General features: G+C 44.8%; 88 protein-coding genes and 3 tRNA genes (1 of these 91 cut by a window edge). 6 read left to right on the top strand and 85 right to left on the bottom strand.

Annotated elements, in window-relative coordinates; translation table 11 throughout:
- Positions 1-283: 283 nt before the first annotated feature.
- From OPS25_RS03960 to OPS25_RS03935, 6 genes are all read right to left on the bottom strand, one after another.
- Positions 284-360: transfer RNA gene (locus OPS25_RS03960), tRNA-Arg, on the bottom strand.
- 55 nt (positions 361-415) lie between these two features.
- Positions 416-492, bottom strand: a tRNA-Arg gene (locus tag OPS25_RS03955).
- 39 nt (positions 493-531) lie between these two features.
- Positions 532-622, bottom strand: a tRNA-Ser gene (locus OPS25_RS03950).
- A gap of 196 nt (positions 623-818) precedes the next feature.
- Positions 819-1,016, bottom strand: a complete 198-nt coding sequence (gene csrA, locus OPS25_RS03945) for a carbon storage regulator CsrA (RefSeq protein WP_265616360.1) — start codon at positions 1,014-1,016, stop codon at positions 819-821.
- Between the two features lie 134 nt (positions 1,017-1,150).
- The gene (gene alaS / locus OPS25_RS03940; protein ID WP_265616359.1) at positions 1,151-3,748 is read right to left on the bottom strand and encodes an alanine--tRNA ligase; all 2,598 of its coding nucleotides are present in this window, start codon (positions 3,746-3,748) and stop codon (positions 1,151-1,153) included.
- Between the two features lie 138 nt (positions 3,749-3,886).
- On the bottom strand, positions 3,887-4,336 hold the full coding sequence (locus tag OPS25_RS03935; RefSeq protein WP_265616358.1) for a regulatory protein RecX: 450 nt from the start codon (positions 4,334-4,336) through the stop codon (positions 3,887-3,889).
- A gap of 48 nt (positions 4,337-4,384) precedes the next feature.
- On the opposite strand from OPS25_RS03935, the gene OPS25_RS03930 reads away from it, so the two are divergent.
- Both OPS25_RS03930 and OPS25_RS03925 read left to right on the top strand, forming a co-directional pair.
- Positions 4,385-5,572 (top strand): GNAT family N-acetyltransferase, encoded by a 1,188-nt coding sequence (locus OPS25_RS03930; protein WP_265616357.1) that lies wholly within the window; start codon positions 4,385-4,387, stop codon positions 5,570-5,572.
- A 115-nt stretch (positions 5,573-5,687) separates the two neighbouring features.
- A complete protein-coding gene (locus tag OPS25_RS03925) occupies positions 5,688-5,825 on the top strand; it encodes an entericidin A/B family lipoprotein (RefSeq protein WP_265616356.1) in 138 nt (45 codons plus the stop codon).
- An 83-nt stretch (positions 5,826-5,908) separates the two neighbouring features.
- Here the strand turns inward: OPS25_RS03925 and OPS25_RS03920 are convergent, their stop codons facing one another.
- The 6 genes from OPS25_RS03920 to OPS25_RS03895 all read right to left on the bottom strand — a co-directional run bounded on the left by OPS25_RS03920 (position 5,909) and on the right by OPS25_RS03895 (position 13,787).
- Positions 5,909-7,930, bottom strand: a complete 2,022-nt coding sequence (locus OPS25_RS03920) for a methyl-accepting chemotaxis protein (RefSeq protein WP_265616355.1) — start codon at positions 7,928-7,930, stop codon at positions 5,909-5,911.
- Between the two features lie 127 nt (positions 7,931-8,057).
- Positions 8,058-8,645 carry a DUF938 domain-containing protein gene (locus tag OPS25_RS03915; RefSeq protein ID WP_265616659.1) on the bottom strand — a complete coding sequence of 196 codons (588 nt, stop codon included), beginning with the start codon at positions 8,643-8,645 and terminating at the stop codon, positions 8,058-8,060.
- Positions 8,632-11,256, bottom strand: coding sequence for a methionine synthase (gene metH, locus OPS25_RS03910; protein WP_265616354.1), 2,625 nt, complete (start codon positions 11,254-11,256; stop codon positions 8,632-8,634). Before metH ends, OPS25_RS03915 begins: the two co-directional genes overlap by 14 nt.
- An 8-nt stretch (positions 11,257-11,264) precedes the next feature.
- Positions 11,265-12,320 (bottom strand): homocysteine S-methyltransferase family protein, encoded by a 1,056-nt coding sequence (locus OPS25_RS03905; RefSeq protein ID WP_265616353.1) that lies wholly within the window; start codon positions 12,318-12,320, stop codon positions 11,265-11,267.
- Positions 12,317-13,264 carry a homoserine O-acetyltransferase MetA gene (gene metA / locus OPS25_RS03900; RefSeq protein ID WP_265616352.1) on the bottom strand — a complete coding sequence of 316 codons (948 nt, stop codon included), beginning with the start codon at positions 13,262-13,264 and terminating at the stop codon, positions 12,317-12,319. Before metA ends, OPS25_RS03905 begins: the two co-directional genes overlap by 4 nt.
- Positions 13,265-13,349: 85 nt before the next feature.
- Positions 13,350-13,787: a DUF2802 domain-containing protein gene (locus tag OPS25_RS03895; RefSeq protein ID WP_265616351.1), complete on the bottom strand. Its 438-nt coding sequence runs from the start codon at positions 13,785-13,787 to the stop codon at positions 13,350-13,352.
- Positions 13,788-13,911: 124 nt separating this feature from the next.
- Between OPS25_RS03895 and OPS25_RS03890 the strand changes: the two genes are divergently transcribed.
- Positions 13,912-14,112: a hypothetical protein gene (locus OPS25_RS03890; RefSeq protein ID WP_265616350.1), complete on the top strand. Its 201-nt coding sequence runs from the start codon at positions 13,912-13,914 to the stop codon at positions 14,110-14,112.
- A gap of 65 nt (positions 14,113-14,177) precedes the next feature.
- Here the strand turns inward: OPS25_RS03890 and OPS25_RS03885 are convergent, their stop codons facing one another.
- The 56 genes from OPS25_RS03885 to OPS25_RS03610 all read right to left on the bottom strand — a co-directional run bounded on the left by OPS25_RS03885 (position 14,178) and on the right by OPS25_RS03610 (position 74,486).
- Positions 14,178-14,669 carry a chemotaxis protein CheW gene (locus OPS25_RS03885; protein ID WP_265616349.1) on the bottom strand — a complete coding sequence of 164 codons (492 nt, stop codon included), beginning with the start codon at positions 14,667-14,669 and terminating at the stop codon, positions 14,178-14,180.
- The gene (locus OPS25_RS03880) at positions 14,662-15,408 is read right to left on the bottom strand and encodes a chemotaxis protein CheW (RefSeq protein WP_265616348.1); all 747 of its coding nucleotides are present in this window, start codon (positions 15,406-15,408) and stop codon (positions 14,662-14,664) included. Before OPS25_RS03880 ends, OPS25_RS03885 begins: the two co-directional genes overlap by 8 nt.
- A gap of 6 nt (positions 15,409-15,414) precedes the next feature.
- Entirely contained in the window at positions 15,415-16,179 is a 765-nt protein-coding gene (locus OPS25_RS03875) for a ParA family protein (RefSeq protein ID WP_265616347.1), read from the bottom strand.
- 48 nt (positions 16,180-16,227) lie between these two features.
- Entirely contained in the window at positions 16,228-17,367 is a 1,140-nt protein-coding gene (locus OPS25_RS03870) for a protein-glutamate methylesterase/protein-glutamine glutaminase (RefSeq protein WP_265616346.1), read from the bottom strand.
- 31 nt (positions 17,368-17,398) lie between these two features.
- Entirely contained in the window at positions 17,399-19,672 is a 2,274-nt protein-coding gene (locus tag OPS25_RS03865; RefSeq protein ID WP_265616345.1) for a chemotaxis protein CheA, read from the bottom strand.
- Positions 19,673-19,684: 12 nt separating this feature from the next.
- Positions 19,685-20,431 (bottom strand): protein phosphatase CheZ, encoded by a 747-nt coding sequence (locus OPS25_RS03860; protein WP_265616344.1) that lies wholly within the window; start codon positions 20,429-20,431, stop codon positions 19,685-19,687.
- A 31-nt stretch (positions 20,432-20,462) separates the two neighbouring features.
- The gene (gene cheY / locus OPS25_RS03855) at positions 20,463-20,846 is read right to left on the bottom strand and encodes a chemotaxis response regulator CheY (RefSeq protein WP_012517682.1); all 384 of its coding nucleotides are present in this window, start codon (positions 20,844-20,846) and stop codon (positions 20,463-20,465) included.
- 47 nt (positions 20,847-20,893) lie between these two features.
- Positions 20,894-21,622 carry an RNA polymerase sigma factor FliA gene (locus OPS25_RS03850; RefSeq protein WP_265616343.1) on the bottom strand — a complete coding sequence of 243 codons (729 nt, stop codon included), beginning with the start codon at positions 21,620-21,622 and terminating at the stop codon, positions 20,894-20,896.
- Entirely contained in the window at positions 21,619-22,485 is an 867-nt protein-coding gene (locus tag OPS25_RS03845) for a MinD/ParA family ATP-binding protein (protein ID WP_265616342.1), read from the bottom strand. The genes OPS25_RS03850 and OPS25_RS03845 overlap by 4 nt, the downstream gene beginning before the upstream one ends.
- Complete coding sequence (gene flhF, locus OPS25_RS03840) at positions 22,482-23,858, bottom strand: flagellar biosynthesis protein FlhF (RefSeq protein ID WP_265616341.1); 1,377 nt, start codon at positions 23,856-23,858, stop codon at positions 22,482-22,484. Before flhF ends, OPS25_RS03845 begins: the two co-directional genes overlap by 4 nt.
- A gap of 29 nt (positions 23,859-23,887) precedes the next feature.
- A complete protein-coding gene (gene flhA / locus OPS25_RS03835) occupies positions 23,888-26,002 on the bottom strand; it encodes a flagellar biosynthesis protein FlhA (protein WP_265616340.1) in 2,115 nt (704 codons plus the stop codon).
- Between the two features lie 102 nt (positions 26,003-26,104).
- The gene (gene flhB, locus OPS25_RS03830; RefSeq protein ID WP_265616339.1) at positions 26,105-27,229 is read right to left on the bottom strand and encodes a flagellar biosynthesis protein FlhB; all 1,125 of its coding nucleotides are present in this window, start codon (positions 27,227-27,229) and stop codon (positions 26,105-26,107) included.
- Between the two features lie 12 nt (positions 27,230-27,241).
- Complete coding sequence (fliR, locus tag OPS25_RS03825) at positions 27,242-28,024, bottom strand: flagellar biosynthetic protein FliR (RefSeq protein ID WP_265616338.1); 783 nt, start codon at positions 28,022-28,024, stop codon at positions 27,242-27,244.
- 16 nt (positions 28,025-28,040) lie between these two features.
- Positions 28,041-28,310, bottom strand: a complete 270-nt coding sequence (fliQ, locus tag OPS25_RS03820; protein WP_169210179.1) for a flagellar biosynthesis protein FliQ — start codon at positions 28,308-28,310, stop codon at positions 28,041-28,043.
- 9 nt (positions 28,311-28,319) lie between these two features.
- The gene (gene fliP / locus OPS25_RS03815; RefSeq protein ID WP_407080208.1) at positions 28,320-29,084 is read right to left on the bottom strand and encodes a flagellar type III secretion system pore protein FliP; all 765 of its coding nucleotides are present in this window, start codon (positions 29,082-29,084) and stop codon (positions 28,320-28,322) included.
- Positions 29,077-29,490, bottom strand: coding sequence for a flagellar biosynthetic protein FliO (gene fliO / locus OPS25_RS03810; RefSeq protein WP_265616657.1), 414 nt, complete (start codon positions 29,488-29,490; stop codon positions 29,077-29,079). Before fliO ends, fliP begins: the two co-directional genes overlap by 8 nt.
- Positions 29,491-29,518: 28 nt before the next feature.
- Entirely contained in the window at positions 29,519-29,938 is a 420-nt protein-coding gene (gene fliN, locus OPS25_RS03805; protein WP_265616337.1) for a flagellar motor switch protein FliN, read from the bottom strand.
- A 28-nt stretch (positions 29,939-29,966) separates the two neighbouring features.
- On the bottom strand, positions 29,967-31,025 hold the full coding sequence (fliM, locus tag OPS25_RS03800; protein ID WP_265616336.1) for a flagellar motor switch protein FliM: 1,059 nt from the start codon (positions 31,023-31,025) through the stop codon (positions 29,967-29,969).
- 12 nt (positions 31,026-31,037) lie between these two features.
- Complete coding sequence (gene fliL, locus OPS25_RS03795; RefSeq protein ID WP_265616335.1) at positions 31,038-31,559, bottom strand: flagellar basal body-associated protein FliL; 522 nt, start codon at positions 31,557-31,559, stop codon at positions 31,038-31,040.
- Between the two features lie 81 nt (positions 31,560-31,640).
- Positions 31,641-33,413 (bottom strand): flagellar hook-length control protein FliK, encoded by a 1,773-nt coding sequence (locus OPS25_RS03790; RefSeq protein WP_265616334.1) that lies wholly within the window; start codon positions 33,411-33,413, stop codon positions 31,641-31,643.
- Positions 33,414-33,536: 123 nt separating this feature from the next.
- On the bottom strand, positions 33,537-33,980 hold the full coding sequence (gene fliJ / locus OPS25_RS03785; RefSeq protein ID WP_265616333.1) for a flagellar export protein FliJ: 444 nt from the start codon (positions 33,978-33,980) through the stop codon (positions 33,537-33,539).
- Positions 33,981-33,994: 14 nt separating this feature from the next.
- Positions 33,995-35,332: a flagellar protein export ATPase FliI gene (gene fliI / locus OPS25_RS03780; protein ID WP_265616332.1), complete on the bottom strand. Its 1,338-nt coding sequence runs from the start codon at positions 35,330-35,332 to the stop codon at positions 33,995-33,997.
- Positions 35,325-36,113, bottom strand: a complete 789-nt coding sequence (gene fliH, locus OPS25_RS03775) for a flagellar assembly protein FliH (protein WP_265616331.1) — start codon at positions 36,111-36,113, stop codon at positions 35,325-35,327. The genes fliI and fliH overlap by 8 nt, the downstream gene beginning before the upstream one ends.
- 17 nt (positions 36,114-36,130) lie before the next feature.
- Entirely contained in the window at positions 36,131-37,171 is a 1,041-nt protein-coding gene (fliG, locus tag OPS25_RS03770; RefSeq protein ID WP_265616330.1) for a flagellar motor switch protein FliG, read from the bottom strand.
- Between the two features lie 9 nt (positions 37,172-37,180).
- Positions 37,181-38,881, bottom strand: coding sequence for a flagellar basal-body MS-ring/collar protein FliF (gene fliF, locus OPS25_RS03765; protein WP_265616329.1), 1,701 nt, complete (start codon positions 38,879-38,881; stop codon positions 37,181-37,183).
- A gap of 23 nt (positions 38,882-38,904) precedes the next feature.
- Positions 38,905-39,228 carry a flagellar hook-basal body complex protein FliE gene (gene fliE / locus OPS25_RS03760; protein ID WP_265616328.1) on the bottom strand — a complete coding sequence of 108 codons (324 nt, stop codon included), beginning with the start codon at positions 39,226-39,228 and terminating at the stop codon, positions 38,905-38,907.
- Positions 39,229-39,468: 240 nt separating this feature from the next.
- On the bottom strand, positions 39,469-40,818 hold the full coding sequence (locus OPS25_RS03755) for a sigma-54-dependent transcriptional regulator (RefSeq protein WP_265616327.1): 1,350 nt from the start codon (positions 40,816-40,818) through the stop codon (positions 39,469-39,471).
- Positions 40,815-41,969: a sensor histidine kinase gene (locus OPS25_RS03750; RefSeq protein ID WP_265616326.1), complete on the bottom strand. Its 1,155-nt coding sequence runs from the start codon at positions 41,967-41,969 to the stop codon at positions 40,815-40,817. The genes OPS25_RS03755 and OPS25_RS03750 overlap by 4 nt, the downstream gene beginning before the upstream one ends.
- A gap of 116 nt (positions 41,970-42,085) precedes the next feature.
- Positions 42,086-43,564 (bottom strand): sigma-54 dependent transcriptional regulator, encoded by a 1,479-nt coding sequence (locus OPS25_RS03745; RefSeq protein WP_265616325.1) that lies wholly within the window; start codon positions 43,562-43,564, stop codon positions 42,086-42,088.
- Positions 43,565-43,801: 237 nt separating this feature from the next.
- Entirely contained in the window at positions 43,802-44,602 is an 801-nt protein-coding gene (locus OPS25_RS03740; protein ID WP_265616324.1) for a flagellin N-terminal helical domain-containing protein, read from the bottom strand.
- 138 nt (positions 44,603-44,740) lie between these two features.
- Complete coding sequence (locus tag OPS25_RS03735) at positions 44,741-45,436, bottom strand: sulfotransferase domain-containing protein (RefSeq protein WP_265616323.1); 696 nt, start codon at positions 45,434-45,436, stop codon at positions 44,741-44,743.
- A 2-nt stretch (positions 45,437-45,438) separates the two neighbouring features.
- Positions 45,439-47,610: a class I SAM-dependent methyltransferase gene (locus tag OPS25_RS03730; RefSeq protein ID WP_265616322.1), complete on the bottom strand. Its 2,172-nt coding sequence runs from the start codon at positions 47,608-47,610 to the stop codon at positions 45,439-45,441.
- A gap of 173 nt (positions 47,611-47,783) precedes the next feature.
- On the bottom strand, positions 47,784-48,911 hold the full coding sequence (locus tag OPS25_RS03725; protein ID WP_265616321.1) for a sulfotransferase family protein: 1,128 nt from the start codon (positions 48,909-48,911) through the stop codon (positions 47,784-47,786).
- Positions 48,912-48,920: 9 nt separating this feature from the next.
- Complete coding sequence (locus OPS25_RS03720; protein WP_265616320.1) at positions 48,921-50,495, bottom strand: glycosyltransferase family 2 protein; 1,575 nt, start codon at positions 50,493-50,495, stop codon at positions 48,921-48,923.
- Positions 50,492-51,895 carry a hypothetical protein gene (locus OPS25_RS03715; protein ID WP_265616319.1) on the bottom strand — a complete coding sequence of 468 codons (1,404 nt, stop codon included), beginning with the start codon at positions 51,893-51,895 and terminating at the stop codon, positions 50,492-50,494. The genes OPS25_RS03720 and OPS25_RS03715 overlap by 4 nt, the downstream gene beginning before the upstream one ends.
- Before the next feature lie 7 nt (positions 51,896-51,902).
- On the bottom strand, positions 51,903-53,042 hold the full coding sequence (locus OPS25_RS03710; protein WP_265616318.1) for a glycosyltransferase: 1,140 nt from the start codon (positions 53,040-53,042) through the stop codon (positions 51,903-51,905).
- Positions 53,043-53,231: 189 nt separating this feature from the next.
- Complete coding sequence (locus tag OPS25_RS03705) at positions 53,232-54,386, bottom strand: glycosyltransferase family 8 protein (protein ID WP_265616317.1); 1,155 nt, start codon at positions 54,384-54,386, stop codon at positions 53,232-53,234.
- Positions 54,387-54,494: 108 nt separating this feature from the next.
- Positions 54,495-56,285 (bottom strand): LTA synthase family protein, encoded by a 1,791-nt coding sequence (locus tag OPS25_RS03700; protein WP_265616316.1) that lies wholly within the window; start codon positions 56,283-56,285, stop codon positions 54,495-54,497.
- Positions 56,286-56,287: 2 nt separating this feature from the next.
- Positions 56,288-57,463: an acyl-CoA reductase gene (locus OPS25_RS03695; protein ID WP_265616315.1), complete on the bottom strand. Its 1,176-nt coding sequence runs from the start codon at positions 57,461-57,463 to the stop codon at positions 56,288-56,290.
- Entirely contained in the window at positions 57,456-58,547 is a 1,092-nt protein-coding gene (locus OPS25_RS03690; RefSeq protein ID WP_265616314.1) for a LuxE/PaaK family acyltransferase, read from the bottom strand. Before OPS25_RS03690 ends, OPS25_RS03695 begins: the two co-directional genes overlap by 8 nt.
- An 81-nt stretch (positions 58,548-58,628) precedes the next feature.
- The gene (locus OPS25_RS03685; RefSeq protein WP_265616313.1) at positions 58,629-60,008 is read right to left on the bottom strand and encodes an AMP-binding protein; all 1,380 of its coding nucleotides are present in this window, start codon (positions 60,006-60,008) and stop codon (positions 58,629-58,631) included.
- The gene (locus OPS25_RS03680; protein WP_265616312.1) at positions 60,008-60,775 is read right to left on the bottom strand and encodes an SDR family NAD(P)-dependent oxidoreductase; all 768 of its coding nucleotides are present in this window, start codon (positions 60,773-60,775) and stop codon (positions 60,008-60,010) included. Before OPS25_RS03680 ends, OPS25_RS03685 begins: the two co-directional genes overlap by 1 nt.
- Positions 60,759-60,998: an acyl carrier protein gene (locus tag OPS25_RS03675; protein WP_265616311.1), complete on the bottom strand. Its 240-nt coding sequence runs from the start codon at positions 60,996-60,998 to the stop codon at positions 60,759-60,761. The genes OPS25_RS03680 and OPS25_RS03675 overlap by 17 nt, the downstream gene beginning before the upstream one ends.
- 11 nt (positions 60,999-61,009) lie before the next feature.
- On the bottom strand, positions 61,010-61,594 hold the full coding sequence (locus OPS25_RS03670) for a GNAT family N-acetyltransferase (RefSeq protein ID WP_265616310.1): 585 nt from the start codon (positions 61,592-61,594) through the stop codon (positions 61,010-61,012).
- A complete protein-coding gene (gene pseG / locus OPS25_RS03665; protein WP_265616309.1) occupies positions 61,591-62,598 on the bottom strand; it encodes a UDP-2,4-diacetamido-2,4,6-trideoxy-beta-L-altropyranose hydrolase in 1,008 nt (335 codons plus the stop codon). Before pseG ends, OPS25_RS03670 begins: the two co-directional genes overlap by 4 nt.
- Positions 62,595-63,650: a pseudaminic acid synthase gene (pseI, locus tag OPS25_RS03660; protein WP_265616308.1), complete on the bottom strand. Its 1,056-nt coding sequence runs from the start codon at positions 63,648-63,650 to the stop codon at positions 62,595-62,597. The genes pseG and pseI overlap by 4 nt, the downstream gene beginning before the upstream one ends.
- Entirely contained in the window at positions 63,643-64,611 is a 969-nt protein-coding gene (locus OPS25_RS03655) for a glycosyltransferase family 9 protein (protein WP_265616307.1), read from the bottom strand. Before OPS25_RS03655 ends, pseI begins: the two co-directional genes overlap by 8 nt.
- A gap of 2 nt (positions 64,612-64,613) precedes the next feature.
- Positions 64,614-65,303 carry a pseudaminic acid cytidylyltransferase gene (gene pseF, locus OPS25_RS03650; protein WP_265616306.1) on the bottom strand — a complete coding sequence of 230 codons (690 nt, stop codon included), beginning with the start codon at positions 65,301-65,303 and terminating at the stop codon, positions 64,614-64,616.
- Positions 65,300-66,445, bottom strand: coding sequence for a UDP-4-amino-4,6-dideoxy-N-acetyl-beta-L-altrosamine transaminase (pseC, locus tag OPS25_RS03645; RefSeq protein ID WP_265616305.1), 1,146 nt, complete (start codon positions 66,443-66,445; stop codon positions 65,300-65,302). Before pseC ends, pseF begins: the two co-directional genes overlap by 4 nt.
- The gene (gene pseB / locus OPS25_RS03640) at positions 66,442-67,446 is read right to left on the bottom strand and encodes a UDP-N-acetylglucosamine 4,6-dehydratase (inverting) (RefSeq protein WP_265616304.1); all 1,005 of its coding nucleotides are present in this window, start codon (positions 67,444-67,446) and stop codon (positions 66,442-66,444) included. Before pseB ends, pseC begins: the two co-directional genes overlap by 4 nt.
- Entirely contained in the window at positions 67,443-70,913 is a 3,471-nt protein-coding gene (locus tag OPS25_RS03635; protein WP_265616303.1) for a motility associated factor glycosyltransferase family protein, read from the bottom strand. The genes pseB and OPS25_RS03635 overlap by 4 nt, the downstream gene beginning before the upstream one ends.
- The gene (locus OPS25_RS03630; protein WP_265616302.1) at positions 70,913-71,230 is read right to left on the bottom strand and encodes a hypothetical protein; all 318 of its coding nucleotides are present in this window, start codon (positions 71,228-71,230) and stop codon (positions 70,913-70,915) included. Before OPS25_RS03630 ends, OPS25_RS03635 begins: the two co-directional genes overlap by 1 nt.
- Positions 71,227-71,655, bottom strand: coding sequence for a flagellar export chaperone FliS (gene fliS, locus OPS25_RS03625; protein WP_265616301.1), 429 nt, complete (start codon positions 71,653-71,655; stop codon positions 71,227-71,229). The genes OPS25_RS03630 and fliS overlap by 4 nt, the downstream gene beginning before the upstream one ends.
- Positions 71,656-71,678: 23 nt before the next feature.
- Positions 71,679-73,124 carry a flagellar filament capping protein FliD gene (gene fliD, locus OPS25_RS03620; protein WP_265616300.1) on the bottom strand — a complete coding sequence of 482 codons (1,446 nt, stop codon included), beginning with the start codon at positions 73,122-73,124 and terminating at the stop codon, positions 71,679-71,681.
- Between the two features lie 13 nt (positions 73,125-73,137).
- Positions 73,138-73,569: a flagellar protein FlaG gene (locus OPS25_RS03615; protein WP_265616299.1), complete on the bottom strand. Its 432-nt coding sequence runs from the start codon at positions 73,567-73,569 to the stop codon at positions 73,138-73,140.
- Between the two features lie 92 nt (positions 73,570-73,661).
- The gene (locus OPS25_RS03610; protein ID WP_265616298.1) at positions 73,662-74,486 is read right to left on the bottom strand and encodes a flagellin N-terminal helical domain-containing protein; all 825 of its coding nucleotides are present in this window, start codon (positions 74,484-74,486) and stop codon (positions 73,662-73,664) included.
- Between the two features lie 939 nt (positions 74,487-75,425).
- Between OPS25_RS03610 and OPS25_RS03605 the strand changes: the two genes are divergently transcribed.
- Positions 75,426-75,623: a hypothetical protein gene (locus OPS25_RS03605; RefSeq protein WP_265616296.1), complete on the top strand. Its 198-nt coding sequence runs from the start codon at positions 75,426-75,428 to the stop codon at positions 75,621-75,623.
- A 166-nt stretch (positions 75,624-75,789) separates the two neighbouring features.
- On the opposite strand, the gene OPS25_RS03600 is transcribed toward OPS25_RS03605, so the two are convergent.
- The 4 genes from OPS25_RS03600 to OPS25_RS03585 form a co-directional block, all read right to left on the bottom strand.
- Entirely contained in the window at positions 75,790-76,614 is an 825-nt protein-coding gene (locus tag OPS25_RS03600; protein WP_265616294.1) for a flagellin N-terminal helical domain-containing protein, read from the bottom strand.
- 311 nt (positions 76,615-76,925) lie between these two features.
- Positions 76,926-77,744, bottom strand: a complete 819-nt coding sequence (locus tag OPS25_RS03595) for a flagellin N-terminal helical domain-containing protein (protein ID WP_265616293.1) — start codon at positions 77,742-77,744, stop codon at positions 76,926-76,928.
- Between the two features lie 217 nt (positions 77,745-77,961).
- Complete coding sequence (locus OPS25_RS03590; protein WP_265616292.1) at positions 77,962-78,792, bottom strand: flagellin domain-containing protein; 831 nt, start codon at positions 78,790-78,792, stop codon at positions 77,962-77,964.
- 385 nt (positions 78,793-79,177) lie between these two features.
- On the bottom strand, positions 79,178-80,008 hold the full coding sequence (locus OPS25_RS03585) for a flagellin domain-containing protein (RefSeq protein WP_265616292.1): 831 nt from the start codon (positions 80,006-80,008) through the stop codon (positions 79,178-79,180).
- Positions 80,009-80,237: 229 nt separating this feature from the next.
- Between OPS25_RS03585 and OPS25_RS03580 the strand changes: the two genes are divergently transcribed.
- The gene (locus OPS25_RS03580; protein WP_265616291.1) at positions 80,238-81,209 is read left to right on the top strand and encodes a hypothetical protein; all 972 of its coding nucleotides are present in this window, start codon (positions 80,238-80,240) and stop codon (positions 81,207-81,209) included.
- Here the strand turns inward: OPS25_RS03580 and flgL are convergent.
- The 13 genes from flgL to OPS25_RS03515 form a co-directional block, all read right to left on the bottom strand.
- Positions 81,192-82,415 carry a flagellar hook-associated protein FlgL gene (flgL, locus tag OPS25_RS03575; protein ID WP_265616290.1) on the bottom strand — a complete coding sequence of 408 codons (1,224 nt, stop codon included), beginning with the start codon at positions 82,413-82,415 and terminating at the stop codon, positions 81,192-81,194. The genes OPS25_RS03580 and flgL overlap by 18 nt on opposite strands.
- Positions 82,416-82,421: 6 nt before the next feature.
- Positions 82,422-84,554: a flagellar hook-associated protein FlgK gene (flgK, locus tag OPS25_RS03570; RefSeq protein WP_265616289.1), complete on the bottom strand. Its 2,133-nt coding sequence runs from the start codon at positions 84,552-84,554 to the stop codon at positions 82,422-82,424.
- Between the two features lie 32 nt (positions 84,555-84,586).
- Positions 84,587-85,537, bottom strand: a complete 951-nt coding sequence (gene flgJ / locus OPS25_RS03565) for a flagellar assembly peptidoglycan hydrolase FlgJ (protein ID WP_265616288.1) — start codon at positions 85,535-85,537, stop codon at positions 84,587-84,589.
- Positions 85,537-86,649: a flagellar basal body P-ring protein FlgI gene (locus OPS25_RS03560; protein ID WP_265616287.1), complete on the bottom strand. Its 1,113-nt coding sequence runs from the start codon at positions 86,647-86,649 to the stop codon at positions 85,537-85,539. Before OPS25_RS03560 ends, flgJ begins: the two co-directional genes overlap by 1 nt.
- An 8-nt stretch (positions 86,650-86,657) precedes the next feature.
- Positions 86,658-87,338, bottom strand: a complete 681-nt coding sequence (flgH, locus tag OPS25_RS03555; RefSeq protein WP_265616286.1) for a flagellar basal body L-ring protein FlgH — start codon at positions 87,336-87,338, stop codon at positions 86,658-86,660.
- A gap of 17 nt (positions 87,339-87,355) precedes the next feature.
- On the bottom strand, positions 87,356-88,144 hold the full coding sequence (flgG, locus tag OPS25_RS03550; RefSeq protein ID WP_265616285.1) for a flagellar basal-body rod protein FlgG: 789 nt from the start codon (positions 88,142-88,144) through the stop codon (positions 87,356-87,358).
- 71 nt (positions 88,145-88,215) lie between these two features.
- Entirely contained in the window at positions 88,216-88,959 is a 744-nt protein-coding gene (locus OPS25_RS03545) for a flagellar basal body rod protein FlgF (RefSeq protein ID WP_265616284.1), read from the bottom strand.
- Positions 88,960-89,077: 118 nt separating this feature from the next.
- A complete protein-coding gene (gene flgE / locus OPS25_RS03540) occupies positions 89,078-90,463 on the bottom strand; it encodes a flagellar hook protein FlgE (protein WP_265616283.1) in 1,386 nt (461 codons plus the stop codon).
- Positions 90,464-90,479: 16 nt separating this feature from the next.
- Complete coding sequence (locus OPS25_RS03535) at positions 90,480-91,166, bottom strand: flagellar hook assembly protein FlgD (protein WP_265616282.1); 687 nt, start codon at positions 91,164-91,166, stop codon at positions 90,480-90,482.
- 28 nt (positions 91,167-91,194) lie between these two features.
- Entirely contained in the window at positions 91,195-91,617 is a 423-nt protein-coding gene (gene flgC / locus OPS25_RS03530; protein ID WP_265616281.1) for a flagellar basal body rod protein FlgC, read from the bottom strand.
- Entirely contained in the window at positions 91,614-92,018 is a 405-nt protein-coding gene (flgB, locus tag OPS25_RS03525) for a flagellar basal body rod protein FlgB (RefSeq protein ID WP_265616280.1), read from the bottom strand. Before flgB ends, flgC begins: the two co-directional genes overlap by 4 nt.
- An 81-nt stretch (positions 92,019-92,099) precedes the next feature.
- A complete protein-coding gene (locus OPS25_RS03520; RefSeq protein WP_265616279.1) occupies positions 92,100-92,933 on the bottom strand; it encodes a CheR family methyltransferase in 834 nt (277 codons plus the stop codon).
- A gap of 21 nt (positions 92,934-92,954) precedes the next feature.
- Positions 92,955-93,878, bottom strand: coding sequence for a chemotaxis protein CheV (locus OPS25_RS03515; protein WP_265616278.1), 924 nt, complete (start codon positions 93,876-93,878; stop codon positions 92,955-92,957).
- Between the two features lie 172 nt (positions 93,879-94,050).
- Between OPS25_RS03515 and flgA the strand changes: the two genes are divergently transcribed.
- Positions 94,051-94,689, top strand: partial view of a flagellar basal body P-ring formation chaperone FlgA gene (flgA, locus tag OPS25_RS03510; protein WP_265616277.1) — the 5' portion only. 84 nt of this gene lie beyond the right edge of the window; only the first 639 of its 723 coding nucleotides appear in the window; it begins with the start codon at positions 94,051-94,053; the stop codon falls past the right edge of the window.

Raw genomic sequence — 94,689 nt, 5'->3', positions numbered from 1 at the left:
GAAAATGGCGCGTGTGGAAGGGTGAAGGCGGATAAAAGCAAGCCAACATTTTGGCTTGCGCCGACTGAACGCCTCTCGCTCTGCCAGAGGCTGGCAATCCGACACACTACAAACAAAAAACCCACCGTGAGGTGGGTTTAAAAATGGCGCGTGTGGAAGGGTGAAGGCGGATAAAAGCAAGCCAACATTTTGGCTTGCGCCGACTGAACGCCTCTCGCTCTGCGAGAGGCTGGCAATCCGACACATTACAAACAAAAAACCCACCGTGAGGTGGGTTTAAAAATGGCGCGTGTGGAAGGATTCGAACCTCCGACCGCCTGGTTCGTAGCCAGGTACTCTATCCAGCTGAGCTACACACGCTTAAATTATCGTTTCTTTTATTGTTCATAAAATTGAAACGTTGGCACTTTATAAGTGGCGCGTGCGGAAGGATTCGAACCTCCGACCGCCTGGTTCGTAGCCAGGTACTCTATCCAGCTGAGCTACGCACGCGCAAAACTTGTGTTGTTGCCAATCCAACCAAAACTTAAATGGCGGAGAGGGAGGGATTCGAACCCTCGATACCAGTAATAGGTATGGTTCCTTAGCAGGGAACTGGTTTCAGCCACTCACCCACCTCTCCGTAATGTGGGGCTGAAGTTTAATGATTCACTGGTGGAAGTCAAACCTTTTTTGCACTCAATTGAATAGCTTGCTGGCATTTTAATCAACCTATACAAAATTTAGTCTGCCCACTTAGTTTTCACAATATTAAATCAAAATTTATTGCCGGATCAAAAAAGGCTGGGTTGACCCAGCCTTATCTTTGTCGCGCGAGATTATTCAGAATCGGAACTTCCCGGCTGTCCACTTTTTTCGGCCTGTATGCGCATATAAATTTCTTCACGATGCACTGAGACTTCTTTGGGTGCGTTCACACCAATACGTACCTGATTTCCTTTAACGCCTAGGACAGTAACTGTTACATCATCACCGACCATCAACGTTTCCCCTACACGACGAGTTAAAATAAGCATTCGCTTGCTCCTATTCCTTAACTTTCTATTTTCCCTGATGGCTTACTATCTTCGGCACGACCCGATGATAGTATCAGTGATTCCGTGTTTTTGTGTCACTTCAAAAACTCACTGATCTTACTTAGTAAACTGGATTATAGCTTATCTGCTAACCATGAGTGAACAGAGTCTAAGGCAGATTCTAAATTTTCTGGCTTATCGCCGCCTGCTTGAGCCATATCAGGTCGGCCTCCACCCTTGCCGCCTACCTGAGCAGCAACCACATTAACTAATTCACCTGCTTTAACTTTAGCAGTTAAATTTTTAGTTACACCGGCAATTAGATTAACTTTTTCACCTGAGGTAACTCCAAGTACTACGATACCTTCTCCCATGCGGTTTTTAAGGTCGTCTACCATCGTGCGTAAAGCTTTAGCTTCAACCCCGTCAAGCGCAGTAACTAACACACTCACACCATTAATTTTTTTGACGCTATTAAGAATATCAGCGCCCTGCTGAGAAGCCAGTTTTCCTTTAGCAGCTTCAAGCGCTTTTTCTAACTCTTTATTTTGCGTCTGTAAATTCGCTAGTTTGTCACTCACGCTGCTGACATCTGTCTTTAACAGTGAGGCGATATATTGCATCTTCGATTCTAGTTGTTGCACATACTCTAGCGCGGCATGGCCGGTAATGGCTTCAATCCGCCGAACACCTGAGGCGATACCACTTTCACTAACAATTTTGAACAAGCCAATTTCACCCGTACGTGAAACGTGTGTTCCGCCACAAAGCTCAACCGAGAATGGTCCCATCTTGACTACGCGAACCTTTTCATCATACTTCTCACCGAATAATGCCATTGCACCCGAGGCCTTGGCCTCTTCCAAATCCATTAGCTCAGTGGTCAGAGAATGATTGGCACGTATCTCTTCGTTCACGCGTGCCTCAATTTTTATCAATTGGGCAGGGGTAACCGATTCAAAGTGAGAAAAGTCGAATCGGAAGCGTTCTGCTTCTACTAATGAACCTTTCTGGGTAACGTGTTCACCCAGCACTTCACGCAACGCCGCATGCAACAAGTGCGTGGCGCTGTGATTTTTTTTGATCGATTCACGCCCTTCCACATCTATTTTTGCGGAAACGGTTTCACCCTTTTTAATCTGCCCGACCGCCTTCCCGCGGTGAGCAAATGCGTTACCAAGCTTCTGGGTAGATGAAACAATGAATTCGCCATTGGCGACTTTTAATACGCCTTGATCACCAATTTGTCCACCAGCCTCTGCGTAGAATGGTGTTTGGTCGAGGACCACGACCCCTTCCTGGCCATCGCTCATTTGATCACACATTTGGTTGTTGACGATTAATTCAAGCACCGTTGCCTGCCCTTCCACTTGCTCATAGCCGGTAAAACGGGTTTCGTGCTCAACTTTGATTGTGTTGTTATAGTCAGCACCGAACTGGCTCGCCTGCTGAGCACGTTGTCGCTGTTGCTGCATGGCTTTCTTAAAGCCCTCTTCGTCAATTTCTACATCATGTTCGCGAGCGATATCATTGGTCAAATCAGTGGGGAAACCATAAGTATCATATAATTTGAAGACCACATCGCCCGGAATGGTTTTTCCATCCAGATTAGCAATCGTATCCTGCAACATAGCCATCCCCCGGGCTAACGTCTTGCTAAATTGTTCTTCTTCAACTCTCAACACTTTTTCGATAACTGGCTGCTGGTCTGCAAGCTCGGGATAAGCTTGACCCATCTCTACAACCAATGCCCCAACTAACTTGAAGAAAAAGATATCTTTCGCGCCCAACTGGTAACCGTGACGCACAGCGCGGCGAATTATTCGACGAAGAACGTATCCCCGTCCTTCATTGCCTGGCATCACCCCGTCGCATATTAAGAAACTGCAACTGCGAATATGATCAGCAATAACTCTTAACGATTTATTTGAAAGATCCTCGGCGCCAACTACTTGGGCAGCTGCTTTAATCAAATTGGCGAATAAATCAATCTCGTAATTAGAGTGAACATGCTGCAAAATCGCAGAAATACGTTCTAACCCCATTCCCGTATCAATAGACGGCTTTGGTAATGGTTCCATAGTGCCATCCGCCTGGCGATTGTACTGCATGAAAACCAGGTTCCAAATTTCGATAAAACGATCACCATCTTCCTCAGGTGTACCAGGAGGGCCTCCCCAAATATGTTCGCCGTGATCGTAAAATATTTCCGAGCAAGGACCGCATGGTCCGGTATCGCCCATTGACCAAAAGTTATCCGAGGTACTGATACGAATTATTTTGTCCTTCGGCACACCTATATGGTTTTCCCAAATATCAAAAGCTTCGTCATCTTCTGAATATACGGTGACCAGAAGCTTGTCCTTTGGCAATTTCAATTCATCCGTCAGAAAATTCCAGGCAAACTCAATGGCTTCTTTTTTGAAATAATCACCAAAGCTGAAATTACCCAACATTTCAAAAAAAGTATGGTGGCGAGCTGTATACCCTACGTTTTCAAGGTCGTTATGTTTTCCACCAGCACGAACACAGCGTTGTGAGGAAACCGCGCGGGTGTAACTGCGTTTCTCTGCACCTAAAAACACATCCTTAAACTGATTCATACCCGCATTTGTGAAGAGTAACGTTGGGTCGTCAGCAGGTACCAATGAAGAGCTGGCTACGTGTTGGTGGCCGCGTTGTGAAAAATAATCAAAGAATTTTTGACGAATATCTGCAGTTGAAAATGTCATTAACGTTTGCGATTCCTAGTTAACTTATGGATTACCTTATACCCATGCTGTTGAGCCCCAAAATACATATGTAACGCTTCGGGTGGACGCGCAAAGATACCACGGAAAGTGCGGTATTGTTAAGCATCCATACCAAATTTACGGGTTTTCCATCGCATATTGAATCTGTTCGAAGGTGAACCCGCGATATTGTAAAAACTGCCGCTGCTTTTGCTTGTCTTTGAATGTGTCTGGTTTTTGTGAAGCGTACTTTTTTGTATGTACCGCTTTCGCTAATTCAAACCAGTCAATGTCAGTTTCCGAAAATGCGACATGGATAAATTCATCATCAATCTGATGTTGTGACAGTTCTGCTCTGACTCGGTTTGGACCTATTCCCTTGTTTGCGGCATGGCGCACACGGGATTCAGCAAAACGCTTATCAGACTGAATGTCAGCTTGTTGAAATTCAATAAGTACAGGCTGCACGGATGCGGGATCAAACCCTTTCTGAATTAACTTTTGCACAAGTTCAACTTCACTATGCTCTCTGCGCGCCAGTAGCCTGGTAGTAGCATCAATTATGTTTTTTCTAATCTCGTCAGTCATGATACGGTGATAGTTTCAGAACCTGGTCTATTTAAGCAGTCACATTTTATGGCATTCGATGTAAAATTTCATAGTCAATTTTCTGCCTTTGATGCTGCCCAGTGGAATGCCCTTAGCAGCATCGACTCCCCTTTTTTACGCGCCGAGTTTTTGTCAGCCCTGGAAGAATCAGAGTGTGTAGGTAAAAAAACTGGTTGGCTACCGCATCATGTGGGTGTTTATGAAGATTCCCGGCTGATAGCCGCTATGCCGGGCTATATTAAACTGGACAGTTATGGCGAATACGTATTTGATCATGCCTGGGCTAATGCTTATTTTCAGCATGGTCTAAATTATTACCCAAAATGGATTAGTGCTATCCCATTTACCCCCGTCCCAGGTAACCGACTTTTAATACAAACCGGCGTGGATAGTGCTGAGGTGTTCGAGTCAATTAATCTTGCCTTACAATCCCTGGCAACCAAGAATATATCATCCACTCACGTTTTGTTTCCCCACTCGCCTGATTTGCTAGCAACCTGTTCAAATTTTTTGCTTCGAAAAAGTGTACAGTTTCACTGGCATAATTATCACTATCAATCATTTGCTGACTTTCTTGGCGCACTTACCTCCAGAAAGCGTAAATCCATACGCAAGACCAGGCGGCAATTACATGCTCAAGGCATATCCATTTCCCGTTATCGGGGAGAAGAAATCACCCAATCTCACATGGCGTTTTTTTACCAATGTTATCGACAGACATATCTAAAAAGAAGCGGACATGATGGCTATTTGACCCGCTCTTTTTTTAACCAGATATATCATTCGATGAGAGAACACATACTGATTGTCGAAGCGACCCTCGCCGGTAACCCCATTGCAAGCAGTCTGTTTTTTTTCGATTCATCTGGCTTATATGGTCGCTATTGGGGGTGTGTAAAGCATATCGAAGAGCTTCACTTCGAATGTTGCTATTTTCAAGGTATTGAGTTTGCGATTGAACAAAAATTAGCTACTTTCAACCCTGGCACTCAAGGTGAACATAAAATTCTCAGGGGCTTTGAACCGACGTTTTGTTACTCTCTCCATTGGCTTTTTCATCCGGAGTTTAGCCGTGCAGTGTCACAATTCTTAATTCGCGAAAAGGGCACCGTCGAAACTTACTTTGAGCAAGCAAAAATGGTCTTGCCGTATAACGAATCAATGAAAGATCATCTTATTTGTAATACAGGCAACAGTAGAAACGGACCTAAGTGATTTCAGATTACGAAAACAGTGAACTAAAACCGGCGTTCTAAACTACTACTAAATAGGCGTAGTTTTTGCTGTGCTGATGGTGAACATTGTAACTCACTGATTTGGAGCGTAATAGATGAAAAACAAAATCTTTGGTTTTTTAACCGTATTTACTTTCGTATTTGGTTTAGCTGCCTGCAACACCATGCATGGCGCTGGTGAAGATGTTGAAGAAGCCGGTGAAGCTGTACAAGATGCAGCAGATGGTGAATAAGTAGTCGTCTTACCAATGCTCATAACCATTTGAGCATTGGTAAATTCTTCCCAAGTACCTGGTAAATTTTCCCATTCACAAAATTAGATCTTAAACTGATTAACTAAATCTTTTAATTCCTCGGCTACACCGCTGAGCTGAGTGGCTTCGACAGCCAACTCTTCGGCATGCTGACTGGTTTTGTCACTTAATCGGGTGATAGCCAACAAAGAGTTATTAATGTTTTCGGCTACTCCGGTTTGCTGCTCAGTACTATTGGCGATTTGCGCGCTTTGCGATTGGACGGTACTTATTGCCTGACTTATATTGGTCAAGGCTGTCACCACGCTTTCTGTTTTCTCTACCCCTGAGTGTGATTTTTCTTTCCCTTGTTGCATTACGGTCGCGGTTTGCTCGGCCATTGTCTGAAGTTTCTCAACCATTCGGCGGATATCGTCGGTTGAATCCTGCGTGCGACTTGCCAACGAACGTACTTCATCGGCCACCACCGCAAAGCCTCGTCCCTGTTCCCCAGCTCTGGCCGCTTCAATAGCGGCATTCAATGCCAACAGATTCGTTTGTTCAGCAATACTATTGATGACATCGATAACGGCGCCAATATTTTCCGATTCTTTACTCAACGTAGTTACCACATCGACACCATTGTTGATGGAATCGGCTAATGCGTGTATTTCGTTCATTGCATCACGGGCTTGTTGGGAACCGTCGCGCACTTGACTATCTGCTTCTGTCGCAGCACGGCTGGACTCTGCTGCATTCTTTGATATTTCATCGACCGTAGCTGCCATTTGAGAAACGGCTGAAGATACATTATCTACTTGATGGCGCTCCTGCTGGATTTCGGTATTGGTATTTTGCGAAACCGAGGACAAATGGGCGGCCGCTTCGGCCACCGCCCGCGTATGTGTTGCCGTATCTTTTAGTAAGCCGCGAAGCTTATCTGTAAACCGATTAAATTCATGCGCCAATGCACCAATTTCGTCGTCTCGATGAATGTCTAACCGCTTGGTCAAATCACCATCTCCATTAGCGATTTCAGCCATTGCATCGCGCATTTTCAGAATTGGGCGGGTGACTTTCGAGCTTGCCCAATAAGTTATAAGTGCAATTAGTGCGATAATTATCACTGCGGTAACGACCGCTGAGGTGATGGCATCAGAAATAGGATCTGAAATAATACTGGCAGGCACCAACACACCTAACGTCCAATCCATTTTTGGCACGTCCAGCGAGGCATGCTTGAACACCGCCATATAGGGTTTTCCCTGCCACTGTAGCTCTACCATCCCATTCTCGGCAGAGGCCATTGCAGCTGCGAGCTGAGCAAACCCTTTTGACTCATCATACAGCTTGTCAAAGTCGGCGATAGGGCTACTTAAGGGAAGATTGGCTGGTTGCTCAGGGAAATAAACAATATTATTATCCTGGTCGACTAAAAAGGCGGTTCCCTGGTCCTTAAACCGGATATCATCAATGACCTGCCCTATAGTGCTAATCAATATATCCACTCCACCCACACCGACAAGTTTGCCGCCGACGGTAACGGGAGCCTGTACCACGGCGGAGATCGTTCCATCCTGAGAGTCGATGGCAGGAGGCGTAACATACAGCTCACCTTTTTCTACAGCAGTGTTAAACCAGGGCCGCTGAGTGGCGAAATATCCCTTGGCAGGGTCGCCTGCCGTGGGTCCTTCCTGATCGACACCTACTCGGCCGGCCTCGTAAAAATACTCGCCCGTATTGGCGGATCCAAAGAACGCTGATTTAATGTTGGCATCGTTCTTACTGATATTGCTAAATAACTGATAAATATCTTCAGACCGCGGGATCGACGATTCAGGTGCCCCTCTACGGGTATGATCAGCAAAAAAATTCTGTAAAAACGGATTAGCTAAAAAGGTTTTAGCCACCCCCCCGTAAGTAGCGAAAAATTTTTCCACCCCCCGCGCTTCAAGTTTAACGAGATCCATCACTTCCATTTCGATAGCATCTTTCGTTTTGTCCCCGATGTAACTTACCGCTACAACTGAGGTAATAAACAACATGATGGCGATACTGCCACCAACGATGAGCATAAACTTGTTTTGCAAGGAAAGTGATTTCATAGCACGACTCATTATTGTTATTAGATTGACGAGTAAAAAACCAGCGTTCAGCGTTTACTTCATATTTGCGGGCAAAATATAACCAGCTATTTCTTTTATATCAAAGTCGGGAGGAAATGAAAAAGGCTTATTTTTTCCAAACCAGCATCAGATTATTGGCCGGCATGTTGTAGATGGTCGTCAAGGTAAGCGTTTTTGCCCATTGTCTTAATTCGCTAATATCTCGATAGCCTCCGTAGCCCTCGTCTATCAACTGCGAATGAAAATTTTGATTACTCTGACTGCTAAATTCTCCGTCCCGAGTGAAGGGTCCATATTGACAAAATACTCCACCCTCAGGAAGATGAGCTGAAATTTCTTCCATCATCAGCTTTGCTTCGTGCTTCTGCATAATATGGGCGGTATTGGCGGTAAAAACGCCATCACAGGGTAAAGATGGCCACGCAGTCTCACCCACTGTCAAACTGATAGGCGGTCGCAAATTAACTGAAGGAAATTCATTGATCCATGCGTGAATCCCCTCGTGGTAGCCAGGCTGATCACTGGTTTGCCAGATGAGATGGGGAAGTTGTGAAGCAAAAAACACCGCATGTTGTCCGGTACCACTACCAATTTCCAGTACATGGGTACACTTTGCAAATGCACTTTTTAAAATCTGCAGGATAGGCGTTTTATTATTTTCACAGGCCTGACTAAAGGGTTTACTCATTGGTATTCGGTGCCAACCATTTATTTGCTACTGTTATATCCCATTGCTTTCGCTGTGCATAGTCTTCCACCTGATCCTGTTGAATCTTTGCAACCGCGAAATAGCGACTCTGAGGATGAGCAAAATACCAGCCCGACACTGACGCCCCCGGCCACATAGCGTAGTTATCGGTAAGTTTCATTCCAGTATGCGTTTCGACATCTAGTAAATCCCAGATCAATTGTTTTTCCGTATGTTCGGGACACGCTGCGTAGCCAGGCGCGGGGCGTATGCCCTGATATTTTTCTCGAATTAATGCCTCATTATCCCAATCTTCCTGCGCAGCGTAACCCCAGATTTCTTTTCTTACCCGTTCGTGTAAATACTCGGCGAATGCCTCTGCTAAACGGTCTGCTACGGCTTTTATCATAATTGCATTATAGTCATCCCCATCCTCTCGATATTGATTTGCAATTTCATCTTCGCCTATACCGGCAGTTACCGCAAAGGCCCCCATGTGATCCTCTACCCCTGAAGATTTTGGCGCAATAAAATCTGCTAAGCAGTAGTTGGGATAATCGGTTTTTAATGTCTGTTGACGCAGGTGGCGTGCTACACCTAGCACAGTGTTGCGAGCTCCATCAGCATAAATTTCAATATCATCGCCAATATTGGCTGCTGCAAATACACCACACACCCCTTTTGCCGTTAACCTGCCAGATTCCGCCAGCCTGTCGAGCATTGCATTCGCATCTTCAAATAATGAGCGCGCCTGCTCGCCAACCACCTCATCTTTTAATATTCGCGGATATTTACCCGCTAACGACCAGGTCAGAAAAAAGGGTGTCCAATCGATGTATCGTCTAAGGGTGTTAATCGTTGCCGAAACCGGCACCACTCCCAGTCGCTCCGGCGCTGACGGCAATTGAGTTAAGTCCAGCTTGCATCTGTTATCACGGGCGTGTTGCAAGGTTACAGGTTTTGAACGGGGTTGTTTACGAGCATGCTGCTGGCGTACTTTTTCATACTCGCGATCCAGCTCTACGGCAAAGTTTTCGCGGCTTTGCCTATTCAACAGTTTTTGACATACACCTACTGCCCTGCTCGCATTAGGAACGTAAACCACCGGGGCATCATAATTTTGCTCTATCTTCACCGCGGTATGGGCTTTGGAAGTAGTGGCACCGCCAATTAGCAGGGGCAAATCACACTGTTGTCGTTGCATCTCCTTTGCCACATGCACCATTTCATCAAGCGATGGCGTAATAAGGCCTGACAGCCCAATCATGTCAACGTTTTCCTCTCTGGCGGTGTGTAAAATCGTTTCACACGGTACCATTACTCCTAAATCTACTACTTCAAAGTTATTACACTGTAACACCACCCCAACAATATTTTTGCCGATATCGTGCACGTCGCCCTTAACCGTTGCCAGGAGTATTTTGCCGTTACTTCTAGCATCAGCGGATTTTTCGGCTTCGATAAATGGCTGTAAATGCGCCACCGCTTTTTTCATCACCCGGGCAGATTTCACCACCTGAGGCAAAAACATTTTACCTTCACCGAATAAATCACCCACTACATTCATACCATCCATTAGCGGACCTTCAATAACATGTAATGGTTTTTCGGCTTGTTGCCGAGCTTCTTCCGTGTCCTCAATGATGTAGTCGGTAATACCTTTGACCAGTGCATGTTCCAGTCGCTTGCTAACGGGGGCTTCGCGCCAACGTAAATCTTCCTGTGGAGCAGCTTTGCCATCCCCCTGATATTGCGGTGCTATCTCCAGTAAACGTTCCGTAGCATCTTGCCGTCGGTTTAGAATGACATCTTCCACCGCTTCCCTAAGGGCGGCGGGAATTTCATCATAAACTTCTAATTGTCCCGCATTGACAATAGCCATATCCATGCCTGCACGAATTGCATGGTATAAAAAAACAGAGTGCATGGCTTCGCGCACGGGGTTATTGCCGCGGAATGAAAAGGAAATGTTGGAGAGCCCGCCTGACACATGTACATGCGGACAGGTTTGCCGAATTTCGCGGGTTGCTTCAATAAAATCTACAGCGTAGTTGTTATGCTCCTCAATTCCTGTAGCCACCGCAAAAATATTCGGATCGAAGATAATATCTTCTGGGGGGAAGCCGGCCACTTCGGTGAGTAACTTATAACTTCGTTGACAAATTTCAACCTTTCTCCGTTGTGTATCAGCCTGACCGGTTTCATCAAACGCCATCACCACTGTTGCGGCTCCATAACGTCTTATCAAGCGCGCTTGCTTGATAAAAATATCTTCCCCTTCTTTTAAGCTAATTGAATTGACAATAGCTTTACCTTGCACACATTTCAGCCCTGCTTCAATCACTTCCCACTTGGAGGAGTCGATCATAATAGGAACACGCGAGATATCGGGTTCAGAGGCAATCAACTTGAGAAAGGTTTGCATGGCCTGAACTGAGTCCAGCATGGCTTCATCCATGTTGATGTCAATGATTTGTGCACCATTTTCGACTTGTTGGCGGGCAACCTCTAATGCCGTTTCGTAATCACCGTCCAGTATGAGGCGTTTAAATTTTGCGGAGCCCGTGACATTGGTACGTTCACCAATGTTGATAAAACTCGAAAATAGTTGTGTCACTTAACCTCCTAATGAACGAATGGCTCCAGGCCAGATAAGCGCATTTTTACCGGTAGTGCTGGCACTTTTCTCGGTGCAATGCCATCGGTTACTTTCGCCATTTCTGCGATGTGTTCCGGCGTAGTACCACAACAGCCACCCACAATATTGACCAGACCCGATTCAGCCCATTCCTTAATCTGTATTGCCATATCGCGCGGTGACAAGTCATACTCGCCAAATTCATTGGGTAACCCAGCATTGGGATGGACCGAGACCAGACTTGTTGCTATTTGTGCAATTTCATCCACATACTGGCGCAACAAGTCGGGTCCTAACGCACAGTTTAACCCCACAGAAAAAGGCTCCACGTGTCGTAGCGAGTAGTAAAACGCTTCAGCGGTTTGACCGGATAAAGTGCGGCCTGATGCATCGGTGATGGTGCCTGAAATCATTACCGGCAGACGAAGTTGTAAGCGTTCAAACACAGACTCCACTGCAAACACTGCAGCTTTAGCATTGAGGGTATCGAAAATGGTCTCGATAAGTATTAAATCAGATCCGCCCTCGATTAAACCTTCACATGACTCTTCATAGGCCGTCACTAGTTCATCAAAAGAAATATTACGTTTACCTGGGTCATTAACATCGGGAGAAATAGACGCAGTACGGTTCGTCGGACCTAACACCCCGGCCACAAATCTGGGTTTGCTTGGGTCTGTTAGGGTAAACTTTTGTGCAACTTGTTTCGCTAATCGGGCTGCTTGAAGATTGATCTTTTTAGACAGAGACTGCATGTCATAGTCTGCCATAGCAATGCTTGTGGCATTGAATGTGTTGGTTTCGATGATGTCAGCGCCGGCCTGCAAATATTGGCAGTGGATAGCATATATAACATCGGGTTGCGTCAATACCAGAAGATCATTATTCCCCTTGATATCTTTGTGCCATGCATGGAACTCGCTGCCACGATAGTCGCTTTCTGCGAATTGTTGACGTTGGATCATGGTGCCCATGGCTCCATCCAAAATGAGTATACGTTTTTCGGCGGCCGCATATATCGGGTGTTGTTTTAATCTGTTCACGACGTTTCCTGATGTACTTTTTTATTCGCAGCCAGCTGGTTTAAATCAAATGGCGTAGTTTGATAAACAAAGTAATTTAACCAATTACTAACCAATAGACTTCCATGCGCTCGCCAACGCACGATGGGTTCATTTTGGGGATCATCGTGTGGATAGTAGTTTTTAGGCACCGCAGGAAATAACCCGACATCAGTATCTCGACAATACTCTTCGTGAAGGGTTTGTCCTTCATACTCTGGATGCCCAGTGACAAAAACCATTCGTTTATCTTCCGAGGCAGCCACATATACACCTGCCTGTTCGCTTTGCGCGATAATTTCTAACCCCGGAATGTTTTGCCAGTGCTCTACATCGACGTGACCAAAACGTGAATGGGGCGCAAAAAAACAAGGATCAAACCCTCTTAGCAATTCATTGTGAGGCGCAAGAACCTTATGCTGGAATACGCCACACACTTTATTGTTGAGTAAGGTGCGGCGAATGCCGTAAAAATGATAGATTGCAGCATGGGCGGCCCAGCACAAATAAAGCGTTGACTGGACATGCCGGTTCGCCCAGTCAAGAATGGCTGTCATACGATCCCAGTACTTCACTTCTTCATATTGAAGATGCGCAAGCGGGGCCCCAGTAATGATAAGCCCATCGTATTTCTTTTTGGCGATATCGGAAAACTGGTGATAAAACGCTTCCATGTGACTTTGGGGTGTATTTTTTGGCGCAATATCATCTATGCGAATAAAGTCTACATTGATTTGCAGTGGGGTATTGGAGAGGAGGCGGAGTAGTTGAACCTCTGTTTCGATTTTATTAGGCATCAGGTTCAAAATCCCGACTTCTAATGGGCGAATGTCTTGCTGCGCCGCACGGCTGCTGGTCATAGCGAAAATATTCTCGCCTGATAGCACATCCTGGGCAGGCAGATCTTCAGGGATTCGAATGGGCATACACACGCTCTTGTAATACTCGATACGTGTCATTGTGTCGCATCACGAAAGACGCGTCAACTTCTTTACGTCTGGACGTCTAAAATTATTTTCTGTGCATGCTTATCAATAATTCAGCTTCAGCACGGGGAATATCGCAGGATTGGATAATTTCTTCCAGACTGGCGCCCTGCTTTACTAATTCAGTCGCCCGATGATACAAACGCAGCGAAGGATCCTGTTGTTTCAGCTCGCGTAATTGGTTTTCTAAGTGGGTTAGCGATACTTGTAGATCGGTTTGATGCTTGCCCAATACCACTTCTCGCTCTCTGCTTTCGTTAATCTGATGATCGAGAGATTGGATACTTGCGTGAAAATCGGCACCGCTTGATTGGTATGTATTTTCAAGTACGGAAAGTTTTTTCTTTAGTGCGGAAATTTGACGCAAGCTATATAGACCGATACTTAAAATCATGATCAATAACAACGCTATCGCTGCAGCAACTAAATACTTTTCGTCCATTATGTTTTTATAATTGTTCACCTTTTCGCTCAGTGTACGTGAAAATACCCGGTACGGGTAGTCACCATATGCGAATGACGTCAACAAGCGATCTGTCTAAGCTTCAAATTCATATAACGATATAAAGTAGACGGGAGAGCACCACATGAATGATTCGCAGAACAATCCCATTGCGAATATGGAAGGGATGCAAGCAGCTATTGCTAATGGCGAACTGAAACGACTTCGTGAGCTTTTAGGCAACCAAAAGCTGGACACGTTACAAAAAGATTATTTGATAGAATTAGCCGAGCTAAACGGGAATGAGGATGTAGTTACCCTATTAAAAGGGGTCCCAACCAAATAATCTCTATTTAATAAGAAAGGCAGGTATTAGACTTTCCCTGCCTTTTGAAAATTTTTACCTTAAGCTTAGAGTGAACTTAATTCATCCCACTCTTCATCACTTAATAACTTATTCAAATCAACAAGGATCAACAGTTCGCCATCACGATTACTGACACCTTGGATAAATTTGGCACTTTCTTCGGTACCAACGTTAGGAGCACTGTCAATCTCCGACGAACGCAGATAAACAACCTCGGCAACACTATCAACCAAGATACCCACCACCTGTTCGTCTGACTCGATAATCACGATTCGGGTGTTATCAGTTATATCGGTAGGCGGCAGGCCAAAACGTGCGCGGGTATCAATAACGGTAACGACATTGCCGCGAAGATTGATAATACCTAAGACATAATCTGGCGCGCCGGGAACAGGAGCAATTTCGGTATGACGCAGCACTTCCTGAACCTGCATTACATTGATGCCGTAAGTTTCATCACCTAATCGGTAAGTTACCCACTGCAATACTTCATCATTGCTGTCAGCTGTATTGCTGTTGCTTCTTTCGTCATTCATTTACCTGACTCCGATTGCCGGACACGTTATCATTACTGCCCAGGCCTTTGTTTAGCATTGAAATTAAATGGTGCACATCAACTAACGCGCACATCTTGTTCTTTACCATTCCCGCTAACCAAGGACGTTTTCCCGTAGATTCACGCCATTTTACCTCATTCTTACGTAAGGTAATGGTATTGACTAATTTGTCACTGGCTAAACCCCAAAGGCTGTCCCCTAGCATTATAAGATACTGATAGTTTAACGCTTCTGCCAGCTTTTGATCATATTTTTCTGGCATTACCCACATGGCGGTATCCACCACATTCAGCTTCTGCTGCCTATGCAACATGACGCCCTTAAACCACTTAGGCTTGCCTATCAATGGCCCAACCTTTTCAATTCTGTGGATCCCCCCTAACGTAATCAATGGTACCGCTAGGGTTAAACCTGCCACTTGAAAGAATAAGGCCTGAAATTGATCTTCAAGCAATTCGTGAACCGGTACAATTTTTTCAGGTGGTGGTGTCGCCACCACTTCAGTTTCAGTGAACATCTCTTCGTGAATAACGGGTTGTTCCACGACTGTCGTTGACGACAGGTCAGAAACGTCATCTTTCGCGATATCCAAACTGGCGTTTTCGAGTAACTTAGCCGTGCGCGCCGTTACTTCCGATGGATCTTCGGGTCCATGAAGCAGGCTGTCCAAGTATGCTTCCATCACATCTTCTTTGGCAAAAGGCGTGCTTTTACTCATTTCGAGTTATTGCTCCAATTCATTTAACAGTTTTTTGTAGGCATAAACGCCTCTTGCCTTGGGATAAACCACAGAAGCTGGCGACTGCGCCTGACTTGCATCCCTAAACCGTGTATCAACCGGTACCATGCCACTCCATACGCTTTCACCATAATCCTTGCGTAATCGCATATCTGCTTCGGCCGCCGCATTGATACGTCTGTCAAACATGGTAGGTACAATTATCGTATCAAACGATTTTTGTAATGACCGCCCCATGATTTTAAGCGTCTGAATCATTCGGTCTAAGCCTTTTAGCGCAAGAAATTCGGTTTGAACCGGAACGATGACTTTTTCGCAAGCAGCAAGCGCATTAACCATTAACACCCCCAATACAGGCGGACAATCTAATAGTACGTAATCAAAATCCTGTTCAACTTTAGCCAACGCTTTCTTTAAAATAAGCCCCATGCCGTGTTGGTTACCTAATTGCCGATCTAGCGTTGCCAGCGCCATTGTGGCTGGCAGAATGAATAAACTATCCAGCTTCGTCGGACAAAGACAATCAAGTACTGTATCGGCAGTTAATGGTTTTTTATTAACAAAGATATCGTAAACCGAAGAAGAAAGTTCTTCAGAGTCAATTCCAAAATAGTAGCTGAGTGAAGCGTGGGGATCGGTGTCAATTAAAAGGACACGTTCACCGCGCTGCGCAAGAATTCCACCGAGCGTTACTGTGGTGGTCGTTTTACCTACACCACCTTTTTGATTAGCAATCGTCCAGATCTTCAAGTTTACGTCCCCAAGGTAACGTTCGGGTAACTAAATCAATTAAGAATGTTAGCGTGATACCATCTCGGTCAAAATGCAGTCAGCAATATCCTCTAGAGGGATATTTTTTTCGGCAATATTGGCCGATGCTACGGCATGCGGCATGCCGTATACTACACAGCTCGCTTTATCCTGCGCCCAAATGGTTGCACCTTCAGCTTTTAACTTCCTACAGCCTTCTTTACCGTCCGCGCCCATTCCAGTGAGAATGACACTTAACACCGCTCCACCATACACTGGCAACAGGCTTTCGAATGTCAAATCTACACTGGGTTTGTAATTAATTTTTTCAGCCGGATCAGCATCTTTTATAGCAATTCTATGCTGATTACCTATCACTTCAATCAGCATCTGTTTTCCACCAGGTGCGAGATAGGCATGACCGGGTTTTACAATGTCACCATTCTCGGCCTCTTTCACTGGAAATTTGCAGTGACTATTTAGACGTTGAGCAAAAGCTTGGGTAAAGGTACCGGGCATATGCTGAACTAAAAAGATTGGGACAGGAAAATTCTCCGGCAATTTGGTGAGCACCTGCTGTAATGCTACTGGGCCGCCGGTTGACGCACCAATAGCCAGGCATCGATATTTTTTTCCCGATGCCACAACTTTTGAAACCGTGGGTTGTGCTGTAGCCTCTGCACGCCCTGCCAGTAACGATGATGAGCGAAAAAACTTAGATTTTGGTGCTCCAGCGGGAAGGGAGGGCTTGGCGCGTAATGAAGCTAACGAAGGGCGTTGGATACCTGTTCCTCGTCTAGCGATCAATCGCACTTTCGTGCGTAACTGCATAGCCGCTTCACGTCTGTCGTCAGCGATATCTTCAAATTTTTTAGGTAAAAAGTCTATTGCACCTGCTTCCAGTGCATCGAGTGTGGCTTGCGCACCATGATGGGTCAATGAAGAAAACATCAGAATTGGAAGCGGTTTTTTATCCATGATGGCTTTAACAGCTGAGATACCATCAAGAACCGGCATCTCTACATCCATCGTGACCACATCAGGGGACAATTCCAAGATTTTATCTATTGCTTCCTGGCCATTTCTGGCCTCTCCCACTACTTCTAGTTCTCTATCTTCGTTAAGGATCTCACGGACACGTCGCCGGTAAAACGTCGAATCATCCACTACCAGGACTTTAAACACCATTGATGCGGGCTTTCCTATTTATGAATACTTTTTACTTCAAACTTTTTCTGGCATACCGCTTGAGTAAGCTTGGAACATCCAGAATTAATGCAATACCGCCATCGGAAGTGATTGTCGCTCCAGCCATTCCCGGCGTACCTTGCAACAAAGCGTCAAGGGGTTTTATCACCACTTCCTCTTGCCCGATCAGCGCGTCAACCACAAACCCCACTTGCTGGGTGCCGATTTGTGCAACCACAACGTGACCTTTTGTCTTTTCCACATTTTTCGGTCCACGAATGAGCCATTCGCCCAAGAAAAATAATGGAATCGCCTTTGATCTGACAATCATGGTCAGCTGACCATCTACCGTATTGGTTTTCTTAATATCCATATTAATGATTTCATTTACCGCACCTAACGGCAGGGCAAACGTTTGTTTACCTACCACGATCATCAGGGTGGGTAAGATAGCAAGGGTTAGGGGCACCTTAATTTCTAATCGGGTACCTTTGCCAAGCTGTGAATCGATATTAACTGTACCATTGAGCTGGTTAATTTTTGTTTTAACCACGTCCATACCGACACCGCGGCCGGAAATGTCGCTGATTTCAGTCTTTGTTGAAAATCCAGGTGCGAAAATCAGATTGAAGGCTTCTACATCAGACATCCTCGCAGCAGCATCTGCATCAAGAACCCCACGGTTAATCGCAATCTCTTTTAGCTTTTCAGGATCCATCCCCTTACCGTCGTCTTCAATGGTAAGCAAGATATGGTCACCTTCCTGGGAGGCAGATAGTTTCACCGTTCCCATTCTGGCTTTACCCGCTGCCTGGCGCTCATCAGGCATTTCAACACCATGGTCAACAGAGTTTCTGACCAAGTGAACCAATGGGTCAGCCAACGCTTCCACCAGGTTTTTGTCCAGATCTGTGTCTTCCCCTTCGAGCTCCAGGGTAATTTCTTTTTTCAGGCTTCTCGCAAGGTCTCTTACAACACGGGGAAAACGTCCAAACACCTTCTTGATCGGTTGCATGCGCGTTTTCATTACCGCGCCCTGTAAATCACCCGTCACCACGTCCAGATTAGCGATCGCTTTGGACATGGATTCATCATTTACATTAATACCTAAGCTCAGTAAGCGGTTGCGTACCAGTACCAACTCCCCAACCATATTCATAATCTGGTCAAGTCGTTTAGTGTCAACTCGTACTGTCGTTTCGGCTTGTGGCGGGGCACCTGCGGCTTTTTTATCGTCTTTCTTCGCTGCCGGTGTGGGAGCTTTTGCCTCCGGTTTCGCCGCAGGTTGCTTCGCAGCTTGTTCAGTTTTGGCTTTGTTGATAGCCGCTGTAGCGGTTTTATCTACTTGTGCCGCTGGCTTCTCCACCTTAACTTCTGGCTTGGTTACCGGTGCGGAAGCTTCAGACTTGCTTGCTGAGGGGCTTTGACCGGAACCATGTAACTGATCGAGTAGTTTTTCAAACTCGTCATCGGTAATCTCATCATCACCACTGTCACTTGAAGCCACGGTAGTTTGCTGCGCAGGGGCTGCTGCTTCTTCAGTACTTTTAAACTGACCTTTGCCATGCAGCTCATCTAGTAATGCTTCAAATTCATCATCGGTAATATCTTCACTATCGCCAGAAGCTGCTTCCTCTGGTTTGATATTTTTTGATTCTGCTTTTGCTGCGGCGACTTCAGGTTGCGCTGATCGTCCAGGCGCTCCACCGCCATGTAATTCATCCAGCAATGCTTCGAATTCATCTTCGGTGATATCTTCAATACCGCCACTTTCATCACCTGACGTTCGTGTATGTATGGCAGCTACTTCTGGCGACTGCGGAACCTCCTCCACAATCAGCTCTTCTTCATCAGCAGGTGCTGTCTGCTGCTTACCTACAGTGGTTTCCTGACCGAAAATATTTTCATCCGGGGTTTCCGGTTTGCTCAACTTATGAAGAATTTCTACCAGCGCTGCATCGGCAGGCTCAAGAGGCTCGCGTGTTTTTACCTTTTCGAACATTTCTACCACCACATCCGTGGCTTGTAGAATGACATCCATTAATTCAGGAGTCAGGGTACGCTGTCCATTCCGCATGACGTCAAAAACGTTTTCGGCACCATGACAAATTTCCACGAGTTCAGTCAGCGAGAGAAATCCCGCTCCACCTTTTACAGTATGATAACCTCTGAAAATCGCATTCAATAAATCGCCATCGTCTGGATTGTTTTCCAGATCAACGAGTTGTTCTTGTAATTGTTCCAGTATCTCGCCGGCTTCAACCAGAAAGTCCTGTAATATATCCTCGTCAACGTCAAACGACATGCGCCTGCTCCCCTAAAAACCTAAGCTCGACAAAAGGTCGTCCACATCATCCTGCCCCTGTACAACATCATCTCGTTGCTCAGCGTCGATAATTGGCCCCTCTGCTTCTATTTTATCGGTTTGATCTTTCGAAGGTTTAGTAGTCTTTTCAGTTTTTTCTACATCGCCGAACATGGTCAACATATTAACCAGGCTGTCTTCCACTTCTTTAACCAGGTCGATAACACGACGAATCACCTGGCCGGTTAGATCCTGATACCCCTGGGCCATCAACACTTCGGTTAATAAACTGGTTAATTTTGCTGACTCTGCAGAAGCATCGACAAGTAATTTATCCAAATCAGTACATAATGTTTTGAACTCGCCAACTTCGATTTGGCGGTTCATGAGCTTTTTCCACTCTGGCATTATTGTGTCAATGCGCGCAGAAAGTGTTTCTGCGATGGGCATGCTTGCCTCGACAGCGTCCATGGTGGTGTTGGCGGCTTTTTCTGTTTCTTCGATTACATAAGTGAGTCGCGTTTGGGCATCGGGGATTTCATCAGTGGCAAGCCCCGCAATACGGTCGTCCAACTGGAAACTGTTTAATGCATCATGAAGCTGGCGTGTTAACTTGCCCACTTCTGCGAAGAGTTCAATCGACTCTTTCATCGAAGCAGCTTCAAGTAATGCCCTGGCAGACTCTTGGTCATCTTGTTCTAGAAAGATGACCAACTGTTTAGCTTCTTCTAGTGTAATAGGGACGTTCTGTATCGACATCCAGTTTTCCTCTACCGTTGGAGCGTCTGGATTAACCTAAACGTTCGAAGATTTTGTCGAGTTTTTCCTTCAAAGTTGCCGCGGTAAAGGGTTTAACCACGTAACCATTTACCCCAGCCTGAGCAGCAGCAACAATTTGCTCCTTTTTCGCTTCGGCAGTAACCATTAGGACAGGTAAATGTTTAAGTTTGTCATCGGCTCTAATTGCGCGTAACAAATCAATACCTTGCATTCCAGGCATATTCCAGTCGGTGACAACAAAATCGAAGTCACCCTGTTGTAACATTGGCAACGCAGTACTTCCATCGTCCGCTTCCTGGATATTGGAAAACCCCAAGTCTTTAAGCAGGTTTTTTATGATTCGTCTCATAGTTGAAAAATCGTCAACCACGAGAATTTTCATACTCTTGTCCAAAATGGCCTCCAGTGAGGGTTATAAGTTATTAATATTCAGTATGTTTTTTATTCACCCACCCGCCATGACTTCATTCGCGATTTGAGTTTTAGCATGGCTTGGCTGTGAATCTGGCTCACTCTGGATTCGCTTACATCCAGAACTTCACCGATTTCCCGAAGGTTAAGTTCCTCATCATAGTATAAAGACAAAACGATTGCTTCTCTTTCGGGTAATGTAGTAATAGCATGAGCAAGTGCTTTTTGGAAAGCACCTTGCATTAAATCATCCAGAGGCGTATCGCTTCCTGAGTTTTCTTCAGTGGTAATAACGTCTTCTGACACCCCTAAATCTTCGATGCCTACGAGTTTTCCGGCACTCACTTCATTTAGCATCTGATGGTAATCATTTAGGCTGACATTTAATACCGCGGCAATCTCCGCATCCTTGGCATCACGCCCCGTATCCTTTTCAACTTGAGAAATAGCGTCAGAAATAGCCCGACTATTTTTATGAACTGAGCGTGGGGTCCAATCGCCTTTACGTATTTCATCTAACATCGCGCCGCGAATACGTATGCCTGCAAAGGTTTCAAAGCTGGCCCCTTTTGAGCCATCGAAATTTTTAGCGGCTTCCAACAAACCGATCATACCCGCCTGGATGAGGTCATCTACCAACACACTGGGTGGTAAACGCGCCATCAAATGATGAGCAATACGCTTTACCAACGTCGCATGCTGTTCTACCAGCTGTGCTTTGTCATTTTGCTGTCGGTAAGCTGCGGCTTTACTGTTCAACGTTGACTACCCGCTAGTTTATTTGAAATTAATTGTTCAATGAAAAATTCAAGATGTCCACCAGGTTGCTCAGGGACGGGCCATTTTGCTGCTTTTGTCGCCAGCTGTGAAATAGCAATAGCTGCTGGTGAGCTGGGAAAGGCATCCACGATGGCGGTTTGTTTGCGCACGGCGCGGCGAATATTTTCATCGAACGGGACGGTGGCCACCAGCTCCAATGCGACGTCTAAAAATCGGCCGGTCACCTTGGAGAGTTTACTGAACAACTCTTGCCCTTCACGAATGTCCCTAACCATATTCGCAACGATTTTAAATTTGAATACGCCATGCTCACGATTCAGGATCTTGATCAGCGCATAGGCATCAGTAAGGGATGTAGGTTCATCACATACCACCACCATAATATCTTGCGAAGCCCGGGAAAAACTCAGCACCATATCGGAAATGCCGGCAGCGGTATCAACAATAAGCACATCAATGGGGGTACGTAATTCACTGAACGCGCGAATAAGCCCAGCATGCTCGGTGGGCGATAACTCGGTCATGGACTGGGTCCCGGATGTGGCGGGCGCGATCTTTATGCCATACGGACCTGTCACCAACACCTCGTCCAGGGTACATTCCCCCGACAACACATGGGACAGATTTTTTTCTACGCGTAAACCTAGCATCACATCCACATTGGCCAACCCCAGGTCAGCATCAAGAACCATGACGCGTTTACCCTGTTTGGCCATCGAAATGGCTGTGTTCAGGGTAATGTTAGTTTTACCTACCCCACCCTTGCCGCCGGTTACGGCGATAACTTTAATAAGTCGAGATTGATTCATCTTTCGTAAGCTACTCGCTTGATCGTCGATCATACTGCTCGTGCTGCGTTAACCACTTGATTGCTTGTAGTATGATTCAAACCGTACTTTTTATAAAGCTTTGCGGCAGCAGATACGAGAGATTTTGCATCGGCAATTTTAATATCTTCAGGAACTTGTTGTCCATCAGTAACATAGCTCACGCTCAATTGATTTTCCACAGCAATACTTAATATTTCTCCTAAACTGTAGCATTCATCTAACTTAGTAAAAATGCAACCATCCAGCTTAATCCTACTATAGGCGTCAACTATGCGTTGCATTGCCGCATATTGTGTATTGGCTTGAGCGACCAGATATTTCCTCACCGGTTGCATCTGACCGTTATCAAATTGAGCGAGTTGTTTAATTAATCGACTATCACGCTGACTAAAGCCCGCCGTATCGATTAAAATCAGTTTTTTATGTCGCAGTTGGAACAACTGCTCCGCCAGTTCTTCACTCGATTGAGCTTTACGTACCGTGCAACCAATAATTTTGCCATACGTGGCTAACTGTTCGTACGCGGCAATTCGGTAGGTGTCTACCGTAATCATTGCAACCTGCTCAGCACCGTGTCGCTGCGCATAACGAGCTGCCAGTTTTGCCACCGTGGTAGTTTTACCCGTTCCAGTAGGCCCAACCAAGGCCACCACACCGGTTTGACGTAAAATATCATTCCCAGCTATTTGCAAGCGATTGGAAAGTAAATTGAGTAAGTACACCCAAGCTTCACGCTCACCATATTCTTTAGGGGTGTAGTTAATCAATTGCTCCGCCAACGATTCACTTAGCCCCATTTGCATCAGGCTGTGTGCCAGATATTGATGACTTGGCAAGTGACGACTTTTCTTTTCCTGTTGTAACTCAGCTAACTGAAACTGTAAAACGTTCCGCAACGATTCAATTTCTTCTCTGATACTTGCCAAATCTGTACTATCTGGCCGTGAACTATTAGTCGTTTCACGCACGGGTATCGTCTCTGCCACATCGTTATCAAAGTTAAGATAATTTTCTTTCACCGCGGCGGGTCGCTGCGCCGATACAGAATGCGTTGGCGCCGATGCTGCTGGCGGTTGTTCGGCGCGAATAGGCGCAGACACACTGGCATGCTGCTTTTCAAGCAGAGCACGTAAACTGTCTGGACCATCATCGCCTATGATCTCGCTCAGGGAAGGGGTTGGCTTGCCGTTTTTCGTTGAGGCTTCTGCCTGTCGACGTTTGACATTTCCAAGCTTCACCTCTGGTTCTTTGTCATATGCCGCCACCAATTCGATGCCATCGGCAACTTTGCGATTGGACATGATAACTGCATCACTGCCAAGTTCATCTTTAACTTTATTTAGCGCTTCGCGCATATCTTTGCCAAAAAACCGTCTAATTTTCATTGCAACCTCGTCTCTTTAATGGCGTCATTTTATTGACCCACAGAGCTAACAATTTTAATTTGTTTGTCATCCGGAACTTCCTGATAAGACAGTACATGCAATCCCTCTACTGAATACTTCAGGAAGCGTGATAAGACTGGACGTAACATGCCTGACGTTAACAATACTGCAGGCTCTCCTGCCAATTCTTGTTGCTGACTGGCTTGTTGCAACGACTGCTGGATTCTATCAGCGAGTCCAGGCTCAATGCCTGCACCGTCTTCTCCACCGGCTTGTAAGGACTGGTGCAACATCTGTTCCAGTTCTGGCGCCAGGGTTATGACGGGGATTTCTTTATTGCCATCACAAATTTCCTGCACAATTAATCGTTTGAGAGCAATACGTACGGCCGAAACCAATACATCCGGGTCTTGACTCTTAGGAGCATATTCACTCAATGTTTGCACAATCGTACGCATATCTCTAATAGGCACCCCCTCAAACAGCAACGTTTGCAGTACCTTAACCACGGTACTTAATGGCAGCAGGTCGGGGACTAGGCCCTCAACCAGCTTGGGATTATTTTTGCCCAGCATATCTAATAATTGCTGCACTTCTTCGTGGCCAAGTAACTGATAGGCATTGTTGGTTAGAAGCTGGCTTAAGTGAGTTGCTACGACTGTGGCTGCATCGACTACGGTGTAGCCCAGGGTTTGTGCATGTTCGCGTTGACTGGGTTTGATCCAGACGGCATCCAGACCAAAGGCAGGATCCTGAGTTGCGCGGCCTTCGAGTTTGCCAAAGACCTGACCCGGATTAATCGCCATTTCTTCGTCATGACTGATCTGAGCTTCACCAATGGTGACCCCCAGCATGGCAATATTATAAGCATTAGGATCTAAATCTAAATTATCTCGGATATGTACCGGCGGTATTAAAAAGCCCAGCTCCTGCGAGAGCTTTTTCCTGACACCTTTAATACGTGTCAGTAATTCGCCGCCCTGTGATTTGTCTACTAAAGGAATAAGGCGATACCCCACTTCCAGACCGATGGTGTCAACTTGCTGAACATCATGCCAGCCTAGCTCTTTTACCTCAGGGGCTACATAATCATCGGTATTTATCTTACCCGCTTTCGCTGCGGATGTGCCGGTTTTTTCTGCCTCTTCTGCGTTAAGCCGTTTGGCCTGCCAGTAGGCGTAACCGCCGGCAATAGCCGCAAAACTTAGAAAAGCGAAATGCGGCATGCCTGGCACGATACCCATAACAAATAAAATCACGGCGGCAATGGTCAGGGCTTGCGGGTTACCCAACTGACCTCTAATTTCATCGCCCATTTGCTGGTCTTCATTTTCCCTCGTCACGATAATGGCGGTGGCCACTGACAGTAACAACGAAGGAATTTGTGCAACCAGTCCATCACCTATCGTCAAAATGGTGTACACCTCCAGGGCGTTACCAAAATCCAAATCATGTTGGATCATGCCAATAAATAATCCACCTACGATATTGATTAACATGATGAATAAACCCGCGATGGCATCCCCTTTTACAAATTTTGACGCTCCATCCATTGAACCGTAAAAATCTGCTTCTGCGGTAATTTCTTCGCGGCGCTGACGCGCCTGGTCCTGATCGATGTACCCCGCATTCAAATCGGCATCAATCGCCATTTGCTTACCAGGCATAGCGTCAAGGGTAAAGCGTGCGCTTACTTCTGAGATGCGGCCAGCACCAGCGGTAACCACTTTGAAGTTGATAATAAGCAAGATAGCAAACACTACGATACCCACCGCGAAGTTGCCACCAATCACCACTTCTCCAAAGGCTTCAATTACCTTCCCCGCAGCATCTCCACCTTCGTGCCCGTATAAAAGAACCACCCGTGTGGAGGCCACGTTGAGGGCAAGTCGTAATACCGTCGCGATTAACAATACCAGAGGAAAGATCCCGAACTCTACGGGACGCTTAGTGAGAACAGCAACGAGAATAATGACCAGGGAAAGCGCAATATTGAAACTAAATAACACATCTAAAAGAAACGGTGGCATGGGTAAAATGACCATGCCCATAATAGCCAGAAGAACGATCGGGGCCCCTAAACCGCTGGCGAAATGCTGCATGCGATTTTTATCAAATCGTTGCAGATAACCGGATAACTCCATCGTACTTAAGTCTCACTTTAAACTATCAGAATTTTGACACTTACTGCCTGTGAATCAGGTATTCTTCAACTACTGTGCCATGTTAGGCATTTAGGAAAAATTTTATCGACGCAGTTCTGTTGGAATAGGCAAATCACGCTTAAGAGGTTTAGGCCGCTTTCCTTTTCCTGCTTTAAATGCCTTAAGCTGGAACACATAAGCCAATACCTGCGCTACCGCCATAAATAGCTTGTGCGGGATCTCATTATCCACCTCGGTGGAATAATAAATTGCCCTGGTTAGCATAGGGCTAGGGATGAGTGGTACATCATTAGCCGTAGCAATTTTACGAATATGCATGGCCAATTCATCAGCTCCTTTGGCGACTACCACGGGAGCTCGCGTGCCATTTTCGTCGTATTTAAGGGCAACTGAATAATGGGTGGGGTTGGTTACTACCACATCAGCCTGAGGAACTTCTTGCATCATTCGTTTAGCCGATGCCTGGAACTGTAGGCGACGAATACGCCCCTTGGTTTGCGGATCTCCTTCAGCGTTTTTATGCTCGTCTTTGATTTCCTGTTTTGTCATTTTCAGTTGTTTATTGTGCTTGTATTTCTGATACGGCACATCAATCGCTGAGATGGGGATCATGCCCAAGGTCATGATAAAAAAAGCCCACGCAATCATTTCCATCGCATGGAAGAAATTACCAGGATAGGCTTCTGCATCAAGGTGGATGGCTTCCTCTTCGTAGTACAACATGGCGAGTAAGGCCAGTCCACCGATCACAAAAAATTTGGCGATGGATTTAAGCAACTCAACCAGCCCTTCAGGGCCAAACATGCGTTTAAAACCATTTAACGGATTCAGTTTATTGAACTTGGGGGCAGCGGACTGCCAGGTAAAATTAAAGCCACCTACACCAATATTGCCATACACACCACCAATCATCGCGACTAACTGAAACATGATAACGGGGAACGCGACCGCGGTGAGTGCTTCTCCCCATGCTCCAAACATATGGGTAGGGTCGTAGGTTTCATCGCGCGATAAGGTGAACATTCGTGATGCGATGGAATATAAGGCCTCAGCGAGCTGTCCCCCAATCACTAAGAACATTGCCCCACTGAAAATTAGAACCAGGGTAGTGGATAACTCTTTTGAGCGCGCTATCTGCCCCTTTTCTCTGGCATCGTCAATTTTTTTCTGTGTGGGTTCTTCCGTTTTATCGTCGGTATCAGCCATAGCTGCCTCCTTTTATGTTGGGCACACAGCAAGCAATTCACACATGAATTGCAGTGCCCTTTCCCACAACTCGTTAAAGTGCATGGTAAAGTTGGACAAGGTGATCCAGATGATGGTTAGTCCCATCATCTGCGCGATTGAAAATCCGATACTGAAAATATTAAGTTGCGGTGCCGCTTTTGTCATAATACCAAAAGCCAGGTTCACGATGAGTAGTGACACAATAGGCGCCAGCGACAATGTCACCGATGCAACAAACATCCAACTGCCCCAGTGCACAATGTCCAATAGCTGTTGCCCAGTCCACCAGGATCCCACGATGGGGAACGCCTCGAAGCTGATCACCACCATCTCTATCATGGCCAGATGACCATCCAACGTCCAAAACAGTAGCGTCGCCAAAATCAGATAGAACTGACCTACGGCGGGCACGTTAATACCATTAACCGGATCAACGATTGACGCAAATCCTAAGCCGGTCTGCATGGCTATGATTTGACCTGCGAGTACAAACGTATTCAAAACCATCATAGATATAAAACCGATACCCACCCCTATCAGCACTTCTTTGGCCGCTATGACAAACGTTCCTATGCTGACTAGGTTTTCTACCGGTACAGGGGGAACGACTGGCATAATAATGAGCGCTAACATGACCGTCAGCAAACCGCGGACAGTAGGCGAAATTGACTTTGCACTCATGCCAATCATGGTGGCAAACAAACCACTGATACGCATAAACGGCAGCATCATGTCGGTCAAAAACTGGTTGATTACGGCTAATTCATACACCATGAGGTTTTACTGATCGCTATCCCACGACTTGCGGGATTTGATCGACCATGTGGAAAGTAAAGTCCATCAATTGCTGCACCAACCAATTACCTCCCCAACTTAGGGCCAGCAGCGTAACCAATAAACGAGGCAGAAAGCTCATGGTTTGTTCGTTGATGGATGTGGCAGCCTGAAATACGGCGACTATTAACCCTACGATCAAACTGGGTACGATGACCGCTGATACCAGCATGATGACCATAAACATGGCTTCGCGGAGAATTTGTACAAACACTTCTGGTGACATAATCGCCTCCTACACACCCATACCAAAGCTGGTAGCCAAGGTGCCAAAAATCAGGTTCCAACCATCAACCAGAACGAACAGCATCAGTTTAAACGGTAGTGAAACAATCATGGGCGAGAGCATCATCATACCCATTGCCATCAGTATAGACGCCACCACCAAATCAATGATTAAGAACGGAATAAAAAGCATAAAGCCAATCTGAAACGCGGTTTTAAGTTCACTGGTAACAAACGCAGGAATAAGAATGGTGAGCGGCACATCGGCTGGCTCTTCGTATTTATCTTCATCACCGGCAATGCGTACAAAGGTTTCCAAATCTCTCACCCGTGTTTGCGACAGCATAAATGCACGCATGGGGCCTTTAGCCTGTTCAAAAGCTTCTTTTGAAGTCATTACCTCGTCCAGATAGGGTTGTAATGCGCGTTCATTAATTTCTTCAAACACTGGCGCCATGATGAACAGCGACAAAAACAAGCTCACCCCAATTAAGATTTGGTTGGAAGGCGATTGCTGCAAACCGATGGCCTGACGCAGAATGGACAGCACCACAATAATTCGGGTGAAGGAAGTCATCATCATGATGAACGCTGGGATCAAACTCAGCGCAGTCATGATAAACACTGCCTGCAGCGTCATCGAATAATCTTGGGTTCCGTCAGGATTAGTTGTCACCGTTACTGCAGAGATCCCCTGTTGCGCTGACACTGAATCTGCAAAGAGCAACAAACCGCTTATCAGTGCAAAGCCGCCCCAGAATCGCATATTAGCCATGATGCTTATCCTCCTTCAGGGAAGGATTTATTTTACCCGCCATGGCGCTTACTAATTTTTGCTTAAAAAGCGCCCCAGGGTTATCTGACGACCGTTGGCTCTGAATGTTATTTTCCAGTTTGCTTAAATGCGAAATGGATTGCGAAGTGATGCCGACTAGATGTTGTTCATCTCCCACTTCTATCACCATGATGCGCTCTTTCGCACCAGCCATCATGCTGGCGACGACTTTTAACTGCCCATTACTGGAATGAGTGACATTAAACCGTCGCATCACATAAGCCAGTGCAAAAATAATAGCGACAACTAATAAAAGTGATAGAAAAATTGACAGTACCGACGTAGGGTTGGTAATGGATTGAGTGCTTTGAGCAAAGGCTGATGAGGAAAAAGCAAGAGGAAGCAATTTGCAACCTCTTGATAAGAAATGAAATTTACCGAAGCTTTTTGATTCTTTCGATCTGACTAATAACATCTGTTAACCGGATCCCAAACTTGTCGTTGACTACTACTACTTCTCCATGAGCAATCAACGTGCCATTAACTAATACATCTAATGGCTCTCCGGCGACCCGATCTAGTTCCACAACCGAACCTTGATTCAATTGTAGTAAATTTCGGATACTTATTTGGCTGCGCCCCACTTCCATCGAGATGGTAACGGGGATATCTAAAATCGTATCCAGTTTCTTTTTTTCTTCCTGGGTAATGGGCGCATCATCTTTCAGTTCATCCAGCTCAGCGACTTGGACATCATCGCCCTCACCTTGTGGTTCACCTTCCTGATCTGCTTCAGACTCTGCCTGTTCTGCCATTGCTGCGGCCCAGTCGTCCAAGCCATCTTCTTCACTCATAGGAGTACCTCATTAATATGTCTCATGCTCAGAGATCTTCTTCCAGCACCTGTAACTCAGCATCATTGTCGATCACACGACCACCGCGAGTTAATAGTTGCAGTTCAGATTTAACTGAAGTCGGTCTAGGGATTTTGTCAGTAATTTTTAGCGCCAGATTATCACGAGAACGACCCAGTTTAGCCCGAAAAGTGGGTAAATCCTCGATCAACACAGTGATATACTCGGGCATTTCCACCGGGATAATATCACCGGCCTTGAATTCCATAATTTGTTTAAGCGATACGTCAACTTCGAGCATATGAGTGGTCAGCGCCACTTCCACATCCATAATCTCGTCACGAAGCGCTTTACTCCAACGCAGATCGGTATCTTCTTTATCACTTTGTACACCAGCGTCAAGGAGCTCTCTAATTGGCTCTAACATGGAATAGGGTAACGAAACGTGAAAATCTCCTCCGCCCCCGTCAAGCTCAATATGAAACGAACTGATTACCACTACTTCGGTAGGGCTGACGATGTTAGCCATGGCCGGATTCACTTCTGAATCCAAATATTCAAACGACACATCCATCACTGGCGCCCATGCTTCTTTATAATCTTCAAAGATTATCTTCAACAACATTTGGATAATTCGCCGTTCGGTCGGTGTAAATTCGCGCCCTTCTATTTTGGCATGGTAACGCCCGTCGCCGCCAAAAAAATTATCTACCAGGATAAACACCAGGCGGGCTTCCATGGTAATTAATCCGGTACCTTTTAATGGCCGGAAGCGAACCATGTTCAGGCTGGTCGGTACAAATAAAGTATGTATGTACTCACCAAACTTTATCATTTGAATACCATTGATTGACACTTCGGCGGAACGGCGCATCATATTAAATAGACTGACACGCATGTGTCGCGCAAAACGTTCGTTAACGATTTCCAGCGTCGGCATCCGCCCACGCACAATTCTATCCTGAGACGAAAAGTCATACTCAAGCGCAGAAGTATCACCACCGCCTTCGCTAACTTCTTCCTCTTCTACATCGTCGACGCCGTGTAAGAGCGCGTCAATTTCGTCTTGGGATAGTAAATCGCTCACTCAATATCCTTTCTACTGCATTACAAAACCGGTAAACAACACCTGCTCAACCACGTTCGAACCCGAAATTTCATTCATTACGCGTTGAACTTCACTTAACGCATCTTCACGCAGTGTTATTTTTCCTGCTTCGGTAACCAAATCATCAGCACTGCTATTACTAAACACCTGCAGTAACGTACCTTCAATTAAGGGAATGTGTGACTTGGCCATTTCTTCATTATCGGAGCCGCGCACCATCAACTGCACTTTAATTTGTACTAGTCTGTCACGCCCACTGCCTGGCACATTGAAAACAAAGGGTCTAGGCATGGCCACATAAAGCGCCGTACCAAGGTTAGCTTTGGGTGCCGCTTGCGCTGGCCCCTCTCCTGCGACGGTTTCTGTTTGTTCAGGAACACTAGCGTCAGAACCCGAAAACAGGAAGAAATACGCAGCCCCACCTCCCAGTATTACCACGGCAGCTATGATGATGATCATCATCTTTTTACTTTTGCCACCACTTTCTTCAATCTGTAGTTCTTCTTCAGCCATGTTTTTTACTCATCAAAAATCCAATGGGCGTATTATCAATTTTCACCAGTAAATGGCAATCACTGAATTGAGAAAGTTTTCTTAAGCATAGTCATCGATACCGTCGGTGTCGCGCTTTGTTATTCCTGAATCAGGTTGCGCAAGATTTTCGTCGCCGTCAGATGCTTCGCCAGACGAGTTGCCACCTGCAAATTGCTCATCGCCATTACCCTGCTGTGAATTTTGCTGTTGTACAAACGATTCCCCCAGGGTAATACCTTGCTCTGCGAGCATTTCCCTTAATCGGTTTTCAGCTTGTGCTAAGGTGTCTTTAGCGTGCTGTGATTGCACGACAAAGTTTACATTTGCAGTGTCCCCGGAAATGTTGACTCTTACTTGCATGCTACCAAGTTCGGGCGGATCCAGGCGAATTTCTGCCAAACTGCTTCTACTGTTGATCATCCAGCGGATCTTTTCGCTTAACTGTTGCTGACCTTCAGCACGTTGCACATTCACAGGCTTATCAATACCATCAGCGGCTTGTTGTGCTTTGGTCATTTCACTGCGGATCTGAGCATTTTCTCTCAAAGAGGTATCAATCGAAGCCAACGCTTGTCGGTCAACTTCTACAGCCGTCTGTTGTTGGGCAGTTTGCATGGCATTACTTAATAACGCTAATTGACCTTCCAGTTGTTGCTTCATCGCGTTATCTAATTGAATGCTTGCTTCACTTAACGCCCCGCTAATCATATCTTGCAGACTAATACCTGGCTCTCGCCCTTGGCCAAGTTGTGCATTCATTTCATTCAGACCCGCAATAACCGCATTTTTCACCATTTTCTGCTGCTGTTCAGAAGCTGATGGCGGTAGCAGGGCCAACACTCTATCGGCAATGGCTTCAACACTGTCTGCTTTCCCTTGATCAGATAGTTGCTGCATATTTTGCAGCAGCTTTTCTACCCCTTGCGGTAAGACGAGCTTTTCATTCAACGAAGGATTTACACTGTTTGGGTGAGTCCCCGGTTTTTGCTTTTCCGATTGCAGCAAAGAAACCAATAGCTTTGCCGCTTCTTCAAGATCATCAGCAGGAACAATGGCCTCCTGATTTCCTAGCGACAATTTCGTTGTTTCTTGGATGTCTGCTTGCGCAGATTGCAAAATCAGCATTGCCGAAGCCAACGCGGTGGTTTTAGAAGCATCGGCCGGTTGTCCGGATTCTGTAGACTTGGCCAACATGGTATTAAGTTTTTCTGCAATGTTATCGTACAGGGCCAGCACTGAGATGGGGCTGTCGCCATCCGTCTCCATACTACCAAGTTGTTCCTGAATGGCAGCTAATATCGACATTTCATTAGGGGTGATGGCACTGTCTTCGCTCAATTTCGCTAACAATGTATCAATTTTTGCAGCCAGTTCATCTGAAAGTGTAACTTCATCACCCGATATAGATTCTGCAACATTTGCCAACGCCGCTTTGTCCGGGTTGTCATTATAATCTTTGACTGATTCTACCAACCCGAGCCAATCGGTATCCTGTTTTTTATCATTTACCGCAGGCGATGTGTCGTTTTGCTGTTCAGTTTTTGCTGGCCCAGCAGCTTTGGGCTCATGTCGTTGAGGTGAGTTAACCTGTGCATTCGAGGGTTCTGTGCGTTTGGCCACGTGACGGTCGGCAGGTGAAGAAGCCGGCGTTCTTTCAGGCGCCTTCCAAACAGGAGTGATCTCACCTTTTTTATTTTTATCTGAATGCCTGTTAGCTGTCTGCTCAAGTGCCTGTCTAAATTGGTCGTTGGTGTTAACCAATGGCGAAGACTGTACCTCAAGGTCGATCGGCAAAGCGGCAATTTGTGAACCTTTAGTGGCAACTTGTTGCATAATTTTTTCTTCCAAACTTCTTGATCACCCTATAATACAAAGCGTGACCACATCAAAACCATTTTCCACATATAGCGTTCGCAAAAAGCGTTCCAAGTTAGGAAGTAAGAAAACAATTAGTGGTTAGTATTTTTCCTGTTGGGCACGATAAAACTTCTGAGCAGCGTATTCGTCCATGGTGTTTTGTTGTTTTCGCATTTCTTTTCTTTCCGCTGCGATGCGTTGCTTTTCAATCACCATTTCAACAGCTTTACGGCGTTTCTGGCGCTCTATCCATTGCTGTTTGCGGTCGTCTGCCACCAGTGAAGCGCGGGAGATTACCCCCATCTGTTGTTCGCAGGCTTTATCCAGCTTGCCTATAAAAGACAAATGCTGGTGATATTTTTGAGCGGTGACGCCCCCCTTGCCGTTGTTTTGAATCTGGCGCAGGTATTCGAGACGATATTGTTGCAGGTTTTGTAACTTTTGTTTCTGCGCGTTCACATTCTGTTGGGCAAGCTGAAACGCCTGTGCGGCTTTTTGTTCTTTTTCTTCTTCTATTTTCACAACCAGTTTAAGCTGACTCATGATGAACTCGCCCTTTAATTAGCCTGACCTAACCCTTTTGCAAGCCCCATCATTCCCTGTAAACATTCATCGTAGGGGATCACATCTTTGTAGCCTTGCTGTAAAAAGGCGTTAATGACAGGTTCCGCCTGAATGGCTAAATCAATCCGTGGGTCAGACCCTTTCGCATATGCGCCAATGGCGATTAAGTCTTTATTTTGCTTGTAAGTTGAATAAACTTGCCTGATTCGGCGTGCCAGCGTTAAGTGTTCCTCACTTACCACCATTGGCATTACACGACTGATGGATGCTTCAATATCGATGGCTGGGTAAAAACCGCTATCTGCTAACGAGCGTGACAATACAATATGTCCATCTAAAATGGCTCGGGCCGCGTCAGCGATAGGGTCTTGCAAATCGTCACCTTCGGTCAATACAGTGTAAAAAGCCGTAATGGAGCCTTGATTGTCGCCCCCGTTCCCCGCTCTTTCTACTAACGCTGGTAATTTGGCAAAAACAGAAGGGGGATAACCTTTCGTTGCGGGAGGTTCACCTACAGCTAAGGCAATTTCCCGTTGCGCCATGGCGTATCGGGTGAGAGAGTCGATGAGTAATAATACGTTTAAGCCCTGGTCGCGGAAGTATTCCGCAATGGTAACCGCGGTCTCACACCCCTTTAACCGCATTAAGGGTGAAGTGTCGGCTGGCGCTGCTACCACCACAGCCCGTTTACGTTCTTCTTCACCGAGAATTTCGTGAATAAACTCTTTTACCTCACGCCCCCGTTCACCCACCAGACCCACTACTACCACATCGGCGGTACTTCCGCGGGTCATCATTCCAAGCAAGACGCTTTTCCCTACACCACTGCCAGCAAACAGGCCCATCCGTTGGCCCATGCCAACCGTATTCAACGCATTGATTGAGCGTACCCCTACATCCATGGGCCTTTCGATAGGTCGTCGATGCAGAGGATTCATAGCGGGTTTGATGGTGGGTACCCGCGTCTGGGCCACAATGGGCCCCAGACCATCCATTGGCTGTCCATTTCCGTCCACCACCCGGCCTAACAATCCCATCCCTACAGCTAAACCACTTTCCCGATTGAGGGGAGCCACTCTAGAGCCCGGAACAATTCCTCGCACCGGCTCTGTAGGCATTAAATAGGTAATATCATCACCAAAGCCAACGACTTCAGCTTCAATTTCACCATCAACGGTTTGCACTTTACATTGACTGCCCACAGGTAGCTGACAACCAATGGCTTCTAGCGTGAGGCCGATACCGCGCACCAGTTTTCCCGCCGCGACGATTGGCGGATGGGGGACCTGCTTGCTGAGGGCGGAAAAATAGTCGGCCAGGTCCTTAGTCATGCTTGAGGCCTTGCTCCATCATGAATTTGTCAATGACATCCCGTACCCGTCTTTCAATTGACACGTCAACAGCGTTTTGCGAGGTGATAATTTCACAGCCTCCTGGCTGCATGGAAGGTGCTTCTACCAATTGCCAATTCTTTTTGGCGATGTCTTCATCTGAATAGTGCGACTTGATGCGCGCGATATCCTCTGGGTGCATCTGTAACTGATATTGCTTTTCATTGATTGGCAATGCTTTTAGGCCCTCGGATAGCGCCTGGAAAATAAGATTGTCGTTCGTCTTAATTTCGGTACGTATGACAGAGCGAGCCAGGGTTAGCGCCAGTTGAACAACTTGTTTTCTTACCTCTTCGTTCACCTGTTGTAAGGGAAGATCGAGTTGTTCGCTTAATTGCTGCCACGCTTTGATTTGTTCGTCAATTTGCTGTTGACCGCTGGCAAGCCCTTCTTTTTCGCCGGCAGCATAGCCTTCTTCATATCCTTGCTTTTGACCCGCTTCAAAGCCTTCTGCCTTGCCTTCGTCAAAACCTATTTGCTTCCCTTCCTGATGCCCTTCGTCATAGGCAGCTTGTCGAATCGCTTCAATCTCTTGTGCGGTGGGAGGCTTAATTTCTTCCTCTTCCACTTCTTCTGGTGGTTCATATTTCCAGTCAGAAGTACGGTTTAATGCATTTGTTCGCGTTTCTTCTTCCTGCGTTTTCGTGCCTTCAACGAAGGGTAAATCCCATTTTTTCACTCCTTCTGGAGAGTGCGATGCGAACGGATTTTGTTTAGGCATAAGTTAAGCGAGCCCCATTATAAGAACTCTTCTCCTCCGCCACCGCCAAGCATAATCTCCCCTGAATCTGCCAAACGACGGGCAACAGAAAGAATTTCTTTCTGGGCTGTCTCAACTTCAGAAATACGTACCGGCCCCATGGCTTCGAGATCATCCAGAAGCATTTCGGCGGCCCGCTTAGACATATTCTTCGTGATTTTATTTTTGAGCTCTTCATCAGCACCTTTAATAGCTTTAAGCAGTGCATCTTGCTGAACTTCGCGAAGAATCGCCTGAATACCCCGATCGTCAACATCCACCAGGTTATCGAATACAAACATAAGATCTTGAATCTGCTGACTCATCTCTTCATCCTGTTCACGAATCGCATCCATCAACTGACCTTCAATAGCCGTGTCAAGATAGTTCATGATATCCGCTGCAGACTTCAAGCCGCCCATTTTGGCTGCCTGGGTGCCCGCCTGACCAGCGAATTGTTTTTCCATGATTTCGTTTAGTTCTTGTAGCGCCGCCGGCTGCACTTCTTCTAAGTTGGCGATACGCATTAACAGGTCCAAACGTACTTTTTCTGGAAATTGTGCGAGTATCTCAGCACTTTGTTCAGGCTCGAGGTAGGACAACACAATAGTCTGTATCTGCGGGTGTTCGTTGCGGATGATACTGGCGACTTGCTTTGAATCCATCCATTTCAAGGAATCCAAACCTTTAGCGCCGGTTCCCATCATGATTTGATCGATAAGATTTGCGGCTTTATCTTCCCCGAGCGCAGCGGTTAGCGCACGCTTAACGAAATCCTGACTCTGGAAGCCGATAGTGCTGTAATTTTGAATTTCTTCAATAAAATGTTTATGTACCGCAGTAATTTTAACCTGGGTCATATCATCGACCTTGGCCATTTCTGCACCCAGCTTTTGTACCTGCTTGGGTTCGAGGTGTTTTAATATTTGTGCCGCATCTTCTTCGGAAAGGCTGAGCAATAAAATGGCTGCTTTCTCCAATCCTTCCAGTTTGCTGACGTCGTACCCTTGCTCTGCCTGAGGAGCTAATTCATCTGCCACGTTCTTCTCCTACTCGTCCTGTAACAGCCAGCCTTTAACTACCTGAGCAGACAGCTCAGGCTCGTTAGCCACCAGCGCGCGAACGGCTTTAAGTACATCTTCATCTTTGTGCAAATCAGGTAACATTAGCGAGCCATCTGGGGCAAATCCTACCTGCCCTTCGTCAAATTCTTGCGTCAACATGCTAATAGTGTCATCACCAAGATCGAGGCGTTCATCTGCATCAAAGTCTTCAGCACTCTTCACTGACTCAGGATTAATTAGTTTTCTGAGCATCGGACGAATCACTGCCAGAATTAATACAATGATCACTAGGCCGCCAATGACCAGCTTTATTATAGGCAATAACTTAGGGTCTTCCCAGAACGGAAGCTCTTCCACTTCACCTGTCTCAATACGCATGAAGGGCACGCTGACAACTTCCAGCGAATCACCTCGGGCCACATCAAAGCCAATTCCCCCTTGTAACAAGCGACGAATATTTAACACTTCCTCTTGTGGGCGTGGCTGGGTAGTGACACTGCCATCTTCTGCTGTAGTGCGTATATGATCCACTGCTACCGACACACTTAAACGACGGATTACGCCTGTTTGTTTTTTGGTATGACTGATGGTGGTATCCAATTCATAATTTCGGGTGGATTCTTTGCTGTTTCTACCGGGCGCAATATATTGGCCTGCACTTTGTCCTACTGCATCTTCAGGTATTTGCGAGGCTGCTGGAGGTTGATTACTTAAAGCACCGGGGATACCTGCCGCACCGCCGCCAGTGCTGTTTTCTTCGACAACCATCTCACTGCGCACCGCCGGAAGGTCAGGATTATACGTGCGCTGGGTTTGTTCCAGTGCGGTAAAATCCATACTGACATCTGCTTGCGCGGTGTAATTACCGATACCAAGTACAGGTATAAGGATAGAATCAATCTTTTCTAAATACTCTGACTCACGTTTCCGCTCAATTTCGTATTCTTTACGGGCCCTCGCGCTCATTGAATCCTGGGAACCAGAATTAAGTAAACGGCCGTTGCTATCGGTAACCGTAACCTTACTCGGCTCCATGCCCTGAACCGCCGATGCCACAATATCTACCACGGCATCTACTTCTTCGCCGGCGATAATGGCACCACGTTTCGCCGTTAATACAACGGTTGCGCTGGCTTTTTTCTCACGCCGGGAGAACACGTTTTCTTTCGGCATCGCAAGAAGCACTCGCGCTTTTTGGATACTATCCATATCCTGAATAGTGCTAGCAATTTGCTGTTCGCGAGCGTGTTTCAAACGCTCCATTTCAAGCCGCTGACTAACCCCGAATCCCATGTCCTGCATGATAATATCGGTGCCGGTATCATCTGAGCGAACCAGTCCCTCGCGCGTCATGCCTAGACGAATATTCTGATACTCGTCGTTACGTACAAGGATCGTATTGCCTTCGAGTTTGTAGTCAATTTGATTGGCATCCATGTAGTCGAGGGTTTCAATGAGTTCCTCTGTTTCCATTTTTGCCATGGGGCGGTAATCGGGCTCCTGTGCCCAGATTAAGATAAATACGGCAATGGCCACACATATAACCAGCACCACCACCAGCGCCATCTGCCGCATCATATCGGCGCTGCCCAGTGTGTCCATAAAGCCGGATTTATTTTCCGGTTCGTTATCGCTCCCCCCTGTCTCGTCTGCGACGGTCAGGTTGGTGCCGGTTGCTTCTGCCATATTATTACTACCCTGAAATTAATTTAAACTGGCATGTTCGAAATTTGCTTGTAAGCTTCTAACAGCTTATTACGCACTTGCAATGTTGCTTCAAAGGCTATGCTCGATTTTTCCTTTGCTATCATTACTTCTGCCAAACTCAGTGACGGGTCACCCATTTCGAAGCGTTGTTGCATATTCTTTGAGTGCATCTGTGCATCGTTAACGCCCTCTATGGCATTTTTCAGCATGCTGGCAAATTCATTTTCGGGTTGTTTAACGATATTGGGCGCTTCATGCACGGGCAGTTGTGCCTGAGCAATCATTGCCTGCATTTCCTGATACAAACTGTTTGCTTTAATGTCCATGACCACTCCTGAATAGATAGTTGCCTTTGTCGTGTCTGACATTTGGCGATATTGCGATGATTGATTCTATTTCAGCAATTACCAGGCCAACATTAAAATTGCTTTATTTTCATAAACTTGAAAATAAAGCCAAAAAGTTGACGGCTTGCTAACCTTTTAAGTTAAACAAAAAAATGCCGCGACTAGCGCGGCGAATCGGGGAGGATAATTATCCCCACTTCTGTTCGTTCCCAACCAAAATTAGGCTGGCACATCAATACCTTCTTCACGCATACGCGCGAGTTTATAGCGCAACGTTCTTGGGCTGATGCCTAACTTTTCTGCCACATCTTTGCGTTTTCCATTACACATCTCGAGGGTATCGAGAATAATTTGATGTTCTTGATGACGCAGCTCATTACCTAACCGGCTGACATCATCGTCAATAGCGTTAACCGCTTCATGATTATGGCTGGCCAATGTTGCAGCCATTTCCAACATTAGGTGCGACGAATCAATGGTGTCACCTTCACACAGTATTAATGCGCGTTGGATAACGTTTTCCAGCTCTCTCACGTTCCCTGGCCAGGCGTACTGAACTAACTTGTTACGAGCCGCTGCGCTAAGTTTACGTTTACCCGCCCCATTGGTTTGGGCATGCCGGTGTATCAGGTGTTCCGCTAGTGGCACAATATCACCTGGTCTCTCGCTTAACTGCTTCCAAACAATCGGAAAAACATTTAAGCGGTAATATAAATCTTCTCTAAACTCGCCTGCTGCGACAGCCTGGCGTAAGTCACGATTGCTGGTAGCGATAACCCTGACATCAAGTTGCACCATTTTTCGTCCGCCTAGACGTTCCACTTCCTTTTCCTGTAACACGCGAAGCAGCTTGGCCTGAAGCGATAAATCCATCTCAGTTATTTCATCTAACAATAAAGTGCCATTTTGCGCTTGCTCAAATTTACCTGGGCACGCTTGCACGGCCCCGGTAAAGGCTCCTTTTTCATAACCAAACAAGGTGGCTTCAAGCATATTTTCAGGGATGGCAGCGCAATTTATGGCAATAAAAGGCGCCTGGCTACGTGGAGACTGGTCATGAATATATCGTGACAACACTTCTTTACCAGAACCGCTTGGCCCCAGCACCATCACCGTGGCATCTGATTGAGCAACTTTGCGGGAGAGATTCAATAACTCTAAACTGGCTGGATCAGCTGCCACTGGGGTTCGTGATTCAATTTTTTCCGCCGGGGCATAACGACTGACCAAGTTGATCAGCACTTCTGGTGCGAATGGTTTAGATAAATAGTCCGTCGCACCGTCTCGCATGGCTTGCACTGCATCATCTATAGTGGCATAAGCGGTCATCAGTAATACTGGCATGTGGGGAAACTTGGCCTTTATATTTTTCAGTAATTTCAGACCATTCATGCCACTCATTTGAATATCGCTCACCACTAAATCGATTGATTGATGACTCAGTTCTAGCATGGCTTGCTCTGCACTTTCGGCGCAAACCAGGTTGTATCCGGCTAATTGTAATGTATCCATTAAGGCTTCACGTAAACCGGCATCGTCCTCGACGATTAGGATAGTACTCTGACTCATGCGTGTTCTCCTGTAAGACGATTCAACGGCGCATGCGGAATGCGTTGAAAGGGTAAAGCGACAATGAAACGTGCGCCACCCGCGGGCTTATTTTCTACCAACAAATGACCTTTGTGAGCAGTGGTGACCGATTTGACCACTGCCAAGCCCAACCCGGTACCATGACTTTTAGTGGTAAAGAAGGGCTCAAATATTTTATCTAATAGCGAGTTAGGTACACCTTTTCCTTCATCTTCCACACAGATATGAAGCAAGTTACTACTCACTCTTGCGCTCACTTGAATACAGCTTTGCTTGGGGGATACCTGGCTGGCATTTTCTATCAAATTTAACAGAGCACCTTGTAATGCCGTAAGATTACCGGTGATTTGAATGTTTTGTTCAAACCCTTCTAAACCAAGCTGCTGTGAAGCGGTATCGGTAATAGAGGTACCTGTGGCTTCAATTGCCTGCATCAGTTGAGTTAAGGAAATAGGCGCAACCACCTGCTCTTCGCCTGACTTAGCAAACAAGAGCATGTCGTTAACCTGACTCTCTAATTCCTTTAAACGTGCATTTAACTTGTGTGCAAACTGTAGACGTGACGCTTCCGGCAAACCTTTTCGGGTTAAATTTGACGCATACAGCATAGCAGCTGAAAGCGGAGTTCTGATTTGATGAGCTAGCGATGCGACCATTTTTCCCAGCGCGCTCAATCTTTGCATATGACTGACGCGGGATTGTAATTGACGGGTTTCCGTCAAGTCGGTGATCACAATTAGTTGGCCAGGTTCATCAACGAGTGGGGTGATAGAAAGTTTAACGCGTTTACCATCTATCAATGACACTTCGTGCCCGTCATCCGGTTGAGGTTTGAAGGATCGGCTGATAATGGTACGCCACAACTCACCTTCGAGTGGTTCACCTAGTAACGCGATCGCCTGACTATTTACCTGTCTAACAATTCCTTTGCCATCCAGTACAACAACACCGGCGGGTAATACCTGTAACAAATGCGATAAACGATTAGCTTGCTGACGAAGCGCCTGCACTTCTTCCACGCCAGACAACTCATTTGCATGCGCAGTTGCATCGTCAACTGAATAAAAGCGTTGATTGAGCGAATATTGCTCATGTAAGGGAGTGCCGAAAAAACTGCTTTCGTATGCCATACCATCCTCGTCAAATTGCAGACGCACTATACGTCAAGATGGATATAGCAGGAGCCATGCCACTATTTTATCATTTTAATTCAGTGAGTTAGGGATTAAACAGAAATTATTGGCTGTCAATTATCTGACGAAAGGTGTTCTTCTCGATTAATTTCGTACTTGCGCATTTTTTCAACCAGCGTGGTTCTGCGCATGCCAAGCTTGTCAGCAGCGCGGGCCACCACCCAATCTTGTTGCTCTAGTGCCTGCTTGATAAGATTAATTTCGAGATCCGACAGATATTCTTTCAGGTTTACCCCGTCTTCGGGTAGACCAGACAGTTCAGGCAAAGAGGATGCAGATTGCGCTTCATTTCCCTCTGCCACCTCACTCTCTTCTGCGTGGGCAGCTTCAGCAAACAGTTCGTTAAACGCATCACGTTCAAGCAGTTCTTCCGGATAATCTGGTTGGTAGGGAGCCACATCACCATATTGATACTTCGGCGGTAAATCCTGCACATCGACTACCTGACCAGGATAGAGAATGCTTAGCCTTTCTACCAGATTGGATAATTCACGCACGTTGCCGCCCCATGGATGTTCCATTAAGGAAGCAATTGCCTGCTCAGTAAAGTGAACGCCTTTTACCCCTTCACCTTGGATGCGACTAATCAGCTCCTGTAAAAGCAACGGGATGTCGTCTTTTCTTTCCCGCAACGCTGGGCTGTCTATGGGAAAAACATTTAGGCGATAATACAAGTCTTCGCGGAAGCGATCCTCTTTGATCATTTCTTCAAGATCACGGTGAGTGGCGGCAATAATTCTGACGTTACATTTAATAGGAGCATTGCCCCCTACTCGCTCAAAGGTACGTTCTTGGAGTACCCGTAATAACTTCACCTGCATTTGCAACGGCATATCACCGATTTCATCGAGAAATAAGGTACCTGACTCGGCCAGTTCAAAGCGGCCTTTGCGAGCGCCAATGGCCCCGGTAAAAGCGCCTTTCTCATGACCAAACAATTCACTTTCAAGTAGTTCGCCGGGAATGGCGCCACAGTTTACAGGAATAAATGGGCCATCTTTTCGTTCAGACAGGAAATGAACGTTTCTTGCTACCACTTCTTTTCCCGTGCCTGATTCCCCCAAAATAAGTACGGTAGCATCAGTAGGAGCAACTTGTTCTACTAAGCGGCGAACATACTGAATTTGCTCGCTTCTGCCCACCAAGCTCCTAAACAAACGGGTTTTGGTACCCGGCGCTTTCGATTTAAACGGTTTTCCCCGAGTATACTCCTGACACCGGTGAATAGCCTGTGTCAACATAGGATAGGTTATCGGTAATCCAATTACGCTGACCAGGTTTTGATGAGCAGGAATATCTTCACCGTTTTGGGTAACGGCTATAAAGGGAGTATGCGGGAACTGTTTGCTTATTCGTTCAAGTTTGTCAGCGTCGCTGCAGTCAATTAAAACCGCCGCCGCAGCTTGATTCTGCAACGATTTTTCGCACTCAGCTAAACCGCACTGCCGACTGGTTTCACCAACGAAGGTAACGATAGTTTCAAAGCTGGTTAAAAGGTCGCCGTTATCACTAACGAGCAAGATATCCTTCATTCATTCCCCGACAACGCGTTTTTATTGTAAAGAGTTTAGCGCATCTGCATGATTGTAGCGGCAAAAGTTCCAAACACAACTGTCTTCTGGCAACACTGCTGAAGAAATATACAAATATACCGCATTTATATAAAAGGTAGTTTTGATTGTGAATAAAATAAAGAGGTATAGGCAAACAAAATTTTATTCACAGACACAAAAAAAGCAGGTTGCCCTGCTTTTTCCGTAATAACTAATTTAGCTTAATAACGCCAGCACCTGGCCTTGTTGCTGATTGGCTTGCGCCTGAACGGTCAAAGCCGCTTGACCACGAATATCGTTGGCGGCTGCATCCGACGCGACCTGTGCATAATCGGTATCCTGAATACGACTGCGCGCCTCAGCCGCATTCACATCGGCCTTGCCTAAACTACGTGCAGTACCCTCTAGCATATTTTGCGTTGCACCTAACTCCGCCCGATATTCATTTAGATTTTCCAGGGCGGCATCGGTTGAATCCAGTGCAGCTGTAGCCCCCGCTTGGGTTGAGACATCGATACTTAGTACATCACTTAACCGTGCCGAAATATCTTGTGAACGCACATTGATCGTTTGTCCACTATTGGCACCCACCTGAAAGGCGTTGTCATTATCTGAGTTCAACAAGGGTTTACCAGCAAAATTTGTCTGCTCTGTGGTTTGCTTAATGTTATCCTGCAATTGTGTAATTTCAGACTGAATTGCCTTCCGGTCAGCATCATTCAAGATGCCATTACCTGCCTGCATACCTAATTCACGAATGCGCTGAACATCATCGTTAATGTTCGATACCCCGCCCTCAGCTACCTGCGATAATGAAATACCATCATAAACATTATTGATGGCCTGACGATTACCTTCAACCTGAGAAGTCAGACGGTCAATAATCTGCTGCGCCGCCGCGCCATCAGCCGCACTATTTATTTTCTTACCTGAGGCCAGTTTTTCCATCAGGTTAGATTGCTTCTCTTGAATCTGCTGAAGCATATTCATGTTTGGGCTAGGATCGAAATTAATCATATGTATGCACCTCTTGTGCGAGTATAACAATTAAAAGTTTCAGAGCAACAGTGCCACCAGTACTCTTAAGATTCAGATAGATACTTGCGTATAAGTTAGCATACCCAGTAATGCCCAGTTAAATATAGAGTGAGACTATCAATTTGAATCAGCAATATTCTTTCTTAACCCAAAGTGTTTCATTCTATTTTCGATATACTTAATATCATTTAAGCCAAGTTCTGAGGTATACCCCCCGACGATCCCTTTTCTTACTTTAGAATAATTGTTTCTTGGTGTGAGCCAAGGTCTATTGGAGTTTCCACTTAATTCTAACTGTCGCATGTTGGTAAATGACGCCTGCTCAGATATTTCCTGTATGCGTTCATGGTCAATATTTATTTCGAAATACTCACAAACTTGCGTCAACACTTCCTCAAAATCATTATGCATTTCTTCATAACGTACTACCAGCCAATGATTCTGGACTGCAAGGTTCCGCCACATTTTTTGAAACTTGATAAGATTATCTACACCAAAATATTCATCTCTAATGAAAGCAGAGATGTTATCAGGATAATTAAAAATATCGTTGAATCGTCCTGTTACCTGATTGTATAAACTTACGATAGTATCTCGCGTGTCTCTATCTACATAAACGAGCTTACCGGATTCACCACCATAGCGTTTCTGCCGAATATCGCTATTAAAGTTCAGCGCAGGTTTAGTGGCATCATTATATTCGAATTCATCATGACAAAAGACAATATCGCTCGCCTTACCCGTAAGCTCGATGGCATACCTCAACCAGCTTCTACCAGATTTAGGAAAAGAGACGACTATTCGCTTTGACATAACTAGTTATCCCTTCTGTAAAGTCTAATCGGTCCTGCTCCACCCGGATTATCAGATAAGTGCTCAGAGTGTAGGGTAAATCCAGACTGACTGAGCATACGATTCAACTGAGTGTCCTGGTAATAGCTGGCTGGGATTCTCATCACAAACCATTTTGAAGCTCGAGCTAACAACCCTGTCAAGGTAGCTATACGTTCAGATTCAGGAATGTGTTGGTGCACCGCTAAGTACAATACCAAATCATATTTTTTTAACAATTTGTTATTATACTTTTCTATAAAGTCAGACCAAGGAGAGAGGCTGGCGTGAATAAAGTTGGCCCTAGCATCATCTGCGCTCAACGCTCGTGCAGTTAAGATTCTTCCACCGTCCAACTCAACTCCATCCAATCGCTTACAGCCAGCTTGCAATAACAAATAGCCTATATAACCTTCTGCACACCCTGCATCAAATATGCTGGCTCCTTCGACCAAATCCTTCAAAATCGGGAGTACCTCAGTTCGAGTATGGACGGGCCATTTACCAAACATGTTCAGATCAGGTAAACGTAAATAGTGTTCTCGTCCATCATCATTCAACAGCAGTATAAATTCATCACAGAATGTGTCCCAATCATGTCGTTGGATGGCTGTTCTTCCAGCTGATGCTCGAAGAATAGCTTCATCTGGATTATTAATAACTTCATTTATCGCATCCACACATGCTTCAGTGGAATATTTCTCCAAGATCAATGCTGTCTTTTTATGCGTGGCAAATGCTTTAGTTCCCGCGCTGGTGCAAATCAGTGGGACGCCACAAGCTAATGCTTCAGCGGCAGTATTAGCCCAGCCAGCATGATCTTCCACATGCACTATGCAATGACATTTGTGATAAAAAGCAGGAAGCTCGTGTTCACTAAGTATTCCTTCTTCGACAATAGCGTTGCGCTGGTGAAGTTTCTGGAATATTTCACTTTGCTTAACCGCCTCTGGGATATATCCCATAACGTGCAAAACCTCGTCGCCTTTTAACTGTTGCATGACAGGCATCATTCTTTCGAGGGATTTCGTGCTAATTCCTATAACAAACTTTGTCTTTGATTTAGAACTGACGGCAGGATAAAAGTGTGAGCAATCTACGGCCCCTTCTATGACAGTGAATTTCCTGGCAAGAAAATCTGTATAACTTCCCTCCTCCCAATCTGAGTTATTGAAAAAAACAGAATCTGGTTTAAAGGCCCGGTTCACTGCAATAAACCTCTCTCGGCGAGAACGATCGTTCAATACTGCTTGAATCCGAATTCCAAACTGCTTTGATGTTATGGTTGACAGTGATTCAATGAAATTATCAGAAAAGCCCGCGCCTGGTATAAGAGTGGCTCCCCAGTTTCTATTGCTTGCTTCTTCCGGAGTAAGCAATTCGAATCCGGTGGGCTGCCAGGTGCCATTATAGTTTTCAAAACAAAAACTGACCTCAACCCCTCTTCTGCGCAGTTTATGTCCTAGACGCTCGAAGCGGATCAAGCCTCCGCAAACAATATTTTGTTCTGCGTATACTAACAAAGTTCTGACACTAGTTGTTGTTCTAAGCACAGGCTTTGCGCAGGGCTTTCTGAAAAACGTTATTTTGCCAACCGTTTCGATAGGTTGGGCTCCTGCTTTTATCAGTTCATCAACAAATTGAGCCGAACCGAGAGTTTGTCCACTCAAAAATCTACTATCATCAAAAGCGATGACTCCACCGTCAATTACGTGTGGATACCAGTTTTGATAATCTTCCTTAACTGCACCATACCTATGGTCACCATCAATAAAAAGCATACCAATAGGTTTGTCCCAGCCTTTAGCAGGGATAGTTGACTCCAAGTTAATCAAGCTAACTTCCTGATAAGCACCACTATCAAGCATTAGCTGAAAAAAATCTTTCCGATCATTGGGGCCAAATTTCCCCCCAAGTTCGCCTGTAAAAGCTTGATGGGGATCAATACAAAAAATCGGGGTTAGAGATTCTGATTGGGTAGAGCGAACACCGTGTGAAAGGGCAAGCGCAGATTTGCCTTTAAATGAGCCTATTTCAACAATTACCCCTAAAGTAATATTTGCTGCGTATTTAGATAATGCCGTTGCTTCTTCGACCGTAATCCCACCCTTTTCATAAGGGTAAGACGCCATAATTTGCTCAATAGTTTTTTCCATTGTATTTTGTCTCCGTCACCTCAGACACTAGTTACGCTATAGTGTCATGGAGTATAAAGCTGATATGTAAACCGTTGTTTAATTTACCATCCGTTTACCATTGGTTTACCTTAGGAAATAATTCCGACTAGTTAAGACTATTCATTATTATTTTGGGCGTGATAACTGTTATTTCACTTTTTGAATAATAATTCGTCTACAAAAACAATTTTTTTGTTGGAGAACTGACTAAGAATTTTCATTATTTCAGCTTTTCTTCCGGCTACAGCAACTAAAATCACATCATGTGCTACTTCAGCGAGGGTTTTGGGAGAGCGAAAGAACAGTCCGAACCTATTAATCTGATGATCATCTATTGCAGCATAATCAACCGCCAGAATTATTGAATCAAATAATTGCCCAACCAATGCAGACGCCAGTTCACTCGCCCCGTATAAAACTACTCTTTTGTGTTTATAACTATCGGCAATTCTTTTAATTTCATTAATCACATATTTCTGGTGCATAGGTTGAAGATACGCGACATTAAGAGCATGATAAAATAAACTAAGTGACAGGATTCTTTGTTCGTCAACCGGTTCGTACGGAAAATTTGACATGAAACGTTGCTGCCAAATAAAGCCTGATTGAAGTAGATCAGGATTATTATGTACAAGCAGTTTTTCAAACCTGGCTGGTGTATTTATATTTATGCTGCAATTTAGAAATGATGACAAAGCTTCCTTTACAGTTAATTCGTCCAGTGCAACCTCTTCGAAATCAACTATCGTGGATGAAGCAGATTCGGGTAGATTCTGTACGATAGAAGCCCAATTTAAAAAAATTAGCTGAGTCGCATATTCAATATCGAAGGAATCTCTTTTATATAATGACTTTGCTATTGCCATCGGATTTCTTTTGGTGATTACATATTGAACTTCTACATTGAGTCTCGTAAAAACCTCAACCCAAAACGGTAGCAAAGTAGCCATTCTGGGATCTTTCACCACTATATCGCCATGCTTCTTGAGCATACTAGTCAAATAAGCTATCGCCTGTTGTTTCAACTCAATAAAAAGCGGACTTATCTGAATATCGTCTAACGAAAGCCATGTCAGTGAATACCAACTTTTATTCAAGGAGTTTAATAATCGATTATTGATACCAACTATGGTCGCATCTTCCCAATAACCTTTAGGGTTATCAGGTCCAGCTTCTTGCAAATTATTTCCAGTAGAAATACCGCATTGTTCAACAAGACTTGCAATAACGCTCGTGCCTGAGCGATGCATTCCTAGCACTACAACTAATTTATTGTCCATCGAAAATTATCAATCCAGCCTCAGAATAGTTACATTAAACGTCGATAACGCAGCTATTATCTCATCGACAAATTTAAGTGACGCAATTATAACAACAGCATCCTTATCAATATGTGTTTCTGATAAAGTTCTAACTGGAATATTAAACTCAACCCTGACTTTTGCAGCATTGATATCGATGACTCCCATTACTCTATCAAATAGCTCCGAGTGAGAAAGTACTGATAGAACTTTATTACCTAACTTGCCTGCCCCATATACATAAATGGGTTGCTGATTATTACCGGCAAGCTTTAAACCTAGTTTAAATAATGCGGCCTCAATACTTTGCTGCGCTTTCTCTTCATGCAGATGAGAAACATATTCGGGTAGATGATGAAGTTGTTTGGGTAAGACCTGTTTATATAACGCAAAGAGATGCTTTCTACTGTGATAAGTATTAACTCTTTTACTAAGGCTTGATGGTGTGTTTCTATACCAAAGCATAGGATAAGGGAAAGTCGCAGACTTTGCCCCTGAGATTGAAAGCTTTAAAATTAATTGCCAATCCTCCTCCCCTGCGTGTTGTGTACTGACAAATCCACCCGCTTTGCAAAAAACACTTCGTTTAAAAAGGGTGGTGATTCCCCCGACACAGTTATAAGTTAATGCGGCTAACCAGTTCTGGTCTGAATGGAAGTGAATCAGTGTTGCTTCTGTTTGCGAAAAACTAGGGTAGGTATTTCCTTCAAAGTAACAAAATGACGTAGTGACAAAGTCCGACTGGGTGCGATGCATGGCGCTAACAAGATTCGTTACTGCTTCTGGGTGAAGTACGTCATCATCATCCACGAACATAATCAGAGGCGCATCCGTTGCATCAACTCCCAGATTGCGCGCTTTTGATGCACCTACAGACTTTCGATTAACCACAAATTTGATAGTGAGATTTTGGAACGTTTCTATTATGCTTTTTATTTTCTGCTGCGCCTCAACAGAACTGCCATCATCAATAATCACAACATCATAATTTTTATAGGTTTGACGGCTAATCGAATGAAGTGTTTGTGAGAGAAATTGTGTTCGATTGAAACAGGGAATGATTAACGATACTTTTTGTTCTGTATTTTGTTCATCACAGGCAACATCAGCACTCACTAACTCCTGGTTTCTTTCCAGAAATAACTGCAGTAGCTCATCTCTTGATGCATATGTGTTGTATTCTTCAAGCCTTTGCTGAGCAGAAGGCTCTCCCCACAGATGCAAGTGGGTATCGTCTAAGCGCGAACTCACCTGCTTACACTTGAGCAACAAATATGCTAATCCATTTTTTCGAGTGCAGTAAACGTCTGAGAAGCTTTTCTCGTTATATAGCCACATCATTAGGTTAGAATGTGCCTTTAATACTGGCTCTCTATGAGAAAATCGGGTTAAGTCGGCATTACATAAAGTTAAACTGGGAACATCGTAATTAGCGAGACTGCTATTACCATTTTTGTCGAATATCAAAATATGAGTTAAATGCAGTTCTTCTCGGTAAGCCAACGCTTTTTCGAGCTCATTTTCCCAGCATACCATCAGCCTCTTTTGTTCATATTCCATCATAAAAATTCGGGCTCACTAGTGCTATAGCGAACGATGGTGGCACGCATTTCTTTTTGTTTAGCTTTACCACATATGATGACTTTGTCGAACTCATTAAATTGGAAAGAATCTGGCGTAGACGCTGTGGCGCCATTAACTGATTTTTCAGGATCTATATCGAGCAGGATAAATTTGTCTATACCTTTTAAGGTCAAAATATCGATGACTTCGCTCGCATATTTATTAAGCCCATAAATAAACAACCTGCCAATTTCGGGCTTAACAAAGGTAGACAATGCTGTTAATTTTTTTTCCAGAAACTGATCGGCTCCGGGGAACGAGAATCCGCTTAAAAAATCAGTTGCTTGCTTCCATGCGTTCTCAAATTTCCGGCACTCATCGTTTTCATGCCAATACTTCAAAAAACTATTACCGGATGTAGCGAAGGGATTTTCAAATATATAACGGCAAAAATTATTCTGCCGATAGAAAAGGCGCATAGGTAGCGTGATGGCTTGCCCATTATCGAAATAGGCTAGCGGCCATGGTGCCTGAGAAGATTCGCTACTGCCTTGCTCTTCATTTTCCTTGATGTATTTCAACCAGATTTGATTTACCAAACTTTTGTTGCCTTCAGAATACTTAAAGGCCATTTTTTCACCAACACCTGAGTCGAAAGACGAGAAATGGTAAAATAACAGGGGTTGGCCATTAACATAATAAATGTCATTTTCAACCGTAATGTTCCTTGTGCTCAGATTCCAATGAGCAACATTCAGGCCGGGGTGCCTGGATATGAGTACTTTGTCAAAATAAGCAGGAACAAAGTCACAGATTTTTTGATCGGTAAAACATCCCATAAAAGTTTGCGCATAACCAAAATTGACTACGCGATCTGCCCACCACTGTGCGAATTTTTTTCCCTCACTGCCCGAACTAACAGCGAAAAAACCTAAATTATATACCCCATGTTTCGCTGCAGAAATTTCGTTATCTAAAATGGACTGTCTTTCGAAATCAATTCCAGTGATGTGGGGAGTAAGACAAATCTCATATGAATCCAACCATTCAAGTATTGTTTCTAAGGAATGAAATACCTTGGTGTCAGGGTCTAAATAGATAACTTTAGTAACGCCTTCCTTTAACAGTTTTGTTAGATAGAGTGGCTTAACCGTCGTACAGGTTTCTACCAATGAATGCATAAATAGCCATTGAAGAGAAAATGTTTCAGCTACTTGGTGTAAGCCAACTACCCGATCAAAAGCAGAGTACGTTTTGGCATCTTCATGTTCATCCAGACTCTCTGAGAAAACGCAATGAAATTCAATATCAGGATGAAATGCCTTAAATGATTTAGCCAGAACTTTTGCTTTAGCCAAATAGTTTTTTGTAATACTTGTAAAAACGACAATTTTATCCATTCAATTCTCACACATTGATAATCGTTCCGTTAAATCCTATTGAATCGAGCGTATTACGCATTTCCGCATGATGGGATAATGTGCAAAGCACGACATAGTCATCGGATTTAAAATCGAAATGTTGAATATTTCTAACTGATACGCCTGACAACTCGCCGTCACACTTATACGTATCAACGATAAAAATACGAGAAGCAAGGTTTACCAAATCTTTCGTCAAACATTCACTAATATCATTGACCCCATAAAGTATTATTCTACACGCAATCTGCTTATGCTGTCGGATACTCGATATGGCTCGACTAATTCTGCGATACTTGTGTCTATTGGAAAAGAAGAAACTGAGTGAGCGTTTGATGTTCCCAGTCTCAGTATCATCAAAAATGTTAAGAAGGTACCGCAAAATATAAATTTTTTCTTTCAACTCTCTTCGATACGTACTTATATTGTGATTTCGCGTGGTAAAGTCATGCTTTCTGAAATAATTAAGAGGTTTGTTTAAATATTTAACATTACTACTCAACAGTATGTTGATGTACAAAAACCAGTCTGCGCAATATCTTAATTTGTTCTGGTTGATTTTATCCCTCAATAAATCCGCTCTGAATAACACCCCACTCACATTCGGAATAACGTTTCTGTGTATTAAGAAGTTACTGATAAATTCCCTGCCATTCATTGAAAAATCATTATTCCAGATAGATTTATATTTCGGAGAACTAAAATCGTACCTTCTGAGAATCGTACCCCGCTCATTTATGACATTCGAGTCACAGTAGATAAGGCCACATTCTGCGCTTTGCTGTAATTCAGATAATAGAGTGCCCAAAAAATCACTTGAAGAAGAGTCATCACTCTCCGCTATCCAGATAAAATCGCCGTTAGCAGAGTTAATTCCAGTGAGCCATTGTGAGTTCACCTGACCGCTATTAACTGTATTAAAAATACATTTTTTTACTCGAGACTCACTGTGTGCAAATTTGTTTAAAATTTCGATGCTATTATCATTACTTGCATCATCCAACAAAATGATTTCGAGATTTTTATAAGTCTGGGATTGAATCGAGCGCAACCTCTCTTCCAGGTAATCTGCGTGGTTGTAGTTAGGCACGATTACAGAGACCAGTGGGCCTTCAACAGTTTTCATTAAAAACTCTTTGTCGATAAAGAAGCATTAGTTGTTTCATATTTGATTACATTAACAATCTTTGAAGTTAATGTTTTACTCCACTGTCTGGGCATCGATACTGAAATAATAATACACGTCAAATAGACCATCTTGTGCACACAAACTAAACCAAACTCCTATTTGCTAGAACTAACTCTCTATAAAACCTTAAATAGATATTATTTTTGCTTGGTTCACTCCCCCGTCTATAAGCGTTTGATAAATCTCTTGCGTGTATGCTTGTGATGCAATGACGAAATAATCAGCACCAGGGAAAAACTTGGGAGAGTTTTTCACTGGCACGCCCTGATAGGGACTGGTAATTTGCTTGTCGATAAAACCGATAATTTTAATTGGAACTGTTTCTTCAACGCTGGCTTTCTGAAAAATACGACGTCCTTTATGCCCTGCCCCACATATGACGACTTTGGATTTATTGTTATCAGCCATATCGAATAATTTAGCTATTAACAGTTTGTCATGACTATCCAAATAGATCTCAGGCTCTCCTTTGTACGGTCCTTGGTTCCGAATTTTCCAATAATATTGACGAAAAGGATGAACGCTTGACGCATGCCAAGGCTTTTCTGCAGTGGTAAAATGCACAATTTTTGCGTTGTTAGCTAGCGAGCTAACTCCAACATCATATGTCTGAAAATTGTAAACTGAAGATAAATACAGCAATTTGTTCTGAAATAATATATTCAATACGTCTTGATCGTTGTATGCATACTGCTTGCCTGAGCACAAAAGTTGAAGTGCTTTTTCAGCAACATTGAAGGAGCGCCACTTCTCTAAGTTAATCAGCATCAATCCAGCATTGAAATAGCGGTTAGTATGCATTCCCAATGTAGCCGTATAATCTTGCCTGGAGAGTTTTGCATCACTCACAACAGCGGCTAAGAATTCAGAAATCTCAACGTGTGCGAGTTCGCTTATATCTCCCAGTGCCACCATATCACAGTCCAAATACAAAACTCGCTTTATGCTATCTGGAAGTATTTCGGCTAACAAAAGTCGTAGATATGTCACCATATCCAATCGGTTTAGATAACTAGCACTTAATGGTAATGCCGAAATACGGCCCCTAGTTTGCTCATCAACGTCGTAAAACGTCAAATTGCCATCTAGTTCCATTGCGGTTTTAAGTTTCACCTTGCTATCTTCATTGACCGAATTAGCAATAACGTGAAAATTAACTTCACATTGACAACTAGTAACGATGCTTCTGAGCAATACCCATAAATGGCAACAGAATTTGTCGTCTACAGTTATGACAATCTCTAATGGACCTTCTAATTTTTTAGATTTCAACGCATTCAAAATTGTTCTTTTTCACTCATGCTACTGTGTACTTGTGTAGCGGAGGCTATTTTCACTTTTCAAGTCACACCACTTCTTCGTACCTACTGATTTTGCTTATTTATGAAGTTACTTCATTAATCCCCGCACTTTTAGCATCCGCTGCAACAGGTAACAATAATAGTCCCGTTTTTTACCAACGAGATTTTTACTTTTATAATTGCCTTGTACATGCCTGACTTGATTAAATAAACGGTCGACCCAGAAAAGTCCTTCGTCGTACAAAACACCAAAATTTGCTGGCGTATTGCCCTTCAGTGTTGCCGAATGAAAGAAGTAGGCAAACTCACGCGATTCATCAAGCATTGATTTGCCTAAACACGGGTAGTCAAATGAAATTCCTAGCAAATCAAACAAGGTAGGGAATATATCAAAGTGACTTGAATGTGCTATATCCATAGACCTTAAAGCAGGATGCGTAAGCATAAAGGGGACTTGCACTTGAGGAAAAATTATAGAGTTACTGTGGAAGTTATAGCCATATTCCCCGAACGATTCACCATGATCACCTGTGAAAATCAAAATCGTGTTTGATAGGTCGACTTTATCTGCAAGTCGGTTAAGAAAGGTGTCGAAGATGAAATCAACTTCTTCAGCTGCGTTAAGGTATGTTGCTTTATCACTACTGCCCTTATGGCGAGAAAATCTTTTTGTATCAACAACCTTATACGGCATATGCGTCTGATCATTTATCAGATGCAAGAAAAATGGGCTATCATTCACTTTGCTGGCAATTTCATCAACCATGTTCCACAAACGATAATCAGCCTCTAAACCTTGTTCGGGGATATCCTTCGTTCCCCACACGTGGTCGAAGCCGATACGAGTAAGCAGTTTGTGGTAGTCATAAAGTCCAATATCGGCACTATCTAAAAACAGCGTTGTATATCCGTTTGCCTTCAAATGCTTTATATGTAGAGGCTCACTTCCTGGGTAAAGGCTATCTTTGCGATTGTAAGGGTTATTAGAATAGCCACCAGTATAAATCTGATTAGTTGCCACAGTGGTATTGGGACAGAGGCAAAAATGTTGTTTGCTAGTCCAACTATTCTCTCCAAATCGTTTCGCAATTTGAGACTTTATTCCATCGGCGGTTGAGGATTTCAAATAGTTGCCGAGTGACTCCATTGTAATGAGAATGACGTTAGCGTTTTTACATTGGCCAAACGACTTTGTTGGTTCACGCTCTACACTTTCTGGTGCAATCAATGACTGATGCTCCGGCTTTAACAAAATAGATTCATCGCCCTCAAAATGATCGCAATGAAAAATTTTACCGAGCAAGCTTACCGAAGAAAAAAAGGGATGTTTTAGAGAAAAATATCGCTTCATTTGATGAGTTATAACAACCGTTGCCCCCGCAAACATGGTTATACCGCCCGCAACGCTATGCCACTCTGAACTTAAAAACGAACTAAGAAAGTGGGGTGAAAGGGTTTGCATCAGCACTAAGCCAAACCAAAGAAACGGAACAACAAACAACCATGGATCGCGATTTCCGAGACTAAAAAGGTGAGGTATTCCTTTGCTTATTCCTTTGCTGCCAGTAAAGAACCATGAAATAGTTTGTCGATTGACTTCTAGCCTATACTGAACAAATAGCAACGCATCAAGCCAAAGCAAAAAACCATATACTGTGAGTAAAGCAGCTAATGGGTAGATGAAAAAAGAATAGTTAAACGCTTGTGTGAGTATGATGAAAAGCAACGATATGGAAAGAATGATCAAATGATCACTTAGATTTACCATCGATATTAATGCGCCACGTTTAGCGCGAATAATTTTATTGAGTTTCAATAAAATAGCGGTTAACGCCCAAAAAATACCAGTTTGAGCAAATATCTCAGTGAACAACTGCACAACTACTCCACACTGACTATCTTTGTAAGCTGGTCAACCAAGCTATATCCATCCCATTGAGACGAAAATGACAGTGCTTGCCCTAAGGGTACCAGCCGATCTATCCCATGTATCGACGTACTGGATAAAAACTTGACCAATTCCTCCTTGTTTATTCCCCAGTAAGTCAGTGTTTGCAACTTATCATCGCAATAGTCATTCAACTCGCTAATTCGCCGTATAGGCACAATCCAGATGGAGAATTGACCGTTATGGCGTGTTACGTCAATTGAAGCACCTGATTGTATTTCTATAGAAAGAAGCGAGTTGTGGGTGAACGCCTGCCGAATCTCGCCTTCAACGGCCATCGATTGCAACATTACCAGTTGTTCATTTTTTAGCGTGACCGACATATTAGTGCTAAATTTTTTATCCAGAAAATTTAGCACTTCTGGCTGCAAAGTCGCACTACCTTTCCAGAAAATTATTTTTGGAGAAGAGCACGCTTGCTGATTAAAAGGGTGAATATCACGGTACAAATGCTCAGCCACATCCTTTATATTTTCTGCAGATAATTCATCGCCATTCAATATGCTCGCAGAATAGCGATCTGAAAAACTGATATCCCTGCATCGAGGTTTTATAGGTAACTGTCGGATAGCCATTACGCTGGCATCCCCTCCCCACAATACTCGGGCATCGGCCGATCGGCTGATCTTAATAGCCAATTCATTCAATGATTTGTCATATTGAATGAAGGCATTTGTTTTCGCGACTGCCTCAAATTCGGGTTTAGCAAGCACACTGGAAATGCAATTGAGCAATACGTTCTGCAATTCAGATAAGCGAGAGTTAAGCCTGATGAGATTTCTGTTGCCACACACCAGTGAACAAATCCAGCTATACACAAACATGGTATCCACATTTGCAGGAGTGTAATGCACAACCATTCCAACTGGCTTTCGAATGCAAGTAAACTGGTGTTGAAATTCTTTTATTATGTTGTTTTCACGAAGCCAAAAACCCAGTGCCACCAACTCAGAGATATGTTGACTTTCTGGTGCCATCAACTGTTTAGATAGAGCTGATGTGAAAGAAATAATTAATGGGTCGTAAGGAGTTAAACTCTTCTCACTGAATATATCAAGACTACCTAGGTCAGTTATTTCATTTAACTGCTTAATCAGGTTACTACTCATGCGTCGAACCAGCCGTGTCACTGCATCCGCGCATCTCTGTTTTCGGCAATCTCCCTTCAACGCGAAAGAACCGCCCTAACCTTCCACAATCGCAATTGTCTTCACCTAAGACGGTTCCCATATCTTCGGTCAATAAACTGTAGCCGGGGTAACTTGTTGGGATCATAGATAGCACCTGAATAAGTCCTGATTCACCATTTGATTGCGGTTCAAGAGTGTAAGGATTGCGGATGAGAATATCGGCAAACGGCGGGGCGTGCAGATGGCCTTTTTCACACTCGACAAACACGCTGCCTACCTGTTCAGCCATACCGTAAAAGTTATGCACTTTTGCTATACCGGTTACCTCTTTTAAGGTTTCTTTGAATACCTGATTACTGACTTGCTGTTCAGTTAATTTCTTCCAGCCACCGCTATGAATAAGCACACCATCAGTGAATGGCAGTTGCAAATTACGCTGTTGTAAAGCCTTGATAAAGTGCAACCACACCATGAAAGTGAAACCAAAAAGCAGTACCGGCTTACCCTGATGCTTTTCAGAAAATTGAGTAATGGCATCCACATTCAGTGACATGTCTTCATTCAGGGCGTAAGTATGATCGCGGCCGAAAAATGCCATGCCCTGTATACCGGCCCCCCGCGCCGACAAGGTGTGGTTCTTCAGCACCGCTGGCGAATCAATGATAAGCATAGGTAAGCGCTGTTTACCGATAAAAGACTGCATGATATTCACCAGCACCTTGCTTTGTCTGGCACTGGTCTGTTTATCCAGAAAAATGCGGGCAGGCGTTTGCCCGGTGGTACCTGACGAGCTAAGTGTTTTGAACACCTCCGTCTGCGGAACGCTCTTTAATTCGTATAACTTGAATAGTCTTACGGCCAGAAAAGGCAGGTCTTCGTAGCGATCGAACTTTACCTGAGAGAGTGAGGTTATGCGCTGATACTCTTCGCAGTTAGCATAATGGTGCTGATGTAAAAACCGAAAGCACTCCAGCAAAATGGCAGACTTTTGTGACTGATCAATAGTGTTAGTGCCAGCTTCAAAAAGTGTACCCAGATATTGCTGATAGGAAGATTCTGACATTCATTCACTCTGGTTTTTATCAATCTTTTACGACAGAAATTTGCCCGTTAGTGCTGATTTTGATTAATTAGCCTTACAATATCAAGCATTGACAGGGAGTTGGTCATATAACGCGGTATAATCTGTTTTACCATTAGTCAGTAGCGGCCACTCTTTAACCTCATGCATCGTTATTGCTTTTGGCGGAACCCGCAGCAGTTGGATGGCGTACTGCTTTATCGCATCGCACTGGCCCGAAGTACAGCAGATAACAAGTTCATCGTCTTTCCCCACGCAGCGCACATCAAAACCTGATTGCATCAAAGCAAATTCAACCTCATCAAGGCTACACCGCTCTCCGAACAGTTTAATTATCCGCTTCAGCCTGCCAGTAATAAAAAAATCACCCTCTTCGTCGAAATAGCCGATGTCACCGGTACGCAGTGTATGTGATGGTGAAAATGAGGCCAGCCCTTCATGATTATTGACATAGCCCAACATCACATTAGGTCCTTGATAGACTAACTCACCTATTTCTCGTGCATTGTGTATGGATTCGCCAACCTCATTTATTATAGCAAGTTGACCATTAGGGATAGCCTGTCCGATGCTGCCAGGCTTTGCGGCGACCTTATCCGCAGGAAGGTATGCCATACGCGCAGTAGCCTCCGTTTGACCGTACATTACGAACAATTGTTTGTTATGGTGGTCAGCATAGTCAGCAAGTTTGACCACCATAGATTCAGCTAACTTGCCTCCCGCCTGAGTCAGATAACGCAGATCTGGCAAAACCTTGCGCTCAAACCGCAAACGCAGCAGCATTTCATACCAACTGGGAACGCCATTGAGTGAAGCGATGTTGGCCTCTTTCAGCAGTGTCCAGAAACCTTTATCCATCACGGTCAGATCAGTCAGACGAACACCTGCGCCCATCGCTAGATGGGTATGTAATACAGACAGCCCATATGAATAGGAAAATGGTAATGAAGCTAATGTTACATCGTTATTTTCAATGGGTAAGTAAGCCAAAATAGAGCGCGTATTGGCAATCAGATTCTGCATCGACAAAGCGACAAATTGCTGACTGCCTGTAGAGCCTGATGTGGATAACAGGATCCCTAATTCAGCTGCCAGATTAAGCTGCTGTTGAGATAGTAACCGAAAGCTTCCTTCTTCAATCAGGACATTGGGAGAAAACTGCTGAACAATCGCGGCTACGACTTCGTCACGCGCATTGCTGTTTACTACAATGCACGGATAATGAGCTTGCAGACAGGCTAAATAATTGACGACGCTGTTAATGGTGTTTGCCATTCGCAATATCACTAGCGGCCGCAGACTGCCCACGCGCAACTGCCATTCATTTATTCGTTGGTCAACGCGTTTTTGCAGCCCGGCATAGGTGATTGAATCGGCGTCACTGATTAACGCGGGGTTGGCGCCGAACTGATCCAGTGAGCGATTAAACAAGGGAAACGACATTAAGGGCAAAATGCCCCATCCACCGGCAATATGTGCCCGGTGGTGTAAGCAGATTGTTCTGATAATAAAAAGCTGACGGCTTTAGCCACATCGGCTGGTGTGCCGGCTCGCTTCATGACCACCCGCTGCAATACATTCTCGCGTTTTTCCTGCTCGTAATGCCTGGTCATAGCGGTGTCAATAAAACCAGGGGCCACACCATTGACGCGAATGCCAACCGCTGCCAGTTCTTTTGCCAGCGAAACCGTCGCGCCTTTCAATGCGGCTTTACTCGAGGCGTATGCGCTCATGCCCGAGCTACCTAATTCGCCAACCTGCGAAAGCACATTCACAATTGAGCCCTTGCGCAGTCTTGCCATTAACCTGCAGGCTAATTGCATATGTTGATAAGGGGCTAAAAAATTGATATTCAGCTGCTCTTTGAGTTTATCCATTGAGCTGACGGTAATGGGGGCTTCAAACATCACGCCCGCGTTATTCACAAGACCATGTAATGGGCCGATATCAGATTGCATCTGCATTTTTTGAATTTGGCGAAATTGCTCTTTTACTGCTTTTTCGTCCGTCACGTCATAGATGAGCGGCACAACTTTACCAGCCCAACTGTCAAGCAATGGCGCAAGTTTATCTTCATCACGTGCGTTGGCAAATACCGAGGCTCCGGATTTCAGGCACGCTGACACAATGGCCTGGCCAATCTCACCCGTGGCGCCGGTGACTAATATGGACTTACCCCTAAGACTGTTTGGATCAGAATTGGATGTCATACTTTGCCAGAATTTCTTTTGCCTTGCCTACCGTGCTCATATCGATAATATCATCCGTGTCGAGCATGACGTCAAAACTGTCCTCTAATTCTGCGACCAGTATCATATGCGCAGTTGAATCCCATTGTTCGATTGTGTTGTAAGTCAGATCATCCGTCACCTGCTCTGGTTGAATACCCAGGGCCTGACAGAACACCTGCTTAATTTTTGCGTTATTATCCACTCTATACGACCTTATTGTCCTTTACGCGGCGACCTGGAAAGTAATCGCCTGAGTAATTCAGTGTGCCGCTCAAACCCTTCTTTTTGCAAGCGTAAATCAATTAAATCAGATTGATTGATGACTTGATAGCCAAGTTGCTGGTTGTATTTTAGCGCAGCCTTGTTTTCGGCTTTGACGACAGCAAAGAAAGATTCGACGGACAAATGAGCAAAGCAGTAGTCGTACAAGGCCAGTGTGGGCGCAAACGCTATAACGTTCCCCTGATAGTCAGGATGGCCTATATATAAACCCGGCTCGAGTGTTTTAGCGGTGTTGACAGAATCGCCATGAAAACGCGCTTTGATGTTAGTCGCGCCAATAGCCTGCCCTTTGTATTCCACTACCCAGTGTTGCTGTGAGTCATCACGTTGGATTTTTTTAAACCAGGCGTGTTGCTGCTCTTCTGAAATAAAATCTGTCGAGAGCATTTGCTGTCGTACTGTATCGCTATTCCGCCAATCTCTAAGTTGGCTTAAATCGTTTTGCGCAACAGGGCGCAATGTAACTTGAAACCCGGTAATTACAGGGCCCTGAAAAGAATGAGAAACCTTTATCATTGTTGATGTTCAGCAATTATTTTTAACAACCTCGTCGCACCTTCAGCATCATATAGCCCTTTAGCTTTGTCTGACAAGACTTGTAAATCGTTGTCTAATAGTGATTGTACGCAGTTTGCGATATCTGCCAATGGTGTTCTGTCAACGCAATCAAAACTATGTGCCCAGCCTTCTTTCACAGCCTGTTTGGTGGCCTCTTGCTGATTATCAGCCACTATAAGCAGTATGGAAGGCGTTGCGCATGTTCCCAACTCAAACTGACTGCCCCCGGCTGCACTAATCGCTAATTTGGCATGGTTCCAGACTTCACTCATATCCTGACAGTTATGTATGTGTTGAATGGGATTTAAAAGCGTAGCGATGCATGCTTCCAATTCGGATAACCGCTGATAAGCAGGGCCTGTCACCACTCGAATGGGCAGATTGGGCATCCGTTTTGCGATTGCCTCTAGCAATGGGATCGTAAGATTTTTAGGGTCACTACCGCCCAGACTAATGGCGATACCGTTTCGCTGACTAATGGGATTTGGCGAAACTTCTGCAAATTCTCTGCGAAGCAGTCTGAATTCAGGACCGTAACAAAACCTCTGCTGAGCAGAATCAGTTTTAGGAGACGCAGCGGGATCAACGACGATATCAACAAATTGCGAAACATGCGTCATGCCGTCGTCCATTAACACCAGTGTACAGTGCCCACTTCGACTGGCTTTTATTGTGTCAGCCGCGAAGGTGTATCCATCAAAAATTATCGCCGCGGCACCCTGCTCTTTGGCTTGCGCGCCGATCCAGTTGCCCTCCTCATCGTCGGCGAGGCCGGAAGGCAGGTCAATAATTTTATAATGCCAATCGTGCCGTTTAGCCGCGACTGATTTAGCCTCAGCATCTAATAAAAACACACTGGGTACGTCATAACTTTCCGCCGCCTGGGCCAGCGCCAGACTGCGCATGAGGTGGCCCGCGCCAGTCTGGGTAGAGGCAAGTACTCTGAAAAACAGTGGTCTCAAGAGACGACTTGCTCCCACTTAAGTGCGGTGCCTTTTTTTAACGACGAGGCCGCTTTTTTACCAATCACTGAAGTAAAGTGACAGGGTGCCAGGCCGAACGCTGGGCGAACAACCTTTAGATTTTGTTCAGAAAATTCCTCGCCCGCTTCCATATCTTGCGAGACATAGATTGAGCGACGATATTGTTTGGATTTTTCTTCAGCAGCAGTAGCACCATAACGAACATTGCCCAAAGCAAGCCAAGCCCGTTCAGTTTCTGTGACCAGTTGTGATAATTCAGCAGGTTCTAAAGAAAAAGCCGCGTCCACACCACCTGCGTGACGGTCAAGCACAAAATGCTTTTCTATCACCGTAGCTCCTAAGGCTACGGAGGCTACCGCCACCCCAATTCCGCCGGTGTGGTCACTAAGCCCGACCTGACAGTTAAACGCTTCGCGCATATTCGGAATAGTTTTAAGATTGGTATTGCCTGGATCGGCGGGATAGGTACTGGTGCATTTAAGCAAAATAATGTCATCACAGCCGTTTTCTTTAGCACATTTTATCGCCATTTCAATCTCATGCAGGCTCGCCATGCCTGTTGACATGATCAAGGGTTTGCCTTTACTGGCTGCGTGCGCAATCAAAGGAATGTCGGTTAATTCAAAAGAAGCGATTTTAAAACACGGTACATTTAAACTATCCAGAAAATCCACCGCACCGGCATCAAAGGGGGAGCTGAAAGCCACCATTCCCAGCTCGTTAGCCAACTCGAACAGCGGCTTATGCCACTCATAAGGTGTCGCCGCTTTTTGATATAATGCATGCAACGATTCACCGTGCCATAAATTATCTTCTTCCTTAATCACAAACTCATCTTTGTCGACATTAAGGGTCATAGAGTCGGCAGTGTATGTCTGCAATTTGATAGCATGTGCCCCCGCTTCTGCAGCCGCTTCCACCATCTTTTTTGCGAGTTCGAAGTCCTGACTATGATTTCCGCTCAATTCTGCGATGATGAACGGCGGTTCACTGGGACCAATAAAACGTTCACCGATACGGGTGTCATGCATCAGCTTTCCCCTCTATGATGTCGGCAATCCCTTCTACTAAACTTTCCACAGAAATCGGTTGGTCACTTACCTCTGTGGCATAATCAGGCATTATTGTTTGCGGATCGATATGACCGCTGATAATTAATACTGGCGTGTTGACTGCGGCCGCTAACCATTGTGCGCCAGCAGGTATGCTCACCAGTAAATCACATGCCTTAAGCTTGCTGAGTTTTTCCTTGATGTTTGCATCACTATCCAGGCCTGCGTAGACATTAAATCCTTTAGTCGTTAACTGACGCGCCAGTTCATTGGCGGATTGGTAACAATCGGTTGAGGACACGCCTTCCAAAGCTAAGGCAACCGTTTTTTCTGACCGGCTGAACGTTGGCTCGGCTTCAACATTGATCGACATGTCCATATCAATATCAGCGAATCCACAGCAGCGACGTAAATAAAATTCAGGATAGCCACCTTGCGGAGGCTCCCCGTGAAGCCACCACTTTTCAAACCACGCGTGCATACCAGACCACGTACTCTGCATATATTGCTCTAGTGAATTTACGTAGTCAGCAGACAATGACTGGTGTTTGAAGTCATTAATGATGTCCTGCACTGAACGATTCAGCATATTGCCAATGACAGGCTTCCCGGCATCTTTTAAAAACCTTGTTAAAAAACAGGGCATGAACCAGGTATCAAGGTTTATGATCTCGGTATAGTTATGGCTGTTGATAATTTCTGCCAGTTCCAGAAACACTTCCATCGCAGATACAAAGTCTTCTGGCCAATCGTCCTGGGCGAGGTCCAAAACAGTTACATCGGGTTCTGCCAGGCGCACTATTTCGCTGCCCTGACCAAAGGTTAGGCAGTGAATCTCAGCTTCAGGGAAGCAGCGTTTAAGATGCCTGATAGCAGGGACACCGATAGCAGCCACATCGAAACTTTCCATCATTCTGATAACGAGAATTTTCTCTGCCATGGTTATCCTTCAATATATGCTTTATACATGAGTTCAGCGCGCTGCCAGTCTTCTGGCGTATCGATATCCTGCACAAGATATCTGGGAAGTATGACAGGTATACTGTGATGTGCAAAAGTGTGGGCTCCCGCTAAAAAAGCCTCTTTGCGGCCCCAGTAAAATTGCCCTGCGTCGTGATAGCACTCTTCTAAGTCTTGTGAACGTTTACCCATTTTGGAGCTATCAATGGGCTCTACCCCGCCGGCTGCTAACCTGATAGCTCGTTGAATGGGAAAATCAAATGTCGTCACAGAAAAGGCATATTGTTTTTGCCCATCCTGTTTAAGCTGATTTATGCCTTGCAAAAGATAGTCTGCACTTAAAAAAGGCGCGGTGGCATAAATACAACACACAAAATCAACTGCCTGATGAAGGCGTTCGTATTCTTTGATTGCGTGCTGTATCACAGGTGTCGTGCCAGTAAAATCATCGGCCAGATTGGCCGGTCGCTCAATAATTTGCGTTGCGCCGCACTCGCGCGCTATTTTGGCAATGTCTGGTGAATCCGTGGAAACAATGATTTCATCAAACTGGCGACTATTGATCGCCGCATCTATCGAATAGGTAATAAGCGGTTTACCCGCAAACAATTTGATATTCTTGTGTTTTATACGTTTGCTGCCGCCACGCGCTGGTATTACTGCGATATTCAACTTAACACCTGCTCAAGCTGGGTAATAACATGTTGTTGGTCAGTTTTGCTTAATGTGGGATACAAGGGTAGGCTCAATGCCCTGTCATAATAAGTTTCTGCGTTAGTAAACTGGCCCTTCCTGAAGCCTAAGTTCTGATAGTAAGGGTGGAGATGGATCGGAATATAATGCACATTGACCCCCACACCGTTTTTACGCAGGGTATCAAATACATATTGTCGTGAGTGCTCGGTTAATTCGATGGTATACAAATGCCAGGCACTATTGTCATCCACCAATGGCTTTTTTATTGGCAGCGAGGGCAAAGCCTGATCATACTTTTTAGCCCTTTCACGTCTGGCTGCGATATATTCATCCAGTCTTTGCAACTGGCTTTTGCCTAATACAGCATGCAGGTCACTTAACCGGTAATTATAACCAAGTTCAAGTTGAGCGTAGAACCAGCTCTGTTGAGCGTCGCTTGTATTCAACATTGCAGGGTCCCGGGTGATACCATGAGAGGAAAACAGTTTAAGCTTTTGCCTGAAACGCTCAGAGTTGGTGGTTACCGCTCCACCCTCGGCAGAAGTTATGGATTTGACCGGATGAAAACTTAATACCGTCATATCGGTATAAGTGCACTTACCCACTTTGTTGTCCTGCGCATCGCGGCCCCCTAATGCGTGTGCCGCATCCTCAATGAGAACGATGCCATAAGGGTTGGTTAACTCGCTAATGGCTTTCATATCACAACTGCTGCCTGCAAAATGCACCACCACTATTGCTTTGGGCAAGGTCCCTTGCTTTTTCGCGTGCTCAATTTTCTCTTCTAACGCACTAGTTGACATGTTACGGGTGTCAGGGTCGATATCGACAAAGTCCACCCTGGCGCCACAATACAAAGCACAATTTGCCGAGGCAGCAAAAGAGTTTGGCGACGTCCACACCCAGTCACCGGTTCCGACCTCAGCGGCTAAACACGCGATATGCAATGCAGAGGTACCGCTGTTGGCAGCTACCGCATACTTTGCGCCGGTGTAGTCACACAAGGCCTGTTCAAAAGCCGGAACCTGTGTGCCTTGAGTTAAAAATTCATTTTTGAGCACATCAACAACAGCGTCTATATCCGATTCTTGAATATCGTGACAACCATAAGGGATCATTCTGTCACCTTGTCCAGCTCTTTTAACTCATCCACGGTTAAGAAATGGGGGTTGCGACCAGAGTGATATTCAAATTTATCCGGCGCCGCCACACCTGTTTCGCCGGCTTTATTTTTCAGGTAATCAACATTTTTATCGAAAAACTTAATGGCAGGGGTGATAACGTAATGATCATCAAACTCTACGGTATGGTGGGCCATTTCCTCGGGCACCATCAGTTCATGCAGCTTTTCACCAGGGCGTATCCCTATCAGGTCAAACTCCCGCGTGCCGCTCATGGCTTCGACCAAGTCAACGATTCGTATCGAGGGAATTTTAGGGACAAATATTTCGCCCCCTTGCATCCTGTCAAAATTTTTCACTACAAATTGTACGCCCTCATCTAGAGTTATCCAGAAGCGCGTCATTTCAGCGTGGGTGACAGGCAACTTCTCAATCCCATCGCGAATCATTTTTCTATACAGCGGCACCACAGAGCCCCGCGAACCTACTACATTGCCATAACGCACAACTGAAAACCGCGTACCTTTAGCACCCGAAATATTATTGGCTGCAACAAAAAGTTTGTCAGAGGCTAGCTTAGTTGCACCATAAAGATTAACTGGATTGGCTGCTTTGTCGGTGGACAGCGCTATCACGCGCGAAACATTTGAAGCAATGGCTGCATCGATAACATTTTGGGCGCCATTAATATTAGTTTTGATGCATTCATTAGGATTGTACTCAGCAGCAGGAACTTGCTTTAATGCTGCTGCATGGACAACATAATCAACTCCTTTCATAGCAATTTTCAGACGTTCATTGTCGCGAACATCACCAATAAAGTAACGCATACATGGTGCATTGAATGCTTGTTGCATTTCATATTGCTTAAGCTCATCTCGAGAGTAAATTATAATCTTCTTGGGATTTTCATTGTCGAGTAAGAATTTAACGAAGCGTTTTCCGAATGAGCCTGTGCCGCCAGTAATTAAAATTGAGCTATTTCCAAATCTTGTCATAACTCTGCCGCCAACGATTTATAGGACTTGGCTAAGTGACTTTTCATTTTTTGTTTTTCCTCTTTCGTCTGCATAGAAAGAATTAAGTCTTTTGGTCTTAGGGGGCGAGACAACAATCTAACTCTTGTGCCATCCATTAGAATCTGTTCTTCTTCATTAAGGAGCTCGGTTGTCACGGCAATAAAAGTTTCACCACAATCATAAAAGTATAAGTCACTCGCAGACGCCAAATTATCACTTAATACAATATCTGAGAGCTTAGTTGCGGTAACTTTGCCCAACAATAACGATATTTTTTTTGACGAACTACTTGCTATTAGCGCCAATGAAGATCTTCGAATATTATTACTTAAAGGTGAATCATCAACATTTTTCCAATCTCCGGGCAATAATAAAACTTTTTTGAAAATAGTTGTAAGCTCAATGTTGATAATGTTCTCTAAAATTACAATTTCACTACCTTCAGCTAAAAGATTCTGTGTATCTTCCCCCCAAGTTAAAACAACCGAACGATTCCCTACTAATTTGCCTTCATTGATCCCAAAAGCGGGAAGCAGTTCGTTCACATATCGTTTTTTTTCAGCTGGATAGGTTGTAATAGAACCTACAAAGTTGCACAAGTTATACTTTATAAGAGTTTTTCGTCTTTCCGCTTGAAGCGTACTAATAAAGCAAAAACTTCTTTCATCAACTTTTAGTAAGAATAAAAACTGTTTAAGATAATCTAACCAAATTTCTCTCAATCTATTGACGACCGTTACACTCTGGTCATTGTGGGCCATGTTGGTGAGCTTCATAATCGCACTACTGATAAAGTTCAGGGAGCCATTAATATAATAAAATAGAAGACTTTGCTGTCTAAAATAGGTTCCTATCACGAAACTGCGTTGCTGATTAAGAAAATTTTCTGCATCAATTGCTGATTCGAATGGCTTAGATACTGTGGCGATTAACTCTTCGAGTTCTTTGTGCAGAGTACTTGCTTTAAATTTAGCGTCAAAAACTGCTGAGTACTTTGCAGAAGGGAGTACATAAAAACAGTCTTGTTTAAGTTTCGATATTGCGGCTTCTTTAACATTTTGGGAACCAGTAATTAACACATGTTCTTTAACTAACGATTGTGCACCTATAATTTTTGCGCCATCATTTAAGTTATAGACGTCTTTCGCTCTGACAAGTGCTCTTTCAAGCAGCGTAATGGCTAACTTAAATTCATATTTGGTTTCTACAAAAGGTCTAAAATTGCCTTCGATTTTAAGGGTTGTTTGAACATTTTCTTCAAAATCAAACAGCTCATCACCATTCTCCGCATAGTAGCCCGATGATTTTGAATGGTGATACTTTACATCGATAAAACCTAAATCAACGCCTATCAAATAGAGCTGAGTAAAACCGACCTCGGTAAAAAAATTAGCGACAAAGTTGGTCACGGTAGGGTAAGCGTGATGAAGTCTGGTATAAGGGAATTCGTCAAAAAGCTTTGAAATTGCTACTGTCGCAGACTCACCTTCCTTAAATGCGATATAGACATCTTTGAAGAGGTTACAGGTATCCGGGTGAATGCCATTACAACTTAGCAGGGTTATCTTTTTCAGGTAATCTAAGTCGCCAACTCTTACCGTCCAATCGTAAGTGGCACGGTTTGACTCAATTTCAGCGTGGAAATCTGGCGTAATGCCGTGTTTATATAACGTTTTTAGCGCCGTTCCGCATGAGACGATTATTGCCTGATCCTGATATTCTTGAATCAGGTCAATCAAATTATCCAGGGAGGGACCGTTTCCTACAATAAATACTGGTGTGTCTTTCTCATCAGCACTTAAATATTGACGGGCATCTGCCTTCAGTGCCGGAATTTCGTTCTCCATACCCCATCGCGTATGGGCGATACAGTATCTTGAGTGGTCAAAATAATCACCAAGAGAAACGATAACCTGAAGCTGTTCTCTTAAATTTTGGATCGCGCGAGTTAGATATCGATTATAATACCCCTGATAGAAAAACGTACTAGCCAACATATAAGGGCCAACGGTATGGAATTGTGTCAACAAATCTTCAATTAGATGGGTGCCATCATCACCAATATTAAAATATATGCGCTTATCTTCTTGCTCTATTTTTTCAAGGATTTTGTACCAGTCGATAGCAAATAGCGACGCATAGAAAAAGTCTCTGTTGGGTTCACAGATGAAGACTTTTTCCAACCTGTTTTCACTAGCTAACTGTTCAAACCCATAGCCAGTCCCAATTCCGAATAATATGATTGCTTTAACTGTTTCAGGTAAAGAGCGCTGCTCATCTTCAACTTCCTTGAGCACTTCATCTACTTCAGCCACCATCTGATAATGCAGATAAGGTTTAAGTTTTTTACCTGTAAAGTTCAGTACTAACCCGTCGTTGTTAGGATATTTCTTGAACGCGTCTATATTTTTGGCGTGCTCAGCCGCAGGATTGCTACCGTAGAGTGGCGTCATGGTAGCTATATTTAAAAGGTTTACCTGCCCCTCATCATTAGCTACGGGAAACCAGAATTCCGGATAGTAGTGGTTAAACTCGTCGTAAAGATTCGGTATAAACTTCTTAAATGCATCTAAGTTTTTTCTGAACTTAGCGATATCCAGTTTCGTTCTGGACCATTCGGAGTGATTGATAGGGTAAGTAAATTCTTCTAAAAACTGTTCTGGCCTGGTTACCGGCTGCGGTTTAACGGCTTTTTGCGTGAACTGTTGCCAGGGAAACTCACAGAGCATACTGATGAGTTGGTCGAAAACAGGGTGGTTATAGTGCTTAAAAAGGGTGAATTCATCGAACTGTACAACACTTGAAAGCTCGCTTAAGTTGTCGGCCAGATTGCTACCATCCTCACCCAGCATCATATAAATCGCGGTGTTTTTCTCAGCGGCTACGGTCAGCATAGTTTGCCAATCAGCCATAGCCAGTGAACACTTAAAGTAGGCGGGATCTGGTTCGTAAACCACCAGGTGATCAATTTGATACTGTTTTACTAACTGAGGTAAATGCATCGCTCCGCCGATACCCAGCACCACTAGCACAGGGATATGTGAGGGGGCGGAATCGCATTTGCTAAGCTTTCGAGCAAGAGGACTATCAAGGCCAGAAATTCCCATGTTCCTGACATCGTGTTCTATCGAATCGTTTAACGTAAACGTCAGCATCCTTTGGCCGAACTGTTTAACCTGTTCGGCCACCTCAGCATTAGGATTAAGCCCATAAAACGTGCGGCCTTCCGCCACATGAATAATATTCATTTCACTATGCTTATTGCATAGTATTGAGATGTGCGAGGAACTTATTTTGAAAATTTGTTCATAAACTGGCGGCATATAACGCTGGAATGCGGCCAAGTTTTTTTGTTCACGTTGAAGAATTTCAGCAGAAGCTCGGTGTTCGATGGAATTTTGGATTTCTTTATCTTCATCCACATGAAGAAAGACATTTTTTAGCATTATTTTTTATACTTTTTTACAGCTGAGCGACTGCGTACAAAATGGGTGATGTCATCTTTAACCGCGGTAAGCATAAGCTGGGTAATTTCTTTTAGTTTATCATTAACCACAATTTCCTGTTTAGCAAATTGCTTTGCCTCTTCAGGCGGTAACGATTTTAAATAAGCTTGAATAAAAGAATCGCGGTCAGTGGCTAACTGGTTGAGCTTGCTTACGCGGTCATCATCTTCTTCAGATGATAATAGCGCTGCAATCTTTTCATTGATTTGTTGCAGCGCAGAGGGAGTCAGGGAATGATTCAGTTCGTCTATTTTCACACTGCTTGTCGTTGTTGTTCCATGGCAGCATACGCCTCATCTTTGGCAGATTGAGGAATTTGAACCCATGCATCACGAATAGGTGTTAATAAACTAGTCACTTCGTCGAGGATCTGCAAGTCATTCTTCACTAGCGCATCGGTTAACCGATCAATCATGTAATCGTAAAGCGCGTACATATTCTCAGCAACTTCACCGCCTACATCTAAATCTAATGTGTCACGAAGGTTAATGAGAATTGCTGAGACGCGTGATAAATATTCACTTTTCACTGCATGCTCTTTACGCTCCATCGCACCTTTAGCAAAGGCAATTCTATCCAACGCGCCTTGCATAAGAAGCAATGTCAGACGATGGGGATCTGCATTGGCAATTTCCTGCTTTATATTCCCTTTTTTATAAGCATTAATACCTTTAAGTGACATAATTACTCCAACACTTTTCTAAATTAACCCAACATTGCGAACAAAGCTGAACCCGTTTGGTTCATCTTTGCAATAGTCTGATCCAGCCCTAAATAACGGTCACGTAACATTTGCTCGTAGCTTATCATGCGAACTTCCAAGCGTTCACGGTCATCATATACCCGATCCTGATCCTGTTTAGCCGCTTTCTCACGCGTGCTAATCAGGCCACTGGATGAAGTATACTGTTCAATGTAATCATAAAGTCTGACCGCGATACCTTCATTCTCATCAGTAAACAACTTGGCAATTTCGTCAAAGTTATCTTCCAATGCATCTTCAAGGCGATCTTCACCCGTACCTACACCATAGTTGGTGGTACCAATTTCCAACTCACCATCTTTATTCAGCTCAACACCTATGGTAAACAAGCCGCCTAACGACGAAGCAGAAACATTACTGCTCATAATCGAGCCTAAACCACCTTGCATACCACGAATAAGCGAGTCCCCAGCCAAAATACCGTCATCTTCTAATTCAGATGCACCATATTTGGTCAGCTTTTTGATTTCGGAAATCACACCATTATAGTTTTCTACCAGGCTGCGAATTTTTTCTTCGAGGCCTTCTTTGTCGTATCCAATTTCTAACGTTGACGCAATTGGCGTTACCCCATCAGCTTCCATGGGTGATTTTTCTTTGGCAGTAAAGGACACGTTTGCAATCGTGTTATCAAACTTATTGGTCGCGCTCTCTACCGCGATACCATCAATGGTGGCCTTTGCATTCGTTGCTGCTTTAACTGGGGTTAAATAAGTCGCAGTTTCAGCTGAATCCGTAGTCGAGACCTTATTAAGTTCAGCGAGATTGTTGTCGTTTACAATTTCGAGATCATTGCCAGCGCCAGTCACCTCTGAAGTGAATACTAATTTAGCACCACCAGCGGCGGTACCCGTGTCAATGATGTTGGCACTCACCCCAAAGTTATCAGCATTATCATTGATCGCTGTGCGTAGCTCAGACAGCGTCATCCCGGCGGTGACGTTTACAGAAAAGGTATCGCCTGTTGCACCCACTTTAAACGTTAATGAACCACTGCCAGCACTTAATACTGAATCTGATGTGGAGGCAAAGGCTGCATCAGCCGTTTCAATACGACTACCAGAAGCCATCTCAGTAACTGCAATTTTATATGAACCGCGAGTGGCTGAGCTTGATGCGTCAGCAGTGAACACTTCGACATCTTCGTTGGGGTGTTTGATAGTCGGCTCTCTGCCGTTAATGTCTTTATCTTCCTTCAGTGCCTTAATCGCATCTTTGAATTCGGACAATTTAGACTTGATGGCGCCTAAACCAGAAATTTCCGCTTCGATTTTCTCTTCACGGGCATTTAGACGATCACTTTTCGGTTTGCGCTCAGCTTCCAGCAACTGCTTGACCAGATCGTCAAGCGCGAGCCCTGAACCAACACCTAGCGACGAAATTGACATAGCTTACCTCACACTAAACTTTATTACTTAAAAGTACACCGACGCTTTTGCCAACATCCTGTTGTAAATCTTGAATCCGTTCAGCTAACCGTAATACTTCTTCAGAAGGTATTTGCCGAACTATTGTACCAGATTCGCCATCTTTTACCGTTACCACTGACCGATTAGTTTTTTCATCCACTGAAAAAGACAGATTGCGACTTTGCACTTTCAGAAAGGCTTCAACTTGTTGGGCCGCAGCTTCAAAATCAAGTTTATCCCCCTCACCTGCTTTTTTATCGGCAGATTCAGCATTAGCTTGAACACTTTTATCTACGCTTTTATCAGATGGAGCTTCTGCTGGGTGTGATTGAGTATTTATACCTTTTTGCTCACCCACGCGATTAGCCGACGTTTTATCATGTGAAGCAAAGGATTGACTAAATTGAGAATTTAAAAGTTCCATTACTTTTACCCCCACTACCTAAAAACAACTAAACGGGGCCCACATAGTGTAGGCACCCGTTTTTACTTTAAGCCAGGTTATAAAGGTTAAGCTTAACCAAGAAGCGAAAGCGCAGCTTGAGGGCGTTGCTTCGCCTGACTTAACATAGAAATAGATGCCTGTTGGATAATCTGATTTCTGGTTAATTCAGCGGTTTCAGCAGCAAAATCGGTATCACGAATGCGTGAACGCGCAGCAGACATGTTTTCTGACACCGTGCTCAAGTTACGAATTGTCGACTGGAAGCGGTTTTGCAGCGCACCTAAATCAGCTCGGGCTCCACCGATAGTTGAAATGGCGGCGTCAATTGACGTCAATGCTGCCGCCGCGCCTGCAGAGGTGCTGATATCGACTGAACCGAGGCTCAAGCCTGATGCACCGTAGCCACCACTTTTGGTCAGATCAACTGAAATGGTTTGCCCAGCATTCGCGCCCACCTGAAAGTCAGAAGAATAACTTCCGTCTAGGATTTTTACACCGTTGAACTCTGTATCGGTTCCAATACGCGACATTTCAGCAATCAAGGCTGTTACTTCTTTTTGCAACGCCTGACGATCAGCACTAGAGTTGATGCCGTTTTGAGACTGAATTGCCAGTTGACGAATACGCTGTAAAGAATTGGTATTCTCATCAAGTGCGCCTTCTGCTGTTTGCGATAATGAAATAGCATCGTTCGCATTCCGTACCGCTTGATTCAAGCCTTGAATCTGAGACGTCATACGGTTAGATATTTGTAGCCCTGCTGCATCGTCAGACGCACTGTTGATGCGAAAGCCCGATGACAGGCGCTCATAAGATGTATTTAGCTTATCGCTCACCGCGAACAACTGACGCTGAGAGTTCAAAGCAGATACGTTAGTATTTACAAACATTGACATAATTTACCTCCTGGGGACGGACGATGTCTTCATAATCATCTCATCCTTCATCACCTGATCCAGACGGTCACTACTCCGACCGAACCACTCAAGGTTGAAGTGAATCCACTTCACAATTTAATAATTAAATTACCCCTCGACTAACGTTATCGACGCTATCTGAAGGAACTTTAGAGAAATTTAACAATATTTCACTTACTTAACGTAACAAGCTGATTTAACAATATTTTTTTATTAATTATTTTTAATGTATCAAATAATCAAGATGGAAATTCAGAGGGTTAGGCCATTTCCTCTCTGGTGTTAGTGCTGAAAATGAAGGGTATATGGGAAAATACTTGGGTATACCGTGTTAAACCTATTCTCGTAACTTTTAAAGCAAAATTTCAATACTGGCATAGATAATGCCTTCACCAACTGCGTCGTTCAGCGAATTTTTTTACATAAATAAGCTTTTGTCTATAGTCGGTAAGGATTATAATTAAGCTTGAAAGTAAAAAGTAACCTACCCACTTAGTAGGCATAACAACTAGCCTTATAAAGGTGTTAAAGATTTTTTTAGTCGGCTAACGGGAAATGTAGAAATTTACTGGCCTCTCAACCATCCTTCTACACTCTCAACCTGTTAGTCGACGCCCATTAAAAAAGGTGACCTGAGTAGGTCACCTTTTTCACTAAATGCTAATAAGCTATCAATTTCATTGGAATGTCTGCCATTGGGAGCGGACATTTACCGCCGCAAAGGAGGCAATGAGCGCTGCACCCTGCTGCCGCTATTTGCCTCTTGATTCTAATTTTTACTCATCATTTCGGCTTATAAAGCCAAGCTTATATCGTGAGCCTAGTTGCCTAAGTCGAATAACTTTGTTTCCTACAATAGTGATTGGCATAATCGATGCTTAGTATTTTATGTCAGAGTCATAATTCTGGCACTTCATTATGACAAGTCTTGATGAAGCAAAATACAGCAATAATACACTGTTATTGCAAACGCTGACGGCAGGGGCGAAGTTCAGACCTCATACCTCTCACTACCTCCTGGCTTCTTCCTGCCAGTCAGCAACTTCTTTGCCTGTTATCGTCTCATGGTTTACTGTTCGCGGCACGATTATGCATTGCCCTTCCACATTAATGTAGAAAATTTTTCAGCGTGAATATCTTAAAGTAAGCAAAAGAATTTTACCGGCCATGGTAATGCCTGGTGTAGAAATAAGCTCGGGGTTACACAGAGTGCAGATGGAATTGATAGCAGATGGAATAAATAAAGGCCGGGAGTTTCCGGCCTTTATTGATAATAAGATAATTAGCCTAACAGAGACAGGGCTGCCTGTGGACGCTGTTTCGCCTGTGACAAAATCGTTGTACTGGCTTGCTGTAAAATCTGGTTACGGGTCAGTTCTGCCGTTTCCGATGCAAAATCGGTATCTTTGATTCGTGAACGGGCCGCTGAGATATTTTCAGCAACGTTGCTCAAGTTACGAATGGTGGACTGGAAACGGTTCTGCAAAGCACCTAAGTCTGCACGCGCGCCACCAATGGTAGAAATCGCTGCATCAATAGAGGTCAATGCGGCAGCCGCACCGGCTGAAGTACTGATATCCAAACCGCCAACGTTTAAGCCAGAGGCACCAAAACCACCCGTTTGCGTTAGCTCTACCTTGATGGTCTGGCCGCTATTTGCGCCCACCTGAAAGTCAGCTGAATAGCTGCCATTTAAGATGTTTACGCCGTTGAACTGCGTATCAGACGCAATTCGTGACATTTCTGTCTTTAAAGCTGCCACTTCTTTTTGCAGTGCACCACGGTCAGCATCGGAGTTAATACCATTTTGCGACTGAATCGCAAGCTGACGGATACGCTGTAATGTATTGGTGGTTTCGTCTAACGCACCTTCGGCCGTTTGTGACAATGAAATCGCGTCGTTGGCATTACGCACGGCCATGTTCAGACCTTGTACCTGGGTCGTCATACGGTCAGAAATTTGCAGACCTGCTGCATCGTCAGCAGCGCTGTTGATGCGGAAACCTGATGACAAACGCTCAAATGACGTGTTTAACGCATTGTTGGTATCGAACATTTGACGTTGGGCGTTTAATGCTGAAACGTTAGTGTTAACAAACATACTCATGGACTCTCTCCTAAACTTATCACCCAGCTTTTAGCTGGCATAAAACTTTTAAAGTAAAAAGTAAGGGGGTAAGCACACTGTTTGTCGTGTTTTGTCACCCTGGCTTGCTCAGATACTGTATCGTCGAAGGAAAAAATTCCTTGAGAAAAAAATGTAAAAAAAGTGGAATTAGAAGCAAAAAATCGAAAAGAGGCTTATTTAGTAACTTTTTATACGTATGTATTTTATTTAATACGTTTTTTTGCATTCGCGTAAAAGTAAGGTTGATAGTGGGGGGGCTTGCCTCCCCCATTTAACTATTCTGTTGGCGATTAACCCAATAATGACAGGGCCGATTGCGGGCGTTGCTTAGCCTGTGCAAGAACTGACGTACTCGCCTGTTGCAAAATCTGATTACGTGTCAATTCTGCTGTCTCAGCGGCAAAGTCAGTATCCCGAATACGAGATCTCGCTGATGATACATTTTCTGCGACATTACTTAAATTGCGGATAGTTGATTGGAAACGGTTCTGTAACGCCCCCAGATCGGCTCTGGTGGATCCGATAGTGGAAATTGCACTGTCAATTGCAGTTAATGCAGCAGCCGCACCTGCCGACGTGCTGATATCTACCGCACCAACACCGAGTCCAGAAGCCCCATAGCCACCATTTTGCGACAACTCAACTTTAATAGTCTGGCCGCTATTTGCCCCTATCTGAAAATCAACCGCGAAGTCGCCTTTAAGAATACTCACACCATTAAATTCAGTATACGAGCCAATACGTGAAATTTCAGTTTTTAAAGCCGCCACTTCCTTTTGTAGTGCTTCACGATCAGCATCGGTATTAATACCGCTTTGCGATTGGATAGCCAACTGTCGGATGCGCTGCAAACTGGTAGTGGTTTCGTCAAGAGCGCCTTCAGCTGTCTGGGAAATTGAGATAGCATCATTGGCGTTTCTCACTGCCTGCTTCAGCCCTTGAACCTGGGAGGTCATGCGATCTGAAATTTGTAGGCCTGCTGCATCATCCGCCGCACTATTAATGCGAAACCCGGACGAAAGCCGCTCAAAGGATGTACTGAGGGCATTGCTCGTATCAAACAATTGCCGTTGAGCATTTAATGCAGAAACATTCGTGTTAACAAACATACGCGTCAACTCGCTTTGGTACTTTTTTAACGTGAAGGTAAATTTTTGCGGATTCTCGCCGCTACTTTCTATTACTTAACCACGCTAGTCGATAACGAAGAAAAGTATAAACACACTTTAAATCCAATAAGCCGGGTACTCCCCGGCTACTGGCAAAGTCAACAAAAGCTAAGGCCTTCAACATGGCGAATAGCCCCAACCCGTTACTCGTCAGGTATTAACCTAAGAGCGACAATGCTGACTGAGGACGCTGTTTGGCCTGAGCAAGAATAGACGTACTCGCTTGCTGCAAGATCTGATTACGTGTCAGTTCTGCTGTTTCAGAAGCAAAGTCAGTATCACGAATACGCGAACGTGCTGCTGATACATTTTCTGCCACATTACTCAGGTTACGGATAGTGGATTGGAAACGGTTTTGCAACGCACCCAAATCTGCGCGCGTGCCGCCAATCGTAGAAATAGCTGCATCAATGGCAGTTAATGCCGCGGCTGCACCGGCTGATGTGCTGATATCAACACTAGATGCATTTACACCAAGACCGGAAGCTCCGAAACCACCTGCTTTTGTTAACTCAACTTTGATGGTCTGGCCGGAATTTGCTCCAACCTGGAAATCGGCTGAAAAACTTCCGCTTAGAATATTGACACCGTTAAACTCTGTATCGGTAGCAGTACGTGACATTTCAGACTGAAGTGCTGCCACTTCTTTCTGCAATGCAGCACGGTCTTCACTTGAGTTAATACCGTTTTGTGATTGAATCGCTAACTGACGCATACGCTGCAGTGAGTTAGTGGTTTCGTCTAACGCACCTTCCGCTGTCTGAGACAATGAAATAGCATCATTTGCATTTCGTACTGCCTGATTCAAACCCTGGATTTGTGATGTCATACGGTCAGAAATCTGCAAACCAGCGGCATCGTCTGATGCACTGTTGATGCGGAAACCTGAAGATAGACGCTCAAAAGACGTGTTCAATGAATTACTGGTATCGAACAATTGACGTTGAGCGTTTAACGCTGAAACGTTAGTGTTTACAAACATAGACATAGGGATCTCTCCAACTACAACTCTCAACCGACGGAGGTCGGGAACCGGATTACCGGCATTATTAAATAAGTGTTATCGAGACCTCTTTTTGGATCTGATAACCTGGCTCTCTCAGTGTATTTATCGACGTTGGAAAAATATCCTTTAGTAAAAAAGTTATAGAAATTGACTTTTTTAAGCAATTAATCAAAATTTAACCACTTAACACTTATTTTCGTAACTTTTCATACATAGGTATAGGCTGTTATACACTAACAATTCCCTCGTATCTCACTGAAAAGCTATAAAAAAGCCGGGCTAAACCCGGCTTTTGGTATTGATTAGGGGAATAAAATCCGGCTGTACTCTCACTACCTCCAGGCTTCTTCCAATATCAAGATAAGTATTAACCCAACAATGACAATGCTGACTGAGGACGCTGCTTGGCCTGAGCCAGAATAGACGTACTCGCCTGCTGCAAGATCTGATTACGTGTCAGTTCTGCTGTTTCAGAAGCAAAGTCAGTATCACGAATACGCGAACGTGCTGCTGATACATTTTCTGCCACATTACTCAGGTTACGGATAGTGGATTGGAAACGGTTTTGCAACGCACCCAAATCTGCGCGCGTGCCGCCAATCGTAGAAATAGCTGCATCAATGGCAGTTAATGCCGCGGCTGCACCGGCTGACGTACTGATATCAACACTAGATGCATTTACACCAAGACCGGAAGCTCCGAAACCACCGGCTTTTGTTAACTCAACTTTGATTGTCTGACCAGAATTTGCTCCAACCTGGAAATCGGCTGAAAAACTTCCGCTTAGAATATTGACACCGTTAAACTCTGTATCGGTAGCAGTACGTGACATTTCAGACTGAAGTGCTGCCACTTCTTTCTGCAATGCAGCACGGTCTTCACTTGAGTTAATACCGTTTTGTGATTGAATCGCTAACTGACGCATACGCTGCAGTGAGTTAGTGGTTTCGTCTAACGCACCTTCCGCTGTCTGAGACAATGAAATAGCATCATTTGCATTTCGTACTGCCTGATTCAAACCCTGGATTTGTGATGTCATACGGTCAGAAATCTGCAAACCAGCTGCATCGTCTGATGCACTGTTAATACGGAAACCTGAAGATAGGCGCTCGAACGACGTGTTCAATGAATTACTGGTATCGAACAATTGACGCTGAGCGTTTAACGCTGAAACGTTAGTGTTTACAAACATAGACATAGGGATCTCTCCAACTACAACTCTCAACCGACGGAGGTCGGAATACCGGATAACCGGTGTTACTACTTATGCGCTATCAAGATCCTGTCTGTGATCTGATAACCTGGCTCTCTCGACATATTTATCGCCAAATGAAAAATTTCCTTTAACAAAAAAATTAAAATTATTTTAGAAAAGCCTCGAGATGTTACCTATACTTTTCTAACCCACTGTCTTAAATCAATTTTTCATGACTCAAAAAAGTTCAAATTTAATTAAGCCAATACGCGTTTCAAGCTCGGCTCGTCATAGTGCGTTTACAGATTTACTACACGTTGGGGATAATTTAGTGTGTTGCTATCGTCAGGCGACTAACCATGTCAGTGGAGATGGTCGCATCGAAATATCCGTTCTCAACCGGGGCTTGAAGGTTGCCTCTCGTCAACATCTCTCCTTTCCTAATTGTGATCTTCGCGATCCTAAGCTTAGTGTTGATGAGTCTGGTCGTATCCATCTGTTGGCTTTTGCCCGTTTCAATGCCACACCGCAATCGTGTTCTAGCACGCGGTGGGTAAGCTGGTTTAGTGATAATGGCCTAACCTGGTCATCACCCCATTTTTTCGGTCCTGACGGGTGGTGGTTGTGGCGGATCAGATGGCGCCAACACCAGGCTTATGGTTTCGCTTATAATCGTCAGCAAAACAGAGTGGATCTATACGCAGGCCATCCGCGTAAATCAATGTACTTGCGTAAATCCCATGCCTTATCGATGCGGGATCACAAATTGGGTTACCCCAATGAAAGTGATCTGATGTTTGACCCAAATGGAGCTATGTGGGCGTTAGTTAGACGTGATGCCGATAGCTATAGCGCCCAGCTTGGATATGCATTGCCTCCTTATACAAAATGGCAATGGCAGGATTTGCATACTTACATTGGCGGGCCCGTAATGAAGCCCCTTTCAGAAGAGTCAGCCTTGGTAGCAGGAAGAATTTGGCAGGGTAACCAACCCAAAACGGCACTCTGGCATTTGGCACTAAAGAAGGGAAAGCTAACCCACTTACTCACCTTACCCAGTGCAGCGGACAATAGTTATCCGGGAATCGTTTTATATAAAGAGTCGTGTTTCTTATCGTACTATTCTGGCCATGTAGACGACGAAACGCGAGTCTATATAGCCAAAATTGATGACCTTAGAAAATATTTAGATAAAGTTGAATAATGACAAGCTGGAAATGCGAGGGAAGGTTTGCAACGCTGCATTTAATGCGGTTTCCTGTCTAGCAAACTCTGCCGATGCTTCCGCAAAATCGGTTTCTTCAATGTTTGCCCGAGCGGAGCGTACATTAACTTCTAAGTCCAAGTTTGTTTCGAATACTGCCGTCGCAACATTTTGTCTGCCACCTATGGAAGAGACTTCAGCCGAGATTTTGTCGGTGGCTGAATCGATACTAGAAATAGCCCCTTGGATTGATTTGCGTAATGTATCACCTGACACTCCATCGACAGCCAGGGCGGTATAGATATCATGCAAGGTTTCTGCAATATTTTTCTTTTCGGGTTTATTCAACGAAAAATCGACCGTATCACCAGCAGCTCCACTCACGGTGAAGCTCATTCCCTGAATAGTAAAAGGTTCCCCAGCAGTGTAATCGACTGTATCGATAACCGCTCCGCTGGCAACATTCGTCAATTGCACCTGATTACCTGCTTGCAGGGTAAGACGAAAGTCATTATTGGCTGCGGTGAAACCGTCGTAATTCGCATTAAAAAAGCTATCAAAGGCGTCCTGATTAGCCACATCGGATTTGTCTACGGTCGCCCCAGCGCTTCCTGTGACCGAAAAACCTTGCGGGGCGATAACATTTTCAAATACGTCTTGGCCACTTGTAGTGTTTCTTAACGTAACACTATCAGAAAGCTTCACGGAATTGGTGCCGCTGTCGCCTTCAAAACGTACAGCTTTGCCGGTAGCAGCAGGATTAAAGCTAAACGCAGGGCTATCAGCCTGAAAGCCAGCAAACATATAATCGCCTGACGGATCTTTTGCATTCATCAGGTCAAGCACTTCATCACGAATCTGCTGAATTTCCGAACCTATGGCACGGCGATCAGCGTCGTTCAACACCCCTGATCCGGCTTGCTGAATTAATTGTCGAGCGCGACCAGCGGCATCATTAATATTTGAAAGCACCGTTTCCTGTTGTTCTAACCGACTAATAAAAAGTCCATTGTTCTTTTTATACTGATCAATATTTGCCAGTTGTTCAGTTAATCTCACCACCTGCGCAGCACCAACTGGATCGTCAGATGGCCGGTTAATTCTTTTACCCGTAGAAAGTTGCTCCTGCGTATCAGCAAGTTTCCGCTGGCTATCCATAATCGCATCTAAGTTACGATTGAAGAATTGATTTGTAGAAATACGCATTACTTATTACCTGGCTGCCGATAGTATAGTTTCAAACATATCCTGAGCCGTTGATAAAATCCTCGCGGCGGCGGCGTAGCTTTGTTGAAAGCGAATCAAGTTTGCCGCTTCCTCATCTAAGCTCACCCCTGACACTGAGTCAAACCATTCCTGCGACTGAGATTTCATTGCTTCAGCGGCTTCTAGCGATATATCGGCACTTGCAGCTTTTTCTCCAACATTTCCTACCACTGAAGAAAATGCATCAAACAGAGTTCGAGGCTCATTTGACGCGTCACTACTGACTTGCACCAACTTTTCATCTTGTAAATTGATCATTTTCAAGGCGTTCGTGTTGTCGTTCACACCATTGGCATTATAGGAAAGCGTAAACGAATCGCCGGCTCTGGGACTGCCACTCAAACTCAAATCGTAACCCGGGTAATCATCTAAAGCTGAAAAAGACGCTGGCCATGATGGGGTTGCGCCTGAGGCTTCAGCCTGGGCCAACAGGTTATCATAGTCAGATACCCCGCTGACGTTCGTGATGACATTGCCTGCGCTATCTAAAACTTGATAATCGGTTGGCGAAGTAAATAGAATTTCCGCCGGGGCGCCTACGGTGGCACTGGGAGACCCAGCAACCCCATGTATCCCCCCTGCTCCGTCGAATGCTGACGCATCCGCCCCTAAAGCAGGATCGACGGTGGTATTAGTAACGGTGACCTGTCTAACGGTTGCCGTCCCAAGATTGTCGCTGTCGGGTTGAACTCTAAGGGGGGAAGCAAATGCCAGGTCCTGGGGCCGGTCAGTGGCCAACTCAATATCCGCAGCGGCATATTTGGTGGGTTGAAATAGAAATTCATTGCCCACGGAATAACCCCCGGCGGCCTCAAAATCAATTTCCAACCCGCCAGGAAGTTCAGAAAAACCAGCCCCTACCGTTATTCCCGTATACACCACAGGATTTCCGGAAGCATCCATCTTGGGTGTACCATCATTATTTAACATTTCCAGTTGCACTTCGTCGGGTACACCGGCAGTTACACTGGTTACAGTCACTTTATAATCGGCATCGGTGATCAATTCTCCGCTGCCGGGAGTGACGCGTCCAGTGACCGGTAATCCGTTAGGCGTGCCGGGATAATTTACCCCCACAAACTCCGGCAAATTAAAGATATTGCCGCCAAGCTGGAAATCGAGATCCATACCCAGGTTATTTTGACTATTCACCGCATCGGCAAAAGCAAGTGCCATTTGCCCTATGTCGCGCTGGGTGGGCGCTAGAATTTCATCACGATAGCGAAACAGGCCTCCTATCTGGCCGCCAAGACTGGTTTCACCCAAATTAATTTTAGTATCGTTCTTGGCACCGCTAAATTCGGTGGAAAGTTGTAATTGTTTACGTCCTAAATCAGCGTCACTGCTGATTTCAATGAGATTGAAACTGCCGTCGTCCAGCACCAGCGACTCACCAGTCTTCAAGTTAATGTTAACCGAGCCAGGCTCACTTTTGCTGTCATTGACTTCGATGGCCATCAGCTCCGCCAGCTCATCGATAGACTTGTCGCGCTGGTTCATTAGCGTGGTTGGTTCTCTTGCTGAACCGAAGTCTCCGCTAGCTACCTGAATGGCATTGTTAAGCTCGCCGATATTTTTAATCAGATCGTTGGCACGGTTCACCATGGAAGTAAATTCCAAGTTGACCTCTTTCTCTTTCTCTTCAAGAAAATCTGAAACCGTACCAAAACGCCTTAACACATCGCGCCCTTGCGCCAATACTAATTCGCGAGAGGATAAGTTAGAAGGATCATCTGCCGCCGTTTGCAAGGAGCCAAAAAATTCACTGAGACCTTGGGCTATCGAATTTGCATCGCTGGCAAGCAAATTATCAATGGCAGACGCCTTTTGTTGATAAACCTCAAACTCACCCACTTTGGTAATATCGCGGCGTAATTGATTTTGAGCAAACACATCGATGACACGTTCGGTGGTAGGTTCCCCTACCCCGCCAAGAATTCCACCCTCGAAGGTGGTGCGTTCGCGTACATACCCTTCAGTATTAACATTGGCAATATTTTTACTGGTTGTTTGTAGCAGAGTACTGCTAGCATTGATACCGCTTTTAGCGATATTGAACATATCGACAGGACGGACCATAATCAGTTGCTCCTCTGCCCGTTAGTTAAATTTCATGGCATAAAACCGTTAATCGCTTCACTTTTCAGCACCGCCATTATTTTATCTGCATAATGAGGATCAGTGGCATACCCTGCTTGCTGAAGTTCACTAAAATAACTCTGCGTGTCCGCGCTATTTTCTACAGCCTGCTTGTAGCGAGGTTGCGAGCGGATAAAATCAACGTAATCATGCACAGCTTCCTTAATAGATTCATACGCACGAAACGCTGCTTTGTGTTTTTTTGGCACGCCACCTTCAAACTCGAGCGTATCAACCACAGCCTGCTTTCCATCCCATGCCCTGTTCGCCTTAATGCCAAACAAGTTGTGGCTACTGTTGCCTTGTGCATCATGAATAACAAATTTACCCCAGCCCGTTTCAACCGCGGCTTGCGCAATGATAGCTTTCGGATCCGTACCTAATATATCAGCCGCCTCTTTGGCATGAGGATACAAGGCTTCAACGAAACTGTGCTGGTCGTTAAACATGGGCGCCTTAAAGGACGTTGCAGTGCCCATTGTGTTTGAGTCTAATACCCTATCCTGAGTTAATTTGACCTGCGCCCGCTGGGAATGGTTCAACGAAGCTATGTTACCGTCATTGCGGATAACGCTTGCTGGCGTGAAATTTTTATCTTGTTGACCGAGTTGCTGCACAATTAATTCAGCCAGCCCTATGCCCCCTCCTGAAGATAAATCAGCCGCCAACTGTTGGTCATGCATGTCCCGGTAAAATTTAACCTGCTCTGAATTAAATGGGCTGTCTTCATCTGCAATGGCTTCTTGTGCCTTTCGCATCGACTTAAACATCATCTGAACAAATATAGCTTCAAATTGCTGCGCTGCTTCTTGTAATACTTCATCATCACCAGAAGCAATGGCTTCACGAAGCTTATTGACACTGCCTAAGTCGTGAACATTTCGCGCCATATCTAACTGGCTAGAAGCAGGATTCAGGTTCATCAGATCACCACCAGTTCACCGCGCAATGCGCCAGCTTGACGCAACGCCTCGAGGATCGCCATTAAATCCCCAGGCGCAGCCCCTACTTCATTCACAGCGCGAACAAGTTGGTCTAAGGTAACACCAGGTTCGAACTTGAACATTCTGCTGTCACTCATATCCACGTCAACGATTGAACGTGTCGTCACCACGGTTTCCCCTTCTCCTAATGCATTAGGCTGGGAAACTTGCTGGTTCTCGGAGATAGTTACCGTTAGCCCCCCGTGCGTTATGGCCGCGGGTAATAAACGCACATCTTGCCCAATCACAATCGTACCCGTGCGACTGTTTATCACTACCCTGGCCGGCGCATCAGCAGGTTCAAACTGAAAATTTTCTAAGGTGGCTAAAAAGCCGACCCGTTGACCCCGGTCGCGCGGCGCCGTGACCCTGACTGACGCAGCATCTATAGGTTCGGCAATAGTATAGCCCTGATCAGGTTGTGCACCTAAGCGTTCGTTAATAGTGTCGGCCAACCGTTTTGCTGTAGAGAAGTCAGGATAATGTAAGTTAAGCGTCAAACTGTCACCGTTAGCAAAACCACTGGGAACGGTCTGTTCTACCATCGCCCCATTAGGGATCCGTCCTACTGTGGGTGTGTTCGCTACGATACGTGAACCATCGCCGCCTTCTGCTCCAAAACCGCTGACTACCAAACTGCCTTGGGCTACTGCATAAACGCGGCCATCCACACCACGTAAAAATGTTTGCAGTAATGTGCCACCTTGCAAACTACTGGCTTCTCCCACGGATGAAACCGTTACATCTATAGTCTGACCAGGCTTTATGAACGCTGGCAGACTTGCGTGCACGGCGACCGCCGCTACATTTTTGATTTTTGGCTTTGTGTTGGGATTTAAACTGATACCAAAATTGCTAAGCATGGTGCGAAAGCTTTGTTCAGTGAAGGGGCTTTGCTCCCCTGTTCCGGGCAAGCCTACCACCAGTCCATACCCCACCAGTTGGTTACTCCGCACCCCCTGAATACTGGCCACATCTTTTATGCGTTGCGCATCTACACTAGTTGAAATGGTGAGTAACATACAAGTCAGAACGAGGTAATACGTTTTCATAACATCCCCTAAATAGGCCACCATTCAGAAGAAAAGAAGCGAGACAACCAGCCTTTTTCCTGTGAACGGGCAAACGAACCTGTGCCACTGTATTGAATTCTGGCATTGGCAATCTTTGTCGATACAATTTCATTTTGCGGACTAATATCAGCAGGTCGAATAATCCCCGTTAAGCGAATATATTCATCTCCATGATTAAGCGTAAGCCACTTTTCACCGCGTATAACTAAGTTTTGATTGGGTAGCACGTCTACCACGGTGACGGATATGGCACCTGACAGACTATTACTTTGGTTGGCCTGTGCATCACCCTGAAAGCTATCCCCTGCAGAGACACCTAGTTGAATAGATTGACTGCCTAAATTGATTGCTCTTCCGCCTAACCCCATAATCGGTTCCAAGTCGACTTCGGTATCTTTTGATGTGGAGGTGCCGGCCGACTTCGATGCATTGGTATTTTCGCTTAACGTCACCGTGATGAGATCACCTATCCGTCTTGCTGTAACATCGGAATACAAACTGTTAGCCATATTTGGCCGGAACAATGCACCATCTTCAATAATATGTTCGCGAGGAATGTCAGGAATGACGGGTGCAAATAATGGATCATTCGCCTGCACAGGCGGCTGAGATGTACTTGAACACCCAGTTAATACAACAATAACAGTGAAAAGTAATCCTAACCGCATGATATCACCTATTTTATCTAGAGCTGCTGAATGACCTGACCAAGCATCTGGTCAACTGATGAGATAACTTTCGAGTTCATCTCGTACAAACGCTGACTTTCAATTAGGTTCACCAACTCTTCGGTTACATTAACGTTGGATGTTTCCAAGGCGCCCTGTACGATGGTGCCTAACCCCTGCAAGCCTGGTATCCCCTGGATTGGGGCGCCGCTCACCGCTGTTTCAACAAACAGATTTTGACCAGTCGGTTGCAAACCTGTTGGATTAATAAAGTCAGAAATATTAATTTGACCAATAACCTGTGGCTCTGCCTCTCCTCTCACAGTTACCGATACCTCACCATCCTGAGACACCGTGATTTGCTGGGCATCTTCAGGGACAGCAATCTCAGGCTGCAATAAGAAACCTGCCCCTGGCGTAACAATCTGCCCTTGGTCATTAAGGGTAAACTGACCATTGCGCGTATAGGCGATGGTGCCGTCAGGCTGAAGAATCTCAAAAAATCCGCGGCCTTGAATCAACATATCCAACGAATTCTGCGTAGTTACCATGTTTCCCTGAGTGTGGGACTTTTGGGTGGCTACGACCTTTGAACCCGCACCTAACATCAATCCTGATGGCCGTTCTGTATCTGCCGATGAACGCCCCCCCGGTTGGTTAATATTTTGGTAAAGTAAATCTTCAAATACAGCACGGTCTTTTTTAAAGCCCACTGTTGATGCGTTTGCCAGGTTATTTGAGACTACAGACACATCTGTTTGTGCTGCATCAAGACCTGTTTTGCTGATCCATAACGCTGGATGCATAACGACCTCCTACAAGAGCGAATGGCTCTTCTGTTTAACTTTTCACTTGTTACTATTCGATGAAAAGTAAATTACAAAATACGCAACATCATGTTGCCTTGCTGATCGAGATCATCAGCTTGTTTCATTAATTTCACTTGCAGTTCGTAATGACGTTGCAGGCTAATCATGTTAACCATTTCATTTACCGCATTAACGTTGGAGCCTTCAACTACCCCGGAAAGCAGATTCACCTGTTCGCTGGCATTAAATATATCGCCGTTTTTAGACTGAAATAAGCCGTCTGCCCGCCGTTCGATACTATCCAGTTGCGGGTTGACCAACTTTAACCTGCCCACTTCTTCCGATACGTTGATAGGAGCTCCAATTGGGCGCGTTGAAATGGTACCGTCCATATCAATATTCAAATTATCCAACGGTACAGGCAGAAAAATTGGCCCGGCATCACCCAGCACGATATTGCCATGCATATCCGTCAAAACTCCGTCGGGTCCTAGCTGAAAGCTGCCATCACGGGAATACACTTCATTGCCATTTGCATCTTGGACAGCAAAGAAACCATTCCCTTGGATCGCGACATCTAAATCACGACCTGTTTGAATCATTGCTCCGGTTTCATAATTATTAGATGGGCTTTCGGTCAGGGCAAAGACCCGTGTAGGTAGTCCTTCACCATATACCGGCATTGCTCTGGCTTGTTCCAGCTGAGCCTTGAAGCCAATGGTTTGCGCATTGGCTAAGTTGTTTGCTCTTACTCCAGTAGCCAATAAATCCTGTTTGGCCCCACTGGCGGCAATCCAAAGTAATTTATCCATGACTGACTTTTGACGTTAAGTGTTTCATATAAGTGATTTTGCAAGCCTGATGCCACTTTTATGGGATTTTAAAAAGAAAAAAGGCCGCAATAGCGACCTTTTTAACATTATGATTTTACTAACGAATATTCAAAATTGTCTGGTTAAGCTGGTTATTCACCTCAAGCGCTCTGGAGTTTGCCTGGAAGTTACGCTGGGCAATGATGAGGTCAATTAATTCCGTGGTGAGGTTAACATTTGCCTGCTCTAAGGCAGAGGAGTTGATTTCACCAAACGTACCTGTAGTTGCTTCACCAGCAAGCGCTTCACCAGAAGTAATGCTTTCTTTCCATTGCGTATTACTTTCCTGGATCAGCCCCTGTTCGTTTGAAAAGCGAACCAACGCCACACGTACAATAGGCTCTGAGGTACCGTTTGAAAATGTAGCTCTCACCAGCCCATCCGGACCAATGTCAATGCCCGTTAAGCGGCCTACAGGCAGACCATCTTGCTCCAGTGATGTCACCTCGAATGAAGAAGCAAACTGAGTAGGTTCATTGGGCGTGGCAATGGCCGGATTAAGATTAAAATCTACCGTAATTTGCTGGGTAGGATCAGAACCATTCGTCAGAATGCCTCCCCCTAGCGCCTCAGTGGTTATTTTAAAATCAGAAGGCGTAATACCATCCGGCGATTGAATACCGATAAAGTCGCCTCCCGCACTGAATTGGAGTTTGGCCGCTGCAACGTCGTTGCCCGTCGCGGTTCCCATCGTATTCGTTGCTGTAGCCGGATCCGAATCACTGCCATCCGAATTAACCAGATCTGTTAACGTGCCATCTATTGCGGTAGCTATATACCACTCATTTTGCACAGCGGGATTATTATCTTTGACGAAATAATACGTCATAACGTGGCTGTCACCCAGTGAATCGTAGACAGTTACCGAGGTAGCAGCGTTATAGGTTAATGGATCGTCCGGGTCGAACTGAGCGGGATCTTTGACGCCCTCATTCGCGGGCAGGTTCATTCGGATGTCCACTTCGGAAGTTTTTTGCGGCGACCCAGACGAATCTGGAATCCGCACCGGTACTGTAGTGCTCAAGGCCACCGACGCACTGGAACCATCGCCGTTTACTGGGAATCCCATCAAATTATCGCCGTTACTGTTCACCACAAAGTTGTCTGAATCTAATTTAAACTGACCAGCCCGGGTGAATGAATAATCCCGAGAGGTGATTTCGGGTACAGTGGCAAAAAAACCATTTCCTGTAATGGCTAAATCCAGGGCGGTGTTGGTGAATTGTAAACTTCCCTGAGAGAATTGCTGAGCCACTTCCAATGTGATAACACCATCGCCCACTTTCGTATCGCCGCCTGCCAATAATGACGAAGCATATACATCACCAAATTCTGCACGTGATTCTTTAAAGCCCACCGTGTTGACGTTGGCGATGTTATTCGCGGTGACATCGAGGTCTTTTTGAGCGGCGGCAACACCACTTAATGCAATGTTAAAAGACATAACTCACTCTCTCCTACTAACTACCAATCTGAATGACGTCATCTAATTTAATGCTGACATTGCCATCCAGATTCAAAATAATACCCTTGCCGCTTCCGGCAAGACTTACGCTTCCAACATGACGATTTATTGCTGTGGGTATGGCAACCCCTTCACCACCAGCCTCACCAGTAGCGTTTACGACATAGTCACCGGCGGGCATAGCATTGCCTTGCGCATCGGTGCCATCCCAACTGAAACGAACATTTCCTTTACCTTGCGTGCCGGCATCAATCGTTTTGACGATTTCACCATACTGATTTTGAATGGTGATCTTCATGTTTTGAACAGTTTCACCATTCACTACAACACCTGAGACACCTGCCCCTTCAGCACTCATGTGGGCAATGTTGCTTTCCACCAGTACATGCTGACCAATTAAACTTGAAGCCTGGAGCGCTTGATTAGACGTCATCGATGTGGCGAAGGCTTCAAATTTTTCGTTCAGCTGGGAGATTCCATCAGCCATAGTGAACGAGGTCATTTGCGCCACCATTTGGTCATTGTCTACTGGCTTCGTTGGATCCTGATTGGCTAACTGTTCGGTTAACAGCGAGAAGAAATCTTCCTGCGAGAGGTTCTGCTCACTACCATCGGATACTTTTGTTTTCTCTTCCTGCCAATACAAGTCATTAGTCAGGTCGGAAGGGTTAATTGTGTTCATTACAATTCCTCAATTACTGCTTAGGCGGCTATTGCCCTTGACCTAGTTGCAGTACACGGCGAAATAATCGTTTTGTAGTATCTGCTACTTGCACGTTTGTTTCGTATGCTTTCGAAGCAGACATCATGTCAGCCATTTCTTCAACGATATTTACATTGGGCTTATAAATGTAACCATCTGCATCAGCCATCGGATTATTCGGTGCATATTCAACTTGCAAAGGCGCTTTACTTTCTACGACGCCCAACACCTTAACCCCAACTCCGTCACGTTGATGATCGGTCGCTTTTTGCAGCTCTGCGGCAAAAACTGGTTTACGCGCGCGGTAAGTTTCGCCTTCGCTACTACTTACACTGTTGGCATTCGCAATATTGCTTGCCGTGGTATTAAGTCGAACAGACTCCGCTTCCATTCCCTGACTGGAAATTGACATAACATTAAATAAACTCATCCGCCTTGCCCTCCACTTAGAGCCTTCTTCATACCCTTAAGTTTGCCGTTTAAAAATTCAATCGTAGCCTGATAGCGAAGACCATTGTCCAAAAACGCGTTACGTTCTTTTTGTACTTCTACTGAATTGCCATCGCCCGTGTCTGACTGGGTTGGTGAACGGTATTGGATGAAAGATGCGGTGTGCATACTGCCGCCAATGTGCTTACTATCTGTGCGCACCATTGATTGTCTTTGATCAGTCTGAGCCATCTTCATCGCCGATTGGAAATCGATATCTCGCGCTTTGTAACCTGGCGTGTTCGCGTTGGCGATATTCCCAGAGATAAGCTCCATGCGCTGCTCTCTCAAGTTCAACGCTTTTTGATGAAATCCAACTAACCGGTCTAAATCAATTGCCATACAATTTTACTCCTCTTACGCAAGGAGCATTGCAATTGAAATGCCAGTTTGATGAATGAAATACAGGAAAGGGAAAAGTTGTTAGGTCTTGCGTTGGTAATATAGGCCCGGAGAGCATTTTACCATATTGAAAAAGTCGCTGGCTGAACTGATAGACTCTGACGCTCCAAGAAACAATACGCCATTAGCTTGCAGCAATCCGGCAATTTGTTGCAGTATCTTTTGTTTAATTGCCGGGGCAAAATAAATCAGCACATTGCGGCAAAAAACCACATCGAATTTGCCTAAGCCAGCGTACGTGTGCAGCAAGTTCATACTGCGAAACGTCACCATTTTTTTTACCTCCGCCTTCACCATCATTCGACCATCTTCATGATGCTCAAAGTAACGTTGTCTGCGTTCCAGCGACAATCCTCTGGCTAATGACAACTCGTCATAAATACCCTCTTCGCAGCGGGCTAACATGGTGGTAGACAAATCAGTGGCCATGATCTCCACTCCGCGTTTGATGGCGCGGGGATTCTGACGCTGATATTCCATCACTGACATTGCTATGGAATAAGGTTCTTGCCCTGATGAACATGCCGCACTCCATATTCTTAACGGGCGCGACAAGTTCGAAAACTCCGGAAGTATACGGTTAACTAATACTTCAAAAGGGTAGGCATCTCGAAACCACAACGTTTCGTTTGTCGTCATGGCGTCGATAACAGCTTGCAACATTGCTTTATTTCTGCCCGTGACCACTTGTTCTATTAAGGTGTCTAAGGCATCAATATCAAAAGTATATAGTAAGGATGACAACCGACTACGGACCAGGTACTGTTTGTTTTCGCCCAGTACTATGCCGCATTGTTGCTCAAGAAAGCGCCCAAACTTGAGGTAGCTTTCTTCAGAGACTTCTTTCTTCTTCAATCCGTTGCCGTCCTGCGTTCACTAAGGAGTCACTAACCATTTTTGCACAGCGGTTGCGAGTTCATCGGGGTGAAATTTAGCAATAAAATCATCCGCCCCTACCTTTTTCACCATTGCCTGATTAAATACTCCGCTCAAAGAAGTGTGCAGAACCACGTGAAGTTTTTGTAGCTCAGGAGTGTTTTTAATTTCTGCAGTTAATGTATAGCCATCCATTTCGGGCATTTCAATATCTGAAACTAACACCCCTACTCGATTGGTTACATCACCATACTCTTCAGCAATCTCGCGTAATCTTTTGAGGGCCTCAAGTCCGTTTTTGGCCATTTCAATTTCCAAGCCTAATGCGGTTAATGCTTTTTTAACCTGATTGCGGGCCACGGACGAATCATCCGCAATAAAAATAATTTTATCTTCATTACCTTCAGTTTTTAGGTTTGCTGCCACATCTGCACTGACTTCAGCATTAAGAGGTGAAATTTCGTTGAGGATCTTTTCCACATCCAAAATTTCGATTAGTTCGTTTTCCACTTCAGTCACTGCTGTAAGATAGCTGGCTCGACCAGTTCCCTGAGGCGGAGGCATGATTGAGTCCCAGTTAGTGTTGATAATACGTTCAACGGCACCTACTAAAAAACCTTGCACTGAGCGGTTATACTCAGCAATTACAATAAATGCACTGGACAGGTCTTCAATCTTTTTTCCTCCCGTGGCCATGCTTAAGTCAATAACCGATATGGTTTGGCCTCGAATATGAGCAACCCCTCTGACTAATGCATTAAGTTTTGGCATAGAAGTAAGAGGTGGACACTGTAACACTTCACGTACTTTAAAAACGTTAATGCCAAACCGTTGACGACCGTTTAACCGGAACAACAACAATTCCAGGCGATTTTGCCCCACAAGCTGGGTTCGCTGGTTAACGGAATCTAGAATGCCTGACATACATCACCTCTTTTAAAATTGGGCACGAACATTGCGTTAGACCTTATCACTTAATCGTGAGCAGTAAAATCGTCAAATAAGTGACGTTGCGCTTAGCGGTCTTCTGCCATGTAGTGAACTTTAATCATAGACAAAATGTCACCAACTGAACACGAAAAAGTGCAAAAAGAATATGTTTTTATTATTTAAGAAAAAGTCTCGACATTGGCAGCGCTATTTGCCTGGAATGCTTTTAACCATAATGGCATTTTCCACCATTGGTGGTGAAAGCGAAAACCTGCATGAACAAATTGAACGAGGTGCGCATGATTATCTGCTTGAAGCAATAGGCGATAACCATGGGGAGGACAACGTCGTTGTGGAAATATCCCCCATCGACGACCGTATTATTATTCCGGTTTGTCCGACAGGGTTTAACTATCACGCCGATACGGAATCTTTGTCACAGGCGTATATATCAGTAAGAGTAAGCTGTAACAATAATGAATGGTATGTGTTTACCAACGGTCGGGTTACCCGTACACGCACTGTGGTGGTGACGGCAGGAATGATAAGTCCCGGCACAGTTCTATCTCAAGAAAACCTCATGCTTGCCGATATTGATATTAAGAGGTTAAGGCACACAGCCTACTCCGACTTGGATCAGTTAGTGGGGGCACGAATGAAGCATCGTGTGCGTCAGGGTCAACCTATTCAAGCAAATATGTTATGCTTTGTCTGTAAGGGTGATCGTATTACAATTAGCGCCCGCACCTCAGGCATGTTAATTAAAACAGCCGGGATAGCGCAACAGGATGGCGTAGTGGGAGAG

The sequence above is a fragment of the Alteromonas aquimaris genome (genome assembly GCF_026183695.1).
GTDB lineage: Bacteria > Pseudomonadota > Gammaproteobacteria > Enterobacterales > Alteromonadaceae > Alteromonas > Alteromonas aquimaris.
This window is presented reverse-complemented; position numbering and strand designations above follow the sequence as displayed.

What these genes read in the sequence shown, in the direction of transcription:
- OPS25_RS03545 (WP_265616284.1), bottom strand. Translation starts at nt 88,959, where the DNA reads ATGGATAAATTACTTTGGATTGCCGCCAGTGGGGCCAAACAGGATTTA.
- flhB (WP_265616339.1), bottom strand. Translation starts at nt 27,229, where the DNA reads ATGGCTGATACCGACGATAAAACGGAAGAACCCACACAGAAAAAAATT.
- flgE (WP_265616283.1), bottom strand. Translation starts at nt 90,463, where the DNA reads ATGTCTTTTAACATTGCATTAAGTGGTGTTGCCGCCGCTCAAAAAGAC.
- OPS25_RS03750 (WP_265616326.1), bottom strand. Translation starts at nt 41,969, where the DNA reads ATGGCATACGAAAGCAGTTTTTTCGGCACTCCCTTACATGAGCAATAT.
- OPS25_RS03735 (WP_265616323.1), bottom strand. Translation starts at nt 45,436, where the DNA reads ATGTCAAAGCGAATAGTCGTCTCTTTTCCTAAATCTGGTAGAAGCTGG.
- OPS25_RS03605 (WP_265616296.1), top strand. Translation starts at nt 75,426, where the DNA reads ATGACAAGTCTTGATGAAGCAAAATACAGCAATAATACACTGTTATTG.
- pseC (WP_265616305.1), bottom strand. Translation starts at nt 66,445, where the DNA reads ATGATCCCTTATGGTTGTCACGATATTCAAGAATCGGATATAGACGCT.
- pseB (WP_265616304.1), bottom strand. Translation starts at nt 67,446, where the DNA reads ATGACAAGATTTGGAAATAGCTCAATTTTAATTACTGGCGGCACAGGC.
- metA (WP_265616352.1), bottom strand. Translation starts at nt 13,264, where the DNA reads ATGCCCATTCGAATCCCTGAAGATCTGCCTGCCCAGGATGTGCTATCA.
- fliJ (WP_265616333.1), bottom strand. Translation starts at nt 33,980, where the DNA reads ATGAGTCAGCTTAAACTGGTTGTGAAAATAGAAGAAGAAAAAGAACAA.
- fliF (WP_265616329.1), bottom strand. Translation starts at nt 38,881, where the DNA reads ATGGCAGAAGCAACCGGCACCAACCTGACCGTCGCAGACGAGACAGGG.
- OPS25_RS03595 (WP_265616293.1), bottom strand. Translation starts at nt 77,744, where the DNA reads ATGTTTGTTAACACGAATGTTTCTGCATTAAATGCTCAACGGCAATTG.
- OPS25_RS03670 (WP_265616310.1), bottom strand. Translation starts at nt 61,594, where the DNA reads ATGATAAAGGTTTCTCATTCTTTTCAGGGCCCTGTAATTACCGGGTTT.
- OPS25_RS03720 (WP_265616320.1), bottom strand. Translation starts at nt 50,495, where the DNA reads ATGATGGAATATGAACAAAAGAGGCTGATGGTATGCTGGGAAAATGAG.
- alaS (WP_265616359.1), bottom strand. Translation starts at nt 3,748, where the DNA reads ATGACATTTTCAACTGCAGATATTCGTCAAAAATTCTTTGATTATTTT.
- fliE (WP_265616328.1), bottom strand. Translation starts at nt 39,228, where the DNA reads ATGGACATTAAAGCAAACAGTTTGTATCAGGAAATGCAGGCAATGATT.
- flgC (WP_265616281.1), bottom strand. Translation starts at nt 91,617, where the DNA reads ATGAGTTTATTTAATGTTATGTCAATTTCCAGTCAGGGAATGGAAGCG.
- OPS25_RS03885 (WP_265616349.1), bottom strand. Translation starts at nt 14,669, where the DNA reads ATGAATGACGAAAGAAGCAACAGCAATACAGCTGACAGCAATGATGAA.
- OPS25_RS03925 (WP_265616356.1), top strand. Translation starts at nt 5,688, where the DNA reads ATGAAAAACAAAATCTTTGGTTTTTTAACCGTATTTACTTTCGTATTT.
- csrA (WP_265616360.1), bottom strand. Translation starts at nt 1,016, where the DNA reads ATGCTTATTTTAACTCGTCGTGTAGGGGAAACGTTGATGGTCGGTGAT.
- flgJ (WP_265616288.1), bottom strand. Translation starts at nt 85,537, where the DNA reads ATGAACCTGAATCCTGCTTCTAGCCAGTTAGATATGGCGCGAAATGTT.
- OPS25_RS03580 (WP_265616291.1), top strand. Translation starts at nt 80,238, where the DNA reads ATGACTCAAAAAAGTTCAAATTTAATTAAGCCAATACGCGTTTCAAGC.
- OPS25_RS03920 (WP_265616355.1), bottom strand. Translation starts at nt 7,930, where the DNA reads ATGAAATCACTTTCCTTGCAAAACAAGTTTATGCTCATCGTTGGTGGC.
- OPS25_RS03725 (WP_265616321.1), bottom strand. Translation starts at nt 48,911, where the DNA reads ATGGACAATAAATTAGTTGTAGTGCTAGGAATGCATCGCTCAGGCACG.
- flgK (WP_265616289.1), bottom strand. Translation starts at nt 84,554, where the DNA reads ATGGTCCGTCCTGTCGATATGTTCAATATCGCTAAAAGCGGTATCAAT.
- OPS25_RS03845 (WP_265616342.1), bottom strand. Translation starts at nt 22,485, where the DNA reads ATGATCGACGATCAAGCGAGTAGCTTACGAAAGATGAATCAATCTCGA.
- flhF (WP_265616341.1), bottom strand. Translation starts at nt 23,858, where the DNA reads ATGAAAATTAGACGGTTTTTTGGCAAAGATATGCGCGAAGCGCTAAAT.
- OPS25_RS03695 (WP_265616315.1), bottom strand. Translation starts at nt 57,463, where the DNA reads ATGAGTAGTAACCTGATTAAGCAGTTAAATGAAATAACTGACCTAGGT.
- OPS25_RS03690 (WP_265616314.1), bottom strand. Translation starts at nt 58,547, where the DNA reads ATGTCAGAATCTTCCTATCAGCAATATCTGGGTACACTTTTTGAAGCT.
- OPS25_RS03730 (WP_265616322.1), bottom strand. Translation starts at nt 47,610, where the DNA reads ATGGAAAAAACTATTGAGCAAATTATGGCGTCTTACCCTTATGAAAAG.
- OPS25_RS03560 (WP_265616287.1), bottom strand. Translation starts at nt 86,649, where the DNA reads ATGAAAACGTATTACCTCGTTCTGACTTGTATGTTACTCACCATTTCA.
- OPS25_RS03740 (WP_265616324.1), bottom strand. Translation starts at nt 44,602, where the DNA reads ATGATTAATTTCGATCCTAGCCCAAACATGAATATGCTTCAGCAGATT.
- fliR (WP_265616338.1), bottom strand. Translation starts at nt 28,024, where the DNA reads ATGGTGTATGAATTAGCCGTAATCAACCAGTTTTTGACCGACATGATG.
- fliS (WP_265616301.1), bottom strand. Translation starts at nt 71,655, where the DNA reads ATGTCACTTAAAGGTATTAATGCTTATAAAAAAGGGAATATAAAGCAG.
- OPS25_RS03600 (WP_265616294.1), bottom strand. Translation starts at nt 76,614, where the DNA reads ATGAGTATGTTTGTTAACACTAACGTTTCAGCATTAAACGCCCAACGT.
- OPS25_RS03615 (WP_265616299.1), bottom strand. Translation starts at nt 73,569, where the DNA reads ATGGAACTTTTAAATTCTCAATTTAGTCAATCCTTTGCTTCACATGAT.
- fliN (WP_265616337.1), bottom strand. Translation starts at nt 29,938, where the DNA reads ATGAGTGAAGAAGATGGCTTGGACGACTGGGCCGCAGCAATGGCAGAA.
- OPS25_RS03655 (WP_265616307.1), bottom strand. Translation starts at nt 64,611, where the DNA reads ATGGCAGAGAAAATTCTCGTTATCAGAATGATGGAAAGTTTCGATGTG.
- fliL (WP_265616335.1), bottom strand. Translation starts at nt 31,559, where the DNA reads ATGGCTGAAGAAGAACTACAGATTGAAGAAAGTGGTGGCAAAAGTAAA.
- OPS25_RS03880 (WP_265616348.1), bottom strand. Translation starts at nt 15,408, where the DNA reads ATGAGTAAAAGCACGCCTTTTGCCAAAGAAGATGTGATGGAAGCATAC.
- OPS25_RS03860 (WP_265616344.1), bottom strand. Translation starts at nt 20,431, where the DNA reads ATGTCGATACAGAACGTCCCTATTACACTAGAAGAAGCTAAACAGTTG.
- flgB (WP_265616280.1), bottom strand. Translation starts at nt 92,018, where the DNA reads ATGGCAATTGATTTAGACCGGTTAGTTGGATTTCATCAAAAAGCGTTG.
- fliP (WP_407080208.1), bottom strand. Translation starts at nt 29,084, where the DNA reads ATGGCTAATATGCGATTCTGGGGCGGCTTTGCACTGATAAGCGGTTTG.
- OPS25_RS03710 (WP_265616318.1), bottom strand. Translation starts at nt 53,042, where the DNA reads ATGAAAACTGTTGAAGGCCCACTGGTCTCTGTAATCGTGCCTAACTAC.
- fliH (WP_265616331.1), bottom strand. Translation starts at nt 36,113, where the DNA reads ATGCCTAAACAAAATCCGTTCGCATCGCACTCTCCAGAAGGAGTGAAA.
- fliI (WP_265616332.1), bottom strand. Translation starts at nt 35,332, where the DNA reads ATGACTAAGGACCTGGCCGACTATTTTTCCGCCCTCAGCAAGCAGGTC.
- OPS25_RS03745 (WP_265616325.1), bottom strand. Translation starts at nt 43,564, where the DNA reads ATGAAGGATATCTTGCTCGTTAGTGATAACGGCGACCTTTTAACCAGC.
- OPS25_RS03935 (WP_265616358.1), bottom strand. Translation starts at nt 4,336, where the DNA reads ATGACTGACGAGATTAGAAAAAACATAATTGATGCTACTACCAGGCTA.
- flgH (WP_265616286.1), bottom strand. Translation starts at nt 87,338, where the DNA reads ATGCGGTTAGGATTACTTTTCACTGTTATTGTTGTATTAACTGGGTGT.
- OPS25_RS03685 (WP_265616313.1), bottom strand. Translation starts at nt 60,008, where the DNA reads ATGTCGTTTCCCTTGTTTAATCGCTCACTGGATCAGTTCGGCGCCAAC.
- OPS25_RS03865 (WP_265616345.1), bottom strand. Translation starts at nt 19,672, where the DNA reads ATGTCGTTTGACGTTGACGAGGATATATTACAGGACTTTCTGGTTGAA.
- OPS25_RS03635 (WP_265616303.1), bottom strand. Translation starts at nt 70,913, where the DNA reads ATGCTAAAAAATGTCTTTCTTCATGTGGATGAAGATAAAGAAATCCAA.
- fliD (WP_265616300.1), bottom strand. Translation starts at nt 73,124, where the DNA reads ATGTCAATTTCGTCGCTAGGTGTTGGTTCAGGGCTCGCGCTTGACGAT.
- fliQ (WP_169210179.1), bottom strand. Translation starts at nt 28,310, where the DNA reads ATGTCACCAGAAGTGTTTGTACAAATTCTCCGCGAAGCCATGTTTATG.
- OPS25_RS03590 (WP_265616292.1), bottom strand. Translation starts at nt 78,792, where the DNA reads ATGTCTATGTTTGTAAACACTAACGTTTCAGCGTTAAACGCTCAACGT.
- flgL (WP_265616290.1), bottom strand. Translation starts at nt 82,415, where the DNA reads ATGCGTATTTCTACAAATCAATTCTTCAATCGTAACTTAGATGCGATT.
- OPS25_RS03585 (WP_265616292.1), bottom strand. Translation starts at nt 80,008, where the DNA reads ATGTCTATGTTTGTAAACACTAACGTTTCAGCGTTAAACGCTCAGCGT.
- OPS25_RS03535 (WP_265616282.1), bottom strand. Translation starts at nt 91,166, where the DNA reads ATGAACACAATTAACCCTTCCGACCTGACTAATGACTTGTATTGGCAG.
- OPS25_RS03755 (WP_265616327.1), bottom strand. Translation starts at nt 40,818, where the DNA reads ATGAGTCAGAGTACTATCCTAATCGTCGAGGACGATGCCGGTTTACGT.
- OPS25_RS03680 (WP_265616312.1), bottom strand. Translation starts at nt 60,775, where the DNA reads ATGACATCCAATTCTGATCCAAACAGTCTTAGGGGTAAGTCCATATTA.
- OPS25_RS03870 (WP_265616346.1), bottom strand. Translation starts at nt 17,367, where the DNA reads ATGGTGTTTAAAGTCCTGGTAGTGGATGATTCGACGTTTTACCGGCGA.
- OPS25_RS03930 (WP_265616357.1), top strand. Translation starts at nt 4,385, where the DNA reads ATGGCATTCGATGTAAAATTTCATAGTCAATTTTCTGCCTTTGATGCT.
- OPS25_RS03515 (WP_265616278.1), bottom strand. Translation starts at nt 93,878, where the DNA reads ATGTCAGGCATTCTAGATTCCGTTAACCAGCGAACCCAGCTTGTGGGG.
- flhA (WP_265616340.1), bottom strand. Translation starts at nt 26,002, where the DNA reads ATGGAGTTATCCGGTTATCTGCAACGATTTGATAAAAATCGCATGCAG.
- OPS25_RS03715 (WP_265616319.1), bottom strand. Translation starts at nt 51,895, where the DNA reads ATGGATAAAATTGTCGTTTTTACAAGTATTACAAAAAACTATTTGGCT.
- pseI (WP_265616308.1), bottom strand. Translation starts at nt 63,650, where the DNA reads ATGCATGACACCCGTATCGGTGAACGTTTTATTGGTCCCAGTGAACCG.
- flgG (WP_265616285.1), bottom strand. Translation starts at nt 88,144, where the DNA reads ATGCATCCAGCGTTATGGATCAGCAAAACAGGTCTTGATGCAGCACAA.
- OPS25_RS03790 (WP_265616334.1), bottom strand. Translation starts at nt 33,413, where the DNA reads ATGCAACAAGTTGCCACTAAAGGTTCACAAATTGCCGCTTTGCCGATC.
- OPS25_RS03890 (WP_265616350.1), top strand. Translation starts at nt 13,912, where the DNA reads ATGAATGATTCGCAGAACAATCCCATTGCGAATATGGAAGGGATGCAA.
- OPS25_RS03610 (WP_265616298.1), bottom strand. Translation starts at nt 74,486, where the DNA reads ATGTCAATGTTTGTAAATACTAACGTATCTGCTTTGAACTCTCAGCGT.